Origin of the sequence: Planomicrobium sp. YIM 101495, from assembly GCF_009707665.1 — a bacterium.
GTDB lineage: Bacteria > Bacillota > Bacilli > Bacillales_A > Planococcaceae > Planococcus.
Genome location: NZ_WLZW01000005.1, coordinates 1 through 97650 on the forward strand (window position 1 = coordinate 1; position 97650 = coordinate 97650).

Annotated in this window: 94 protein-coding genes and 1 riboswitch; of the genes, 74 read left to right on the plus strand and 20 right to left on the minus strand. The window is 50.8% G+C overall.

Annotated features, from left to right (window positions below):
* Positions 1 to 504: 504 nt before the first annotated feature.
* The 26 genes from GIW82_RS13425 (at position 505) to GIW82_RS13550 (ending at position 28746) form a co-directional block, all read left to right on the plus strand.
* Positions 505 to 1026, plus strand: a complete 522-nt coding sequence (locus GIW82_RS13425) for a DUF2179 domain-containing protein (protein ID WP_195914061.1) — start codon at positions 505 to 507, stop codon at positions 1024 to 1026.
* Complete coding sequence (locus GIW82_RS13430; RefSeq protein ID WP_154750467.1) at positions 1023 to 1211, plus strand: NETI motif-containing protein; 189 nt, start codon at positions 1023 to 1025, stop codon at positions 1209 to 1211. The genes GIW82_RS13425 and GIW82_RS13430 overlap by 4 nt, the downstream gene beginning before the upstream one ends.
* Before the next feature lie 84 nt (positions 1212 to 1295).
* Positions 1296 to 1395: riboswitch (purine riboswitch) on the plus strand.
* 137 nt (positions 1396 to 1532) lie between these two features.
* The gene (gene purE / locus GIW82_RS13435; RefSeq protein ID WP_154750468.1) at positions 1533 to 2021 is read left to right on the plus strand and encodes a 5-(carboxyamino)imidazole ribonucleotide mutase; all 489 of its coding nucleotides are present in this window, start codon (positions 1533 to 1535) and stop codon (positions 2019 to 2021) included.
* Positions 2018 to 3142 (plus strand): 5-(carboxyamino)imidazole ribonucleotide synthase, encoded by a 1125-nt coding sequence (gene purK, locus GIW82_RS13440; protein WP_154750469.1) that lies wholly within the window; start codon positions 2018 to 2020, stop codon positions 3140 to 3142. Before purE ends, purK begins: the two co-directional genes overlap by 4 nt.
* 16 nt (positions 3143 to 3158) lie before the next feature.
* Entirely contained in the window at positions 3159 to 4454 is a 1296-nt protein-coding gene (gene purB, locus GIW82_RS13445; protein ID WP_154750470.1) for an adenylosuccinate lyase, read from the plus strand.
* A gap of 42 nt (positions 4455 to 4496) precedes the next feature.
* Positions 4497 to 5213 (plus strand): phosphoribosylaminoimidazolesuccinocarboxamide synthase, encoded by a 717-nt coding sequence (gene purC / locus GIW82_RS13450; RefSeq protein ID WP_154750471.1) that lies wholly within the window; start codon positions 4497 to 4499, stop codon positions 5211 to 5213.
* On the plus strand, positions 5210 to 5464 hold the full coding sequence (gene purS, locus GIW82_RS13455) for a phosphoribosylformylglycinamidine synthase subunit PurS (RefSeq protein ID WP_154750472.1): 255 nt from the start codon (positions 5210 to 5212) through the stop codon (positions 5462 to 5464). The genes purC and purS overlap by 4 nt, the downstream gene beginning before the upstream one ends.
* Positions 5461 to 6144: a phosphoribosylformylglycinamidine synthase subunit PurQ gene (gene purQ / locus GIW82_RS13460; protein WP_154750473.1), complete on the plus strand. Its 684-nt coding sequence runs from the start codon at positions 5461 to 5463 to the stop codon at positions 6142 to 6144. Before purS ends, purQ begins: the two co-directional genes overlap by 4 nt.
* Positions 6128 to 8353, plus strand: a complete 2226-nt coding sequence (gene purL, locus GIW82_RS13465) for a phosphoribosylformylglycinamidine synthase subunit PurL (protein WP_154750474.1) — start codon at positions 6128 to 6130, stop codon at positions 8351 to 8353. The genes purQ and purL overlap by 17 nt, the downstream gene beginning before the upstream one ends.
* Positions 8329 to 9750 (plus strand): amidophosphoribosyltransferase, encoded by a 1422-nt coding sequence (gene purF, locus GIW82_RS13470; protein ID WP_154750475.1) that lies wholly within the window; start codon positions 8329 to 8331, stop codon positions 9748 to 9750. Before purL ends, purF begins: the two co-directional genes overlap by 25 nt.
* Before the next feature lie 10 nt (positions 9751 to 9760).
* Positions 9761 to 10822, plus strand: a complete 1062-nt coding sequence (gene purM, locus GIW82_RS13475) for a phosphoribosylformylglycinamidine cyclo-ligase (RefSeq protein ID WP_154750476.1) — start codon at positions 9761 to 9763, stop codon at positions 10820 to 10822.
* The gene (gene purN / locus GIW82_RS13480; protein WP_154750477.1) at positions 10812 to 11390 is read left to right on the plus strand and encodes a phosphoribosylglycinamide formyltransferase; all 579 of its coding nucleotides are present in this window, start codon (positions 10812 to 10814) and stop codon (positions 11388 to 11390) included. The genes purM and purN overlap by 11 nt, the downstream gene beginning before the upstream one ends.
* Positions 11391 to 11457: 67 nt before the next feature.
* Positions 11458 to 12993 carry a bifunctional phosphoribosylaminoimidazolecarboxamide formyltransferase/IMP cyclohydrolase gene (purH, locus tag GIW82_RS13485; protein WP_154750478.1) on the plus strand — a complete coding sequence of 512 codons (1536 nt, stop codon included), beginning with the start codon at positions 11458 to 11460 and terminating at the stop codon, positions 12991 to 12993.
* Between the two features lie 17 nt (positions 12994 to 13010).
* Positions 13011 to 14273 carry a phosphoribosylamine--glycine ligase gene (purD, locus tag GIW82_RS13490; RefSeq protein ID WP_154750479.1) on the plus strand — a complete coding sequence of 421 codons (1263 nt, stop codon included), beginning with the start codon at positions 13011 to 13013 and terminating at the stop codon, positions 14271 to 14273.
* A 196-nt stretch (positions 14274 to 14469) separates the two neighbouring features.
* Complete coding sequence (locus tag GIW82_RS13495; protein ID WP_154750480.1) at positions 14470 to 15060, plus strand: GNAT family N-acetyltransferase; 591 nt, start codon at positions 14470 to 14472, stop codon at positions 15058 to 15060.
* Positions 15061 to 15303: 243 nt separating this feature from the next.
* Positions 15304 to 17034 carry an adenine deaminase C-terminal domain-containing protein gene (locus tag GIW82_RS13500; protein WP_154750481.1) on the plus strand — a complete coding sequence of 577 codons (1731 nt, stop codon included), beginning with the start codon at positions 15304 to 15306 and terminating at the stop codon, positions 17032 to 17034.
* A gap of 230 nt (positions 17035 to 17264) precedes the next feature.
* Positions 17265 to 17585, plus strand: a complete 321-nt coding sequence (locus tag GIW82_RS13505; protein WP_154750482.1) for a YerC/YecD family TrpR-related protein — start codon at positions 17265 to 17267, stop codon at positions 17583 to 17585.
* 76 nt (positions 17586 to 17661) lie between these two features.
* Entirely contained in the window at positions 17662 to 18366 is a 705-nt protein-coding gene (gene pcrB, locus GIW82_RS13510) for a heptaprenylglyceryl phosphate synthase (protein ID WP_370456243.1), read from the plus strand.
* Between the two features lie 25 nt (positions 18367 to 18391).
* The gene (gene pcrA, locus GIW82_RS13515) at positions 18392 to 20593 is read left to right on the plus strand and encodes a DNA helicase PcrA (RefSeq protein ID WP_154750483.1); all 2202 of its coding nucleotides are present in this window, start codon (positions 18392 to 18394) and stop codon (positions 20591 to 20593) included.
* A 15-nt stretch (positions 20594 to 20608) separates the two neighbouring features.
* Entirely contained in the window at positions 20609 to 22615 is a 2007-nt protein-coding gene (gene ligA / locus GIW82_RS13520) for an NAD-dependent DNA ligase LigA (RefSeq protein ID WP_154750484.1), read from the plus strand.
* Between the two features lie 13 nt (positions 22616 to 22628).
* Entirely contained in the window at positions 22629 to 23750 is a 1122-nt protein-coding gene (locus tag GIW82_RS13525; protein WP_154750485.1) for a CamS family sex pheromone protein, read from the plus strand.
* 93 nt (positions 23751 to 23843) lie between these two features.
* The gene (gene gatC, locus GIW82_RS13530; RefSeq protein WP_154750486.1) at positions 23844 to 24134 is read left to right on the plus strand and encodes an Asp-tRNA(Asn)/Glu-tRNA(Gln) amidotransferase subunit GatC; all 291 of its coding nucleotides are present in this window, start codon (positions 23844 to 23846) and stop codon (positions 24132 to 24134) included.
* Between the two features lie 17 nt (positions 24135 to 24151).
* Complete coding sequence (gatA, locus tag GIW82_RS13535) at positions 24152 to 25621, plus strand: Asp-tRNA(Asn)/Glu-tRNA(Gln) amidotransferase subunit GatA (RefSeq protein WP_154750487.1); 1470 nt, start codon at positions 24152 to 24154, stop codon at positions 25619 to 25621.
* On the plus strand, positions 25618 to 27048 hold the full coding sequence (gene gatB, locus GIW82_RS13540) for an Asp-tRNA(Asn)/Glu-tRNA(Gln) amidotransferase subunit GatB (protein WP_154750488.1): 1431 nt from the start codon (positions 25618 to 25620) through the stop codon (positions 27046 to 27048). The genes gatA and gatB overlap by 4 nt, the downstream gene beginning before the upstream one ends.
* A gap of 114 nt (positions 27049 to 27162) precedes the next feature.
* Positions 27163 to 27723: a thioredoxin family protein gene (locus GIW82_RS13545; RefSeq protein ID WP_154750489.1), complete on the plus strand. Its 561-nt coding sequence runs from the start codon at positions 27163 to 27165 to the stop codon at positions 27721 to 27723.
* A gap of 111 nt (positions 27724 to 27834) precedes the next feature.
* Positions 27835 to 28746, plus strand: coding sequence for a diacylglycerol kinase (locus GIW82_RS13550; protein WP_154750490.1), 912 nt, complete (start codon positions 27835 to 27837; stop codon positions 28744 to 28746).
* Between the two features lie 92 nt (positions 28747 to 28838).
* Here GIW82_RS13550 and GIW82_RS13555 read toward each other — a convergent pair whose 3' ends face one another.
* Positions 28839 to 29267: an NUDIX hydrolase gene (locus GIW82_RS13555; RefSeq protein ID WP_154750491.1), complete on the minus strand. Its 429-nt coding sequence runs from the start codon at positions 29265 to 29267 to the stop codon at positions 28839 to 28841.
* A gap of 197 nt (positions 29268 to 29464) precedes the next feature.
* Between GIW82_RS13555 and GIW82_RS13560 the strand changes: the two genes are divergently transcribed.
* The 13 genes from GIW82_RS13560 (at position 29465) to GIW82_RS13615 (ending at position 44031) form a co-directional block, all read left to right on the plus strand.
* Positions 29465 to 30814 (plus strand): cytochrome ubiquinol oxidase subunit I, encoded by a 1350-nt coding sequence (locus GIW82_RS13560; protein WP_154750492.1) that lies wholly within the window; start codon positions 29465 to 29467, stop codon positions 30812 to 30814.
* Positions 30811 to 31839, plus strand: coding sequence for a cytochrome d ubiquinol oxidase subunit II (locus tag GIW82_RS13565; RefSeq protein WP_154750493.1), 1029 nt, complete (start codon positions 30811 to 30813; stop codon positions 31837 to 31839). Before GIW82_RS13560 ends, GIW82_RS13565 begins: the two co-directional genes overlap by 4 nt.
* Before the next feature lie 14 nt (positions 31840 to 31853).
* The gene (gene cydS, locus GIW82_RS15080) at positions 31854 to 31958 is read left to right on the plus strand and encodes a cytochrome bd oxidase small subunit CydS family protein (RefSeq protein WP_483313323.1); all 105 of its coding nucleotides are present in this window, start codon (positions 31854 to 31856) and stop codon (positions 31956 to 31958) included.
* Positions 31959 to 33255: 1297 nt separating this feature from the next.
* Positions 33256 to 34620, plus strand: coding sequence for a 23S rRNA (uracil(1939)-C(5))-methyltransferase RlmD (gene rlmD / locus GIW82_RS13570; protein WP_370456244.1), 1365 nt, complete (start codon positions 33256 to 33258; stop codon positions 34618 to 34620).
* A gap of 279 nt (positions 34621 to 34899) precedes the next feature.
* On the plus strand, positions 34900 to 35925 hold the full coding sequence (locus tag GIW82_RS13575) for a serine hydrolase domain-containing protein (protein WP_154750494.1): 1026 nt from the start codon (positions 34900 to 34902) through the stop codon (positions 35923 to 35925).
* 231 nt (positions 35926 to 36156) lie between these two features.
* Positions 36157 to 36594, plus strand: a complete 438-nt coding sequence (locus tag GIW82_RS13580; protein WP_154750495.1) for a hypothetical protein — start codon at positions 36157 to 36159, stop codon at positions 36592 to 36594.
* 49 nt (positions 36595 to 36643) lie between these two features.
* Complete coding sequence (locus GIW82_RS13585; protein ID WP_154750496.1) at positions 36644 to 37420, plus strand: ABC transporter ATP-binding protein; 777 nt, start codon at positions 36644 to 36646, stop codon at positions 37418 to 37420.
* Complete coding sequence (locus tag GIW82_RS13590) at positions 37410 to 39416, plus strand: FtsX-like permease family protein (protein ID WP_154750497.1); 2007 nt, start codon at positions 37410 to 37412, stop codon at positions 39414 to 39416. Before GIW82_RS13585 ends, GIW82_RS13590 begins: the two co-directional genes overlap by 11 nt.
* 139 nt (positions 39417 to 39555) lie before the next feature.
* Positions 39556 to 40530: a tRNA dihydrouridine synthase gene (locus GIW82_RS13595; protein ID WP_154750498.1), complete on the plus strand. Its 975-nt coding sequence runs from the start codon at positions 39556 to 39558 to the stop codon at positions 40528 to 40530.
* A 114-nt stretch (positions 40531 to 40644) separates the two neighbouring features.
* Positions 40645 to 41766: a hypothetical protein gene (locus tag GIW82_RS13600; RefSeq protein WP_154750499.1), complete on the plus strand. Its 1122-nt coding sequence runs from the start codon at positions 40645 to 40647 to the stop codon at positions 41764 to 41766.
* Positions 41767 to 41790: 24 nt separating this feature from the next.
* Entirely contained in the window at positions 41791 to 42312 is a 522-nt protein-coding gene (locus GIW82_RS13605) for an NUDIX hydrolase (protein ID WP_154750500.1), read from the plus strand.
* A 27-nt stretch (positions 42313 to 42339) separates the two neighbouring features.
* Complete coding sequence (locus GIW82_RS13610; protein WP_154750556.1) at positions 42340 to 42762, plus strand: DUF4275 family protein; 423 nt, start codon at positions 42340 to 42342, stop codon at positions 42760 to 42762.
* A 12-nt stretch (positions 42763 to 42774) separates the two neighbouring features.
* The gene (locus GIW82_RS13615) at positions 42775 to 44031 is read left to right on the plus strand and encodes a hypothetical protein (protein WP_154750501.1); all 1257 of its coding nucleotides are present in this window, start codon (positions 42775 to 42777) and stop codon (positions 44029 to 44031) included.
* Positions 44032 to 44085: 54 nt separating this feature from the next.
* Here GIW82_RS13615 and GIW82_RS13620 read toward each other — a convergent pair whose 3' ends face one another.
* Positions 44086 to 44838, minus strand: a complete 753-nt coding sequence (locus GIW82_RS13620; RefSeq protein WP_154750502.1) for a CPBP family intramembrane glutamic endopeptidase — start codon at positions 44836 to 44838, stop codon at positions 44086 to 44088.
* A gap of 155 nt (positions 44839 to 44993) precedes the next feature.
* Between GIW82_RS13620 and fbpA the strand changes: the two genes are divergently transcribed.
* Both fbpA and GIW82_RS13630 read left to right on the plus strand, forming a co-directional pair.
* Complete coding sequence (gene fbpA / locus GIW82_RS13625) at positions 44994 to 45155, plus strand: Fur-regulated basic protein FbpA (protein ID WP_154750503.1); 162 nt, start codon at positions 44994 to 44996, stop codon at positions 45153 to 45155.
* Between the two features lie 38 nt (positions 45156 to 45193).
* On the plus strand, positions 45194 to 46645 hold the full coding sequence (locus tag GIW82_RS13630) for an amidase family protein (RefSeq protein WP_154750504.1): 1452 nt from the start codon (positions 45194 to 45196) through the stop codon (positions 46643 to 46645).
* A 39-nt stretch (positions 46646 to 46684) separates the two neighbouring features.
* Here the strand turns inward: GIW82_RS13630 and GIW82_RS13635 are convergent, their stop codons facing one another.
* Positions 46685 to 47542 carry a TetR/AcrR family transcriptional regulator gene (locus GIW82_RS13635; RefSeq protein WP_154750505.1) on the minus strand — a complete coding sequence of 286 codons (858 nt, stop codon included), beginning with the start codon at positions 47540 to 47542 and terminating at the stop codon, positions 46685 to 46687.
* Between the two features lie 154 nt (positions 47543 to 47696).
* Between GIW82_RS13635 and GIW82_RS13640 the strand changes: the two genes are divergently transcribed.
* The 4 genes from GIW82_RS13640 to GIW82_RS13655 all read left to right on the plus strand — a co-directional run bounded on the left by GIW82_RS13640 (position 47697) and on the right by GIW82_RS13655 (position 52584).
* A complete protein-coding gene (locus GIW82_RS13640; protein ID WP_154750506.1) occupies positions 47697 to 49175 on the plus strand; it encodes a DHA2 family efflux MFS transporter permease subunit in 1479 nt (492 codons plus the stop codon).
* A gap of 91 nt (positions 49176 to 49266) precedes the next feature.
* Complete coding sequence (locus tag GIW82_RS13645) at positions 49267 to 50427, plus strand: DEAD/DEAH box helicase (protein WP_154750507.1); 1161 nt, start codon at positions 49267 to 49269, stop codon at positions 50425 to 50427.
* Positions 50424 to 51653, plus strand: a complete 1230-nt coding sequence (locus GIW82_RS13650; protein WP_154750508.1) for an aminopeptidase — start codon at positions 50424 to 50426, stop codon at positions 51651 to 51653. Before GIW82_RS13645 ends, GIW82_RS13650 begins: the two co-directional genes overlap by 4 nt.
* 13 nt (positions 51654 to 51666) lie before the next feature.
* The gene (locus GIW82_RS13655; RefSeq protein ID WP_370456245.1) at positions 51667 to 52584 is read left to right on the plus strand and encodes an SGNH/GDSL hydrolase family protein; all 918 of its coding nucleotides are present in this window, start codon (positions 51667 to 51669) and stop codon (positions 52582 to 52584) included.
* A gap of 338 nt (positions 52585 to 52922) precedes the next feature.
* Here GIW82_RS13655 and GIW82_RS14780 read toward each other — a convergent pair whose 3' ends face one another.
* Both GIW82_RS14780 and GIW82_RS13660 read right to left on the minus strand, forming a co-directional pair.
* Positions 52923 to 53066, minus strand: a complete 144-nt coding sequence (locus tag GIW82_RS14780) for a hypothetical protein (protein WP_195914062.1) — start codon at positions 53064 to 53066, stop codon at positions 52923 to 52925.
* Between the two features lie 65 nt (positions 53067 to 53131).
* Positions 53132 to 54208, minus strand: a complete 1077-nt coding sequence (locus tag GIW82_RS13660; protein ID WP_154750509.1) for a M20 family metallopeptidase — start codon at positions 54206 to 54208, stop codon at positions 53132 to 53134.
* Between the two features lie 347 nt (positions 54209 to 54555).
* Between GIW82_RS13660 and thiT the strand changes: the two genes are divergently transcribed.
* Together thiT and map are read left to right on the plus strand one after the other, a co-directional pair.
* Entirely contained in the window at positions 54556 to 55131 is a 576-nt protein-coding gene (thiT, locus tag GIW82_RS13665) for an energy-coupled thiamine transporter ThiT (RefSeq protein ID WP_154750510.1), read from the plus strand.
* An 80-nt stretch (positions 55132 to 55211) separates the two neighbouring features.
* Positions 55212 to 55967: a type I methionyl aminopeptidase gene (gene map / locus GIW82_RS13670; protein ID WP_154750511.1), complete on the plus strand. Its 756-nt coding sequence runs from the start codon at positions 55212 to 55214 to the stop codon at positions 55965 to 55967.
* Between the two features lie 51 nt (positions 55968 to 56018).
* Here the strand turns inward: map and GIW82_RS13675 are convergent, their stop codons facing one another.
* Positions 56019 to 56750, minus strand: a complete 732-nt coding sequence (locus GIW82_RS13675) for a tryptophan-rich sensory protein (protein ID WP_154750512.1) — start codon at positions 56748 to 56750, stop codon at positions 56019 to 56021.
* A 176-nt stretch (positions 56751 to 56926) separates the two neighbouring features.
* Between GIW82_RS13675 and GIW82_RS13680 the strand changes: the two genes are divergently transcribed.
* The 3 genes from GIW82_RS13680 (at position 56927) to GIW82_RS13690 (ending at position 60125) form a co-directional block, all read left to right on the plus strand.
* Positions 56927 to 58732: a M3 family oligoendopeptidase gene (locus GIW82_RS13680; RefSeq protein ID WP_154750513.1), complete on the plus strand. Its 1806-nt coding sequence runs from the start codon at positions 56927 to 56929 to the stop codon at positions 58730 to 58732.
* Positions 58729 to 59277, plus strand: coding sequence for a GNAT family N-acetyltransferase (locus GIW82_RS13685; protein ID WP_154750514.1), 549 nt, complete (start codon positions 58729 to 58731; stop codon positions 59275 to 59277). Before GIW82_RS13680 ends, GIW82_RS13685 begins: the two co-directional genes overlap by 4 nt.
* A gap of 212 nt (positions 59278 to 59489) precedes the next feature.
* Positions 59490 to 60125 (plus strand): pentapeptide repeat-containing protein, encoded by a 636-nt coding sequence (locus GIW82_RS13690; protein WP_154750515.1) that lies wholly within the window; start codon positions 59490 to 59492, stop codon positions 60123 to 60125.
* A 49-nt stretch (positions 60126 to 60174) separates the two neighbouring features.
* On the opposite strand, the gene GIW82_RS13695 is transcribed toward GIW82_RS13690, so the two are convergent.
* The 4 genes from GIW82_RS13695 to GIW82_RS13710 form a co-directional block, all read right to left on the minus strand.
* Positions 60175 to 60747 carry a beta-class carbonic anhydrase gene (locus tag GIW82_RS13695; protein ID WP_154750516.1) on the minus strand — a complete coding sequence of 191 codons (573 nt, stop codon included), beginning with the start codon at positions 60745 to 60747 and terminating at the stop codon, positions 60175 to 60177.
* A 159-nt stretch (positions 60748 to 60906) separates the two neighbouring features.
* Positions 60907 to 61914: a rod-share determining protein MreBH gene (gene mreBH, locus GIW82_RS13700; protein ID WP_154750517.1), complete on the minus strand. Its 1008-nt coding sequence runs from the start codon at positions 61912 to 61914 to the stop codon at positions 60907 to 60909.
* A gap of 1155 nt (positions 61915 to 63069) precedes the next feature.
* Positions 63070 to 63210 (minus strand): hypothetical protein, encoded by a 141-nt coding sequence (locus GIW82_RS13705; protein ID WP_154750518.1) that lies wholly within the window; start codon positions 63208 to 63210, stop codon positions 63070 to 63072.
* 131 nt (positions 63211 to 63341) lie between these two features.
* Positions 63342 to 64574, minus strand: a complete 1233-nt coding sequence (locus tag GIW82_RS13710) for an aminopeptidase (protein ID WP_154750519.1) — start codon at positions 64572 to 64574, stop codon at positions 63342 to 63344.
* 146 nt (positions 64575 to 64720) lie between these two features.
* On the opposite strand from GIW82_RS13710, the gene GIW82_RS13715 reads away from it, so the two are divergent.
* The 4 genes from GIW82_RS13715 to GIW82_RS13730 all read left to right on the plus strand — a co-directional run bounded on the left by GIW82_RS13715 (position 64721) and on the right by GIW82_RS13730 (position 69132).
* Entirely contained in the window at positions 64721 to 65815 is a 1095-nt protein-coding gene (locus tag GIW82_RS13715) for a carbohydrate kinase (protein ID WP_154750520.1), read from the plus strand.
* Positions 65812 to 66723 carry a pseudouridine-5'-phosphate glycosidase gene (locus GIW82_RS13720; protein ID WP_154750521.1) on the plus strand — a complete coding sequence of 304 codons (912 nt, stop codon included), beginning with the start codon at positions 65812 to 65814 and terminating at the stop codon, positions 66721 to 66723. The genes GIW82_RS13715 and GIW82_RS13720 overlap by 4 nt, the downstream gene beginning before the upstream one ends.
* A gap of 124 nt (positions 66724 to 66847) precedes the next feature.
* The gene (locus GIW82_RS13725) at positions 66848 to 68155 is read left to right on the plus strand and encodes an FAD-dependent oxidoreductase (RefSeq protein ID WP_154750522.1); all 1308 of its coding nucleotides are present in this window, start codon (positions 66848 to 66850) and stop codon (positions 68153 to 68155) included.
* Positions 68152 to 69132 carry a class I SAM-dependent methyltransferase gene (locus GIW82_RS13730; RefSeq protein ID WP_154750523.1) on the plus strand — a complete coding sequence of 327 codons (981 nt, stop codon included), beginning with the start codon at positions 68152 to 68154 and terminating at the stop codon, positions 69130 to 69132. Before GIW82_RS13725 ends, GIW82_RS13730 begins: the two co-directional genes overlap by 4 nt.
* Positions 69133 to 69179: 47 nt before the next feature.
* On the opposite strand, the gene GIW82_RS13735 is transcribed toward GIW82_RS13730, so the two are convergent.
* Together GIW82_RS13735 and GIW82_RS13740 are read right to left on the minus strand one after the other, a co-directional pair.
* Positions 69180 to 69401 (minus strand): DUF1128 domain-containing protein, encoded by a 222-nt coding sequence (locus tag GIW82_RS13735; RefSeq protein ID WP_154750524.1) that lies wholly within the window; start codon positions 69399 to 69401, stop codon positions 69180 to 69182.
* Positions 69402 to 69460: 59 nt separating this feature from the next.
* Positions 69461 to 70819, minus strand: a complete 1359-nt coding sequence (locus tag GIW82_RS13740) for an alanine/glycine:cation symporter family protein (protein ID WP_154750525.1) — start codon at positions 70817 to 70819, stop codon at positions 69461 to 69463.
* A 259-nt stretch (positions 70820 to 71078) separates the two neighbouring features.
* Between GIW82_RS13740 and GIW82_RS13745 the strand changes: the two genes are divergently transcribed.
* Together GIW82_RS13745 and GIW82_RS13750 are read left to right on the plus strand one after the other, a co-directional pair.
* A complete protein-coding gene (locus GIW82_RS13745; protein ID WP_154750526.1) occupies positions 71079 to 71516 on the plus strand; it encodes a YtxH domain-containing protein in 438 nt (145 codons plus the stop codon).
* Positions 71517 to 71562: 46 nt separating this feature from the next.
* Complete coding sequence (locus GIW82_RS13750) at positions 71563 to 72426, plus strand: YihY/virulence factor BrkB family protein (RefSeq protein WP_154750527.1); 864 nt, start codon at positions 71563 to 71565, stop codon at positions 72424 to 72426.
* Between the two features lie 14 nt (positions 72427 to 72440).
* Here the strand turns inward: GIW82_RS13750 and GIW82_RS13755 are convergent, their stop codons facing one another.
* Together GIW82_RS13755 and GIW82_RS13760 are read right to left on the minus strand one after the other, a co-directional pair.
* On the minus strand, positions 72441 to 72644 hold the full coding sequence (locus GIW82_RS13755) for an SE1561 family protein (RefSeq protein ID WP_154750528.1): 204 nt from the start codon (positions 72642 to 72644) through the stop codon (positions 72441 to 72443).
* Between the two features lie 1098 nt (positions 72645 to 73742).
* A complete protein-coding gene (locus GIW82_RS13760) occupies positions 73743 to 74123 on the minus strand; it encodes an OsmC family protein (protein WP_154750529.1) in 381 nt (126 codons plus the stop codon).
* Positions 74124 to 74203: 80 nt separating this feature from the next.
* Here GIW82_RS13760 and GIW82_RS13765 point away from each other — a divergent pair, with 80 nt between their 5' ends.
* Entirely contained in the window at positions 74204 to 75376 is a 1173-nt protein-coding gene (locus tag GIW82_RS13765; protein WP_154750530.1) for an MFS transporter, read from the plus strand.
* Between the two features lie 38 nt (positions 75377 to 75414).
* On the opposite strand, the gene rlmD (GIW82_RS13770) is transcribed toward GIW82_RS13765, so the two are convergent.
* A complete protein-coding gene (rlmD, locus tag GIW82_RS13770; protein WP_154750531.1) occupies positions 75415 to 76779 on the minus strand; it encodes a 23S rRNA (uracil(1939)-C(5))-methyltransferase RlmD in 1365 nt (454 codons plus the stop codon).
* Positions 76780 to 76820: 41 nt separating this feature from the next.
* Positions 76821 to 77720, minus strand: a complete 900-nt coding sequence (locus tag GIW82_RS13775) for a TIGR01777 family oxidoreductase (protein WP_154750532.1) — start codon at positions 77718 to 77720, stop codon at positions 76821 to 76823.
* A 118-nt stretch (positions 77721 to 77838) separates the two neighbouring features.
* Here GIW82_RS13775 and recX point away from each other — a divergent pair, with 118 nt between their 5' ends.
* Genes recX through GIW82_RS13790 form a run of 3 tightly spaced genes read left to right on the plus strand, consistent with a single transcriptional unit; the run spans position 77839 to position 79284 of the window.
* On the plus strand, positions 77839 to 78645 hold the full coding sequence (recX, locus tag GIW82_RS13780; protein ID WP_154750533.1) for a recombination regulator RecX: 807 nt from the start codon (positions 77839 to 77841) through the stop codon (positions 78643 to 78645).
* The gene (locus GIW82_RS13785; protein ID WP_154750534.1) at positions 78638 to 78970 is read left to right on the plus strand and encodes a YfhH family protein; all 333 of its coding nucleotides are present in this window, start codon (positions 78638 to 78640) and stop codon (positions 78968 to 78970) included. Before recX ends, GIW82_RS13785 begins: the two co-directional genes overlap by 8 nt.
* A 59-nt stretch (positions 78971 to 79029) precedes the next feature.
* The gene (locus tag GIW82_RS13790; protein ID WP_154750535.1) at positions 79030 to 79284 is read left to right on the plus strand and encodes a YfhJ family protein; all 255 of its coding nucleotides are present in this window, start codon (positions 79030 to 79032) and stop codon (positions 79282 to 79284) included.
* Positions 79285 to 79343: 59 nt separating this feature from the next.
* Here the strand turns inward: GIW82_RS13790 and GIW82_RS13795 are convergent, their stop codons facing one another.
* Positions 79344 to 80324: a metal-dependent hydrolase gene (locus GIW82_RS13795; RefSeq protein WP_154750536.1), complete on the minus strand. Its 981-nt coding sequence runs from the start codon at positions 80322 to 80324 to the stop codon at positions 79344 to 79346.
* Between the two features lie 131 nt (positions 80325 to 80455).
* Here GIW82_RS13795 and mutY point away from each other — a divergent pair, with 131 nt between their 5' ends.
* The 9 genes from mutY (at position 80456) to GIW82_RS13840 (ending at position 90740) form a co-directional block, all read left to right on the plus strand.
* A complete protein-coding gene (gene mutY, locus GIW82_RS13800) occupies positions 80456 to 81517 on the plus strand; it encodes an A/G-specific adenine glycosylase (protein WP_154750537.1) in 1062 nt (353 codons plus the stop codon).
* Complete coding sequence (fabL, locus tag GIW82_RS13805; protein ID WP_154750538.1) at positions 81517 to 82263, plus strand: enoyl-[acyl-carrier-protein] reductase FabL; 747 nt, start codon at positions 81517 to 81519, stop codon at positions 82261 to 82263. The genes mutY and fabL overlap by 1 nt, the downstream gene beginning before the upstream one ends.
* Positions 82264 to 82363: 100 nt before the next feature.
* The gene (ntdP, locus tag GIW82_RS13810; RefSeq protein ID WP_154750539.1) at positions 82364 to 82903 is read left to right on the plus strand and encodes a nucleoside tri-diphosphate phosphatase; all 540 of its coding nucleotides are present in this window, start codon (positions 82364 to 82366) and stop codon (positions 82901 to 82903) included.
* A gap of 177 nt (positions 82904 to 83080) precedes the next feature.
* Positions 83081 to 84823 (plus strand): ABC transporter ATP-binding protein, encoded by a 1743-nt coding sequence (locus tag GIW82_RS13815; RefSeq protein ID WP_154750540.1) that lies wholly within the window; start codon positions 83081 to 83083, stop codon positions 84821 to 84823.
* Positions 84824 to 85123: 300 nt separating this feature from the next.
* Entirely contained in the window at positions 85124 to 86143 is a 1020-nt protein-coding gene (locus GIW82_RS13820) for an ABC transporter ATP-binding protein (protein WP_154750541.1), read from the plus strand.
* Positions 86118 to 87101, plus strand: coding sequence for an ABC transporter ATP-binding protein (locus GIW82_RS13825; RefSeq protein ID WP_154750542.1), 984 nt, complete (start codon positions 86118 to 86120; stop codon positions 87099 to 87101). Before GIW82_RS13820 ends, GIW82_RS13825 begins: the two co-directional genes overlap by 26 nt.
* 63 nt (positions 87102 to 87164) lie before the next feature.
* The gene (locus GIW82_RS13830) at positions 87165 to 88751 is read left to right on the plus strand and encodes an ABC transporter substrate-binding protein (protein ID WP_370456246.1); all 1587 of its coding nucleotides are present in this window, start codon (positions 87165 to 87167) and stop codon (positions 88749 to 88751) included.
* Positions 88752 to 88833: 82 nt separating this feature from the next.
* On the plus strand, positions 88834 to 89838 hold the full coding sequence (locus GIW82_RS13835) for an ABC transporter permease (protein WP_154750544.1): 1005 nt from the start codon (positions 88834 to 88836) through the stop codon (positions 89836 to 89838).
* A gap of 17 nt (positions 89839 to 89855) precedes the next feature.
* A complete protein-coding gene (locus GIW82_RS13840) occupies positions 89856 to 90740 on the plus strand; it encodes an ABC transporter permease (protein ID WP_154750545.1) in 885 nt (294 codons plus the stop codon).
* A 50-nt stretch (positions 90741 to 90790) separates the two neighbouring features.
* Here the strand turns inward: GIW82_RS13840 and GIW82_RS13845 are convergent, their stop codons facing one another.
* Positions 90791 to 91876 carry an FUSC family protein gene (locus GIW82_RS13845; RefSeq protein WP_154750546.1) on the minus strand — a complete coding sequence of 362 codons (1086 nt, stop codon included), beginning with the start codon at positions 91874 to 91876 and terminating at the stop codon, positions 90791 to 90793.
* Positions 91877 to 91915: 39 nt separating this feature from the next.
* Positions 91916 to 93202 carry a glutamate-1-semialdehyde 2,1-aminomutase gene (locus GIW82_RS13850; RefSeq protein ID WP_154750547.1) on the minus strand — a complete coding sequence of 429 codons (1287 nt, stop codon included), beginning with the start codon at positions 93200 to 93202 and terminating at the stop codon, positions 91916 to 91918.
* A 116-nt stretch (positions 93203 to 93318) separates the two neighbouring features.
* On the opposite strand from GIW82_RS13850, the gene bcp reads away from it, so the two are divergent.
* The 4 genes from bcp to perR all read left to right on the plus strand — a co-directional run bounded on the left by bcp (position 93319) and on the right by perR (position 95861).
* Positions 93319 to 93792 (plus strand): thioredoxin-dependent thiol peroxidase, encoded by a 474-nt coding sequence (bcp, locus tag GIW82_RS13855; protein WP_154750548.1) that lies wholly within the window; start codon positions 93319 to 93321, stop codon positions 93790 to 93792.
* A gap of 16 nt (positions 93793 to 93808) precedes the next feature.
* Positions 93809 to 94750, plus strand: a complete 942-nt coding sequence (locus tag GIW82_RS13860; RefSeq protein WP_154750549.1) for a D-2-hydroxyacid dehydrogenase — start codon at positions 93809 to 93811, stop codon at positions 94748 to 94750.
* A 1-nt stretch (position 94751) separates the two neighbouring features.
* Positions 94752 to 95303: a cob(I)yrinic acid a,c-diamide adenosyltransferase gene (locus GIW82_RS13865; RefSeq protein ID WP_154750550.1), complete on the plus strand. Its 552-nt coding sequence runs from the start codon at positions 94752 to 94754 to the stop codon at positions 95301 to 95303.
* A gap of 114 nt (positions 95304 to 95417) precedes the next feature.
* Positions 95418 to 95861 carry a peroxide-responsive transcriptional repressor PerR gene (gene perR, locus GIW82_RS13870; protein ID WP_154750551.1) on the plus strand — a complete coding sequence of 148 codons (444 nt, stop codon included), beginning with the start codon at positions 95418 to 95420 and terminating at the stop codon, positions 95859 to 95861.
* A 41-nt stretch (positions 95862 to 95902) separates the two neighbouring features.
* On the opposite strand, the gene GIW82_RS13875 is transcribed toward perR, so the two are convergent.
* Positions 95903 to 96256, minus strand: a complete 354-nt coding sequence (locus tag GIW82_RS13875) for a YgzB family protein (protein ID WP_154750552.1) — start codon at positions 96254 to 96256, stop codon at positions 95903 to 95905.
* Positions 96257 to 96444: 188 nt separating this feature from the next.
* Here GIW82_RS13875 and GIW82_RS13880 point away from each other — a divergent pair, with 188 nt between their 5' ends.
* Positions 96445 to 97311 (plus strand): nucleotidyltransferase-like protein, encoded by an 867-nt coding sequence (locus GIW82_RS13880; RefSeq protein WP_154750553.1) that lies wholly within the window; start codon positions 96445 to 96447, stop codon positions 97309 to 97311.
* The last annotated feature ends 339 nt before the right edge of the window (positions 97312 to 97650 follow it).

The following is a 97650-nucleotide window of genomic DNA, read 5'->3' on the forward strand; positions in this document are numbered from 1 at the left end:
AGTTAAGCTCTTTTGCGCCGATGGTAGTTGGGGGTCTCCCCCTGTGAGAGTAGGACGTCGCTGGGCAAACAAAAGACCGCAACCGGGTAGATTCCGGTTGCGGTCTTTTTTGATTTTCTCACAACCCTTCAAAGCTTAAAGGATTCAAGCTCCTGCTGTTCATTCTTTATTTGCCAAAAAACGAAATTAAAGCCGAAGCCTGAAGTGCGCACAAATGGATCTGGAGCGGCCAGGGCCGCTCCGACAAGTACGATAAGGTTTCTAAGCGGCATCCTTTATCGTCCGTTCCAGGAGAATCCACTGGCTCCTTGTCGCTGGAAAATTCGACAGCATGGTGCGCTTCGTCGGGAACAGGTGGCAGGAACTTCCTTAAGGCTGCTTGCTTCCTGTTTTTTCTTTCGCTATAGGACCTTGCAATCCCGTGTTATTTCGACTATTATGAGAAAGATTCTTTAGAAGAGAGTCGGAAAGGGAGAATGGAAGTTGGATCTTAATCCATGGTTGATGATTCTTATCATCTTCACCATCAACATTGTGTACGTATCATTTTTCACAGTTCGGATGATCATGACGTTGAAAGGGTATCGGTACATTGCGGCGTTTGTCAGCATGATCGAGACCGTCATTTATATAGTAGGACTTGGGCTGGTGCTCGATAACTTAGGCGAGATCCAGAACTTGATTGCGTATGCGCTCGGGTATGGTTCCGGGGTTATCATAGGCTCGAAAATTGAAGAGAAGCTGGCGCTTGGTTACATCACCGTCAATGTCATCACGAGTGAAATCGACCATGCGCTGCCGAAGCAACTGCGGGATAAAGGGTATGGCGTGACGGACTGGACGGCTAACGGCATGGAAGGCGGGCGGCACACGATGCAGATCTTGACGCCTCGGAAAATGGAACTGGCGCTGTATGCCACCATCAAAGAAATGGACCCGAAAGCCTTTATCATTTCGTATGAACCGAAAGCGATCCATGGCGGGTTTTGGGTCAAGTCTGTAAAGAGAGGGAAATTGTTTAAATGAGTAAAAAAACGGTTTGGTTTGAAGTGGAAGAGAACGAAACGATTGACGACTGCTTGAAGCGGATGGCGGACGCCGGCTATATGCCGATGGGACGGCGGGAAGAACCGATCTTTCACGAAGTCGACGGGAAGCCTGTCCATTTGCGGCAGAAAATTCAGTTTAAAGGAATTCATTCAGAAGAATAATGTCAAAATTACCTAAAGACGAACATTGAATATATCAATTTGTTTATTGTTCGACTTTATGGTTGACGCTGCCGTATGAGCTTGTTATGATGAAGTTGGAACCGACATATATGCAGAAGAATTGGCTTCTGCGTTTCTACCAGGACACCGTAATGTCCGGACTATGCGGGAAAGCGACTTAATGGAAATTTGCGAGGGATGTGCGTTTGCATGCCGTCATTTTCAATTCGCCAAATTTTTGCCCTTAAGTAGACTGCTTTTCACGTAAATGTGAGCAGTTTATTTGAGGGCTTTTTTACTTGAGTAAAGGAGAGATTCGGAATGGGTGCAAGAATCGGCGTTATTATGGGAAGTACGAGTGATTGGGAAACGATGAAACATACATGTGACGTACTGGACGAACTCGGAATTGCTTATGAGAAAAAGGTGGTTTCTGCGCACCGTACACCGGATCTCATGTTTACTTACGCAGAAGAGGCGCGTGAACGTGGACTGCAAGTAATTGTAGCAGGAGCTGGCGGTGCTGCACACTTGCCGGGGATGGTCGCCGCGAAGACGACACTTCCCGTGATTGGGGTACCGGTCCAATCGAAGGCGCTGAATGGCTTGGATTCGCTCTTGTCGATCGTGCAAATGCCGGGCGGTGTACCGGTTGCGACAGTGGCCATCGGAAAAGCTGGGGCAACGAACGCAGGACTTCTTGCGGCACAGATTCTCGGTGCGACGGATGAAACGGTAGCCGCAGCGCTTGAAGAGAAGAGAGAAGCGACGCGTGCACAAGTCGTGAAAAGCTCAGGTGACTTACAATGATCAAAACGATTTTACCAGGACAGACGATCGGAATCATCGGCGGCGGACAGCTTGGACGTATGATGGCGCTTGCGGCGAAAGAAGCTGGCTTCCGGATTGCGGTGCTTGATCCGGGTATCGACTCACCGACAGGGCAAGTTGCAGACATCCGCATCGTGGCTCCATTCGATGACGAGGATGCGCTCGCGGAACTTGCGGAAGCGAGTGACGTGATTACGTACGAGTTTGAAAATATCGATGCTGCTGCATTGGAGCGTCTCGCTGCGAAAGCGTACTTGCCACAAGGTGCTGAATTGATCCGCCTGACACAGAACCGGATTTTTGAAAAGCAGGCAATTCGTGACGCGGGTGTGCCGGTAGCGGATTACATCACGCTTGCCTCTTACGAAGAGCTTCACGAGAAGCACACGCAGCTGGCGTTTCCATTCATCGTGAAGACTGCAACAGGCGGCTATGACGGCAAAGGGCAGCAATTGATCGCCTCTGAAGCCGAGCTGTCGCTTGCACAGGAGCTGTTTGATAATGGAGCATGTATCGCAGAAGCGTTCGTGCCATTCACGAAAGAGATTTCGGTCATCATCCAGCGCAATGTGCACGGTGAAGCAGCTGTCCTCCCAATCGGGGAGAACATCCATGTCTCGCATATTCTCCATGAGACGATCGTTCCGGCGCGTGTGGCTGACAAGTCACTCGAACAGGCGGAACGGGCGGCTCACCAAATCGCTGACCATTTAAAAATGGTAGGAACATTAGCAGTCGAAATGTTCGTGCTCGAAGACGGCTCGATCATCGTGAATGAACTGGCACCGCGTCCGCATAACTCGGGCCACTATTCGATCGAGGCGACGAATAGCTCGCAATTCCACCAGCACATCCGCGCTATCTGTGGCTGGCCGATGCGCAAGCCGGAGCTGTGGAAGAGTGCAGTCATGGTCAATGTGCTCGGGGAGCATGTGGCACCACTGACGAGCATCATCAGCCGTTATCCGAACTGGTCGCTTCATTTGTACGGCAAAGCGGAAGCGAAGCTGAAACGGAAGATGGGGCACGTCACGATTTTGACGGACGACCTGGAAGAGACATTGGCAGAAATCGAAAAATCCGGCATTTGGCCGGAATAATTGGAGGAACTACTTTATGATCGCACGTTATACGCGTCCTGAGATGGGTGCCATTTGGACAGATGAAAACCGTTACCAGGCTTGGCTGGAAGTTGAAATTCTTGCTTGTGAAGCATGGGCGGAAATTGGTGATATTCCGAAAGAAGATGCAGCGAAAATCCGTGAGAATGCTTCATTCTCGGTAGACCGCATTTTGGAAATCGAAGAAGAGACACGTCACGACGTTGTGGCATTCACACGCGCCGTTTCGGAAACGCTCGGCGAAGAACGAAAGTGGGTGCATTACGGTCTCACTTCGACAGATGTCGTCGATACGGCGTTGTCTTACTTGATCAAACAAGCGAACGAAATCTTGCGCAACGACTTGAACCGCTTCGTCGACATTCTGGCGGTGAAAGCGAAAGAGCACAAAATGACAGTCATGATGGGACGCACACACGGTGTCCATGCAGAACCGACGACATTCGGCTTGAAGCTGGCACTGTGGCACGAAGAAATGAAACGCAACGTAGAGCGTTTCGAAGCTGCTGCGAAAACGATCGAGACTGGGAAGATGTCAGGTGCTGTCGGCACGTACGCAAACATCGATCCATTCGTCGAGAAATATGTGTGTGAGCAGCTAGGACTTGCAGCTTCACCGATTTCGACACAAACATTACAGCGTGACCGTCATGCACAATATATGAGCACACTTGCATTGATCGCATCGTCGATCGAGAAGTTCGCGACGGAGATCCGCGGCTTGCAGAAATCGGAGACACGTGAAGTCGAGGAATTCTTTGCAAAAGGGCAAAAAGGTTCATCTGCAATGCCGCATAAACGCAACCCGATCGGTTCTGAAAACATGACAGGCCTTGCGCGCTTGATCCGCGGGTACATGATGACCGCATATGAGAACGTATCGCTATGGCACGAACGTGATATCTCACACTCAAGTGCAGAGCGCGTCATTTTGCCGGATGCGACGATTGCACTGAACTACATGCTGAACCGCTTCGGCAACATCGTGAAGAACTTGACGGTGTTCCCGGACAACATGAAACGCAACATGGACTCGACACTTGGCCTTATCTACTCACAGCGCGTTCTTCTTACGCTGATCGACAAAGGGATGGCACGTGAAGCAGCATACGATACAGTACAGCCGTGTGCGATGGAAGCGTGGGAAACACAACAGCCGTTCCGCGGCATCGTCGAAGCGAACGAAACCATCACACAGCACTTGTCGAAAGAAGACTTGGATGATTGCTTCGATTACCATTACCACATCCAGCAAGTCGACATGATTTTCGACCGTCTTGGATTGAACTGATCGACACACCTTGATTTTCATAAATTGAACGGAGGCTCTCTGATGGAAAACGCTCATGTTTTGTACGAAGGAAAAGCGAAACGGCTTTATGCAACGGATCAGACAGGAGTGCTGCGCGTCGAGTATAAAGACGAAGCGACAGCATTCAATGGGGAGAAGAAAGCGGAGATTGCAGGGAAAGGTACGCTTAACAACCGCATCACATCTTTGCTGTTCGAGAAACTGAGAGCAGCAGGAATCGACTCCCACTTCATCAAGCAGCTTTCCGACCGGGAGCAGCTCGTGAAGCAAGTTTCGATCATTCCACTGGAGGTTGTCGTCCGCAACATTGCGGCCGGCAGTCTTTCCAAGCGGCTCGGCATAGAGGAGGGCACTGTCCTGAAACGTCCGATCGTGGAATTTTATTTGAAGGACGATGCACTGGGAGACCCGCTCCTGACAGAAGAGCATATTGATATGCTTGAACTGGCGAACGAAGAGGAAGTCGGGGAGCTCCGAAAACAAGGGTTGGAAATCAATGATGTGTTACGTGGTTTTTTTGAAGAGATCAGCGTGGAACTGGTCGATTTTAAAGTAGAGTTTGGCATTGGCACTGACGGCAAGATCATTCTGGCGGACGAAATTTCGCCGGACACTTGCCGGCTATGGGATGCCGAGACGAAAGAGAAGCTCGATAAAGATGTATTCCGCCGGGACCTCGGTGATTTGACACAAGCATACGCGCTCATTTTAACGCGATTGGGAGGAGAATTTTCATGAGAAAAGTCAAAATATACGTAACTTTGCGTGAAAGTGTTTTGGATCCACAAGGCTCTGCAGTGATGGGGTCGCTTCATAAGATGGGGTATGGGGAAGTTGAAGATCTGCGGATCGGCAAGTACATGGAACTGATCGTCGGGGACAGCGAACGTGACATCGACGCGCTCGTGACGGAAATGTGTAACCGCTTGTTAACGAACACGGTGATTGAAGATTACCGCTATGACGTGGAGGAGGTTGTCTCCTCATGAAGTTCGCAGTGATTGTGTTTCCGGGTTCGAATTGTGATTTGGACATGCTTCATGCCATCAACGATGAACTTGGCGAGCAGGCGGAATATGTGCGTTACGACGCAACGGATTTGAGTGCATATGACGGCATCTTACTGCCGGGCGGTTTTTCTTACGGGGATTATCTGCGAGCTGGCGCGATTGCCCGTTTCTCAGGCGTGATGGACGAAGTGCGCAAGGCGGCGGATGCAGGCAAGCCGGTTCTCGGCGTCTGCAACGGCTTCCAGATCTTGACGGAAGCAGGACTATTGCCTGGTGTGCTTCTGCGTAACAAAGACTTGAAATTCGTGTGCAAGACGGTCACGTTGAACGTGGAGAATGCAGATACGCTGTTCACGAACCAATACAGCGAAGGACAGGAAATCCGGATTCCAGTCGCTCACGGCGAGGGGAACTATTATTGTGATGATGAAACGTATGCGCATTTGGAAGCGAACAACCAAATCGTCTTCACATACGGAGACGACTTCAATGGCAGCCGCAGCAACATCGCTGGAATCATCAACGAGCGCGGCAATGTGCTCGGCATGATGCCGCACCCAGAGCGGGCAGTATCCGACTTGATCGGCGGCAGCGACGGCTTGGCCTTGTTCAAATCAATTGTCAAACAGTGGAGGGAATCAAATGTCAGTCATGCTTGAACCGAATGCGGAGCAAATCAAAGAACAGAAATTGTATCAGCAAATGGGCTTGTCCGATGCCGAATTCCAAATGGTGGAAGACATTCTTGGGCGTTTGCCGAATTATACGGAAACCGGTTTGTTCTCGGTTATGTGGTCTGAGCATTGCTCTTACAAAAACTCGAAGCCGATTCTTTCGAAATTCCCGACAACTGGCGAACATGTGCTGCAAGGGCCGGGCGAAGGCGCGGGCATTGTGGACATCGGGGACGGGCAGGCAGTGGTCTTCAAGATGGAATCGCACAACCATCCGTCTGCAATTGAGCCGTACCAGGGTGCAGCGACAGGCGTCGGCGGCATCATCCGTGACGTCTTTTCAATGGGCGCGCGCCCTGTGGCAATGCTGAACTCACTCCGTTTCGGCGAGCTGACATCTCCACGTGTGAAATATTTATTCGAAGAAGTGGTTGCGGGAATCGCAGGCTACGGAAACTGTATCGGTATCCCGACGGTCGGCGGCGAAGTGCAGTTCGACGATTCATATGACGGCAATCCGCTCGTCAACGCAATGTGCGTAGGTTTGATCAATCATGAAGATATTCAAAAAGGTGTCGCGAAAGGCGTCGGCAACCCGGTCATGTATGTCGGGGCGAAAACAGGGCGCGACGGTATCCACGGCGCGACATTCGCATCGGAGGAATTGACGGAGACATCCGATGAGAACCGTCCAGCGGTGCAAGTAGGTGACCCGTTCATGGAAAAATTATTGCTGGAAGCATGTCTCGAGCTTGTGAAGTCGGATGCGCTCGTCGGCATTCAGGACATGGGAGCGGCAGGTCTTACGTCTTCTTCAGCAGAAATGGCTTCGAAGGCGGGATCCGGGATCGAAATGGACCTTGACCATGTGCCGCAGCGTGAGACAGGCATGACCGCTTACGAAATGATGCTGTCGGAATCACAGGAACGCATGCTCATCGTCGTTGAGCAGGGACGCGAACCGGAAATTGTCGAGTTGTTCGAGCGCTACGGCCTGGATGCTGTAACGATCGGCCGCGTGACGGATGACCGCATGCTTCGACTGAAACATCACGGCGAGATTGTCGCGGAAGTGTCGGTCGATGCACTTGCAGAAGATGCACCGGTGTACCATAAGCCGTCAGCAGTCCCAGCATACTTCACGGAATACCAGGCGATGGAGAATGCGGAGCCGGCGATCGAAGACATGAACAAGACACTCGTCGACCTATTGCAGCAGCCGACCATCGCGTCGAAAGAATGGGTGTACAGCCAGTATGACCACCAAGTGCGCACCAGCACAGTCGTTTCACCAGGTTCGGATGCAGCGGTCATCCGTGTGCGCGGCGCGAACAAAGGGCTCGCGATGACGACAGACTGCAACTCACGCTATGTCTACCTGGATCCGGAAACGGGTGGGAAAATCGCTGTTGCAGAAGCAGCGCGGAACGTTGTCGTATCAGGTGGACGTCCACTTGCAATCACGGACTGCCTGAACTTCGGCAGCCCTGAAAAACCGGAGATCTTCTGGCAGATGGAAAAATCGGCAGAAGGCATGTCGGAAGCATGTAACGTCTTGTCGACACCAGTCATCGGCGGAAACGTCTCGCTTTACAACGAAACGAGCGGAGTAGCGGTTTACCCGACACCGACAATCGGTCTCGTCGGACTGGTCGAAGACTTGGCACACGTCACGACGCAAGATGCGAAAACAGCAGGCGACTTCGTTTATTTGATCGGTGAAGCGAAGACGGAATTCGGCGGCAGTGAGCTTCAGAAATTGGTCGACGGCGACATTTCAGGGAAAGTCCCGGCAATCGACTTGCAAGTGGAGGCAGTGCGCCAAGAGCAAATCTTGTCTGCAATCCAGCAAGGGCTTGTTGCATCTGCGCATGACGTAGCAGAAGGCGGCGTCGCTGTCGCACTCGCTGAGAAGACATTCGGCAACGGCTTAGGCATTGAAGTGACGCTTAGCGGCTCTCAGACGACGGCACTATTCAGTGAGACACAGTCACGCTTCATCTTGACGGTCGCACCGGAACATGCGAAAGCATTCGAAGCGATCGTCACGGACGCGAAGAAAATCGGAACGGTCACAGGTGAAGAGCTGATCGTCAAAGGTGAAGACGGCAGCGTTTGGATCGAACAGTCCGTTGCAGCGCTCCGCTCGGCTTGGAAAGGAGCCATCCCATGCTTGCTGAAATCAGAAGCTTAAACGAAGAATGTGGCGTCTTTGGTGTATGGGGGCATGAAAATGCCGCCCAGATGACTTACTATGGCCTGCATGCCTTGCAGCACCGCGGCCAGGAAGGCGCCGGCATTGTGGTATCGGACGGCAGCCATTTGAAGGCATTGAAAGGCGAAGGCCTCGTCAACGAAGTGTTCACGACGGACAAGCTCGCAGCGATGCACGGCAGCGCAGCGATCGGCCATGTCCGGTATGCAACTTCAGGAGGCTCTGGCATCGAGAATGTCCAGCCGCTGCTGTTCAAATCGACGACGGGCAACCTCGCCGTTTCCCATAATGGAAACTTAGTAAATGCAATGCAGCTGCGCTCACACCTCGAGTGGCAGGGCAGCATCTTCCAAACGACATCGGATACGGAAGTGCTCGCACACTTGATCAAACGCAGCACGTACGAAACGTCAGAAGAACGCTTGAAAAATGCGTTGTCGCTTCTCAAAGGTGCATTTGCCTGCGTGATTTTGACGGAAGAAGCAATGTACGTGGCGCTTGATCCGAACGGCTTGCGTCCACTGTCACTTGGCCGCCTCGGCAATGCTTGGGTCGTGGCATCCGAGACATGTGCATTCGACTTGATCGGTGCAGAATTCGAACGTTCTGTGGAACCGGGGGAATTGCTTGTCATCGACGATACGGGAATCCGTGCAGAACGCTTCGCCTATCCGGCGGAACGTTCGATCTGTGCGATGGAATATGTCTATTTTTCCCGCCCGGATTCGGACATCGACGGGGTCAACGTGCACGCTGCGCGCAAACGGCTCGGTAAGCAATTGGCGAAAGAAATGAACATCGAAGCAGACGTCGTGACAGGGGTGCCGGACTCGAGCATCTCCGCTGCGATCGGCTTCTCGGAAGTGAGCGGCATCCCGTATGAGCTCGGTCTTATCAAGAACCGCTACGTCGGCCGGACATTCATCCAGCCGTCACAGGACCTCCGGGAACAAGGCGTCAAGATGAAGCTGTCTCCGGTGCGCCAAGTGGTGGAAGGGAAACGGGTCATCATGGTCGATGATTCGATCGTGCGCGGCACGACATCGCGGCGTATCGTCAATTTACTGAAAGAGGCCGGCGCACTTGAAGTGCACGTCGCAATCTCTTCACCACCGATCAAGAATCCTTGTTTTTATGGCATTGATACGAGTACAACTGGCGAATTGATCGCCGGCAACAATAGTGTGGAAGAGATGCGCGAGTTGATCGGTGCAGACTCGCTGACATTCCTGACGCTGGAAGGCATGGTCGACAACATCGGCCGGACTGATGAGAATGCGACACGCGGCCATTGTCTTGCATGCTTCACCGGGAAGTACCCGACGGAGATCTTCGCAGACACGGTCTTGCCGCACGAAAAAGAAGAAGCGCAATAGGAGGGCCATTATGTCGAACGCATATGAAAAAGCAGGAGTCAATATCGAAGCGGGCTACGAAGCCGTTGAACGAATGAAATCGCACGTTGCACGCACAGCGAGAACGGGCTTGATGGGAACATTCGGCGGATTCGGAGGCATGTTCGACTTATCCGCACTGAATCTGAAAGAACCGGTTCTTGTGTCAGGAACGGACGGCGTCGGCACGAAGCTGAAGCTTGCGTTCATGGCAGACCGTCACGATACGATCGGCATCGACTGTGTCGCAATGTGTGTGAATGATATCGTCGCACAAGGAGCTGAGCCGCTTTATTTCCTTGATTACATCGCGGTCGGAAAAGCGGTTCCGGAGCGGATCGAAGCGATCGTCAAAGGTGTTGCGGACGGCTGTGTAGCAGCAGGAGCAGCATTGATCGGCGGAGAGACAGCAGAGATGCCGGGTCTTTATCAAGAAGATGAGTATGATATTGCGGGCTTTGCAGTCGGAGCGGCTGAAAAGTCAGCGATCGTGACAGGCGAGAAGATTCGCCCAGGCGACGTATTGGTCGGCCTTGCTTCAAGCGGTATCCACTCGAACGGCTATTCACTTGTGCGCCACATCGTCTTCGAACAGAATGACTTCGGCATGGGCGAAGCGGTCCCAGGCTACGAATCGCTCGGTGAACTCGGGCAGACGCTGCTTGAGCCGACAAAGATCTATGCAAAAGCGGTAGCTGCAATCCAAGCAGCAGCAGACGTCCACGGGATGGCACACGTCACAGGTGGCGGCTTCATCGAGAACTTGCCGCGCATGATGCCTGCGGGATGCGGCGCGAAAGTCGAACTTGGCAGCTGGCCAGTACTGGATATTTTCAAGCTGTTGAAGGAAAAAGGCAGCTTGGCGGACCGTGACCTGTATTCAGTCTTTAATATGGGAATCGGCTTTGTGCTGGCAGTCCCAGCCCTTCAGGTGGATCAAGTCATCGCTGCAGCGGAAGCGAGCGGTGAGAAGGCGTACATCATCGGTGCAGTGTCAGACCGGGAAGGCGTACAATTTACAGGCAGTCAGGACGGGACACTCGATGCAGAATAAGCCCGTCATCGCTGTGTTCGCATCGGGGAGCGGCTCGAACTTCCAGGCCATGGCGGAGGCAATCGGCCGCGGTGAGCTGGATGCTGAAATCGCGCTCGTCGTGTCGGATAAGCCGGATGCTTATGTCTTAGAACGGGCACAGGCGGCCGGTATCGCGTCATTTGTCGTCCGTCCATCCGACTACGCGTCAAAACAGGAATATGAACAAGTGATAAAAGAGAAATTACATGCTTACGGAGTGGAGTGGATCGTGCTTGCTGGATTCATGCGGCTTATCGGCTCCGTGCTTCTTGAAGCTTTTGAAGGGCGTATCGTCAATATCCATCCGTCCGCATTGCCGGCATTCCCGGGCAAGGACGCGATCGGTCAGACAGTTGCGGCCGGTTCGAAAGTTGCCGGAGTCACGGTGCATTTTGTCGACGCGGGCATGGACACCGGTCCGATCATTGCACAGCGTGTATTTTTGATCGAAGACCGCAGCCGTGAAGAGCTGGAACAAGAGATACACGCAATCGAACACGAGCTATACCCTGCAACCCTGCAGCAATTATTCGCTGAAAACCGGTGAGACAGGCTTCACCGGTTTTCAAGCGTTTTACAGCTAGTACATACAGTATTTTTTAGGAGGAATTCAGTTGAAGAAAAGAGCGTTAATCAGTGTATCGGATAAATCGGGCCTTTTGGAATTTGCTCGTGGGATCGAGAAGCTCGGATACGAAATCCTGTCGACAGGAGGCACGAAAGGATTCCTGGAGGAGGGCGGTGTCGCGATTACAGCAGTGGATGCAGTGACGGGCTTCCCTGAAATTCTCGGCGGCCGTGTGAAAACGTTGCACCCGCTCATCCATGGCGGTTTGCTTGCCAAGCGGGATGACGCGCAGCACCAAGCGGAAATGACCGACAACGGCATTTCCCCGATCGACATCGTCTGCGTCAACTTGTATCCGTTCCGCGACACGATCTCAAAGCCGGATGTGGCAGTGGAAGATGCCATCGAGAACATCGACATCGGTGGACCGTCGATGCTTCGTTCAGCAGCGAAAAACCATGCAGACGTGACGGTCATCGTCGATGCAGCGGATTACCCGCGAGTATTGGCTGAACTGGAAGCGGAAGGAACGACTGCACCAGCGTTCCGTCGTCAGCTTGCAGCGAAGGTATTCCGCCACACAGCAGCATACGACGCGTACATTGCCGAATACATGACAGAACTGGCCGGCGAGGAATTCCCGTCTCAGCTGACTGTCACATACGAGCGTCAGCAAGTACTTCGTTACGGCGAAAACCCGCACCAAAAAGCAGCGTTCTACAGAAGTGCGCTTGGATCTGATTTCTCGATCGCCAATGCGGAGCAGCTGCATGGAAAAGAGCTTTCCTATAATAATATCCAAGATGCCAATGCAGCACTTCAATTGATCAAGGAGTTCGAAGGCCCGGCAGCGGTAGCGGTCAAGCACATGAACCCATGCGGCGTCGGTACAGGAGACACGTTAACTAAAGCGTTCACGAAAGCATACGAAGCGGATGCGACATCGATCTTCGGCGGCATCGTTTCACTGAACCGTGAAGTAGATGCGGAAACGGCTGAGCAGCTTGCAGGCATTTTCCTCGAAATCATCATTGCGCCGGCATTTTCGACGCAAGCACTTGAAATCTTGACGGCGAAGAAAAACATCCGTCTGCTGTCGATTCCGTTCGAATCGAAAAACACGGATAGCTGGAACATGGTGACAGTCGAAGGCGGGCTCCTTGTCCAGGAGCCGGATACATACGGCTTTGAAGAGGCGCAGATTTCCGTTCCGACTGAGCAGCAGCCGACGGAAGAACAGTGGGCAGCGCTGAAGCTCGGCTGGCGCGTCGTCAAGCACGTCAAATCGAATGCCATCGTCGTCTGTGACCGGGACATGACTCGCGGCATCGGTGCCGGGCAGATGAACCGCGTCGGCTCTGCGAAGATCGCGCTCAACCAAGCAGGCGAAGCGGCAAACGGCGCATGTCTGGCTTCGGATGCCTTCTTCCCGATGCCGGACACGGTCGAGGCGGCAGCGCAGGCGGGCATTAAAGCGATCATCCAGCCGGGTGGTTCGAAGAAGGATCAGGAATCGATTGACAAGGCGAATGAGTACGGCATTGCCATGGTCTTCACTGGCAACCGCCACTTCAAACATTAATGAAAGCGGGGGACCCCATGAATATTCTCGTAATCGGCCGCGGTGGCAGAGAACACGCCATCGCCCGCCAGTTCAACGAATCGGATGCAGTGGATACAGTGTATGCAGCACCGGGCAATGACGGCATGAGGAAAGATGCGGAGCTTGTAGCGATTGACGAAATGGATTTCGCTGCACTCGCGGATTTTGCGGAAGTGAAGGCGATCGATTTCACATTCGTCGGTCCCGAACAACCGCTGTCGGAAGGCATCGTCGATTTCTTCGAGGAGCGGGGCTTGCGTATTTTCGGCCCGTCCAAAGCGGCTGCACAAATCGAAGCGAGCAAGTCGTTCGCAAAAGAGCTCATGAACGACTACAACATCCCGACTGCCGGATACGCGACGTTCACAGATCTTGCGGAGGCTCTCGCCTACATCCGGAAGCACGGCGCACCGCTTGTTATCAAAGCGGACGGGCTTGCTGCAGGGAAAGGGGTAGTCGTCGCGATGACAGATGCGGAAGCGGAAGCGGCTGCCACCGACATGCTCGAGAGCAACCGGTTCGCTGAAGCTGGCTCAATGATTGTCGTCGAAGAGTTTCTCGAGGGAGAAGAATTTTCTTTCATGTCGTTCGTTTGGGACGGCGTAATCCACCCGATGGTCATTTCGCAAGATCATAAACGTGCTTACGACGATGACGAAGGACCGAACACCGGGGGCATGGGCGCATATTCTCCGGTACCGCACATTCCGGATACGGTTGTAGCAGAAACGTACGAAACGGTCGTCAAACCTGCTGTTTCAGCGATGGCGCAGGAAGGTGCGCCGTTCAACGGCATTCTCTATACCGGTGTCATCTGGACTGCTGCGGGACCGAAAGTGATCGAGTTCAATGCGCGTTTCGGCGACCCCGAAACGCAAGTTGTGTTGCCGCGTATGACGACAGATTTTGCGCGTTTCATGCAGTCGCTTTTCGAAGGGCAGCCCTTGCCGCTCCAGTGGAGTGACGAGGCGGTCGTCGGCGTGGTCGTTGCCGCGGAAGGCTATCCGGGAACGGTCGCTCATGGCGCGCTGGTACCGGAAATTCCCTTGCAAGGTGGTGCTGGCATCACGTATGCAGGCGTCAAGGAGCAGGGAGGTGCACTCACTGCTGCTGGCGGAAGGGTGTTGCTCGTGTCTGCGAGAGGGCCATCGATCGAAGAAGCACAGGTGAACGCTTACCGGCAATTGGCGGCTTGTGAATGGCCGGGATTCTTCTACCGAAAAGACATCGGATGGCGTGCAATTTCGAAAAAAGTATAGTATAATGGAAGCCGGCACAAATTCTTAGGAAGATGTGCCGTTTTTTATTCCGCTTGCCCCCTGGCAACGCGGGAGTTTGCCTGAGGATTTTCAACAGCCCACTTTTACCTCTTTTGAACACTCCAGATCGATCGGCCAAACCCGGCCACTGAAACAAAATCAGCAGGGCACCCAGATGCGGAAGGAGAAGATGTTTATGAATTGGTACGAAAAACTGAATCAGTATTTCCCGGTGGAGGAAATGAAATCCAAGCAACATATGGACACGCTTTTGAAGGAAAAAGGGGACGTCTACCACAAAGATGAAGGTGAATACCACGTATTGATGTACGCAGAATTCCCGCAATTCTCATTCGTGGATTATTTGTTCGTCTCGAAAGAATCACGCGGAATGGGGATCGGCAAGAAGATGCTTCAGATGCTGAAAGATAAGAACAAGCCGATCATCCTCGAAGTTGAGCCTGTCGATTACGAAGACACGGATTCGGAAAAGCGCTTGCGCTTCTACGCACGCGAAGGTTTCGAACATGCATCTTCGATCGGCTATAGCCGCCGTTCACTTGCAACAGGTGAAGAGAACGCGATGGAGATTCTTTACTGGGCGCCGAACGGTGAGTCGGAAGAAGAGATTTTCAATGGCATGAAGAAGATGTATGAAGACATCCACACGTACAAAGACGAGACATTTTACGGTGAGTCATACGAGCCGGTGGCAGACGTCCTGAGCTATCAGGAAGAGGCCAAGGAAGACATCCTCGCTGCCATTACGAAGACCGCTGCGAACTGAACAATACAATGCCATGAGTTAAATAAAACGGCGATGCCCTGGAAGTGCTTCCAACGACTTCCGGGAATCGGCCGTTTTTTTGGTTTGCGAAAAGGAATATGTGTGCGCAAAAATTAAAGACTAATGGCATTTTTCTGAACGATCGGCCCACCATCACCTTTCCCGGCTCCGAATCCGTGTATTTCCGTGTATTCTTATGCTAGTATAGAAAGCATGGATACTTGAAAAAATGAGGTGGAGCCAATGGTCAACCCGTTGTGGAAAATCACGGAACTAAGAAAGCAATTACAGATCATCACGAAAGATGAAAGTCCCGATATCGTTTTGACGAATGCCCGTTACTTGCACGGCATTTATAAAAAGTGGATGGAAGGGAACATTTGGATCCAGAGCGACCGCATTGTCTATGCAGGGAAAGAAATGCCGGAAGTCGGTCCGGATACGGAAGTGGTCGATGTTTCCGGCAAGTGGATCGTGCCGGGTTATATTGAGCCGCACGTGCATCCTTTCCAGTTGTACAACCCACATTCGTTCGCGGATTACGCAGCACAGTCCGGAACGACAATGTTCATCTCGGACAACTTGACGTTATTTTTGTCAATGGAAAATAAGAAAGCGTTTTCAATTTTGGATCAATTGAATGAATTGCCGTTCTCCTACTACTGGTGGACGCGTTTCGACTCGCAGACGGCACTTGCAGAAGAAGACAAACTGTTTTCTTCCAAGTCGGTCGGTGAGTGGCTGGATCGTCCGGAAGTGATCCTCGGGGGGGAGCTGACAGGATGGCCGAAGCTGTTGAACGGTGACGACCAGATGCTTTACTGGATCCAGCAGGCGAAGACGAACCGCAAGAAGATCGAAGGGCACTTCCCGGGAGCTTCCGAGAAGACGCTTGCCCGCATGAAATTGCTTGGAGCGGACGGGGATCATGAAGCGATGACCATCGATGAAGTGGAGATGCGTCTGTTGCACGGTTACGGTGTGACGCTGCGCCATTCTTCGATTCGACCAGACCTTCCTAGTCTTCTGAAAGGCGTCGTGGATCGTGAGCTGGAAGTGTTCGACAAGCTGATGATGACGACGGACGGCTCGACGCCGGCATTCCATCTTGACGGGGTCATGGACCTTTGTGTGAAGATTGCACTTGAAGCAGGCGTACCAGCGATCGATGCGTACATGATGAGTTCGTATAACGTGGCACGTTTCTACAACATGACGAGCATGCACGGTTTGATCGCAACAGGACGTTTCGCGAACATCAATATTTTGGATGACATCGAAAATCCGGTACCGTCGAGCGTTATTTCGAAAGGGGTCTGGCTGAAGCGTGACGGGAAGAAAGTCTTCACGTTGCCATCAATCGATTGGAAGCATTTGCCGGAACTTGAACTCGACTTCGAATTGAACGAGGACGATTTCCAGTTTTCGATGCCGTTTGGCTTGCAAATGGTCAACGACGTTATTACGAAGCCATATTCTGTTTCAATTGACCCGAACGACGGATTCTTATCGGAAGAACATGACGAGAGCTTCTTGATCTTGATCGACCGCGAAGGAAAATGGCGCGTCAATACAATCATCAAAGGCTTTGCATCGAGCGTGAAAGGCTTTGCGTCATCTTACAGTACGACAGGGGATATCGTCTTAATCGGGAAGAACCGCGCAGATATGTGGGCGGCGTTCAACGAACTGAAGCGCTTAAAAGGCGGAATTGTTCTGGTTGAAGACGGTAAGACCATCGTCGAATTGCCACTTCAGTTAGGTGGACTGGCGTCTGATCTTCCTATGGAAGAATTGATTCCGATCGAACAGGAGTTGAAAGCGGCGCTGCGTGAGCGCGGCTACAAGCACGGAGATGCGATCTACACATTGTTGTTCTTGCAGGCGACACATTTGCCATACATCCGTGTGACGCAGCAAGGAATTTACGATGTGATGAATAAAAAAATCTTATTCCCGGCATTTATGCGCTAGGTTTCTAGTGTTTTCGCGCTTCAACGCTTTAAAGCGTGAAAGAAAAGTGCTAAAATGAAGGCTACGTTGAACCGCTTTTTCAACAAAGGGAACAATGGGTCCATGGCCTGCTTTCGGACAGGAAGATGGACGAATTCAGCAAAGGGAATGGATGCCATGCTTCCGTGCAGCAATTTCTGTGCGGGATGCTGCTGATAGCCAAGACAATATCCGGGAGGAGGATGAAAAGCATGCAAATAGACAAGATTCGCGGCAAGCAAACGGATCAATTGATCGAAGCTGTGCTTGCTTTATCCGATAAAGAAGAAGCGTATCGATTTTTTGACGATCTATGTACGATCAGCGAAATCCAATCACTTTCGCAGCGGTTGGAAGTGGCACGGATGCTGCGCATGAAGAAGACGTATGAGAAGATCAAAAACGAAACGGGTGCATCGACAGCGACGATTTCACGTGTCCGCCGCTGCCTGAACTACGGCAACGATGCGTATGATGAAATGCTCGAGCGTCTGTATCCGGAAGAAAAGCAGTTCCATTTAGTAGAAGACTGAACAGAGAACGACTCTGTTCAGCTTTTTTTGTTATAATGGGTTGGTGAAAATTTGATGTGAAGTCAGGTGAGGAATAGTGGATTTTCAATCATGGCGGCATGCCTTTAAATTGGACCCCGCGAAGGAAATTGCAGACGATGCATTGGAGCGAGTGTGCAAATCGGGGACCGACGCGATCATCATCGGCGGCAGCGACGGCATCACGCTCGACAACGTGCTCGACTTGACGGCACGCGTGCGGCGCTTCAATGTACCAGTGGTACTAGAGGTTTCGGAACTGGAGGCGATCGTGCCGGGCTTCGATTATTATTTCATCCCGACCGTGCTCAATAGTGAGGATCCGAAGTGGATCAAAGGGCTTCACCACGAAGCGATCCGTGCGTACGGCGACATGATGGATTGGGAAGAACTGGTCCCGGAAGGCTATTGCATCCTGAACGGCGATTGCAAAGCAGCGATGCTGACCGGAGCAGATACGGAACTCACGGATGAAGACGTCATCGCTTATGCCCGTCTTGCAGAACATTTCTTCCGGCTGCCGATCTTTTATATGGAATACAGCGGCAAGTATGGTGACCCTCAATTGGTCCATGAAGCGGCTGCCGTGCTCGACCGGACACAGCTGTTTTACGGAGGCGGCATCGACTGCGCCGTGAAAGCGGTGGAAATGGCGGCCGTTGCTGACACGGTAGTGATCGGCAATCTCGTGTATGAAAACTTGGAACAGGCATTATCGACTGTGCCGGCGGTTGCGGAAACAGCCAAGCACAGTATAAAATAGAAACAAATGTTCGTGGAGGTGCAAGATGGAAATCATCACAAAAAACCTGCTCAAGGGAATGAATCCGGAGCAGGCAGAAGCAGTCAAGACGACGGAAGGACCACTCTTGATCATGGCGGGAGCAGGTTCGGGGAAGACGCGTGTTTTGACGCACCGGATTGCGTATCTCGTTCTTGAGAAGCAAGTGTATCCGTCAAAGATTCTTGCTATCACATTTACTAACAAAGCGGCGCGCGAGATGCGCAACCGGATCGACGGCCTGCTTGGCCACGGCACAGGGGATCGCATGTGGGTCTCTACGTTCCACTCGATGTGTGTCCGGATCTTGCGCAAGAACATCGATCGGCTCGGCTTTACGAAAAACTTCTCGATTCTTGACGGCTCGGATCAATTGACGGTCATTAAGAACGTCTTGAAGCAACTGAACATGGACCCGAAACAATACGAACCGCGCTCAATGCTGAACGCCATTTCATCGGCGAAGAACGAGTGCATCACGGCGAAGCAATACGCACAGCAGCTGAATGCTGCGAACCCTTACGAGAAGGCGATCTCGAACGTGTACGACGAATATGAGAAGCGTCTGCGGAAGAACCAGTCGCTCGACTTTGATGATCTCATCATGGTGACGCTGCAATTGTTCAACGAAGTGCCGGATGTGCTGGAGTTTTACCAGAACAAATTCCAGTACATCCACGTCGACGAGTATCAGGATACGAACAATGCACAGTACCAGCTCGTGCAGAAATTGGCGGAAAAATTTAAGAATATTTGTGTGGTTGGTGACTCTGACCAATCAATCTACCGTTGGCGTGGAGCGGATATAACGAACATTCTGACATTCGAGAAGGATTATCCTTCGGCAAAAGTCATCATGCTCGAACAAAACTACCGCTCGACAAAACGGATCTTGCAGGCGGCGAATGACGTCATCAAGAACAACGCAAGCCGTTACCCGAAGGAATTGCATACGGACAATTCGGAAGGGCAGGCTATCACTGTATTCAAAGCAGGGGATGAGCGGCAGGAAGCGCAGTACATCGTCCAGACGATCCAGCAGCTGATGGAGCAGGAAGATTACAAGACTTCGGACTTTGCCGTGCTGTACCGGACGAATGCACAATCGCGCGTCATGGAGGAAATGCTCGTCAAATCGAACATGTCCTATGCCATTGTCGGCGGCACAAAGTTCTACGACCGGAAAGAAATCAAGGACTTGCTTGCCTACTTGCGGCTGATCGCCAATAACGACGATGACCTATCGCTTGCGCGTGTCATCAACGAACCGAAACGCGGCATCGGAGCGACATCGTTCGAACGGATGGTGTCCTATGCGATCTCGAATGACCGGACGATCCTGGATGCGCTTCAGGAAGTAGACTTCATCGGACTGTCGCCGAAAATCACGCAATCTGCAGTGGAGTTCCGCGACATGATCAAAGGTTTCACAGGGATGCAGGATTATTTGACTGTCACAGAGCTGGTCGAGGAAGTGCTGAAGAAATCGGGCTACCGCCAGATGCTTCAAGCGGACAAGACCATCGAAGGTGAAAGCCGTCTCGAGAACATCGAGGAGTTCCTGTCAGTGACGAAAGTATTCGAAGAACAGAGCGAGGACAAATCGCTTGTCGCGTTCTTGACGGACCTCGCGCTCATCTCGGATATCGATTCCCTGGACGATGAGGAAGAGACGGACGGACCGATCATTCTGATGACGATGCACGCAGCGAAAGGGCTGGAATTCCCGGTCGTCTTCATTATCGGCCTCGAGGAAAACGTCTTCCCGCATGCGCGTTCGAACAACGACAATGACGAGCTGGAGGAAGAACGCCGGCTCGCGTACGTCGGCATTACACGAGCAGAGCAGCGGCTGTATTTGACCCATGCCACGTCACGGACATTGTTCGGCCGGAGCAACTACAATCAGCCGTCGCGTTTCCTGAAAGAGATCTCGGAAGAATTGCTCGAGGTGCAAGGTGTGCAGATGCGTGCGGTATCCAGACCAGCACCGCGCAGGCCTGCCGTTAAACGGCCGATGTATGCACAGACCGGCGGCGACAAAGCCGGCTGGCGGATCGGCGACAAAGCGGAACATAAAAAATGGGGCACGGGGACTGTGGTTTCCGTTAAAGGAGAAGGCGAGCAGATCGAACTCGACATCGCCTTCCCGAGCCCGGTCGGCATCAAGCGGCTTCTTGCCAAATTTGCACCGATCGAAAAAGCATAAACGGGAGGAACCTTCATGGATCGGATAAAAGCGGAACAGCGCGTCACGGAACTGAATGAGCAGTTGCAGCAGTATGGCCATGCGTATTACGTATTGGACAAGCCGGCTGTGCCGGACGCGGTTTATGATCAATTGCTGAATGAATTAATCGGGCTCGAGGAGCTATTCCCGGATCTCGTCTTCCCGGACTCCCCGACACAGCGTGTAGGCGGCGAACCTCTTGCGAATTTCCAAAAAGTGACGCATGAACAGCCAATGCTCTCTTTGTCGAATGCATTCAACGAAGAGGATTTACGCGATTTCGACAAACGTGCACGAAGCGGTGCTGGCGAAGACATCTCGTATGTGTGTGAACTGAAGATCGATGGGCTGGCCGTTTCGCTCATGTACGAAGAAGGCCGTTTCGTCCGCGGAGCAACGCGTGGCGACGGCAGGATCGGAGAAGACATCACGGCGAACTTGCGGACGATTCAATCGATTCCGTTGCGCCTGAAAGAGCCGGTATCACTCGAAGTGCGCGGAGAAGTATTCATGCCGAAGGGCTCATTCCATGCATTGAATGAAGCGAAGGCGGAGCGCGGCGAAGAACTATTCGCCAACCCACGGAACGCTGCTGCAGGTTCGTTGCGTCAGCTGGATCCGAAAATCGCAGCGAGCCGCAACTTGGATGTCTTCATCTATGCGATCGGTGGCGATGCGGAAACGTACGGCCTGACAAATCATGATGAGACGCTCAGTTACTTGGGCGAACTTGGCTTCAAAATCAATCCCGAACGTGCGGTCTGCCAGGATGTCGACAGCGTCATCGCCTATATCGAGGGATGGACAGGAAAACGGATGGACTTGCCTTATGAAATCGACGGTATCGTCATAAAAGTGAACGCCTACTTGCAACAGCAAGACCTGGGCTTTACGGCGCGCAGTCCGAAATGGGCGACGGCGTATAAGTTCCCGGCAGAAGAAGTCATCACACGTCTTCGCGGCATCGACTTGAATGTCGGCCGCACGGGTGTCGTGACACCGACGGCAATCCTTGACCCGGTGGCGGTGGCGGGCACGACCGTCCAGCGTGCTTCCCTTCATAACGAAGACCTGATCCGTGAAAAGGACATCCGGATCGGTGACCATGTCATTATCCGGAAAGCCGGGGACATCATCCCGGAGGTCGTCTCGGCGCTCGTCGAGATGCGGAGCGGTGACGAAGAGCCGTTCCAAATGCCGGAGAACTGCCCGGCTTGTGAAGCGGAACTTGTCCGGATCGAAGGCGAAGTGGCACTGCGCTGCGTCAATCCGCAGTGCCCAGCACAAATCGTCGAAGGATTGATCCACTTCGTCTCGCGCAATGCGATGAACATCGAGGGTCTCGGTGAGAAAGTCATCGAGCAGCTGTACAGGGAAGGACTCGTCGCGGACGTTTCCGATCTGTACAAATTGGAGAAAGAACAATTGATCGGCCTTGAACGAATGGGGGAGAAATCGATCACGAAGCTCCTGATGAATATTGATGCGTCACGCAGCAATTCGATGGAGCGGCTGTTGTTCGGCCTTGGCATCCGTTTCGTCGGGGAAAAAGGCGCACGCATCCTGTCAGAGCATTTCGGTTCGATGGAAGCGCTGCAGCATGCGGAAGTGGAAGAGCTGGTGACGATTTTCGAAATCGGCGATAAAGTGGCGGATTCGGTCGTGACGTATTTCGACAACGAGGAAGTTCACGGTTTGATGGAACGTTTAGCGGCTGCGGACGTCAACTTAACATACACGGGTACGAAAGTTCGGGTGGAAGCCGGAGCGAACGCGTTCGCAGGCAAGAAAGTCGTGTTGACGGGCAAGCTCGAAGGGTTGACCCGTGGCGAAGCGGGTGAACGTATCGAAGCGCTGGGTGGCAAAGTGACGGGCAGTGTCAGCAAGAACACGGACTTGCTTATCGCGGGGGAAGATGCCGGTTCGAAGCTTGCGAAAGCGACGGAACTTGGCGTGGAAGTGTGGAACGAAGAACGCCTGCTCGAGGAATTGAACAAATGAGGAGATTGGAATCATGAAACGCTTATTATACCTTTCGCTCGGCGTACTAGTACTGTCAGGGTGCCTTCCAGTCGCCACTGATAAGACGGAAGTGCTGAATACGGAAGAAGAAGTGGAGACAGCGATCATTCCAAGCATTCAATTGGATGATCAATATTACCGGACACTGCTGCCTTACAAAGAAAGCGTGACGCGCGGAACAATCGTCAGCCGTCTGAACTCGCGCTACGATATCAAAGAAGCGGAGAGCGGCTTGCTGCGCATGTCCCAGCAGCAATTCTCACCCGAGGACTATTATTTCCAGGAAGGGCAGAAAATCACTTCCGAGGAATTGACGAGCTGGCTGCGCCGATATGATGCGGAAAATAATCCGGACGGCCTGAATCCGGAGAATACATTGCCTGAAGGATCGGAAGAGCGGCCACCCGCTTCGATTCTTGCGCATGTCGTCGAGCAGAACTACTTGGTGAAGACAGACGAGGATACGATTCGTCTCGGCGGTGTCTCGATCGGCCTTGCGCTGAACTCGGTTTATTACAACCGGATCAATGATGTCGCTTACGAGGAAGAAATTCCAAGCTCACGCATCGTCGAAGAAGGACAGCGCATGGCGAATGAAATCGTCGCAAGGCTCCGGGAAAAGGAAGGCATGGCAAAAGTGCCGATCGTCGTCGGCTTGTTCAAGCAGAACAGCCGCTCTGCGATCACACCAGGTACATACTTCTCGTACGGGACGGCAGCGCCTGAGGCGACGGCGGTCAGCAATTGGAATGCAGTCAGTGAGGAGTATGTCATCTTCCCGTCTTCCCGCACGGAAGAAAAGTACCGGACCATCGATACGAAAGTCCGGAACTTCAAGCAAGCGACGGAAAAATATTTCTCGAACTTCACAAGTGTGGTCGGAACCGGCTTCTACCAAGGCGATGAATTGCGCCAGTTGAAGATCGAAATCCCGATCGAATTTTACGGTGCGGCTGAGATCATCGGCTTTACCCAATATGTGACCGGTCTCGTGATCGAGCACTTCCCGGAGAACATCCAAGTGGAAGTGAGTGTCACATCGATGAACGGACCTGAAGCGCTCATCCTGCGCAAAGTCGATCAGACGGAGCCGGTCGTTCACATTTATGACTGAAAGATGGGGGCTGCTGTGCGCGGTCCCTATTCTTTTGGGGATAAAAATGATATGATTATGCGTATGTTTATTGAATTCGGAGGTGTAAGACAGATGGCGAAAATGACAAAAGAAGAAGTGATCGAAGTGGCGCATCTCGCACGCTTAGCAATCACGGACGAGGAAGCGGAACATTTTGCGGAACAGTTGGAAGCGATCACGAACTCGATGGAGAAGTTAAGCGCGCTGGACACGGATAACGTGAAACCGACCACGCACGTCCTGCAGATGGCGAACGTCCTGCGCGAAGACAAAGCGGAGGCAGGTTTGCCGATCGAAGAAGTGTTGAAAAACGTAAAGGAACATGAAGGTGGCCAAGTGAAAGTGCCGACCATTCTGGAATAGGAAGTGGAGGGAACAAGATGAAATTTGCAGAGAAGACAGCTGCACAATTGCAGGAGCTGTTACATAACGGAGAAGCATCCATTTCGGACATCGTGGAAGAAGCGTTCAGCCGCATCGAAGCGCTGGACTCGGATGTCAATGCATTCCTTGCACTGAACAAGGAGCAGGCGATGAAACAAGCGGCAGAAATGGCGGACACGCCGGCTGATGCACGCGGACCGCTTTACGGCTTGCCGATCGGGGTCAAAGATAACATCGTCACAGAAGGAATCGAGACGACAGCATCAAGCTTGATGCTGAAAGGCTTCAATCCGATCTATAATGCGACGGTCGTGCAGAAACTGCGCGAAGCGGGCATGATCATCGTCGGGAAATTGAACATGGATGAGTTCGCGATGGGTTCATCGAGTGAAACTTCCTACTACAAGAAGACGAAAAACCCGTGGAATCTCGAGACGGTTCCTGGCGGTTCTTCGGGTGGTTCGGCAGCTGCTGTTGCAGCAGGCGAAGTGCCGTTTTCACTTGGTACGGATACAGGCGGTTCGATCCGCCAGCCGGCAGCATTCTGTGGCGTCGTCGGCATGAAGCCAACATATGGACGTGTATCACGCTCAGGGTTGATCGCATTCGCGTCATCACTTGATCAGATCGGACCGATCACACGCAATGTCAAAGACAACGCGCTTCTGCTCGGTGCGATTGCAGGACACGATGAGAAAGACTCGACATCGGCTGAAGTGGCAGTTCCTGACTTCGCTGCCGCTTTGACGGGCGATATCAAAGGGTTGAAAATCGGTGTGCCAAAAGAATACTTCGCAGAAGGCGTCGGCGAAGCTGCAAAAACAGCTGTCTACGAAGCACTGAAAGTATTGGAAGCGAAAGGCGCAACGTGGGAAGAAATGTCCTTGCCGCACTCGGAATATGCACTGGCGACGTATTATTTGCTGGCATCTTCTGAAGCATCTTCCAACTTGTCACGCTTTGACGGGATCCGCTACGGCTACCGCACGGAAAAGCAGGGCAACTTGCTTGATTTCTATATGAATACGCGTTCTGAAGGGTTCGGCGATGAAGTGAAACGCCGCATCATGCTCGGGACTTATGCACTTAGCTCAGGTTATTACGATGCATACTACAAAAAAGCGCAAAAAGTGCGTACGCTCATCAAGCAGGACTTTGACGAAGCATTCGAAAAATACGACGTCATCATCTCGCCGACAACGCCGACACCGGCTTTCAAAATCGGTGAACAGACGGACGATCCGCTGACGATGTATGCGAACGATATTTTGACGATTCCAGTCAACCTGGCGGGTGTTCCTGCTATTTCGGTTCCTTGTGGATTCGAAGGCGGGTTGCCACTCGGCTTGCAGATTATCGGGAAACATTTTGATGAAGCGACGGTTTACAACGTTGCATATGCATTCGAGCAGGAAACGGATTTCAATAGCCAGAAGCCGGCTATCTGGGAAGGAGCAGCGAAATGAACTTTGAAACAGTAATCGGACTTGAAGTCCACGTTGAACTAAAAACAGATTCCAAAATGTTCTCGCCGTCTCCTGTCCACTTCGGCGCAGAACCGAATACGAACACGAACGTCATCGACCTTGGGTACCCGGGCGTCTTGCCGGTCGTCAACAAACGCGCTGTCGATTTCGGCATGAGAGCGGCAATGGCACTGAACTGTGAAATTGCACGCGAAACGAAATTCGACCGCAAAAACTACTTCTATCCGGACAACCCGAAAGCTTACCAGATCTCACAATTCGATCAGCCGATCGGCGAGAATGGCTGGTTGGAAATCGAAGTGAACGGCGAGAAGAAACGCATCGGCATCACACGTCTTCACCTAGAGGAAGATGCAGGGAAATTGACGCACACAAGCGATGGCTATTCGCTCGTCGACTACAACCGTCAAGGAACTCCGTTGATCGAAATCGTCTCGGAGCCGGATATCCGTACTGCTGACGAAGCTTACGCGTACTTGGAGAAAATCAAAGCGATCATCCAGTACACAGGCGTTTCTGATGTACGGATGGAAGAAGGGTCACTTCGCTGTGATGCGAACATCTCCTTACGTCCATACGGTCGTGACGAATTCGGTACGAAGACTGAACTGAAAAACTTGAACTCGTTCAACTTCGTACGCAGAGGCATCGAACACGAACAAGTTCGCCAAGAGCAAGTATTGCTTGCAGGTGGGGAAATCGTGCAAGAAACGCGCCGCTATGACGAAGCGACAGGTAAGACTGTCCTGATGCGCGTCAAGGAAGGTTCAGATGATTACCGTTACTTCCCTGAGCCGGATCTTGTCGATATCCATATCGACGATGCTTGGATGGAACGCGTACGCGCGGAAATCCCTGAGTTGCCGGATGCACGGAAAGCACGTTACGTATCAGAGCTTGGACTATCTTCGTATGATGCGATGGTTCTTACACTTGCGAAGCCGATCTCGGACTTCTTTGAAGCGACAGCCACGGCTGGAGCGGATGCGAAGCTTGCGTCCAACTGGCTGATGGGTGAAGTGTCTGCCCATTTGAACGCCGAACAGAAAGAATTGAGCGATACCGCATTGACGGCGGAAGGTCTTGCAGGCATGATCCAATTGATTTCCGACGGCACGATTTCTTCGAAAATCGCAAAGAAAGTATTCAAAGAGCTGATTGAAAAAGGCGGCGATGCGAAAGAAATCGTCAAAGCGAAAGGCATGGTTCAAATTTCGGACGAAGGCGTCTTGCGTGAATTCGTGACGACAGCGCTGGATGCGAACCCGCAATCGATCGAAGACTTCAAGAACGGCAAAGACCGCGCAATCGGTTTCCTTGTGGGACAAATCATGAAAGCTTCGAGAGGACAGGCGAACCCGCCGTTGCTCAATAAAATCCTTTTGGAAGAAATCGCAAAACGATAAGTGTGGAGGTGGCCCTTTTATAGGGTCATCTTTTTTTATGGAGACGCTTGGAGAACTAAAATGTTTGAAGCAGAGCGGAATGAAAGGTAAACTTAAGAAAAGGAGTGTTGCATGATGGCCACGGAACAAGAGTATTTTGATGGGGCGATCCGCCTGGATACGTATATGGCACAGATGGAGTCGAATCAGGAGAAATCTTACGGAGTTTACGAAAAGTTCGAACTGCCGGAAGATCCGGAGTTTATCGAGCTGCTGAAAGAGAAGCACCCGAATATTTTGGTGATCACAGAAGACTGGTGCGGAGATGCGATGATGAACAACGCAGTGTTGCGTAAAATCGCTGAAGCGGCTGAACTTGAAGTCCACTGCGTCTACCGTGATGAGAACCTGGAGCTGATGGATCAATACTTGACCAACGGCGGCCGTTCGATTCCGAAGTATATCTTCCTGTCAGCGGACGGAGAAGTGCTTGGAGACTGGGGCCCGCGTGCAGCTGTGGTCCAGCAATTCGTAGAGGAGAAGCGTTCAGTGCTTCCGGGCAGAGACGATCCGCAGTTCGACTTGCACCAAAAGACGGTGATTGGCGAAATTACGGACGGCTTCGTTTCAAGGGAAGATTTTTGGTTAGCAGTATACGATGAGCTGAAACAAAAACTGACAGAAGTCCTGTCTTAATCCATTCAATAGAAAAAGCCGGCAATGTCCGGTTTTTTTCTTGTGTGAAGGAACCTTTCCAGGAAATAGTTGTCTAATGTAGTTAGTATGAGTGAGAAAGGCTGAAAACGAATGAAACGTGCAAGAATCATTTATAATCCGACTTCAGGCCGGGAGTTATTCCGCAAACATTTGCCTGAAGTGCTAGAGCAAATGGAAATAGCGGGCTATGAAACGTCGTGTCACGCAACGACATGTGAAGGAAATGCGATCGAGGCTGCCAAAGAGGCGGTCGAGAGAGAGTTCGACTTGATTGTTGCGGTCGGAGGAGACGGCACATTGAACGAAGTGATATCAGGTGTGGCGGAATTCGATGTCCGGCCGAAGATCGGGTTGATCCCGATGGGGACGACGAATGATTTCGCGCGCGCGGTCCATATTCCACGGGATATCAAGAAAGCGGTCGAGATCATCATTCAAGGTGAATCCATTCCTGTGGATATCGGACGCATGAACGACCGGTATTTCATCAATATCGCAGGCGGAGGCCGCTTGACGGAATTGACGTATGAAGTGCCGAGCAAACTGAAGACCGTACTCGGCCAGATGGCGTATTACTTGAAAGGCATCGAGATGCTTCCGTCGATCCGTTCCTCCAATGTCCGGATCGAATACGACGGTGAAGTGTTCGAAGACAAAGCGATGATGTTCTTGATCGGCTTGACGAATTCGGTCGGTGGTTTCGAGAAGCTGGCGCCTGATGCAAGTTTGAACGACGGGAAATTCACGGTGCTGATTTTGAAGGAACTGAACATCGCGGAATTCATCCGCGTGGCAACGCTCGCACTCAGAGGCGAGCACCTGTCAGATCCGCATGTCATCTATGCAAAAGCGAGCCATGTGAAAGTGACGTCCGAAGAGCGGGTGCTCCTCAACTTGGACGGGGAATACGGCGGCTTGCTGCCTGCTGAGTTCGAAAACCTGTACCGCCACATCGACCTACTCGTTCCGATCGATTCAATCAGCGAATTGGATAAAGTATAAAATGAAGACGCCTTTCCCGGATAATGGGAAGGCTTTTTTTAATGGAAAAAACTGCCTCGAAATCACATTTCGGGGCAGTTGAATTTCATGAATTATAGGAGTTCGACCGCATTATCCTGCTCAGCTGCAAGTGGCGGGAGTTCGTCGATGCGTTCCCAGCGGAATTGAAGCGTCAAGCCGTTGTCGCGGCCATTACTCTCAATGGTATGTTCCCAATGCGAGCGGGGCTCACCGACATAGTCGAAATGGAAAATGTTGCGTTCGTATACTTTATCCTTATGTGTCGGATAATAATTGTACTTCTGCACTTTTCCGACGAACTGCAGTTCATCTTTGGCCAGTCCAGTCTCTTCCTGTACTTCGCGGTAAAGGGCATCGATGAGAAGTTCACCTTCTACAATGGATCCGCCCGGCACTTGCACGCCGACTTCGGGTTCCCCTTTGTATTCGAATACGAGCAATTCGCGCTGTTCCTCAGGACCTCTTGTGATGTAAGCAAATACTTTGCGACTTGTTTCCATGACGTCTCACCTTTTCTTTTATTTTATCTATGATAGCTGAAATTTCGGAAGATTTCAAGCCTTCAGATCCGGACTGTCACATGTTCTTCACTGTTCGGAGAAGAATCGGACACTTCCTCAAGTTTTTAAATACCCGAAAAGAGGTACAATAATCATTAAGAGGGAAATTTTTTTGAGATTCAGGAGGAGGCAAAGAAATGGGATTATGGGAAGACACGGCCTTTTTGAGCCGCGTATTGACATTATTGACTTTGTCGTTTCACATCCTGTATGCAACGGTCGGAGTGGGTGTCCCGCTGCTGATCATGATCGCGCATTGGATGGGGATCAAAAAGAACGATGACCATTACATTTTGCTGGCCCGCAGATGGGCACGCGGATTCGTCATCACGGTAGCGGTCGGTGTTGTTACGGGTACTGCCATCGGACTGCAATTATCTTTATTATGGCCGAACTTCATGCAATTGGCAGGGAACGTCATTGCCTTGCCGTTGTTTATGGAAGTATTCGCCTTTTTCTTCGAGGCGATCTTCCTCGGAATCTATTTATATACATGGGACCGCTTTGCAGACCAGCGGAAGCACTTATTGCTGCTGATTCCAGTGGCGGTTGGAGCGGCCTTGTCTTCGGTGTTCATCACGATTGTCAACTCGTTCATGAACGCACCGCAAGGATTTGAAGTGCTGAACGGGGAACTGGTCAACATCTCGCCACTCCTGGCGATGTTCTCGCCGGCAGTGCCGACGAAAGTGGCACACGTCATGACCACTGCGTTCATGACAAGCGCTTTCGTGCTTGCATCGATCGCGGCGCTTCGCATGCTGCAAGGCTCGAAGCATGAGTACCATAAGAAAGCATTATTCCTGACCATGAAAATCGGACTTGTCTTCGCCATCGCAACAGCACTTGTCGGAGACTTGGCAGGGAAATACTTGGCGGAATACCAGCCGGAGAAATTGGCTGCTGCCGAATGGCATTTTGAAACGAGCAGCGAGGCGGAACTGATCCTGTTCGGGGTCCTTGACGGGGAAGAGCCGAAATATGCCATTCACATCCCATATGCACTGTCGATTTTGGCAGGGGGGCTTCCAAGCTCTGAAGTCATCGGGCTGAACGAATTCCCGGAAGATGAACGGCCGCCGCTTTGGATTCATTACTTGTTCGATACGATGGTCATGATCGGCATGTGGCTGGCATTCTTCTCGCTCGTCTTCGTTGTCGGGGCGTACCGGAAGTGGAAATTCATCCAAGCGAAATGGATGAGCTGGCTCGTCCTTGCAAGCGGACCACTTGCCTTAATCGCCATCGAAGCCGGCTGGTGGTTCACGGAAGTCGGACGGCAGCCGTGGATTCTGAGAGGCTACATGACCGTATCGGAAGGTGCGACAGGAAGCGATCAAGTCGGTTTGATGCTGATCCTGTTCACCGGCCTGTATGTCATCCTCGGCATCGGAACCGTCGTCGTTTTGACACGCATGTACCGGAGAAATCCGGTCGAGAAAGAATTGGCGCTGCGTGAAGAACAGAAGGAGGCTGAAGTGGAATGACACTTGAAATCATCGGGATCGCCGTTCTTTGGCTCTTCCTTTACTTCTATGTAATCGTCGCGTCAATCGACTTCGGCGCAGGATTCTTCAACGCCTATAGCGCCTTCACGAACAAGCAGCACTTGCTGACAAACGTCATCCAGCGCTATTTATCGCCGGTGTGGGAAGTGACGAACGTGTTCTTCGTCTTCTTCTTCGTCGGGATTGTCGGGTTCTTCCCACAGAGCGCGTTCTACTACGGAACGACGCTGCTCGTGCCTGCGAGCATCGCTTTAATCCTGCTTGCAATCCGCGGCTCGTATTATGCTTTCGCCACGTATGGCGCGAAGATCAACCACCGCGGCTATATTTATATGTACGGCTTGTCGGGGCTGTTGTTGCCGGCTGCCTTGTCGCCTGTTCTTGCCATCTCGGAAGGCGGATTCATGCAGCTGGAGAACGGCGAGCCATACTTGGATTACTGGGCATTATTCACGAGTCCGCTCATGTGGAGTATCGTCGTGCTGGCAATCGCGGCTGTCCTCTATATCTCGGCTGTGTTCCTTACGTGGTATGCGAATAAAGCCGGGGATGTGAAAGCGACTGATCTCCTGCGCAGATACGCGCTGATCTGGGCGTTGCCGACAATCATCACTGCGACGGGCATCATTTATGAACTGCGCGGCCATAACTTTGCGCATTATGAACGGCTGCTCGACTTCTGGTGGATGTTCGCGCTTTCTGCCTTGATGTTCATCGGGACTGTTTTCCTCTTGTGGAAGCGCCGGAACTATGGCACAGCGTTCATCTTGCTGGCCGGCCAGTTCTTCACCGCGTTTTTCGCCTACGGGATTTCGCATTACCCGTACTTGCTGTATCCGTATTTGACGATCTACGACAGCTTCACGAATGAATCGATGGCCATTGCATTGATCATCGCGTTCATTGCAGGTCTCGGCCTATTGCTCCCATCGTTGTATCTGTTATTCCGTTTGTTCTTGTTCGATAAGGATTATGTCAAAGGAAAATCGGATTACCACGTGTAAAGGAGGAAATGAGGATGCATGAATTTTTGATATTTTACGCACCGTTCCTGGTACTGATCGCGTCAATCGTTTTCGGTTTCTGGTTTGCGCTGAAGGATGGACCGGCGGACGATAAGTAAGAGTGGCACACGGCAGGAGTTTTCTGCCGTGTGTTTTTTTATTTGGTGTTTTGCGAGGTGGGAGTAGGTGTCGGATGGAAAATCGCTTGCGGCTTAAGGACATGGCTCCCGCGATAAGCCATGTCCAGGCCAGCCCCTTCGCTGGTGAGTGGGAGAAGTTGGAGTGAGTGATCATCAGTATTTCTTTCTAATATTGGGGTCGAGATAAATGTCTGGGCGGCTGACTGCGTAGGCCGCTGTGGTCCTGATTTTGATAGTGGAAGAGTGAAGATTGGGCGTTTCTTGAGAATTCGCTTCGTCGCTTCGGACAGGGCTCCCGGAAGAAACCAAGCTGAAGGGCGCTTGTCTTCTTCCTCCGCCCAGTCCAAACCAGCCACTCCACTGAGTATTTTGGGAGAAGTATTGGAGAGATAGAATTTTCATCTCATTCTATTGCTGGTGTTGTGACAAATGTTTGGGCGGCTGACTGCGTAGGCCGCTGTGGTTCTGATTTTGAAGGGGTAAAAGTGAGTGGGAGAGAGCAATTTTTATCGAGTTACTACTTTTTCGGTGTGAGTTACTACTTGAGTCACTCGAGTTATTACTTGAACAGCGTGAGTTACTACTTCGGCACCGCGAGTTATTACTTGGCATCGAATCGAGCAGGAAAATGGGCGAGATACGACTTGTCGGCAGTGAGATACGATTTCAAGCTCGTGAGTTACGACTTTGCCAGCTTGAGGTACGATATGCATCATCGACTCGCTCATTTTCAAGAGTGAAAAAACTGAGTCGCGATTAGAATTTGATGAGTCGCGACTGCAAGTGCCTGAGTCGCGATTAAATTCTGCGAGTCGCGACTAAATCCAGAATTATCATGAATACTGAGCTCACCTCCTACTATCTGACTCTTTCTGATCGAATGCGACGATGACTGCTATGCTTGGATCATCCAAATTCACAACATTCTATATATCTCCAGTAATCGAACGAGCTGATCCGGAATGGAAGAGCGAGCAAAGCATTGTCCGAACTCCCTTCGGCCAATACTTCATTGGAGGGGTAAAGCTAAGACGAGACCCCGCAGGTTGCGCAAGCGACCGAGGAGGCTCGGCTCAGCGCCTCTAACGTGTCGAAGCTTTGGAATGCAGGTTAGCCGGTTTCCTGCTAAGTCAATCTCCCACTTCACACAAACTCTGGAATGCAGTTTAGCCAGGCTTTGATTTAAACTATTTACTCACACAGCATTCGAACATCCGACTGTAGCTGGCCTTGCAACCGTGGTATAATAATCCGAGTTGAAACGGAGTGAGTGAAAGTGAAAACGTTGAAGAAGAATGAGCGGCTGCTTGTCCATGTGGAAGATTTGACGCATGAAGGCGCAGGCGTTGCAAAAATAGATGGCTACCCTCTTTTTATCCACGGTGCATTGCCGGGAGAGGAAGTCGAGATCCATGTGTTGAAGACTTTGAAGAATTACGGCTTTGCGAAGCTGATTGAGATTAAACAAGCATCTCCTTATCGCGTCGCGGCACCGTGTCCGGTGTTCGAGACGTGCGGCGGATGCCAGATGCAGCACTTGTCGTATGAAGGACAGCTGGCATTCAAGCAGAAACTTGTGCGTGATGCAGTGACGCGCATCGGCAAGTTGCCGGATGTGCCGGTCCACCCGGTGAAGGGGATGGACAATCCGTGGCGCTACCGGAACAAGTCACAGATTCCGTTCGGCACGGAAGATGGGCGGACCGTCGCGGGCTTTTATGCGACGCGTTCCCACCATATCGTAGACACTGACATTTGCATGATCCAGACACCGGAAGCGGATGCGATCATGGCCGCTTTGAAAACAAGGCTGCAAGAACTCGGCATCAAGCCGTATGAAGAAGAGACGCACCAAGGTATGCTGCGGCACCTTGTTGTCCGGAAAGGCCGCGCGACCGGTGAAGTGATGGTCGTGCTTGTGACGAAGAAACGGAAATTCCCGCAGGTCGAAGCGGCAATCGAGTTGATCCGTACGATCGTCCCGGAAGCGGTGTCGATCATCCAGAACGTCAACCCTGAGAAGACAAATGTGATTTTCGGAAGCGAAACGCTGACGCTCTGGGGCAAAGACATCATCGAAGACCGCATCGGCGACGTGCGTTTCGAGATTTCCGCCCGTTCGTTCTACCAGATCAATCCGGAACAGACGGAAGTGCTGTACAAACAGGCGCTCGATTACGCCGACCTGTCGGGAGACGAAACGGTCATCGATGCGTATTGCGGCATCGGGACGATTTCGCTGTTCCTTGCCCAGAAAGCGAAGCTCGTCATGGGCGTGGAAATCGTTCCGCAGGCAATCGAAGACGCCAAGCGCAACGCGGAGCTCAACGGCTTCACGAACACGCTGTTCGAAGCCGGTCCGGCTGAACAGGTCATTCCGCGCTGGTTCAAAGAGGGCAAAGTCGCGGACGTCCTTGTCGTGGATCCGCCACGCAAAGGCTGCGACCCGCAGCTGCTCGGGACAATCCTCGGCCAGAAGCCGAAGCGCGTCGTCTACGTCTCGTGCAACCCGGCGACTCTTGCGCGAGACCTGCGCATCCTGGAAGACGGCGGCTACCGCACGCGTGAAGTCCAGCCGGTCGACATGTTCCCGCAGACAACTCATGTCGAGGCCGTCGCCGTTCTGGAGCTGGCAAAATAAATCATTTTGAAGCAAAACGCATTTTAAGAATGATACACCCAGCAATAAGCCGGAGAACATTTTCCGTGCTTGTTGCCGGGTGTATTTTTTTGCAGCACTTATACATCTGCATGCCTTTAATCATTTTTTCATTATTGAAAAAACTGATTTTGAATGCTATGCTCAAAAAAGCAAAGGGGGAGTGCTTCATGTTCTATTACCAAATGTGAAGAGGCTAACTGAGTGTGTTTCTGAAGATGAATAAAATCTTTGAAAAAACACATTCAGGAGGAATTTAAAATGAACAAACAGATGAATTGGAACAGCGTAGCGGAAAAACAGCAGGAAATTCAATTTTCGGGGAGCATTTACGTGCGCGAGGGTGATAAGACACTAATGTCTGAGAGCTTCGGCTATGCAAACCGTTCCGAGAAAATAATAAATCAGCCAAGCACCCGATTTTCGATTGCATCCGGCAGTAAGATATTCACTTCCATTGCCATTTGCCAATTGGTGGAGGAGGGGGCGCTTGCGTTTGATACGAAACTCAGTGATTGCCTGGATACGGCGTTCCCTCATTTCGATGAGAAGATCACGATTCATCATTTACTGACACATACATCCGGTGTTCCGGATTATTTCGACGAAGATGAGATGGACGATTACGAAATGCTTTGGGAAAACCTGCCGATGTACCGGATGCGCAGCGCAAAAGACTTTTTGCCGATGTTCCGGCATGAAGAAATGCAGGACAAAGCCGGCAGCGCTTTCGAATACAATAATGCGGGTTATATTCTTCTGGGACTTGTGATCGAACAGATCAGCGGGCTCTGCTTCACTGACTATATCGAAGAAAAGGTATTCAAGACAGCCGGTATGATGGGTTCGGGGTACTTTTCAATGGATGAACTTCCAGGGGACGTGGCGACCGGTTATATGGAAAAGCCTGACGGTGGATGGAAATCGAATATTTATTCCCTGCCTGTAAAAGGCGGTCCCGACGGAGGAGCCTATGTTACGGCAGCTGATATGGGAAGCTTTTGGGGAGCGTTGATGAGCGGCCGGCTGCTGTCGGAAGGAATGGCTCGCCTGTTGCTGGCTCCACGGGAAAACGTTACGGAAGATATCTTTTATGGTTACGGCGGGTATATGGAATCGGACGGGGAGGACGTCGTGAAATATATTCAAATGGGATATGATCCCGGCGTGAATTACCGTTCCGTGCATTACCCGGACCGGGACCTCACCATCGTCGTTTGCTCAAACCATTCAGAAGGCGCCTATGAGATGCTCAAGGAACTGGAAAGTTTAACAATGGATAAATAAGATGTGAAGAAGGGCCGATTCTGTGATTGGCCCTTCTTTTCCTTTGCTCAAAGTGATTTTTAAAAAGCAGAAACGGACGGACCCCAGTCATCGCACATCGCGACGGCTGGGGGTCCGTTTTTGCTTTTCCAACGTTGCAACAATGTAACGTTAATCAAACCTAAAGCGATATGTGGAATCCCGCGGGCTTGCTAAACTGAAAACAGGAAAACAAACGAGGAGGAAATCAAAATGAAAAAAACAGAAGCAAAAAAAATCGTATTGGCAATCGCGGGCGCACTCGCTTTGGGGACAGGGGCTTTCTTCGGCTATGAATATGTGACGGAACCGAAAATCGTGGATGCGGTCATTTCAACGGATATCGATGCGGAAGGCAAGCCGGTCGATATCGCGGAAGTGGTTGCGCCGGGAGACACGGTCTATGTGTCGGGTGAAAGAAACCGTTTCTGGATCAACGAAGCGGAAGTCGTTTGGTATAAAGGGGAAATCGAAACGAAAAACAGGATCCAGGTTGAAGAAGGAGTGCCTGTCAGTGACGCCGGCTATTTCACTTCCGAGCTGAACGTTCCGGAAGGCCTTGAAGAAGGGCAATACGGTGCGACGATTTATGTGGACGGGAAAAAAATCATCGAAACGAAAATCGAATTCGAAGTCGAAGGACAGAATTGATGCGCCGGAACGGGCAGGGCAATCCGGATAAAAGAGCAGGAGGCGGACCATGGAAACGATACTGAGCGTCGAAAAGATTGAAAAATATTACGGTAATAAAGGCAAAAAAGGGAACATCACAAAAGCGATGGATGACATCAGCTTCCAGGTGAAGGAAGGGGAGTTCGTCGGCATCATGGGTCCGTCAGGCAGCGGCAAAACGACGCTTCTGAACTGCATTTCGACGATCGACCATGTCACCACGGGAAAGATCATCATCAATGGACAAGATGTCACCGGATTGAAGAAAAAGGCGCTCGAAACGTTCAGGCGCGACGAATTGGGCTTCATCTTCCAGGATTTCAACCTGCTGGACACCTTGACGGCTTATGAAAACATCGCGCTCGCCTTGACGATCCAGAAGAGGGGAGAGACCGAGATCGATTCTATGATCCAAAAGGTCGCGGAGAAACTCGGCATCACCGAAATTCTCGGAAATTACCCGTTTCAATTGTCGGGCGGGCAAAAGCAGCGGGTGGCGAGTGCGCGTGCCATTGTCACGGAGCCATCTCTGATTCTGGCGGACGAGCCGACGGGTGCGCTCGATTCCAAATCGTCCAATATGTTATTGGAGTCGTTTGAAAAACTGAACCAGGAATTCGGCTCGACGATCCTGATGGTCACACACGATTCCTTCACGGCAAGCTATGCCAACCGGATCCTGTTCATCAAAGACGGCAGGATCTTCAATGAGTTGGTGCGCGGGAATGATACGAGAAAGCAATTTTTCAATAAAATCATCGAGGTAGTGGCTTTGCTTGGAGGCGATGTCGGGAATGTTCTCTAAAATTGCAATCAATAACGTCAAAAGAAGTTTCCGAGATTACGCGATTTACTTTTTAACGCTGACACTCGGGGTCTGCATCTTTTACAGTTTCAATTCCATCGAATCGCAGGGAGCGATCCAGGAATTTAGCAAAAGCCCGGACTTCAAGCTATCCATGCAATTGAGCTTGGCCGCTGCATCGGTCTTCGTCTCCTTCGTGCTGGGCGGGCTTGTGATTTTCGCCAATAACTTCCTGATCAAAAAGCGCAAGAAAGAATTGGGCATTTATATGACTCTGGGCATGCCGAAAGGGAAGATCTCGCAGATCCTGATCTTCGAGAGCCTGCTGATCGGCGTGCTGTCGCTCGCAGCGGGGCTGGGGCTGGGTGTCCTCGTTTCGCAGAGCCTGTCAATCGTCACTTCGAGCATCCTGTCGGTGAATGTGGACACGTTCGAATTCGTCTTTTCGCCGGACGCCATGTGGAAATCGATCCTTTATTTCGGTGTCATTTTCGTGGTCGTCATGCTCTTCAATCAATTCACCGTCTCCAAATACAAATTGATCGACCTCCTGAACGCGGCGAAAAAGAACGAGAACGTAAAGCTGAAAAATCCGTTCACTTCGTTTCTGCTGTTTCTTTTTTCGGGAGCATTGCTGGGCTTTGCCTATTCACGGGCGCTGAAGGACGGATTGAACGCCAGCAACCCGGATCTCGTGCTGACCATCGTACTAGGCGTCGCCGGAACATTGTTCTTCTTTTTCAGCCTGTCGAGCTTCTTTGTCCAGCTCGTGCAGAGGAACAAACGCGTCTACTTCAAAGGCATCAACATTTTTGTGCTGCGGCAATTGAATAATAAAATCAATACGAATTTCTTTTCCATGACGGTCATGTGCCTGTTGCTGTTTCTGACCATCACGCTCATTTTCACGTCGTTCGACCTGAAAGGGACGATCGATGAAACGACGGTCACCGACGCGCCTTTCGATGCATCGGCATTCCTTTTCGTCGATGAGGAGAGCGAAAACCCTGCAGAAATCGAGATCGAAGCATATTTGAATGAAATCGACTTCGCATTCGATGCCCCTGCAGAACATGCTTTCTACAGTGAATACGAATTGGACATGACGACCGTCGAGCTGCTTGCGGCGCATCTGAGCGGGCAGGAGAAGCTCGGGATGCAGGCCGATTATATGGATAATGCCATCACGGCGGTCAAAGCGGCGGACTATAACGAAATGCAGCGGATCAAAGGGCAGGATCCAGTCCAGCTGGGGGAAGACGAAGTGTTGATCGTCTCCAATTTCCACGAAACGAATGACGCGCTGACGTCGTTTCTGGACGGCGGCGACAAAGTGATGCTCCAGGGCCGTGAGTATGCGGTCAAAAACAGCGCGCCCATCGAAGAGAACCTGAAAATCAACGGCTACAGCAATTTCTTCCACTTGATTCTTCCGGACAGTTTCGACGGGGAGCTGAGATTGATCCACACCGGCTTCAATGTCGTCTATGACGAAGCCGCCCGTGAAGAAGCGGAAGAGACATTTTCCGACCTGTTCTATGCGATGGACCGGGACGAATTCCGGGGGATTTCACCGGCTCTGGTCATCGGCGCGACATTGGACCAGGAAAACAACCGAGCGGTCGGAGCAATGGCGATCATCGTGTTCCTCGGCCTGTTCATGGGGCTTATCTTCATCATTTCCAGCGCAACGGTGATGGCGCTGCAGCAATTATCGGATGCAAGCGACAGCCTGGAACGCTACCGGTCGCTGCGGAAAATCGGTGTCACAGAGAAGATGATCAATGGCGCGATCCTGAAGCAATGCCTGATCTACTTCCTCGTGCCGTTGAGCCTGGCGATCGTCCATTCCATCGTCGGCATCAGTTCTATCGAACAGATCATGCAATTCCATTACGAGAGCATTCTCTTCAGCATCCTGCCGCTCGTACTGATTTACAGCGGGTATTTCTATGCCACGTATGCGGGAGTCAAAAATATCGTCAAGAGCAATTGACGGAGGACGGGGCGGCCCGGAAAGTCAGGAATACGGCTTTCCGGACCTTCCTTTTGTGTGGGGAGTGACTTTGGATGTCATCTCCGCCGAAAAATGCTAAAATATCTTTTCGAAGAGAACGAGAGGATTGAATAGCGAAATGAAAGAGAATTTCTGGAAGGACTTGCCGAAGCCGTTTTTCGTGCTGGCACCGATGGAGGACGTGACGGATGTTGTGTTCCGCCACGTAATCCAAAAAGCGGGAAGTCCCGACGTGTATTTTACAGAGTTTACGAATACGGAAAGTTACTGCCATCCGGAAGGACAAAAGAGCGTCCGTGGACGTCTTGTGTTCACGGAAGATGAGCAGCCGATCGTTGCGCACATTTGGGGAGACAAGCCTGAGCATTTCCGCGAGATGAGCATCGGGATGGCCGAACTTGGCTTCAAGGGCATCGATTTGAACATGGGCTGTCCGGTGCCGAACGTGGCGACGCGCGGCAAAGGAAGCGGATTGATTCTCCGGCCGGAAGTGGCTGCGGAAATCATCCAGGCCGCCAAAGCTGGAGGCCTGCCGGTGAGTGTCAAGACGCGCCTCGGGTACTCGGAACTGGAAGAGTGGGAAGCGTGGCTGACGCATATTTTCGAGCAGGACATTGCGAACTTGTCGATCCACTTACGGACGCGGAAAGAGATGAGCCAGGCGGATGCGCACTGGGAAATGATTCCGCAGATCAAGGAATTGCGTGACCGGATCGCACCGGATACCCTCCTGACGATCAATGGGGATATTCCGGACCGGACAGTCGGGCTGGAACTTGCTGAGAAATACGGCATCGACGGCGTGATGATCGGCCGCGGCGTGTTCAAGAACCCGTTCGCGTTCGAGAAAGAGCCGCGTGAGCATTCGAGCAAAGAGCTGCTTGATTTGCTCCGGCTGCAGCTGGATCTGCACGATCACTTCATCGAAGAGATTCCACGTTCGGTGACGGGACTTCACCGCTTCTTCAAAATTTACGTCAAAGGTTTCCGCGGAGCGGGCGAGCTGCGCAATCAGTTGATGAATACGCGTTCCACTGACGAAGTGCGTGCGCTGATCGATGCGTTCGAACAAGAGAACGGTGCAATTGAATAAAGTGATTTAAGAAAGCTGATCCGGCATTATAGCCGGGTCAGCTTTTTTTCGCTTAGTGCTGCGTAGTGGTTTGGATTATAATTGGAGTAATCAGAAAGAAAGAGGGCGATGCGTATGGCGGTCGAATATGTGAAAGAGGTCAAGGAGTTACTGGCGTGCGTTGATTTCGGAGCGATTTGGGATGATTTCCGCGCGGTGCCGTTTGCCATTTACGATGAGCGGGAATTCTTCCTCAGTGAAGATCTCCGGCCAAGCCTTGACGTTTCGGATGCGGGCGACGGTGTTTACCGCGGCAAGGTCGATGAGCGATTCGCCGGAAACACCGCGGCGCAAATCGGAGATCACGTGTTGGCGATCTGGGATGCATCAACGATCGGCGAATATAGCAGGACACAACTGGCGGCGTATTTGGCGCACGAAATGTTCCATGCGCATCAATTCGCTTACAGGGAAAAGCGTTTTCCGAATGAATTGCTCGGCGCGGCGTACCCACTGACGGTCGAGAACTTGCATCTGCGGTTCATTGAACGGGAGTTTTTGCTAGGTGCTTGTACCGCGGGGACGGAGGAAGAAAAACGGGAAGCGCTGTCCATATTTTTTGCGTTGCGCAAGGAGCGGGAGCGATTGATCGGCGAATTCCTCGCATATGAAAAAGCGGTGGAATCGGTGGAAGGAACGGCGGTCTATGTGGAATACCGAAGTTTTGTGCAGCTGCAGGATTCTCCGGTGCCGGTCGAAAAGTATCTTGCGGATTACCGGAACACGGACAAGGAACAATTGAAAATACGTGGCGCCACATACAGCCAGGGGATGCTGCTCGCACTACTGGCGGATGCCTTGTTGGGAGACTGGAAGGCTGACTTTGTAAAAGACAGCGCGTTCTTGAGTGATTTCTTGGAGCAGCGGTTGACGCTATCGAAACCGGAGCTTGATGTAGAGTCATTAAAAGAAAAGCTTTTGGCGGAGAAGGAGGGATTCTCCGCCAGTATTGCCGAATGGGAGCGTGAACGCGATGAAGCCTTTGCTGCTTTCGAGCGTCATAAAGGACTATGCCGGATCGAAGGCGCTGTAAAAGTGAAGGGCATCGATCCGATGAATTTACTGAAGCGCGGCGACGAAGTGATCCACCGGAATTTCCTGAAGATCGACCGCGGGAATGGCGTTGAACTGCTGGAAGGCCCGTTGAAGGCGAAAATCGGCGACAGCTTGTTCGATGTGAAATGGATTGAATGGTGAGGAATGAAAAGGGATGGGTGACTGATGGAAATTTGGGAAGTATACGATAAGGAACGGAAGAAGACCGGCCGGACGATGAGGCGCGGCGACGGGATTGCGGAAGGTGACTATCATCTTGTCATTCACGTTTGTGTTTTCAACAGTAAGGGAGAGATGCTGATTCAGCAGCGGCAGCCGTTCAAGGAAGGATGGTCGAATCTGTGGGATTTGACTGCAGGCGGCAGTGCAATCCAGGGCGATACGAGCCAAGCCGCGGCGGAGCGGGAGTTGCTGGAAGAAGTCGGAATCAAAGTGGATCTGGAAAATGTACGTCCGCATTTCACAATCAATTTTGAACGCGGGTTCGACGATATTTATTTGGTTGAAATGGAAGTGGACACTGGGACGTTAACACTCCAGTACGAGGAAGTCCAAGCAGTGAAATGGGCTTCCAGACAGGAAATTCTCGCCATGATCGAAAGCGGTCTGTTCCTGCCGTATTATCCATCTTTGATTGACTTGCTGTTTGCGAGCCGGAGAGGGTATGGCTGTTTGCAAGTACATTAAGCGGAAGCAGGTGTCAATTTGGATTGGATGGAAGGATTGAAAGCGAAAGGAATCACCGTCCGGGAAATCCCGGACTGGGGCAATTATTTGAGGGATGAGTGGATTTCTCACTTTGCTTCTCACTTGAATGCACAGGAGAAGCGGGACATTTATTTGAAGGATGGGCGACGCTTTTGCGGCTACCTTTGGCATGTGTTCAGTTATGAGACGAAAGCTTGTCTCGAGGAACAACAGGCGGACCGGGCTTTTGACGAAGAACAGAAGTGGAGCTGCTATGTATTTTTCCAAGATCAAGACGATGCATATCTCCTCGAAAATTCACAGTCGTTGAGGGCTGAGGATTTTCCGGACGGAGAAGACATTTACGTCGTCAATAAAAAATTCAGTTGGACCTACATGAAGACGCATGAAAATGGCCACTTAGGTCCGTACTTCAGCCGCAAGGAATAAGGGGGAAATGGATTGGATACACGGATAAAGGAATTGGTGGAATTCGTCAAAGAAAAGTATGGGTTGACTCGTTACAAACTGGCGCGCTATGAACTGCACCGCTCCGTCAATTTTCTGTATGAAACGGAGTACGGGCTGGACATGGAATGGTTTCCGGAAGGTGCCGAAGAACTTGAAGACGGCAGCAATCCGGACGGGACGATTGTCATCGACCTGGACATCGGAAGACGCCAAGTGCGCCATTTCATCTGTGTCGGTGAAGATGCTGCAGGCGGCCCGCGCTTAACAGATACAGATCCGGACGGGATTGCGCGCTGGCTGGAAGAGGAAACAGGTCTCATCCGCGGGCAGCAATTCGAGTTGGAATCGTTCGAAGAAGGAAAGGCGCGATTCCGCGGCATCGTGCACGGCGTGCCAGTGTCACCGGCTGCAGTGATGACAGTGGAATGGAATGATGCTGCAGTCCTTAAGCTATTCACGAAAGATGGGTATTTCCCATCGCCGAATGAAGTGGAGAAGGAAGAATTCCAACTTGACCGGGAACGATTAGCGGATGTGGCGATGCAGCAAGTGAAGATGATCGACATGCCTGACGATGAACAGAAGAAGACGCGGCCGTTGTACGGCATCGAAGAAGTGTACGTGATGAATGATTTGTCGGCCACGCTGCCAGTCAATTGGCGTGAAGGCCCGCCTTTAGTCGAGTTGGATGAACTTTTGACGTGGCAAGAACCGCTGAACCGAAAATACGAAAATGAGAAACTGCAGTGGGATGAGCAGCTTACACCGGACCAGGCTTTTGCGGGCGAAGCTTCTCCGGATGCGGCCCGACTCACGGAAGCGGAAATCGAAAAATGCAAGAACGTCGTCATCGATTTCTTGCGGAGCATCTATCCGCAAGATTCGGGGAACTGGCGCCTGATGCAGCTGTGGCGGAAGCGCGGGAAGGTTCGGGCAATTTTGTCCGAACCTTCCGAGGAAGATCGTTATTTTGAAAAGAGACTGGCAATCATGTTGGACGGGGCTGATTTCCGTGTGCTTACGCACGGAGACAACTATCCATTTGTCGAAGAACGCGAACAGTACAACCGTCCAGGTCTTACTGTATCGAAGCAGCAGGCTTTTGAAAAGCTCCGTCCGCACTTGACCGTAAAACCTTATTACCGGTATGACGATGGGCAGAAGAAATTCCGGCTGTGCGGCATGCTCGACTGTGACTACTTTGTCGATGCAGTGACAGGAGAACTGTTTCATGCGAATGAATTATAATTGAACCTGTAAAAGACGGAGAAAGAAGCAAACGTGCTTCTCCTCCGTCTTTTTTTAATAAACCCCGAACAGAAGAAACGCGATCGGAAACGCGCTAAAGGCGATATTGACGAGAAAATGGCAGACGATCAGCGGGAATAGGCGTTGTTGTTTGTAGAAGATGATGGCGCTCCCGAGACCCCAGACGAAAAAGGCTGTGGCATAGACGATTGCGCCTTCGAAGCTCGGTGCAAGCATGACGTGCTGCAAGGAAAATCCGATGGAAGGAACGAGGAGCCCGATCCACACCTTCCCGGTTCGTTGGATGAATTTCGGCTGAGCATAGCCTCGGTACATGATCTCTTCGATCGGTGCATTGAAAAAAGGGAAGATGAGCGACACGATTGCCGCAAACCAAAGCAGCCAGCGCGGACGCGCATAGCTCGTGTTCGCAATGTCTCCCGCAAAGACAAGTTCGAATTGATTGATGAAATCGTTGCCGAACAAGAAGAACATCGTTCCCATCACAGCACCGACGAATGGCAAATAGAGAACGAACAGCCAAAAAAATCCGTACGCAATGTCCTTACCGAGTACTTCCTTTCGAAAGCCGATCAACTGCTTTAACGAACGGCCTTCCTTTTTCAGCAAACGGTACATCAAATAGAAACAAAAAATGTTGACGATGGTGAAGAACACGGTCGACAGTTCCGGCAGAAACGGAAAATTGAAGGCAAGCCCGCTCCAGGCGAATAGGAGGAACATGATGCTAGCAGCAATGAACAGCAGAGGAATCCGGACGAATGAGACAAATAGAGCGGATTTCATTGGCTCATCTCCTTATGATAAAAGTTAGTTTGAGTATATCATTTAATTGAATATTTCGTTAATTATCATCCCTAAATTTCTTCTCTTAACAGGTTTAGGGAAAGCTGGTTGAAGGGTAAAAGAACAGTGAACGAATCAACAAGGAGAGAGACATCATGATCGAACAAATACCCGAATCGAAATTCGACGACAAACGCACACAAGTTATCGATGACTTGGTTTCGCGAAACGTATTCAAAGTGGACGGCAGACAGCTGTACGAATTGTCGCTGTATGAATTATTGAAGGAACATACGGACGAAAGCCTGGAGTCTTGATTCCAGGCTTTTTTTAGAACCAAAAAGGGGAGTCGCATATGCATCAGGAAAAATTGGAGCAGTACCGAAAAGAACGGCTGGATGAGATGACGATCGATGACCTCCAGCGGGACATGGAAAAAGGTGATATCACTTCCGAGGAATTGGTGCTCATGTACCGTGAGAATATATCGTTGCGCGACAAGAATACGAATGCCGTGCTGGAGATCAATTCGGATGCGCTCCTGATTGCGCAGGCGATGGATTTTGAGCGGAGACAAGGGCAGGTGCGATCACCGCTGCATGGCATCCCGATCCTTTTGAAGGATAATATGGATACGAACGACCGGATGCATACAAGTGCAGGGTCATTAGCGCTGAAAGACCATTACGCTGCAGATGACGCGTTCATCGTCAAGCAACTGCGGGAAGCCGGTGCAATCATCCTCGGCAAAACGAATATGACTGAGTGGGCGAATTTCATGTCGGACAAAATGACGAACGGCTACAGCTCGCGCGGTGGGCAAGTGAAGAATCCTTACGGCCCGTTCGATGTCGGGGGCTCGAGTTCAGGAGGCGCGGCGGCGGTCGCATCAAACTTGGCTGCAGCAGCGATCGGCACGGAAACTTCGGGCTCCATCATCGATCCCGCAGCGCAGAACAGCCTCGTCGGGATCAAGCCGACTGTCGGGCTCGTCAGCCGGAGCGGCATGATTCCGCTGTCCCATACACAGGACGTGGCAGGACCAATGACGCGAACGGTCAAAGATGCAGTTGATGTGCTCGCGGTGCTGATCGGGAAAGATCCGGATGACGCAGTCACCGTTCTTGCAGAGCCGTATGAAACGTATGATTGGGATAAACATTTGAAGAAGGATGGACTGAAAGGCGTGAAGCTCGGCGTGCCGCGCGAGCTGATCACCGAGGCGATCCGTGACGAGCAGCTGGAGTTGTTCGAGCAGGCGCTTGCAAAGTTGAAGGAGCTGGGTGCGGAAGTGATCGATGCGGTCTCGCTTGGCGCGGACCAGGACGACCTCGGATTTGCGGTGCTACTCCATGAATTCAAAGCCGATCTCAACGCCTATCTTGGGAAAACAGCAATATCCAATCCGATCCGTTCAATGGACGATGTAATCGCTTTTAATAACGAACATCCGGAAGAGATGCTGAAGTTCGGGCAGAATTTGCTTGAGCAGGCGAACCGGTTGAGTGGCAATTTGACGGAGCGGGAATACGTCGAGGCACTTGAGCGCAATCGCTTCTTGGCCGCTGAGCAAGGAATCCAGGCCACGCTGCGGGAAATCGGAGCGGATGCCTTCATCTTGCCACAAGACTTCGGCGTCAATATCGGAGCGGCTGCGGGCTTTCCATCGATCACGGTTCCGTTTTCATATACCGACAGCGGCCAGCCGTTCGGAATCACGTTTACCGGACGGGCCTTTGCGGAAGGCAAGCTGATCGAATATGCATATGCCTTTGAACAGGCGACGCAGGGAAGACGGGAGCCGTAAAAAAAGAACGCGAGACCTGTTGAAAGGTCTGGCGTTCTTTTATCTGTTTTTGGAAGCGTTGATCGTGCGCCACATCTGTTCGAGTAAAAACGACAGGCGGGTCACTTCAGGGTGCTTCGACAGTGAGGTCAAGGCGCTTTGCATCAACGTAAAGCGCGGAGCTTCCGAATCAAGTTCTTCGGCGAGGAAGACGAGAAGCTCGCGTACATCGTCTTGCGCGGATGCTGCAGCTTGCCGCAGTTTGGCGCTGATCTCGTCAGGAGGCAGCAGTTCTTCCTTCGCCAAGCCAGGCAGTGTTCCGCTCTTCAGGAACGCAATCTGGTGTGCTGCCTGGGATTCGATCGAGTCCGCCAGCCGCGTGATGAGGTAGCTTGCCAGTTCCTTCGTCGGCAGCTCTTCGGTCGTATTCAGCTTCCATACTTGGCTCAAGTGCTGGATGGAGCCATTCAAGATGACCGCATTATCGAGTGCATACGGCTCAATTTCATGGCCGTACAAGTCGACGATGCGCTTCGCGAGCCAGTTCACTTCCTCCATGAAGTTGCTTTGCGCGAAACGTTTCAATTCCGGCTCCTGCGTATGGAAGATGCTTTCGTACAGAAGAATCAAATTGCGCATCCGGTTCATTTCGATCCGGATGGCCAATTGCTCTGCCAGTACGGATGGGTCATCTGCCGCACGGCTTTGTGCGATGGCACGCCGTTTTTGTTGGATCTCGCTGATGATCGATTTGATGATCTCGATGAGACAATCCGATTTTGAGGAAAAATAATGATAAAACGTCCCTTTGGACACTTTTGCATTGTCCAGAATGTCTTGTAGGGACGTGCTCATATATCCTTTTGTTGTGAACAGCGTATGGGCCGAAGTCAATATCTGTTGTTTTTTAACGTTCAATTCATCACCTTCATACTATTGGTCTACTAAGAGAATACAATGAAAGTGCTGTCAAATCAACTTTTTGACGCATTCGGTCAATTTTTCTTGATTATACAAGACAAGCGGTATAGAATGTGGAAATGGATTAATTTTCGAGTGTGGAGGAAAAGGAATGACTGAGAAAAAAACGCCTTATGGCATTATTGCAATTTTGTTTACCGGAGCTTTCGTAGCGATCTTCAACCAGACGCTGCTGAATATCGCGCTTCCTGAAATCATGGCTGATTTTCAAATCGACGCAGCCACAGCACAGTGGCTCATTACAGGATATATGCTGGTCAACGGCATCTTGATTCCAGCGAGTGCTTACTTTATCCAGCGCTTCTCGAACCGTACGATCTTCATCGTGGCAATGTCGCTGTTCGCGCTTGGAACTTTGCTTGCCGGAATCGCCCCGGCCTTCAGCGTACTACTGGCGGGACGCATGGTGCAGGCTTCAGGGTCTGCCTTGATGATGCCGCTCTTGATGAACGTCATGCTCACAGCATTCCCCGTTGAAAAACGTGGACGTGCGATGGGCTACTTCGGACTTGTCATGGTCGTTGCTCCGGCGATCGGACCGACATTGTCCGGGTTCATCGTCGAGAACTACTCTTGGCGCGTGTTGTTCTTCATCGTTTTGCCGATCGCGCTTATTCCATTAGCGCTCGGGATTTTCAAATTGAAGAACTTGACGTTCCAAAACCGCAACATCTCGCTCGACTTCATGTCACTTGTCTTATCGACTATCGGATTCGGTGGAGTGCTTTACGGATTCTCGTCCGGCGGCTCACTTGGCTGGGACAATCCGGTCGTGCTCGTGACGATCGCAGTCGGAATCATCGCATTGGTGATCTTCGTCTTCCGTCAGTTGAAATTGAAAGAACCATTGTTGGAGCTGCGTGTCTATAAATATCCGATGTTCGCGTTGTCTTCCATCATTTCGGTCGTCTTGTCAATCTCGATGTTCTCCGCGATGATCCTCATGCCGATCTACATTCAGACGATCAAAGGCATTTCGCCGATCGAGTCCGGACTCATGATGCTTCCGGGAGCTCTCCTGATGGGGATCATGTCGCCGGTCACAGGGAATCTATTCGACCGCTTCGGTGCGAAAGTACTGGCGATTCCGGGACTGTTGCTTGTCGTCATCACGACGTACATGTTCAGCTCGTTGACCGTGGATACGAATTACTTCGTCGTCATGGCGATCTATACGGCCCGGATGCTCGGGATATCACTCGTCATGATGCCGGTCATGACGAACGGTTTGAACCAATTGCCGATGCGGGCTTATCCGCATGGTACGGCCATCAATAATACACTGCAGCAAGTGTCTGCAGCGATCGGCTCGGCGTTTCTCGTTTCGTTGATGAATATGCGCACCGGCATGGAAGTCGGCCGTTTGACGGCGGATGGCACGCCCGCGGAAGAAATCATGAATACAGCGATGCTCGAAGGAATTACATTCTCTTTCCAAGTGTCGACTGTGATTTCAATCGTCGCGCTCGCTCTGGTATTCTTCATCAAGAAGCCGGGACGACCTGCGGATGAAGAGGAAAAAGAATTGGTTTACTCCAGAAAGCCGGTCTCTGATTCGATTGAAAGCTGATCCTTCGGGGTCGGCTTTTTCTTTGTAGAAAAAGGCGTAAAAACGGCAAATATGGTACACTGAAAGCATTCAAAAGAAGGTGGAATTGAACATGGAATTTATAAATGGAATGAACGATAAATGGCAGGAAAAATGGCAGAAGGCTGGATTCGAATCCGCAATGCCGATACAGGAGAAAATGATTCCGGAGATGCTTGCCGGAAAAGACATCGTCGCAGAGTCCCCGACTGGATCAGGGAAGACGCTTGCGTATGTTTTGCCGATCCTTGAAGCAATCGATCCGCAGCGCAAACAGACGCAAGCGATGATCGTTGCGCCTTCACAGGAACTGGCGATGCAGATCGTCAATGTCATACGTGAGTGGATCGAAGGAACAGATTTGACAGTGACACAACTGATCGGCGGTGCGAACATGCAGCGTCAATTGGAGAAGCTTAAGAAGAAGCCGGCCATCGTCGTCGGAACTCCGGGACGCTTGAACGAGCTAGTGAAATCGAAGAAGCTGAAGATGCATGAGATCCGGACGCTCGTCTTGGATGAAGGGGACCAGCTGATGGCCCGCGAACACCGCGGCATCATGAAGGACTTGATTTCAGCGACGCAGCAGGACCGCCAGATCGTCCTCGTTTCTGCGACGATCACAGAAGAAGTGGAACTTGTAGCGGAACGTATGATGAAAGATCCGGTCCGCATCCGTGTAACGGCTGAGGACATGCCGGCACAAGGGAAGATCACCCACTCGTTCATCAAAGTCGATGAGCGCGATAAGACCGACCTGTTGCGCAGCTTGTCCCACATGAAGGACATGAAAGGCTTGGTCTTCGTCAACAACTTGGACCAGCTTTTGATGAAAGAAGACAAGCTGAAATTCCGTGACGCGAAAATCGTCGTCCTCCACTCGGAGATGAAAAAAGATGAACGGAAACGCGCACTCGACGCATTCCGTAAAGGGGACGTCTCCCTTTTGATGGCGACGGAAGTTGCGGCACGCGGCCTTGATATCGAAATGGTGACACACGTCATCCACGTCGATGTCCCGCAGACGCCCGAACAATATGTCCACCGTTCAGGAAGAACAGGACGTGCAGGAGCAGACGGCGAAGTGCTGACGCTTCTTGCATATAAAGACGAAAAACATTACAAGAAAATGATCAAACAAGTTGCCAGCAAGCCGGTGCAGAAAGTATTGCGCGGCGGAGAACTGATCGAAGGAAACAGCAAGACGTCACTTGTAAAAGGAGTGCGAAAATGAACTTTCAAGAAAAGTTAGAGCAATATGCTGAACTGACGGTCCGTGTCGGGCTGAACGTTCAAGAAGGCCAAGTGATTGCTGTCCAGGCAACAGTTGAAACGTTGGAATTCACCCGCCTTGTCGTGCGCAAAGCGTATGAAGCTGGTGCGAAGCAAGTATATGTGAACTATGAAGATCCGGTGCAGACGCGCATTCATTACGAGCTGGCTCCGGACGAAGCGTTCCAATCTTATCCCGAATACATTGTCCGTCAGCGCGACGAAATCATCGATACCGGCGGAGCTTTCCTATGGATCGACGCGGAAGATCCGGATTTGCTTGCGGGCATTCCGGCAAAGCGGCTATCCGATTTCCAGAAGGCTGCTGGGAAGTCACTTGTCCGTTATCGCCAAGCGGTCGGTTCGGATAAAGTGGCATGGTCGATCGTTGCTGTTCCGTCTCCAAAATGGGCTGCGAAAGTATTCCCGGAATTGACGGGTGAAGCGCAGATCGAAGCGTTGTGGGAAGCGATTTTCAAGACTGTCCGGATCGGCGGGGGCAATGCGGTCGCTAAATGGCAAGAGCACATGGCGACACTCGACAAACGCGCTGCTTTGCTGAATGCGAAGCGCTACAGCAAGCTGCACTACAAATCGACAGGTACGGATTTGACGATCGAACTGCCAGAAGGTCATATTTGGCTGACGGGCGCTGCGAAGACGCCGAATGGCACACCATTCATCGCCAACATGCCGACTGAAGAAGTTTACACAGTGCCACTGAAGCAAGGTGTCGAAGGAACGGTGCGCAATACGAAGCCGTTCGTCTACAACGGCAACGTCATTGACGGCTTCACTTTGAAGTTTGAACAAGGGCAGATTACGGAAGTGTCAGCTGAACAGAATGAGGAATTGTTGAAGGAGCTAGTCGCGTCCGATCCGGGAGCGGCATATCTCGGAGAAGTGGCACTCGTGCCGTATCATTCACCGATTTCCGACAGTGGCATCTTGTTTTACAACACACTATTCGACGAAAACGCTTCTTGTCACTTGGCGATCGGGGATTCGTACCCGACTTGTCACGAAGGAGCAGCAGATTTGGAACGCGGCCAGTTGGAAGCAATCGGCTTGAACACGTCCATCGTGCATGAAGATTTCATGATCGGAAATGCCGAGCTGTCCATCGACGGGATTTTGCCGGATGGCACAGTGGAAGCTGTATTCCGAAACGGAGACTGGGCGGAGTAAGGAGGAAATCGATGTGAAGAAGCTGATATTAATGGTTGTTGCTGCAGTCAGCTTGTCCGGTGTGGCAGCGCCTGTTTCTGCCGAATTGAAGACGCCGGCAGCTTATGTGGCGCTCGGCGATTCACTCGCTGCCGGACAGACGCCGGATAACGCCATCGACACAGGCTACTCCGACTTGATCGCCCAAGAACTGGTGCGTCATCAGCGCGTCGTCTTCTACACGAAAGACTTGGCATTTCCGGGCTTCACCACTGCTGATGTATTGGAGCGCGTCCGCTCCGCTGAAGCGCAAGAAGTGCTGAAGCAGGCGAACATCATCACGATCTCCGCCGGTGCCAACGATCTCTTGCAACTGGTGCAGTCGAATCCTGACCAAGGCTCACTTGCGTTCGATCAGATCCAAGCGGACTTCGCCATGAACAAAGCGCGGCAAAACATGGAGAAGACGTTAGCAGAATTAACGGACCGCGCACCGAATGCAGATGTGTATGTCATGGGCTATTACTTCGCATATCCGCATGCGCGCGATTCGCAGAAAGCAGGCGTCGGCCAGCAACTGGACCGTCTGAACGCCATCTTGAAGCGGACCGCTGAACAGGCGGACGCGGTATTCATTCCGGTCGACGCAGCATTCGGTGACGGTGCGACTGACAAGGTGCCAAATGCGGCAGACGTCCACCCGAACATTCTCGGCTACCAGGCGATGGCCAATGCATTTTTAGCCTCGTATGCGCCGCGCTGGAAAGTGGAGCAGTATGAATTGCCAAAACCTGCTCCGCAATCATTCGAGCAGATCATGGCGCAGCAGGAAGCAGCAAGTGCTACCGCGCCGCAGAGCACAACGACGGACCCGGATGCATCTGTGCGGAAGCCTTCTGAAGATGTGAAAATGGATTACTTGGCCATCAAAGGACCGATACTTTATATTTAAAAATGTCGATGCCCCAGGATTCGCTGACTGCGAGTTCTGAGGCTTTTTTTGTTAGGTGGAATGGCGTGTGGGGAGAGCGGCGGGCGGATAACCGGAGAACCGATCCAAATAACCGGAGATTGGATGATAACCGTTGTTTGCCGCCCGATAACCGGCGTTCGGGTCCAGATAGCTTGCATTCACCACCACATAACCGGGATTCATCCGAAAATCCAAAAATGGTTTGATTGGATCGGCCGCGGCCGATCCGGGGGCATCCATCACTCACACCAGTAAATTTCCCCTCAAAAAAACCGGACACCAAAACGTGAAACACGCCCGGTGGCCGGCTACCTGTATTATTTTCTTCGCGGTTGTCCGCTTGGGCGCTGCTGGTTTACATCGACGCCGCCTTTTTTCCTATTCTTCATCATCTTGCGGATGATCGGGTAGGCAATCGGTGCATATTTAACTGCGGTCTTTACAAGTCTGCCAATTTTCATCAAAATCGCTCCATTTCGTATTTGCTTATGGTTCTTTTCCCCCGATTAGCGGGGTTGAAACGCATTCATTCGTTCAGCGCTTGCTGGAGCAGGATGTCCTTGAATTGTTCAATGGACGAAATCTTTCCGAATTCGGCATTGCCGTGCCAGTCGTCGCCAGCCGGACCAAATTCGATGGCACCTTGTCCGCCGTTGACTGCAGCATAATAGCGGGTGTCTGCAGCGCCGTGCTGACCGAATAGGATCGGGTCGTCGGCAGTCACTTTGCGGATGGCGTCCTGCAGCGACACGATATATGGATTGTCTTCCGGTGTCGTCAAGGCCGGTGTCGGTGTGTCGCTCGCTTCGTACTCACCGTCCAGTTCGAGCGTCTTGATCAAGCCCGTCAGCTGGTCGGTGATTTCTTCTGCGCTTTGTCCCGGCATGAAACGGATATCGTATTTGACCGTGCAAAGTTCCGGCACGACATTATACCGATCACCTGCCTGGATCATCGCCAAGTTCACGGAAGGCTGTCCGAAGTACTCCGATGTTTCTTTCCGGAATGGAAGTTCGCTCAGCGCCATGTGGTATTTCATCGCACTTTCAATCGCATTGATGCCTTCCCAAGGACGCGAACCGTGTGCGGGCTTTCCTTTGAAGGTGATATCGAAGTGGAGGATCCCTTTCGACTGCAAGCCGACCTTCAAACCTGTCGGCTCTCCGCAAATGACAAAGTCACCGTGGTAGCCTTGTTCAACAAGCCATTTAGAAGTATTGCGTCCACCAATTTCTTCGTCGGTGACGATGTGGAGCTGGACGATTCGTTCGAGACGGGTCTCGTCAATTTCAACGAATGCTTGCATCATTGCCGCGACACCCGCTTTCATATCGGCTGCTCCGCGTCCGTATAATTTATCCTTCTCGATCATCGGGACGAATTGTTCGCTATGACCGGGGACGACATCGATGTGACCATTCCAGATGATGGTTTCATTGCCATGACCTTTTGTGGCCACGAGCATCTTATACCCGTTGTTCTCCAGTACTTGGAATTCAATGTCGCGTGCCTCCAGCCAGCCGGCGCAGAACACCAATGCGGCATTCGCTCCTTCACGGGAGTCGCTTTCGATCTTGATTAGTTCTTTTAACAAATGGATCATAATTGTTCAGCAGCATACGTACACTGCTGGTTTCACCGCCTCTCTGCAAAAGATTCTTCTCTTACATTTCCCCAGAGGAGACACGATGAAACAGGTTTGCTACGAAAGCCGTTCTTCGGTACAATAGAAGCGAGTCAATAAATTGTATTACACCACAAGGGGAGCTTATCGCTGAGAGTGGACGGAAACGTTCTGACCCTTCGAACCTGTGAGTTAACGCTTGCGAAGGAATGTGGATGGAAACCTGCCTTTATTCCGGCGTCAGGTCTATCCTGATGCCGTTTTTTATATTCAGGCGCAGTTTCCTCCCTTTTATGGTGCTGTACAGAAAATAGGGGGAAAATACGATGAAAAATCCAAAAGTGTTACTCATGATGGAAATTGCGATTTTCGGTGCACTCGGTTTCGTGCTGGATTTCGTTGCCTTCCGCATGCCGCAAGGAGGATCAGTCAGCCTGGTCATGATCCCGATTGTCCTGATGGCGTTCCGCCGGGGAGTAGGAGCCGGTATTCTGACAGGGCTGCTCGTCGGGCTCCTGCAAATCGTCACGGGATTCATCTCTGTGACGCCGCTGTCGTTCGGGTTCGTCGTAATGCAGGTGCTGCTTGATTACTTGCTTGCTTACGGTGTCGTCGGGCTTGCAGGTCTGTTCCGCGGCCGTTACCAGCATGCGGTCAAGGACGGGGACAAAGGGAAAGCGGCGGCGGCCGTCGTCATCGGCGTGCTGATCGCTTCATTCTTGCGCTACGTCGTCCATGTCGTAACAGGAATCCTGTTCTTCGGGATGTTCGCGACAGGCAATGTCGTCCTGTATTCGGCCGGCTACAATGCGACGTACATGATCCCGGTATTCGCAGTGGCAGCTGCAGCTTGTGCGGCGTTATTCGCGACTGCGCCAAGACTTACACAACCAAGAGCATGAAAGCGAGGGGGCTTTGTTTACAGAGCTCCCTTTTCCTATGGTATAATGGCTAACAGAAAAGCTGGAAAGAAGGGTATACAATGATTGCAACAACTGAAAAAGATATCGAAATGCTGAAAAAAGCCGGTCAGATGGTCGCGAAAATCCGCGAAGCGATGAAGGAAGCGACGAAGCCAGGCGTTACGACGAAGGAACTCGACGAACTTGGCGGCCGTATGTTTGAAGAACTTGGCGGTGTATCAGGTCCGAAAGGGGAATATGATTTCCCTGGATTCACTTGCATCAGTGTCAACGAAGAAGTGGCGCACGGCATCCCAGGCAAACGTGTCATCAAAGACGGGGATATCGTCAATATCGACGTTTCCGGTTCATATGAAGGCTATTTCTCTGATACGGGCATCTCGTTCGTAGTCGGGGAAGGTCATGATGAGAAAGAAAAGCTTTGTGAAGTAGCATTGTCCGCTTTCGAGCGTGCGATGACGAAGGTGAAGGCCGGTTCGAAGCTGAACCAGATCGGCAAGGCCGTCGAGCGGGAAGCGAAGCAGCACGGTCTGTTCGTCATCAAGAACCTGACAGGACACGGCATCGGCAAATCCCTTCACGAAGAGCCGCAGCACATCCTGAACTATTATGATGCATGGGAAAAGACGATCCTGAAAGAAGGCATGGTGCTTGCAGTCGAGCCGTTCGTTTCCCAAAAAGCGGAGCACATCATCGAATCAGGTGACGGCTGGACATTCATCACGCCGGATCAGTCGCTCGTTGCACAAATCGAGCACACCGTACTTGTCACAAAAGGCGAGCCGATTTTACTGACGCAGCTTGAAAACGAATAAGAAATGAAAAAGGAACGTTTATCCACTTGCGGATGAACGTTCCTTTTCGTTTTAGTGCCTTATTGGTTTTTTCTTGATCAGGAAGATCCCCGTGAGGATGACGCCCGTCAAAAATAGAGAGGCAGTCATGACGAGTAATTCGCCGGTGCCATTCTTGATGGCGATGCCGATGAATGCCCAGACGAACACGAGTGCATACGGGATATCGAAATGATGGAAGCGGATGTGCAGTGCGAGCGCAGTCGCCACAGTCAGCATAATGACGGTCCATAGTTCGTTGCTGAGTCCCCAGCCATTCCAATTGTAATACGTGAGCACATAGCTGATATTGACGATCGTCGCTACACTGACCCAGCCGAAGTTGATGGCGATCGGCATGCGTTCGGTCAACTTGCGCTCCTCGTTCGGGTACTGGAGGTAGAGGCCGCTGAGTGAAGCGAGATAACCGACCATTGCCACGATTGACCAAATGAAGATTTCATAATGCCATAAGAGAAGCCATGTGATATTGAAGGCAGCACTTAAAATGAAGAATAGTGCGATGGTATTCGAGGGTTTCTGCTGTTCTTTCACATAACGTACCCAAAAGCCGGCAATCCAAATAGCTAAGGCCAAATAGATGATGCCCCAGATCGCGAATACATATCCCGCCGGTGTGATCAACACGGTCAAGCGGTTGGAGACTTCTCCTGTCGTCTGGCCGTTGATCGGCACAATGTTAGCCGCCGCATTGACAGCGATGACAGCGATGAACGCCAATGTCATTAAAATGATCCGCAACATAGCGTCTCCTCCTTCTAGTCTATAGTATACATGTCCGCATAATGTTCAACAAACACCAACTACCCAAAAGACCGCCAATTTTGTACGTCTATTCTTAGTATTTCGCCATTAACATAAAAGTGGTATACTATAAGAGTGTTTTTAGAAAATTTTGTCTATCAGGAGGGTACATAAGTATGACTACAGTAAATTATTCGGAAGTATGGGATTTGGATGTATTGTTCCCGGGCGGCAGCGGATCCGCTGAATTGCGCCAACATATGGACGCAACGCCCCCGAAGTTGGCGGAACTCGAAGAGCAGGCGACACAGTTCGCAACACCTGCTTCTGTACAGGATTCCCCGAAAGTCTTGGCTCTGCTCGAGAAAGTGAAAGAAGCGATGGTCCATATCCGTCAATCAAGTGCATTCATCGGTTGTTTGACTGCCCAAAATACAGAAGACAAAGCAGCGCTCATTCTGCAAAGCGAATCAGCAACAGCCAGCGCGCGCATTCAATCGGCGATCCAGAAAATCCAACAGAAGCTGACGAAAACGGAAGAGTCTGTTTGGGACGAATTGCTGGAAAGCGCGGAGTTGAGCGAGTTCGCATTCTTCTTGAACGAATGGCGTGAAGAAGCGCGTCAGCAATTGTCCGAGGAAGAAGAGAACTTGATCACTGCACTCAGCATGGACGGCTACCACGGCTGGAGCGATCTATACGACATGCTTGTCGGGGAAATCAAGATCACCATGACGATCGATGGACAGGAAAAAGTGATGTCTGTCGGACAAGCGAACAACTTGAGCGCACATAGCGACGCGGCGGTCCGTAAAGAATCGTATGAGAAACTGGAAGAGGCGTGGACAGAGAAGGAGGACTTCTTCGCGAAGACATTGAACTCGATCGCCGGCTTCCGTTTGGAAGTTTACAAAAAGCGCGGCTGGGATAGCCCGCTCCAAGAACCACTGCAAATGAACCGCATGAAGCAAGAAACATTGGATGCAATGTGGGGAGCAATCAGCGAAAACAAGCAGCCGTTCGTCGACTACTTGAACCAAAAAGGGAAGATGCTTGGCGGCGAAGGCTTGCACTGGTATGACGTGGACGCACCGATCACAGCAAGCACGCAGCAATACTCGTACCAGGAAGGCGCAGAATTCATTCTCGAGCACTTCGGGAAATTCGGTCCAGAACTGACGAGCTTCTCTGAGATGGCTTTCGAAAAAGGCTGGATCGAAGCAGAAGACCGTCCGAACAAACGTCCAGGCGGATTCTGTACAGGCCTTCCGAAAACGGAGGAATCCCGCATCTTCATGACGTACAGTGGCTCGATGTCGAACGTTGCGACACTTGCGCATGAGCTCGGACACGCGTTCCACTCTTACGCGCTTCGTCCGGTTCATCCACTGAACCGTTCGTACGCGATGAACGTCGCTGAAACAGCATCGACTTTCGCAGAGATGATCGTTGCGGATGCAGCGGTGAAAAATGCAGCTTCCGACGAAGAGAAGATTGCACTTCTGGAAGACAAAGTACAGCGCAGTGTGGCATTCTTCATGAATATCCACTCACGCTTCCTTTTCGAAACGCGCTTCTATGAAGAGCGGAAGAACGGTTACGTGTCGGCTGCACGTCTAAACGAATTGATGGACGAGGCACAGAAAGAAGGGTTCGGCGGCGGCTTGGCATCGACGCACCCGCACTTCTGGGCATCGAAACTGCATTTCTACATCACGTATGTGCCGTTCTACAACTTCCCGTATACGTTCGGCTATTTGTTCTCACTGAGCATCTACGCGAAAGCGCTGGAAGAAGGAACGGGCTTCGAAGAGAAATACATGGCCTTGCTTCGCGACACAGCGATCATGAGCGCAGAAGACTTGGCGATGAAACATCTTGGCGAAGATATTACACAACAGGCATTCTGGGAAAAAGGCATTGCTTTATGCGTCAAAGACGCCAAGGAATTGATCGAATTGACGTCTAAAGAGCGGGTATGAACCTGGAATTCAGCGGCCAGACATGTTATTTGCGTGCGCTGACGGTGGAAGATGCGGCGGAGATGGTCCAGCTCCTGCTGCGCAACCGGGCTTATTGGTCGATTTACGAACCTCGCCATCAGGACAGTTATTTCACGATTTCGGTCCAGCGGGAGAAAATCCGGGAATCGATCTATCAGGCAGGGGAGAACCGGGAATACAGTTTCGGGATCTTCGAGCATGACACGCATAAGATGATCGGCCATATCTCCTTATACAGTATCAAACGGATGCCTTTTCTCAGTGCGTTGATCGGCTACTCAGTGGACGAACGGCATATCGGGAAAGGGATTGCATCGGAAGCTGTAAAGGTCTTGCTAGACTTCGGATTCAAGCGGCTTGGACTGCACCGGATTGAGGCATATGTGTCGCCTGAAAACCACGGCTCTGTCCGGGTCCTTGAGAAAGCGGGGCTTGTACGTGAAGGCTTGCTGAAGCAATTCCTGTATATTAACGGCAGATGGGTCGACCATTATTATTACGCCGCCCTGGAGGACGATTTTTGAAAGGGCAAGGCCACTCATCTTAGATGGTGGAAAGAAATGCAGCGAAAGTTCAAGTGACTTTCGCGATGTGTGGAGTAGGACGGCTAATTACTGTCCTATTTTTTTATGAAAAGAAAGAGGTATAATGGAGAGAATCGGCTTGAAGCAATTTATCAGGCCAGAAACGGATTGCTGCTGAACTAGAGCAGCGATCGCAGAAAGTGGAGAACTAAATGAAAATCAATGCCCCGAAAATACACGATGAGTTGCAAGAAGTGGACTTGTTGGAACTGTTCGATCTCGAGGAGCCGGAACTAGAAGACGCGCTCATTTCACAAGGAGATGCGGCGGGTGCGACAATCGAACGGCTGCGGCTGACCAACACGCTCCTCCGGAATGTCCGCTTCACGAACGCGGACCTCGGCCGGATCGACTTGACGGACGTCCGTTTTGAGAACTGTGATTTCTCGAACGCAGATATGAGCAAAGCATCGATGAGCCGAGTCGAATTCATCGATTGTAAATTGCTCGGCAGCAACTTGGTCGAATCGTATTTTGGCAACGTGAAGTTCGACCGGTCGATCGTGAACTTGGCGATGTTCGGAAACTCCAAACTGGAGAAAGTGATCTTTTTGGAAACCTCTTTGCAAAATGCAGATCTCTTCGACTGCAAGCTAAAAGGCGTTGAATTCCTATCGTGCGACTTGAACGGGACAAGCTTTGAAGAGACATCATTGAAAGGGATCGACATCTCTTCGTCGACATTCGAAACGATGATCGTCGCATTGGATGACCTGAAAGGCTGCAAAGTGTCATCGATGCAGGCGATCCAGTTCGCTGCGCTGATTGGACTTGTGGTAAAAGAATGATGAAAAGAGCCTCCGCAAGTTGTTTGCGGAGGCTTTCGTTTATTCTTTTTCAGACCGTGATTTCTTTTTCACCATTGACAACGAGGTCGAGTGCACCGGTAGTCGGATCGATGACGAGGCCGTGGACCGGAATTTTCGGATCGATTAACGGGTGGTTCTTGACCATCTGCACACTGTGGTGCACGCTTTCACTTACATTGTCGAACCCTTGTAGCCAGTCGTGCAGGTCGACACCGGAGTATTCGAGCATTTCGATCGTCTTCTCATCGATGCCACGCGCTTTCATTTTGTCCAGGATGCTATGGGAATCTACTGCCGCCATTCCACAATCGTGGTGGCCGATGATGTAGATTTCGTCTGCTTGCAGTTCATAGACTGCGACGACGATGCTGCGCATGATGCCGCCAAATGGATGGTTGATGATCGCACCGGCACTTTTCACCATTTTGACATCGCCATTTTTCAAATTCATCGCTTTTGGAAGAAGTTCGAATAACCTTGTATCCATGCAGGATAGGATGACAATTTTCTTATCAGGAAATTTATCAGTTAGGAACTGTTCGTACTGTTTTCCTTCCACGAAATCTTTATTGAACTCTAAAATATCGGTTAGTCTGGACAATGGAACTCCTCCTTAAATGAATTACTCTTTACTAGTGTATGCTAAATTTCAAAAAAAACGAAGTGAAATTAGTGAGTTTACAGAATTGCTAGGAAATAGCGTGGAAAAAGAGCTACCTACCTGCTGATATCACAGCAATTCGGATAGCTCTACTTTCAATTATTTATTCATTTTCACGATTTGATCCATAATCGATAAGGAGCGGCCTGTGCCGATTGCGACCGCCTCGAGTGGCTGCGGTGATATGTGGACAGGCACAGACAGGACTTCCGACAGCCATTGCTGCATCCCGTTCAATAAGGCACCGCCACCTGAAAGGACGACCCCTTGATCGACGATATCTCCGGAAAGTTCCGGTGGACAGTTTTCGAGCGTAGCACGAATACATTCAAGAATGGCCATGAGCGACTCTTTCAATGTTTCCTGGATTTCGGTCGATGATAAGGTAATCTGTTTCGGCAGACCAGTCATAATATCGCGGCCACGCACTTCCATGGACATCGATTTATGGGGGACGAGTGCATGTCCAATCATCAGCTTGATGTCTTCGGCTGTGCGTTCACCGATCAGGACATTGTATGCCTTGCGGACGTATTGGATGATGTCTTCATCCATGCGGTCTCCACCGACTTTGACCGTTTTGGACGACACGACACCCCCGAAGGAAATGATGCCGACTTCCGTTGTTCCACCGCCGATGTCGACGACGACGGAAGCGATCGGATCGCTGACCGGAAGATCCGAACCGACAGCTGCTGCGACCGGCTCTTCGATCAAATGCACCGTTTTGGCACCGCTCTGCCGGACCGCGTCTTCAATTGCACGGCGTTCGACGGATGTCGCACCGGAGGGGGTACAGATCATGACGTTCGGTTTGCGCCATGCGCTGCCGGTCGCTTTCGCTGCTTTTTGCATTGTCATTTTCAAAAGTTCAGTTGTCACATCGTAGTCCGCGATGACGCCTTCTTTAAGCGGACGGACGACACGGATGGAATCTGGCGTTTTCCCGACCATCGCTTTCGCTTCTTCCCCGAATGCGATTGCCTTGCCACTTTTGACGTCGATTGCGACGACGGAAGGTTCGCTGATGACGATCCCTTTCGCTTTTGTGTAAACGAGTATATTTGCTGTTCCAAGATCAATCCCTACATCTGTTGAAGAAAACATAGACCGTGCCTCCTTATATGTACAAGTACCTTTCGCATTTTACCATAGAAAATGGGGAGGTCTGAGAGCGGGAAGCGGGAATGATACATATCGTGAGGACATTGAACTGCATTTTGGTGAGCGTGTAGGTCTAAGGGTTCGTATTGTAATGGTTACGTAAATGAATTGTTTTTTGATTGTAAGGAAGGGAGCGGGTGTTTTGGAGAAGTGAGGGGGGCGCATGGACAAACAGTGCTCCTGCATCGCTTCGCTGCTCCATCGCAGAAACATCGACCGGGACTTCCTCCGGCCAATATTCCCGCTGCGTCGCTTCGGACAGGGCTCCCGGAAGAAGCCAAGCTGAAGGACGCTCGTCATACCCTCCGCCCAGTCCGAACCATTTCCTCCGCTGAGAGTGTGGGAGAAGTGGGAGTGAGGTGGAATTTTCATTTCATTCGAATGTTCGTGTTGTGTTAAATGTCTGGGCGGCTGACTGCGTAGGCCGCTGGGGTTCTGATTTGGCGAGTGAAATTTATTGAAAAACAGCGAAATGCGATATGGAATGCGTGAAGTGCGATATGAACCGGGTGAAATGCGATATGACATGCGAATCGCGAGTTCGAGCCCATGAAGCGCGAGTTGGATCACCAAATCCACTAGTAATTTTCCTCCTGAACTCCTTCCCTACCATTCGTCACCTTCTGATAGAACGAATAGAAGGTGACTTATGCGCGGATCATCCCACTCGTCAACATTCTACCAATCTCCTGTTATCAAACGAGCTGAGCCGGAATGGAAGAGCGAGCACGCTGGAGTATAGAGTGGTGACGAGACCCCGCAGGTTGCGATAGCGACCGAGGAGGCGCGAGGGCAAACATATGCTCCTGCATCGCTGCGCTAGCTTCGTCGCAAAGATATTGACCGAATTTCATTCGGCCAACATCTTCTCAGCGCCTCTACGTGCGAAGCTCTGGAATGCAGGTCAGCCGGGCTCTAATTATGTCATTCCCATCAGGACACAAAGTCTAAAAGGAAAATCCCCCAGCCATTTCTATCCAAGTTAGCACACAACCATTCCAGGTACGAGGAATGATGAGAGGGTGCGTTTCGGTTAATGAAAAAGAGCTGTTCCGGCGTGTCATGAGACATGACAGCTGGTACAGCTCTTTACTTGAATTAGAACTTTTCGTCTGGAATCGGGTCGATCGTTTCTGAATCATGCGCGTGTACATCTTTTTTGATGAAGTGCATGATTGTGAAACCTACCGCACCAAGTGCGATCATGTAACCAATAACAGTTGTAAGAGCGAGTAGCATATGAAAGCTCCTTTCCATATCCATACTTAATATTATTGCATATACCCGTCATTATACATCATCCAACCAAAAAAATTAAGAGGGAATATGCAGATGCTTTGTCGGAAATGGGAACTTCGGGAAAAGTGGGGTCAGAATGCCCAGTTTCCGCCGCGGAAGATCGGTTCGCGTGTGCCATCTTCCAGGATGCCATCGATGTCCATTTCAGCACTGCCGACCATGAAGTCGACGTGCGTGATGCTTTGGTTCAGACCGTGTGCAAGTAATTCTTCCTGACTCATCGTTTTGCCGCCTTCAAGACAGAATGCGTACGCACTGCCAATCGCGAAGTGGTTGGAAGCATTCTCGTCGAACAATGTATTATAGAACAGGATGTTCGATTCCGAAATCGGTGATTGGTGCGGCACGAGTGCGACTTCACCGAGGTAATGAGAGCCTTCATCCGTTTCGACAAGACCTTTCAAAACTTCTTCGCCTTGTGCAGCAGTCACTTCAGTGATGCGGCCGTCAGCGAATGTGACTTTGAAATCGTCGATGATGTTGCCGCCGTAGCTAAGCGGTTTTGTGCTGGAAACATAGCCGTTGACGCGTGTTTTGTCTGGCACTGTGAAGACTTCTTCAGTAGGCATGTTGGCCATGAACGTGTGTCCTTTTTCGTTGAGCGATCCAGCGCCAGCCCATAGGTGACCTTTTGGAAGGCCGACTTCCAAATCTGTATTCGGTGACGTGTAGTGAAGTGCTTTGTATTTCTTGTCGTTCAAGTAGTCGACTTTCTCGTGCAACGTTTCGTCGTGGACTTTCCATGCATCGACGGGATCGTTCTGGTCTGCGCGGACTGCTTTGAAGATGGCGTCCCATAGTGCATCTACTTGCTGTTCTTCCGGCAGATCCGCAAATACTTTGCTTGCCCATGCTTTGGAAGGAGCGGCGATGACTGTCCAGCTGATCTTATCGGACTGGACATATTGACGATACTTCGCAAGTGCAGTGCCGGCAGCTTTTTGGACTGCAGCGATGCGCGATGTGTCGATCCCTTTCAGCAAGTCAGGGCTTTGCGAAATGATGCTCATGAATGCAGCGCCTTCGTCAGCCAGTGTTTCGCGCTGGTTTACTTTCCAGGATGGGAATGAAGCGAATGAATCTTCCGGCGCCAGTTCGTAGCGCATGCGGCTCAATTCGTCATCAGCCCAGTCTACATGGACTTCGCGTGCTCCTGCTTCGTATGCTTTTTTCGCCACGAGGCGTGCGAATGGCGCAGCCTCTATGGAAGCACCGATATACAATTGTTGGCCGGGCTGGATGTTGACACCTACAGCAACCGCCAATTCAGCGTAGCGATCCAATTTCTCTTCAAAGTTCGTCATTTAATAAATCTCCCCTTTCATCCTATTCATAGTAGCAATATTCTGTCTTGCTGTGCAATGGATTGAAAAAAATTTCAGCAAAACAGTTGAAAAAATATAAACAAAAGTTTATGATATAAACAAATGTAGTTAATAGGAGGGGCGGAATGAACCAAAAGCAAATGGATGTGCTTGAATTATTGAAGCGGAATCCTTATTTGTCCCAACAGGAGATGGCCGAGACGCTCAACATTTCCAGACCGGCTCTCGCCAATCTGATCTCCACAATGATGAAAAGCGGGCAGATTCTTGGGCGCGCTTACATTCTACCGGAGGAAGGAACAGTTATTTGTATCGGCGGCGCGAATGTTGATCGGAAGTTCCGTATTTCAAAGAAGGCGGAGATGGGGACATCCAATCCGGCTTCGACGGTATCGAGTGTCGGCGGGGTGGCGAGGAATATCGCCGAGAACCTCGGGCGGCTTGGACATCAGGCGAAGTTGCTCTCTGTTGCGGGACAAGATCCGGATTGGCAAATGATCGAAGCGGCATCGGCTCCGTATATGGGGCTGGAACTTACGAAGAATGATGCAGCGTATACGACAGGATCGTACACGGCAGTATTGGAGCCCGACGGCGAAATGATCTTGGCATTGGCGGACATGGCTGTGTACGACCAGATGACTCCGGAATTCATCGGACGTTCCGAGCATGCGCTCCTATCGGCTGAGATGCTCGTGCTCGATCTGAACTGCCCGGAAGACACGGTGGAGTATGTCAGGGAGCTGGCGAAGACACGCGGCTTGAAGCTTGCGGTCATCCCGGTATCGGCTCCGAAGATGGACCGTCTCGGGAAAGATCTGTCAGGCATCTCCTGGCTGATCTTGAACCAGGACGAAGCGGAGAAATATTTGTCCACAACGATCGATTCACGGGAAAGCTGGGAGCAGGCTGCGACTGACTTGATCGCACGCGGTGCTGAGCACGTCGTCGTTACAGCAGGGTCGAAAGGCGTCATTGCGGCAGCAGAAGGCAGCATTAAGCATTACGAATCGATTTCCCCGGCAGTCATCGTCGACGTCACTGGAGCGGGTGATGCATTCTCGAGCGGTATCATCCACGGTTCTCTCGCAGGCGAAGGACTGGACGAAATCGTCCGCACCGGACTGATGAATGCAACGAAGACACTGGAAAGCAATGCGACTGTCAGATCCGAATTATCTGTCCGTCAACTAAAAAATGAACTGGAGGAATTACAATGACAAACGTCATCTCATACTCGAAAGAAGTACAGGAAGCACTGGAAGGGAAAAAACCGATCGTCGCATTGGAGTCGACAATCATCTCACACGGTATGCCATACCCGCAGAACGTTGAAACTGCACGCGTCGTCGAGCAGATCATCCGCGACAACGGAGCAGTACCGGCAACGATCGCAATCATGGACGGCCAGATCAAAATCGGTTTGTCCGATGAGGAATTGGAAATGCTCGGAAACGCTGAAGGCGTAGCGAAAGTTTCTCGCCGTGACATCGGCCAACTGATTGCAACGAAGAAGATCGGTGCGACGACAGTTGCGTCAACGATGATCTGTGCAGAACTTGCAGGCATCAAAGTATTCGCAACAGGCGGCATCGGCGGTGTACACCGCGGAGCGGAAACGACGATGGATATTTCTGCAGACTTGGAAGAGCTTGCACAAACAAGCGTAGCAGTTGTCTGTGCAGGTGCGAAATCAATCCTGGATATCGGCTTGACGCTTGAGTACCTTGAAACGAAAGGTGTTCCGGTCATCGGTTATGGCACGGACAAAATGCCTGCATTCTACACGCGCGACAGCGAATTCGATTTGACGTTCCGTGCAGACGACGCGGAGACATTGGCAAGCGTATTGAAAGCGAAATGGGATCTTGGCCTGAAAGGCGGAGCAGTCGTTGCGAACCCGATTCCGGAAGAGCATGCACTTGAAGCTTCATTCATCAACGGCATCATCGAAAAAGCGATGCAGGAAGCGAAAGATAACTCAATCGCTGGGAAAGAAGTGACACCGTTCCTTCTTGGCAAAGTGAAAGAATTGACTGAAGGCAACAGCTTGACTGCAAATATCGAACTTGTGAAGCACAACGCGAAAGTCGGCGCACAGCTGGCTGTAGCATACAACAACCTATAAGAAGTGAATCGAGGAGCTTCCCATTCGTGGGAGGCTCCTTTTTTGCCGTTCACAACAACCATTTTGGCGAGGAGGTTTCCGGAAAGAAAGATTGAGGAATAGACAAAGGAGGAGTTGAAGGGGCATGAAGACGGATGTGATGATCAGCGGAGGCGGCATCGGGGGTCTGACGCTCGGTTTGAAATTGGCACGCAGAGGCGTCCGGGTGATCGTTGTGGAACGGCTCACGAAAAAGCCTGTTACATATAAAGGGGAACTGCTGCAGCCGAAGAGCATGCAGATTTTTGACGGACTGGGCATTTACGCTGAAGTGGTGGAGCGGGGGCACGAAATCGGTGTGCTCGATATGCTGGAACTGACGAGTTCACTTGCAGTACGAGATCAATCTTTCATGGATTATCGTGTCTTGCCCGGGAAATACAACGCGGCGTACATGGTTCACCATGAAGAATTGAAGGAGCTCCTCCTCGAAACTGCCCGACGGCTTGAGAACTTTCATTACTTGGGCGGCACTGCAGTGAAAAGCATCGAAGAAAACACAGCAACTGTGAAGCGAGGGAAAGAAACGCTCGCCATTACGGCTGACTTTTTCGTCGGTGCGGAAGGGCGGGCATCCGTTACCCGGCAGGCGATGGGGATGAAGATCAAGCAGACAGAATACAATCACCACTTCCTGACCGTGTCGTTCCCACGAGCGGAATCGTTCACAGAAGGGCAAATCATCTCGACGTACAACCGTTTTCTCGGTTTGTTTCCGTTGCCGGACGATCAAGTGCGCAGTGTTTATTTGATTCCACCAGGAGATTACAAGGAACTGAAAGATAAGCCGATCAGCCACTTCCACAAGCTTTATACGGACTTGGCGCCAGGGATGGACGGCTACGTGCAAAAAATTGAAGACTGGAAGCGGATCCAGTTGATGATTCCGGTGATGTACCACGCACCATTTTATGTCAAAGACAACAAAGCGATCATCGGGGATGCTGCGCATGCAGTCCACCCGATGGCAGGCGAAGGAATGAACATGGCGATCCAGGATGCCGATATCCTTGGCGAACTGGTCGCCGACATGCTGGCGCAAGGCGGAGTGGACACGGCCAACTTGGGCTTCTACGAAGAAGTTCGCTTTAAGCGGGCGGAACACATCCTGCAGCTGAGCCATCTCGCCGCACTCGCCTATTCGTTCTCGTTCAAGCCGGTGAGCTTCCTGCGCACCCGGACGTTTGACCGGATGGAAGAGGACCCGATTCTGCACTTCAAGCAGATGCTCAACATTTCAGGACTCGGCATCTGGAAGGAAAATGTACGGGACCGGTTCATCCAAGGCGGCTTGATGCCGATCCGGCAAAAGACGCTGGAAGAAGAATTGAAAGAATTGAAATATTTTTCACCAGAAGATGATTATCCATGGAAACGGGAGGGGTTCAAATGATTGATATCATGAAGATGTTCAAAGCACGGATGTACATGAAACGGAACGAACCCTTTCTTTATAGCTGGCATGCATACGTAGGGTACGAATTGGATTTGTTCAAGGCTTTTTCACGGCCGATGCAAGCAGCGGATGTGTCGGATGCTTACCAGTTGGACGAGGAATTGCTACATCAATGGATCATGGTCGGCTTGTCGATCGGCCATCTGAAGGATGCGGGGCGCGATCGCTACAAAGTCGCAAGCACGTGGAAGTTGCCGAAGCCGAAAGGAGAAAATTCGTCCGGTGTGTTATTGAAGGAAATGATGGAGCTGCATATCCCGACATTACTCGAATATCCTTCGATGATGCGTGACAAGAAGCGACTGCATTTCGACGAGGAAGCACACGCCCCGACCGTTGCTGAGACGAGCCGGCTTCTTGAAACACTGGCCTTGCCAAAAGTGGCAAGGCGCATCAATGAATTCGGGAGCCGGAAAATCTTAGACATCGGCTGCGGTGAAGCGGGCTATGTGAAGAAACTGGCTGACCGTTTCCCTGACGCTGCATTCAAAGGATTGGAAATCAGTCCCGAGGTCACTGAAAAGGCGATTGAATTGACAAAGGACAATGACAATGTCGCCATTGAACAAGGCGATTTATGGAGCTATGAGCCGGACAGGAAGTATGATCTCGTCATGATGAATAACGTCATCCACTACATCGATTTGGAAGATCGGGCAGAGCTGTTCAAGAAGCTTGCCGGCTGGCTGGAACCAGGCGCGGTCCTGTCAGTCATCACACCGATTGCCGGCAGCAAGGACGCACCACCGTTCGGCAATGTCTTCAACAGTTTCTTCTCATCCTTCGAGAACTTATACAGGCTGCCGACGGAGACTGAGCTGAAAGAGTGGGGGAGCGGAGCAGGTCTCGAACTGCTGAAAATCAAGACTGTCATCAAAGAAGGAAGCTGGTATATCGCACAGTATCGGAAATAGAAAAAATCCGCGGTTTGTCTTCGTGTGTCAGACAAACCGCGGATTTTTCATTTGCGCAAGGAGCCGAGTTCTTCAGCAATCGCCTGCATTTCGTTCGGGCTGAACGAATTGCGTTTTTTCACCATTTCGTATAAATAAAGCAAATCCTCATATTGGGAATCGTTAAAATGCTCCGACTTCATCGCATCAACATTGACCATGCGCAATTTCGCTTTGATTTCTTCGATCAGAAATTTGACATTCTCCGGTGACGGTTTGGATAGATCCATGGATTAAACCTGCCTTTCATAGAAGTTAAGGTTAATCATTCCACTATTCAAAACGAATGTCAATTGCCGCTGCGCTGTGCTTCCTTCTCTTCTTTCAGTTTTGCAGTGATTTTCTTCGTCTCATAAATGATGACACCGGACAGGCCGAGCAGCCCGATCAAGTTCGGGACGGCCATCAGTGCATTCATGACGTCCGAGAACGCCCACACAAGGTCGAGTGAAGCAGTTGCACCGACGAAGACCACGATCACGAAAGCGACGCGGTAAACTATCAGTAAGCTCGGGCTCTTGAATAAGTATTGGAAACATTTCTCGCCGTAATACGACCATCCGATAATCGTAGAAGAAGCGAAGAAAACAAGGCCGATCGCGATGACATAAGGTCCGACGCCGCCAAGCAGAGATTCGAATGCTGCACTAGTCAAAGGCGCACCGTTCATATCACCAGATTTATAAAGGCCGGACATGACGATCGTGATTCCTGTGATCGAACAGATAATAATCGTATCGAAGAACACTTGCGTCATCGATACGAGTGCTTGACGTCCAGGAAGGTCCGTCTTGGCGGCAGCCGCTGCGATCGGAGCAGATCCAAGTCCTGCTTCGTTCGAGAAGACCCCGCGCGCAACGCCGTAACGGATCGCCGCACCGATTGCACCACCGACAGCTGCTTCCCCAGTGAAAGCTGCTGTGAAGATTGTGCTGAGTGCACCAGGCACCAGCTCATAGTTCAAAACCATGATTGCTAAACCGGCAAGGATATAAAAGATGGCCATGATCGGGACAAAGTAGGAAGTGACAGCCCCGATCGTTTTGATTCCGCCAAGAATTACAGAAGCTGCAAAGACCATCAAGACGAGGCCTGTGATCCACGGAGCGACGTTGAATGTATCGTCCATGATCGATGCGACCGAATTGGACTGTGTACCGTTCCCGATCCCGAATGCCGCAATGGCACCGAACACAGCGAACAGGACAGCCAGCCATTTTTGTTTGAGTCCATGTTCAAGGTAATACATCGGGCCGCCAGCCATTTGTCCACGGGCATCTGTCACGCGGTATTTGACCGCAAGGACAGCTTCCCCGTATTTGGTTGCCATCCCGAAGAAAGCGGAGAACCACATCCAGAAGACGGCTCCTGGTCCACCGAGTGCGACAGCCGTCGCAACCCCGACAATGTTACCAGTTCCGACTGTCGCCGCCATAGCGGTTGACAGCGCCTGGAAGTGGCTGATGTCCCCTTTGGAATCCCCATCGCGCTTTGTGAAGACTAGTTTCAAAGCTTGCGGAAGAAGACGGACTTGCAGTACCCCGAGACGGATCGTCAAATAGATTCCTGTTCCGACAATCAAAAATAGCATAGCAGGACCCCATACGAACGCACTTGCCTCGTCAAGCCATAACGCTAACGTTTCCATGCAAATCCCCCTTTTCTTGGCGCTTCTTTCTGTTTCGCCTTATTAGTATATTCCGAAAACTCAAGACAATAGTCAAGACTTTTTTTCTTCAGCACTTTAAAAGAGAGAAGCGTTCGGACTAGAAAGTGCTTTATCGTATGAGCAGGGAATCAAATAAAATTTCTGTTTGAAGTTTAATTTTGCGATTTTAAGGGAAAATTCAAATAGACATGGTACGATTAACACATCAAATTAACTATTTTCATAGGAGGAGTAGACAATGAGCCAAAATAAATTATTTACAGGACTACTAGTGGGAGCGGCGGTTGGCGTCATCATCTCATTATTCGATCGCAACACGCGCCAGGATGTAGTGCAAAAATCAAAATCACTTTCTGACAATGTCTCCTATTATGCAAAGAACCGCGAAGAACTCGTATCCAGAGTGCAGCAGCAAACAGAAAAAGTGCAGAACTTGTATGCGCGCGTTTCTGAAGACGCATCGTACGTAGGAGAGAAAGTGAACCAACTGAAAGAGTTGACTCCTCAAGTGAAAGACATGGCATTGGAGACGAAAGACGCGTTCACGGAAACGAAGGATGCGGTCATGGAATCGAAAGATGATGTCGTGGCTGCAGTGAAAGAGGAGAACCCGGATCCGGAATCGCCACTTCTGGATAACGAAACGGACGGGCAAGGAGCAGGGAAAAATTCGTAAGAAGACGGTTTCCGGGGAGCAGGAAAGCCAACCGAACAATCTACGGATGACGGAAGAAGTTTTGACCGTCAAAGGCTTCCTGAAGGAATTGATCAAACGACTTACTGAAACGGATATTACAGGATTAGGAGCGCAATTAGCGTTCTTTTTCTTGTTGTCTTTGTTTCCGCTGCTCATGTTCCTCGTGACGCTGCTGCCTTATTTGAACTTGTCCGAGGAGCGGATCTATAGCTTCATCCAGGAGATCGCCCCAGGAGAAGTATCCAGACTGATCGAGAACACGTTAGGAGAAATCCTATCCAATCAGAATAGCGGTCTGCTGTCACTGGGAATCTTGGCGACGATCTGGACGGCCAGCCGCGGGATCAATGCGCTCGTGAAATCGTTGAATGCATCGTACGGTGTGGAAGAGAACCGTCCGATCTGGGCCGCACAGGGGATGTCGATTGTCATCACACTTTTGATTATCCTGATTTTCCTGACGGCTTTGATCTTGCCAATTTTCGGCGAACAGATCGGTGCTTTCATTTTCTCGTTCTTCGGTCTCGAAGAAGACTTCCTGTCGACGTGGAGCCAGCTGCGCTTCACTATCGCACCGCTCATCATCTTCCTTGTCTGCGCGATGGTTTACTGGATCGTCCCGAACGTGCGGCTGCACTTCACGAGCGTACTTGGCGGAGCGGCTTTTACCGCAATCGGCTGGCTCGCTGTATCGTACGGTTTTTCGCTTTACATCAACAACTTCGCCAACTACTCTGCGACATATGGCAGTATCGGGGGCATCATCGTTTTACTCGTTTGGCTGTATTTATGCGCGATGCTGTTGCTGGCAGGCGGACAGATCAATGCGGTCTTCCAAGGCCGCAGGGGAGTTTTGCAGGCAAAAAAAGAGGATTCAGCGCGTGAGTAGCGCATGAATCCTCTTTATTTTTGTTTTGTGTTTTCGCTTTCAGGTCCTTTGAATTGTTTCATTTTATCTTCCAGGTCATCAACCATTTCAATTAGCCGATCAATATCCTCAACGTCCGTGTGCTCCGGTTCGATTGCGTCCAATACGTCCAGGAACATGGACAGGCGCTGCTTCATGTACGATACTTGCCGCTCTTTATCGTGGATGTAATTTCCCATCTTGCCACCTCATTTCATGTTTATAATCCTAGCGGAAAGCGGCGAGGATTTCAATTGTTGAATCAAGGGTCGGGCAAGAGAAGCTGTAATTGGAGACCGGCTGGCCTGCATTTCAGAGTTTCGCACGCTGGAGGCGCTACCCCGAGCCTCCTCGGCTGCTTGCGCAACCTGCGGGGTCTCGTGTTAGCTCTACTCTTCCGGCGCGCTTACTCTTCCATTCCGGCTCAGCTCCTTCGATAAGGGAAGAAGAGTAGAATGCTTGTGATTTGGATGATCCAGGCGTAGAGCCATCGTCGCGTTCTAGCAGAAGGTGTCGGCTAGTTGGTGAGAATTGCAATTTTCATGCTGATTCGGGATTTAGTCGCGACTCAGGTTTTTTACTCTTGAAAATAAGCGAGCAGAAGAATGAATGTCGTATCTCAAGCTGACAAAGTCGTATCTCGCCAATTTCCTGATCGATTTGATGCTAAGTAATAACTCGCTGTGCCGAAGTAGTAACTCATGCAACTCAAGTAGTAACTCATGCAACTCAAGTAGTAACTCGACAAAAATTGATCTCTCCCACTTGCTTTTCACTCTCCAAATCAGAACCTCAGCGGCCTACGCAGTCAGCCGCCCAGACATTTAACTCAACACCAACAATAGAATGAAATGCTGATGATACTCTTTAACAATTAACCCCCATCCCAGCGAAGTGGCTGGCCTGGACATGGCGTAGGGATAAGATGAGCGGTTCTCAGCTCAGCTTATCCCGGGAGCCATGTCCCTAAGCCGCAAGCGATTTCCTATGCGATGCCCGACCTTCCATTCTCTCTCGAACACCGCTAACTTTTCCCATATCCCATTATAGGTCAAAAGAATTGATTTACTATTTGTTTTATTTAGAATGTTTACACAATGTAAATTCCGTGTTAAGGTGTATTTACTAACAACCGGGAGGGGGACAGCCGAATTGTCGAAATCAACCTGAAAATACGACAAAGGGGGAGATTCGGACATTCGCGGTGAACGTAGCCGTTGCCAATATGAACATGCAAATTAACTGTAACCAACCATAGAAAGCTCAGCCCAATCTGCGAACAGACTGGACTGAGCTTTCTATTTGAGTTCGTATGTTTCGATCACTTCGATCGACGCTTCCACAGAACGGACCATCGAACAATTCCTTCTTGTCACTTCCAGCACCCGTGGCATCCGGCTTTCCTCGATGACACCTTCCAGAACGAAATGCAGATGCACTTTCTCGACCCGGTTCGCTTCCTTGTCGTTCCGGACGACTTCCTTCACTTCAATCTGCATATCCGTGACAGGCATCCGCATTTTCTCGAGCGTCTTCCGCATGACCCCACCGCTGCATACCGCAATGGATGTGATGAGTAGCTGATATGGGCGGAACCCATATTCTTCGTTGCCGGACACATCCAGTGTGCCGAATGGCAAGTTTGCACTAAAGCCGTTTTCTTTCATGGAAAAATTCATTGGACACGCCTCCTTATGGTAAAATTGTAGCGGAATCGATCCAAAATGAGAAAGAACTTGTTTATCCACGGAGGGAGTACATGAAACAATTCCTGCAAAGTGACAGCGGCCGCTTCTGGGTGCTCGTCGCCATCATTTCCATTTCAGGTTTTTCGCAAGGGATGTTGCTGCCGCTGATCGCAGTGATTTTCGAGCAAGACGGTGTCTCGTCCACATTGAACGGGCTGAGCGCCACCGGTTTATACATAGGAACATTGGTCATCGCCCCATTCATGGAACCGCAGCTCAGGCGCTTCGGCTACAAGCCGATCATCCTGTTCGGCGGAGGTCTGGTAATCTTCTCGCTGCTGCTGTTTCCGCTTTGGAAAAGTGTACTGTTCTGGTTTGTGCTCCGGATTTTGATCGGCGTCGGTGACCAAGCACTCCACTTCTCGACACAAACGTGGATCATCAGCACATCCAAGCAGCACCGGATCGGGCGCAACATTGCGATTTACGGAATGTCGTTCTCGGTCGGCTTTGGAGCAGGTCCGTTGTTCGTCCCGCTCATCAATTTCCATGAGGCGTTGCCGTTCATCATTTCAGGCGTTTTATGTTTGATTGCCTGGTCGTTGATTTTCTTTTTGCGCAACGATTTTCCAGAAGTGTCTTCAGGCGTCCACTCGACAAGCAATGTGGCAGGGCGCTTCAAGGCGACGCTCATCATTGCATGGGCTGCGTTTTTACCGCCGCTCGGCTACGGGTTTCTGGAGGCGTCGCTCAATGCGATTTATCCGGTTTACGCACTGCGGCAGGCGATTCCTGTCGGGATGGTGTCGATCATGCTTGCGGCGTTTTCGGCAGGGGCGATTGCGACGCAGCTGCCACTCGGGGTCTTGAGTGACCGGATCGGCCGCAAGCGGGTGCTGGTCATTGCATTAACTGGCGGCGCGTTATTGTTCGCAGGCGCAAGCTTTTTCGAAACGAATGCGTGGGTTCTCATTGGGTTCTTTACGGTTGCGGGGATGTTCGTCGGCTCGACATTTTCCCTTGGCATCGCTTATATGTCGGATCTTGTGCCGAAAGAATTGTTGCCGACGGGGAATCTGCTTTGCGGCATCGCATTCAGCATCGGCAGTTTGTCGGGACCAATCTTCGGCGGGCTGTTCGTCGAAGTGGCAGGGGATACGAGTGTTCTTCTGCTGCTGGCAGCCGTACTCCTCGCGATTTTCTTCCTAGTGCTCCTGAAAAAGGAAAAGCCAGTACGCGCATGAAAAAATCCATGCACTCCGTTTCTGGAGTGCATGGATTTTTATTTGTGTTCGAGCAGGCAAACGGCTTCGATTTGCGCTGTCTGCGGGAACATGTCGACCGGCTGGATGTATTGGACGTTGTAGATTTTCGTCAGCTGCTGCAAGTCTTTCGCAAGCGTCGACGGGTTGCATGATGTATAGACGAAACGTTTGGGCTGCACTTTCATAATCGTCTTCAGAAGCGATTCGCCGAGACCGGTGCGCGGTGGGTCAACCGTCAGCACGTCCGGCGTGAAGCCTTCCTTGTTCCACTCTGTAAGCCATTTCTCAGCAGTGCCGGTAACGTAAAGGGCGTTGATGCCTTGTTCCTTGGCATTCGCTTTTGCGTCTTCGATGCTTTCCGGGATGATGTCCATGCCGCGTACTTGCTTCGCACCATCTGCTAGCCAAAGGCCGATCGTTCCGACACCGCAATAAGCATCGACGATCGTTTCGTTGCCGGTCAATTTGGCTGCGCGCTTGATTTCGTCATACAGCTTGACGGTCTGCTTCGGATTCAGTTGGAAAAAGGCGCGTGCCGATAAGTCGAAGGCAAGTTCGCCGAGTTCTTCTCGAATGGCATCTTTACCCCAAAGGGTGTGCGTCTCGTCACCGAAAATAAGTGACGTGTTTTCTTTGTTGACGTTTTGGACGATCGAGACGATGTTCGCATCGATCTTACGGATCCGCTGGAGCAGTTTGGCAAAACGCGGGATGGCTTTCCGGGTCGTGATGAGCACGAGCTGGATCTCACCAGTCCGGATGCCTATGCGGACAACGATTGTCCGGATGACCCCTTTCATCGATTTGCCGTCGTAAATCGGGATGTCCAGATCTTCCAAAATTTGTTTGACGAGATTCGTGACAGCTGTCGTGTCCGGGTGCTGGACGATACAATCCTCGATGTTGATGAGCTGGTGGGACTCTTCCGCGAACAAGCCGGCAATCACTTGGCCGCCTTTTTTTCGTGTCTGGAACTGGCTCTTGTTGCGGTAGTGCCAAGGGTTCTCCATGCCGATCGTCGGTTCGACACGGATGTTGCTGCCTTTCAAGTAACGCTCGAGTGACTGGACGACGAGATCGCGTTTTTCGACAAGCTGCTGCTCGTACTTCATATGCTGCAATTGACAGCCGCCGCATGAGTCGTAAATCGGGCAAGGTGCTTCTTGGCGGTGAGGGGAAGATTTGCGCATTTTCACGATCCGCGCTTCTGCAAAGTTCCGCTTGACGTCGGTCACTTGTGCAGTGATTTCTTCTCCTGGCAATGCGCCTTGTACGAAGACGACGTTGCGCTTGAAAAAGCCGACGCCTTCTCCGTTGATGCCGAGCCGTTTGATGGTCAGCGGAAATTTCTGGCCTGTTTCGATGACCGGTTTTTCACTCATTCCAATTCCTCCTGCTTTCAAATCATCCGTCCATTATACCTTTATTTATACAAGTCAGCCAGTGCGGAAGAGAGGGAAGTGAATTGAAAATCGAATCCGTGCTGCTTCAGTTTTTCCGGAAGTACGCACTGGCCTTCGAGCACCAAGCGGCTCTTGTCGCCGAGTGCCGCTTTCAACGCGAATTCAGGAACCGGGATCCAGTGAGGACGGTGGAGTGCCTGGCCGATTTCTTTCCCGAATTCCTTCATGCGCACCGGATTTGGCGCAGTCAAGTTGAACGGTCCTTCCAAAGACTCCTGTTCGATGGCAAATAAGAGTGCGCGTGCCACGTCGTGAACATGCACCCAAGACAACCATTGTCGCCCGGATCCGACCGTGCCGCCGCCGAATAATTTATAAGGCAGTGCCATGAGCGGCAGCGCGCCTTCGTCTTTTCCGAGGATGATGCCGAATCTCCCGGCAGTGACACGGACATCGAACATGCGCGCCTGTTCAGCGAGCTGTTCCCAGTCGACGACGGTCTTGGCGAGGAAATCGTCTGCGACTTCCGGTGAATTCTCGGTGTAAGTGGCTGTGTCAGATGCGGGATAAATGCCGACTGCGCTTGCGTTGACGAGGACTTTCGGTTTCTTCTCCAGTTCCCCGATGATGCGCAACACTTCTTTCGTGGCAGTCATCCGGCTGTCGTAAATCGCTTCTTTCTGCTTGTCGCTCCAACGTCCGTCGTTGATCGACGAACCTGCCAGATTAACGAGCGCATCGATGCCTTCAAGTTCCGTTGCTGGATCCGCGCCATCCGTGAGCCATTCTATGTAATGGACACCGGGGCTTCCAGGTTTTTTCGTACGTGTCAAAATGAATACTTCATGGTCTTGTCCGGTAAGGAGCCGGGTCAGCTCTTCCCCGACAAATCCTGTACCGCCTGTAATCGCAACTTTCATGTACAGCACCTCCAATAGTTTCGTCGCTTTAATGTCATGTTAACTTCTATACTACCCTGAATCTGTGCAATTAAGCGATTTTCAAGGTATACTAAGGAGATAAAAGAGGTGGGTTCCGATGCCGGTCATTTCAAAAATTACGCGCGGGAAAAACAACCCGGAGCGTTATAATCTTTATTTCGAAGATAAATTCGCCTTCAGTGTCGATGAAGCCCTTTTAATCCGCTACCAATTGACCAAAGGCAAAGAAATCGATCAATGGACGATCGAGGAGATGGTCTTCGATGACCAAGTCCACAAAGCATATAACAAAGCGATCCACTACTTGGCGTTCCGCATGCGGAGTGAAGGGGAAGTGCGGCAGAAGCTGAAGGACAAGGAATACGGTGAAGCAGTTATCGATGAAGCCGTGAAAAAATTGTACGTTCATAAATTCCTGGACGACCGTGCATTTTCAGAAGCCCTTTTGCGTACACAAGTGCGTTCTGCGAAAAAAGGGCCGCGTGCCATCCAGCAGGATATGCAGAAGAAGGGAATTGACAAAGAGATGCAAAAAGACGTGCTAAGCGGATATTCAGAGGACGAGCAATACGACATCGCATTCGGTCTGGCGGAGAAGATCGCTTTGAAAGAGACGAAGAAAACACCGTCCCAGATCAAACAGAAAATCAATGATTCGCTGATGCGCAAAGGGTTTTCCTATACGCTGATCAAGCGTGCAATCGAAGCGCTCGATTTGGAGAAGCAGGAAGATGAGTGGACGGCGATCGTCACAGAGCAAGGCGACAAATTATGGCGCAAGCACAGCAATAAATTAAAAGGACGCGATCTGCGGATGAAAGTGAAGCAGGGGCTTTACCAAAAGGGATTCCCGGGTGAAGTGATCAGCGAGTATTTAGAGAAAAAGGATGAGGAAGATGAGTGACGAGAAACGTTATAGTGAGATGACTGAACAGGAATTGCGCACAGAAATCGCAGGACTGCGCGAGAAAGCACGCAAGGCGGAGCAGCTTGGCATCGTCAATGAATTCGCGGTGCTTGAGCGGAAGTCGATCATGGCGGCTGCCTACCTGGTCGATCCGGCTGATTTCGAGAAAGGCGAAGTGTATCGCATCGAGGGAGACCCGAACATGTTTTTCCAAATCGATTATTTGAAAGGCCGCTTCGCTTGGGGATACCGCCTCGGCGGTAGCAAGCATACCGAAGCGCTGCCGATCTCGATGCTGCGCCCACTGAAAGAGAAACGATGAGCAACGCAATCCAGTAACGAAAGGAAGTGAAGGCCGGGGCGATTTACCGGCCGAGCCGAATGAAAGAACTGATTGAACAATTGACCAATGAATTGATGCAGAAAAATCCGCAGCTATCAGAAGACAAAGCCCGTACATGGGTGGAACTTCTCGCTTCGGACTTCGAATCGTCGTATGCGAAAGCGGGCTATGATTATCAAGGTACCGCAGTCGTAGAGAAAGTATTGCGCCAGTGGATCGACAGCTACGGCGACAAGATCCATGAGTTCGTAACGAGCAACCCGAAATATGCACATCTCCTGAACGAACAATAAAATTGGAAAAACCGCTTTCCGTCCCGGTGCGGGAGGAAAGCGGTTTTCTTTGATTGTGATCAATTGTGACTGAAATCGAGTTTCTTTTTTAACTTGTCTTCGCTGAAGATCCAGCCCGTGTAAGAATTGACGATGTTGTAGTCTTTGTCGAGATGGGCGACTGCGACGAACGGATAATAATCGTTGCTGCGGTAGCGGAGGTCGATGAGACGGACCTCGAATAACTCGCCGAATTCATTGATTTCCCACCGGTAGATCGGTGAGAAAGACGTGAAGGCAGCCAAATTCTTATCCTTCAAGGCCGTCTGCATCAATTCGCTTTGCGGCAACGGCTTCTTCAAGAACTTGTCATAAATGTTGATCGATCTTCCGTATGCGCGTCCGACATAATGGTGACGGTCTGTGTCTGCTGCAATCCGCCACTGGAAAAAACGCATGGTCGGCGCAACGATGACATCGATGGCACCAGGAATCGTTTTCTTGACGGCCGCTTTGATTGCCGACTGGACGGTAAAGCGCACGATGTAGTAAAAGAAGAGCAGGACGTATAATGTGCTGACCGTCAGAACGGGATCAGCGCCGAACGCCCAGATCATCAGTGCCAGTACGTGAGCACCGAAAATGATCGGGTCGAATGTATTGATGACACTGAGCGCAACCCACTTATTGGAGAAAGGGCGGAGTGCCTGCGTGCCGTATGAATTGAAGATGTCGACGAACACATGCAGGAACACGGCTAAGAATGTCCACAACCAAAGGTGGAGCCAGTTAGCTTCGGGCATGATGAGCCAGAGCGCGCCTGAAATCAATAGTGGCCAAGTGATGACGGCCGGTATGGAATGCGTCGCACCGCGGTGGTGACGAATATAAACAGCGTTATTGCGTAATTTTAAGACAGTATCGATATCCGGAGCTTGCGAGCCGATGATCGTCCCTGCCATGACAGCGGTCAAGGTGATCGGATGGCTTGCGACTACCGGGTCGGCCATTGCGAGACCGCCTAGAGCGATTCCCATTACGAGGTGTGTGCCAGTATCCATGGCCTCGCCCCTTTCTGTAAAAAAATGATCGGGACCGCGGAGGCTTTTCTAAAAGTCCTTGGTCTTTCACTGTTCTATACCCTTTTTGCGAGGGAAATAATCTGAATCGACTGGAGTGACGGACCATTCATTTGAATAAAGAACGATTTCAAGACGATCTGATCCATTGGTTCCTGGCAGAAAAACGTGACTTGCCGTGGCGGCGTACGTCGGATCCGTATCAAATATGGGTCTCGGAAATCATGTTGCAGCAAACGCGCGTCGATGCTGTGATTCCTTATTATAAACGCTTCATCGAGAAATTTCCTACTATAGATGCGTTGGCAAGTGCGGACGAGCAGCACTTATTGAAGCAATGGGAGGGGCTCGGCTATTATTCGCGTGCGCGCAACTTGCAGGCGGGCGTTAGAGAAGTGGCAGAAACGTACGGCGGCATCGTCCCTGATGACCGCAAGTCGATTTCTACATTGAAAGGCGTCGGTCCCTATACGGCAGGCGCCATTCTCAGCATCGCTTACGGCAAGCCCGAGCATGCAGTCGATGGCAACGTCATGCGGGTCTTGTCGCGCATTTTGTTGATTACGGAAGATATCGCACGGCCGAAGACGCGGAAAATATTCGAGGAAGCAGTGACGGACATCATCAGCCACGAAGACCCGTCTTCCTTCAACCAAGGATTGATGGAGCTCGGGGCACTCATCTGCACACCGACCTCGCCGAAGTGCTTGCTTTGTCCGGTGCGCGAACATTGCCGGGCATTCGACGAAGGCAAGGAACGAGACTTGCCAGTTAAGACGAAAGCGAAGAAAACGAAGGCCGTGCAGTATGCGATGGTCGCGCTGCACAACGAAGGACGTGTCTTGATGGAGCAACGTCCTGACAAAGGATTGCTTGCTTCAATGTGGCAATTTCCGTTGATCGAAGTGACGAAAGAGCCGATGCCGCATGACGTAGAGGAGCGGCTATCGGAGACAATGCAGGAAGTCGTTGAAGGAGCGGAAAAAATTATCTCTTTCAAACATGTATTTTCTCATTTAACATGGGAAGTGAATGGATTCATCGCCCGCACCCCGGACGTACCGGCGCCTGAACGGATGAAGTGGGTTGACGCTGCGCAGTTGGAGGTATTACCACTTGCCGGTCCGGCACAGAAAATGAAGCAGGCGATTCAATTAAAAGGAGTGATTCAGTAATGGCAGAGCAAAAAGTGGCATTGGTGACAGGAAGCAGCAGAGGACTCGGCAAGGCGATGGCAATCGCTTTGGCAGAAGAGGGTTATGATATCGTCGTCAACTACGCGCGCAGTAAATCTGCAGCACTCGATACAGTGAAAGAAGTGGAAGCACGTGGACAGAAGGCGATTATGATTCGTGCCAACGTTGGGGACATCGATAAATTGCGCGCGATGTTCGAAACGGTCAAGGAAGAATTCGGCCGATTGGACGTCTTCGTATCGAATGCAGCTTCAGGCGTTCTTCGTCCAATCATGGAGCTTGAAGAAACGCATTGGGACTGGACAATGAACATCAATGCGAAAGCGATGCTGTTCGGTGCACAGGAAGCGGCGAAGTTGATGGACAAAGGCGGCAAGATCATCGGGATTTCTTCGCTCGGTTCAATTCGCTACCTGGAGAACTACACGACGATCGGTGTATCCAAAGCGGCTGTCGAATCGCTGACACGTTACTTGGCTGTGGAACTTGCGAGCCAAAACATCTCGGTCAACACGGTTTCAGGCGGTGCACTCGATACGGAAGCGCTCAAGCATTTCCCGAACCGTGAAGAATTGCTTTCCGATGCACGCGCGAATACGCCTGCCGGCAGAATGGTCGAAGTGGACGATATGGTCAAGACTGCCATGTTCCTCGTTTCCGACGCTGCAGACATGATCCGCGGGCAAACAATCATCGTCGATGGCGGCCGTTCGATCGTTCTTTGACATCCGGACCGACTTATTACTGTATGTTTTCAGAATTGGTTGATATAATAGGGGAATAACAGTAACTATATACGGTTTTGATGTAAAGGTGGGAGACGGCATGGGGATTCCCGCAGAGGGAGAGACAATCCAGATTCACAGCTATAAGCACAATGGTCGCATCCACCGTGTCTGGCAGGAAACAATGGTTTTGAAAGGGACGAATAACATCGTGATCGGCGCCAATGAACGCACGCTTGTCACGGAGTCGGACGGGAGAACTTGGTTGACGAGGGAGCCGGCGATTTGTTATTTCCACGCAGAGCATTGGTTCAATATTATCTGCATGCTGCGTGAAGACGGTGTCTATTATTACTGCAATGTCAGTTCACCGTTCGTCTACAATAATGGATCATTGAAATACATCGATTACGATTTGGATGTGAAAGTGTTTCCTGACATGTCATACACGCTCTTGGATGAAGATGAGTACGAAGACCATAAGAGACAGATGGGCTACCCTGAAGTCATCGATCAGATTTTGCAGCGTAACGTTGCGAAGCTGATCAGCTGGATCAAACAGCGCAGAGGACCGTTCGCGCCCGATTTCATCGACGCTTGGTCCAATCGGTATCAGTTTCACCAAACATACCGGAAGTAACTGATACGGAAATTGGCTGGCCCGTCAGCCGCTAAAAGTGGGCAGAGAAAAAGAAACTTTTTCTCTGCCCACTTTAATGGTTTTTTGAGATAGGTCAAGGATTTTTTGCCTGTGTTTAGGGAATAGTGAAAAGGGCAAGTAAACGTCCTGTTTCAAAGAAAGTTGGAGTGAATGCTTATGAACACGATGAAACGATATATGAAATTCGTAAAACCGTATTACTGGCAGATTGCATTGACGATCGTCATCGGGATCTTCAAATTCGCGATTCCGTTATTCATCCCACTGTTGATCAAGATTATCATCGATGACATCATCGGCGCACCGGATCTGACGAGCGATGAGAAGACGCGCCAATTGTTCATGTGGCTCGGGGGCACAGCGATCGTCTTCTTCCTGCTGCGTCCGCCGATCGAGTATTACCGCCAGTACTATGCACAGCTGGTGAGCAACAAAATCCTTTATGACATCCGCGCTTATTTGTACACGCATCTGCAGCGCCTGAGCTTGCGTTACTATGCGAATACGCGCGCTGGGGAAATCATCTCTCGTGTCATTAACGACGTCGAGCAGACGAAGAACTTCGTCATGATCGGGCTGATGAACTTATGGCTGGATTTAGCGACGATCATCATCGCCATCATCATCATGTTGACGATGGACGTGCCGCTGACGCTCGTGACACTTCTCGCATTCCCGTTTTATGCGTTCAGCGTCAAATATTTCTTCGGCAAGCTGCGCGATTTAACGCGCAAGCGTTCGCAAGCACTTGCGAATGTCCAAAGCTATTTGCATGAACGGGTCCAAGGAATGAGCGTCGTCAAAAGCTTTACGCTGGAAAAAAGAGAAGAGAAATTGTTCAATGAAACGAACGACGACTTCCTGGAGAAAGCGATCGACCATACGAAGTGGAATGCGAAAGCATTTGCGGTCGTCAATACGATTACAGATGTCGCACCGCTTCTCGTCATCGCTTATGCAGGGTACCAAGTCATCCAGGGGCAGTTGTCGGTCGGGACGATGGTGGCATTCACCGCCTATATCGAACGCCTGTACAACCCGCTGCGCAGACTCGTCAACTCCTCAACGACGTTGACGCAGTCGTTCGCGTCGATGGACCGTGTATTCGAGCTGGTCGATGAAGAATACGATATCACAGACAAAGAAGGCGCGAAACACCTGACATCCGCCGACGGAAAAATCGAATTCCGTAACGTGTCATTCGCCTACAACGAAGGTGAAAATGTGCTGAAGAACTTGAATTTCACAGTGAAGCCGGGTCAGACTGTCGCATTTGTCGGGATGAGTGGTGGCGGGAAGTCGACCATCATTTCACTTATCCCGCGTTTTTACGACGTCACGGAAGGTGGCATTTATCTGGATGACCGCAATGTCAACGACGTTACGGTCCATTCGCTGCGTGATCAGATCGGTCTGGTGCTGCAAGATTCGATCCTCTTTAGTGACTCGGTCAAGTCCAATATCTTAATGGGCCGTCCGGAAGCGACAGATGAAGAAGTGATCGCTGCGGCTAAAGCTGCCAACGCACACGAATTCATCGAGTCATTGCCGGAAGGGTACGATACGGCTGTTGGTGAGCGTGGCGTCAAATTATCGGGTGGTCAGAAGCAGCGCGTGGCGATTGCCCGCGTATTCTTGAAGAACCCGTCCATTCTCGTCCTGGACGAAGCGACTTCTGCGTTGGACTTGGAAAGTGAATCATTGATCCAAGACTCGCTTGACCGGTTGGCGCGTGAACGGACGACACTCGTCGTCGCGCACCGTCTGTCGACGATCACACACGCTGACCAGATCTTCGTCATCGACCGGGGAGAACTTGCCGAACAAGGTACGCACGATGAATTGATGAAGAAGCAAGGCGTTTACGCTGACTTGTTCAGTATCCAGCAATTCCATTAAACTCCATACGAAAAATGATCCACCTCCGAAGTTGTCTGCCAACAGTTTCGGGGGTGGATTTTTCTGTTGGAAAGAAAAATACCGGCAATAAGAATAATGAAACGAAAAAAGTTTGAAAGAAGATTTTTTCAAAAGTGTAAGTTGAATATGAGTTTGCAGCGTTTCAATGAAAAGACGAACTCCCATCTTTTTGAAAATTAATTATCATACTAAAAATATATATTGTATAGGTCTGAAATTTGTGTATAATTGAAACACATATAATGTTCAGAAATATGAGATTCCAAAAGGGGTGGAATGATGGGAGAAAAGAAAGTCGTCCTGGAAGTGAAAGGGCTCAAAACTTCCTTTTTCACCGATGATGGTGAGGTTCCGGCAGTGGACAATGTGGATTTCCAGATCAGGCAAGGGGAGGTGCTGGGAATCGTCGGTGAATCGGGCTGCGGTAAGAGTGTGACGTCACTCTCGATCATGGGCTTGGTTCCGAGTCCACCGGGGAAAATCACTGGCGGAGAAATTTTATTTCAAGATAAAGACTTGACGAAACTGAAAGAGAAACAGATGCGCCAAGTGCGCGGCAATGACGTCGCGATGATTTTCCAAGAACCGATGACTTCGCTCAATCCGCTGTTTACGATCGGCGATCAGTTGAGGGAAGCTGTGAAAATCCATAAACGTGATTGGTCGAAAAAACAAATACAGGAGCGGGCAGTCGAAATGATGGGGCTCGTCGGCTTGCCGCGGCCAGAAGCATTGATGAAGAACTATCCGCACCAATTGTCAGGCGGGATGCGTCAGCGCGTCATGATCGCGATGGCGCTGTTGTGTGATCCGAAAGTGTTGATCGCCGATGAACCGACGACGGCACTGGATGTTACGATCCAGGCGCAGATCCTGAAATTGATCAAAGGCTTGAATGACCGGCTCGATATGGCGGTTCTCATGATTACGCATGACTTAGGTGTCGTCGCGGAAACGTGTGAACGCGTCATCGTCATGTATGCAGGGAAAGTCGTGGAAGAAGGACCGGTGCGCACGATCTTCAAGAACCCACAGCATCCTTATACGAAAGGCTTACTGGCTTCGGTTCCTGACATGCGCTTTAAGAAGGACCGGCTGTATTCGATTCCTGGCAACGTGCCGAAGCCTGGCACCATCAAGACCGGCTGCAAGTTCGCTGCACGCTGCGAATTTGCATTCGACCGCTGCCTCGTAGAGAACCCGGAGCTGTACCAGACCGAAGAAGCGCACCAGACGCGCTGTTTTCTTTACGATGAGAAGGAGGTAAAGCCCGATGAACGAACCTTTGTTAAGAGTTGAAGGGCTGAAGAAATACTTCCCGATCCGTTCAGGATTATTTAGCCGGGTGAGTGGGCAAGTCAAAGCGGTCGATGATGTGTCGTTCGTCGTTAACGAAGGCGAGACGCTCGGCATCGTCGGGGAGTCGGGCTGCGGCAAGTCGACAACCGGACGGATGCTCATGCGCCTGCTCGACCCGACCGAAGGCAAGATGCAGTTTAATGGCAAGGACATGATGAAGCTTTCTGACAGTGAGATGAGAGCTGCCAGAAGGGATATCCAGATGGTGTTCCAGGATCCATATGCTTCCTTGAACCCTCGCCATACCGTTGAACGGATCTTGATGGAGCCGTTGAATGTACATAATATCGGGAAGCCCGAAGACCGGAAAAAGAAAGTATATGATCTGCTCGAGATTGTCGGATTGAGCGCCTATCATGCAAAACGCTACCCGCACCAATTCAGTGGAGGGCAGCGTCAGCGCATCGGGATTGCCCGAGCACTGATGACGAATCCGAAGCTGATCATTGCGGATGAACCGGTATCGGCACTCGATGTTTCGATTCAGGCGCAAGTGCTGAACCTGATGCAAGACCTGCAGGAAGAGTTGAACTTAACTTACATTTTCATCGCCCATGATCTCGGCGTGGTGCGTCACATCAGTGACCGTGTCGCGGTGATGTATCTTGGGCAGATGGTAGAGCTGACAGACAGTGAAACGCTGTATGACAAGCCGCTGCACCCATATACGCAAGCGCTGCTATCTGCTGTGCCTGTGCCGGATCCGGAATTCGAACGGGAGCAAGTCGTCATCTCAGGTGACGTGCCGAGCCCCGCGAATCCGCCGAGCGGCTGCCGTTTCCATACGCGCTGCCCGTTCCGCATGGATATTTGCGACAAAGTCGTACCGAAGTTTGCAGAAGTTCAAAGTGGTCATTCTGTAGCCTGTCATCTTTACGAAGAATCCAGGCCGCAATGATAATAAAAATCAGATGGAGGGGTCGATTTGAGAAAGAACAAGATTTTGTCTTTGGCATTTTTGATGCTGCTGTTAGTATCCACTGCTCTTTACGGCTGTAACTCAGATAATGCCTCTGACGACAACGGGGATGCAAAAGAGGAGAATGGGGACTCCGGAGAACCGAAAACGTTGATCTTCGGTCGTGGTGGGGATTCAGTTTCACTTGACCCGATCACAGTAACAGACGGAGAGTCTTACAAAGTCACGAAGAACATCTTTGATACACTTGTCAATTTCGGTGAACAGGATACAGAAATCCATCCTGGTCTTGCAAAAGAATGGACACCTGCTGAAGATGGCTTGACGTATAACTTTGTCTTGGAAGAAGGCGTCAAATTCCATGACGGCACAGATTTCAACGCTGAAGCAGTCGTTGCGAACTTCGAACGATGGGCCGGCGGCGATGCGGATCAATTCCCGTATTATGGTTCGATGTTCGGTGGTTTCGGTGATGAAGAAGGACACGTAATCGAATCCGTTACGGCGGTAGGCGATTTCGAAGTTGAATTCAAACTGAAACGTCCACAAGCACCATTCCTGAAAAACATTGCGATGAGTTCATTCGGCATCGCTTCTCCGACTGCATTCGAAGAAATGGGCGATAAGTTCGGTGACAGCCCAGTCGGAACAGGTCCATTCAAATTCGTTGAATGGAAACGCAACGACACGATCACAATCGAGAAATTCGAAGATTACTGGGTTGATGGAGAGCCGAAGCTTGATACAGTCGTTTTCCGCTCACTTCCAGATAACTCTGCACGTCTGAATGCACTATTGTCTGGCGAAATCGATTTGGCTGATGGTATCACACCAGCTGACAGCGCAACAGTCGAAGGCGATGATAACCTTCAATTGTTCGAACGTCCGTCGATGAACGTCGGTTACCTTGGGTTGACGACTACGCGTGAGCCTTTCGATGATCCGAAAGTGCGTCAGGCGATGAACTACGCAATCGATAAACAAGCGATTGTCGATGCATTCTTCGAAGGGCGCGGCGATGTCGCGAAAAACCCGATCCCACCTGCAATCAGTGGGTACAATGATGACATCGAAGCATATCCATACGATCCAGAAAAAGCGAAAGAACTATTAGCTGAAGCGGGTCTTGAAGACGGTTTCGAAATGGAACTATACGCAATGCCGGTTCCACGCCCGTACATGCCGGATGGCGAAAAAGTTGCTGAAGCAATCCAGAAGAACCTTGCTGACATCGGTGTCACTGCAGAGATCGTTTCCTACGAGTGGGCAACGTATCTTGAAAAAGCGGCAAACGGTGAAGCGGATGCATTCCTTCTAGGCTGGACAGGCGATAACGGAGATGCGGATAACTTCATCTACGTATTGCTTGACCAAGACAACATCGGTTCAAACAATTACACATACTACGAGAATCAGGAATTGCATGACATCCTGATCGAAGCACAAACAGAAGTGGACGAAGATGTCCGCAACGAATTGTATGCAAAAGCACAAGAGATCATCCATGAAGACGCTCCTTGGGTACCGCTTGCTCACTCTACACCACTTCTTGCTGGCGGGAAGAACGTCGTGAACTTCAAAGCGCACCCGACAGGCTCAGATAAATTGGCTTCTGTCGATCTCGAATAACAGTTAAAGAGGGGAGGTCACTGTGATTTCTCCTCTTTTTCTTATTCTTACATAATTGCAGGAGATGGAGAGGTGAAGAAACATGCTTCACTATGTGGGGAAACGGCTGCTGCAGTTGATCCCGGTATTGCTCGGGATGACATTCATCGTTTTTTTGATCATCCGTGCCATTCCAGGGGATCCCGCTCAAGTCATTCTTGGGCAGCAGGCATCCGCTGAAGCGATCAAAGCGCTTCGTACGACACTGGGGCTTGATGAACCGTGGTACATTCAATATTTCGAGTATCTGAAAGGCCTCGTAACCGGGGATTTGGGCGAGTCGTTGCGTACACGCACACCGGTGATGGATGAAATCTGGCCTTATTTGGCTGCAACGATCGAATTGTCGGTTTTTGCGATTTTGATCGCAGTCATCATCGGTGTCAATGCCGGGATCATCTCGGCGTGGTTCCAAAATTCATGGTTCGACTATGCGGCGATGGTCATCGCCTTGATTGGTGTTTCCATGCCGATCTTCTGGCTTGGCCTGATGAACCAATGGATTTTCTCCATTGAACTTGGCATCTTGCCGACGACGGGGCGTGAAAATGTCCGTGATCCGGTAGATACCGTCACGAATTTCTACTTGCTCGATACGATCATCACTGGGCAGTTCCATCAGATTCCGACAGTGCTCAAGCACCTTGTCCTGCCTGGAACAGCGCTCGCTACGATTCCGATGGCAATCATCGCACGGATGACGCGTTCAAGCATGCTTGAAGTGATGCGCTCTGATTACGTCAGAACAGCACGCGCCAAAGGGATGAAGATGACTTGGGTCGTCTACAAGCATGCATTGAAAAATGCCATCATTCCGGTTTTGACGGTCATCGGTCTCCAAATGGGCTTGCTGCTCGGCGGTGCGATCTTGACGGAAACCATCTTCGCGTGGCCGGGAATCGGACGTTATATTTACGAAGCGATCGGCTTCCGTGATTATCCGGTCATCCAATCCGGAATCCTTGTCGTCGCATTCATTTTTGTCATGATCAATCTGGTCGTGGATCTCTTGTACAGCTTCATCGATCCGCGCATCAAATATGACTGAGGAAGGGGGAGGGTTCGATGGCGAATATTGCTGAAACAAAACAAGTGAAAGAAGAGAAAGTAGCCGGGCCATGGAAAGAGGCGTGGCGCGGCTTCCGCAAAAGTAAAGTCGCGGTTGTCGGGATGGGCATTGTCATCTTTTTCATCCTGCTGGCGATTTTCGGTCCGCTTTTCACTCCGCAAGGCATCAATGACCAAAACTTGTCGGATCGGCTCATGCCACCTTCCAGTCAATATTGGATGGGGACGGACGATTTTGGCCGGGATATTTTCTCGCGTGTCGTATACGGAGCACGTATATCCTTGGTCATCGGCTTCCTTGCGGTCGTCGGATCGGCTGTCGCAGGAAGTATACTCGGTATTTTAGCGGGATATTATGGCCGCTGGGTGGATACGATCATTTCACGTATTTTTGATATCATGCTTGCGTTCCCGAGTATCTTGCTCGCGATCGCAGTCGTATCGGTTCTTGGGCCATCCTTGCGTAACGCATTGATCGCAATTGCTATCATCAACATTCCGAACTTCGGAAGGCTAATCCGTTCGAAGGTGCTGAGCATCAAGGAAGATGAGTATATTATGGCCGCCAAGGCGATCGGGATGAAGGATAAACGAATCCTCTTCTCCCATATCTTGCCGAATTCCATGGCGCCGGTCGTCGTGCAAGGCACGCTCGCGATTGCCACTGCAATCATCGAAGCGGCAGCACTTGGCTTCCTCGGACTCGGAGCACGCGCACCGGCTCCGGAGTGGGGGAAAATGTTGGCAGATTCAAGTGCTTACTTGACGAATGCACCGTGGACGATGATTTTCCCAGGTGTTGCGATCATGCTGACTGTGCTCGGCTTCAACTTGATGGGTGACGGCTTACGTGATGCACTCGATCCGAAAATGAAATCTTAATGAAACGAAAACAGGACCCGGGCAGCTGCCCAGGTCCTGTTTTTTGGATTCTATATCGCATTTTCGAGATCTTTGTCGATTTCTTCACTATGGTAATTATGGTACGCGATGATCAGGAAATCGAGGTGTTCCAGCTGTTCTTCGTAATCGAGAATGGCGGACAAGACGTGCATAAGATGATACACGGAGAATTCGTGATCTTCCGCTTCCTGTGCGATGCTCATTTCCTTGACGAAGATGGACATCACTTCATTCCGTTTCATCATGGCGGTTTCGCCCGAGGACTCACTATGCTCAGGACGCAGCTTGCCGACATACTTCATATGCAGCTGTTCGTGGTGGCTCGCCAAGTTCTCCAGCTGCTCCTGCAGCATCATATGGAAGTGAGGCGGCAAGTCCGTCAGTTCATTCTCGAACCGGTGAAGCCGCTTCAAGACCGCGAGACTCTTATAGGAAGTCGCGATCATCTGGCGGTACAGCACAAGCTTCCGGGCTTTGGCGTATTGCAGCTTCTTCGTGTAGCTGCGTTCTTCTTTATAGAAGGAATACCATTGATCCACTTTGCCCAGTTTGGTCTCCAGCTTCTCGATATCGTCTTTGACGGACGAGTGATCGGATGCGTGGCGGGTCGATACCCGGATCCAGCGAATCACTTCTTCACTTGTCTCGTAGATCGATTTGAACAGCCGAGTCTCGTACTTCGGCGGCAGGAACACCAAGTTGACGATAAATGCAGAGATGATCCCGAGCAGGATCGTTGCAAAACGGAGTGATGCGAAGACGAGGAAATCGTCCGTTTGCGCGTCCATGATGATAATGACCGTCACGAGTGCGAGTGGCACCGGGTTCGACAGCTTCAGCTTCAGCATAATGATGATCGTCAATACCGCAGCGAGCCCGATCGTCAAATAATTGCTGCCGATCGTTAAAACGAAAATGACTGCGATTGCTGCACCGATCAAGTTTCCGTAAACTTGGTCCAGCAGTGTGATGTAGGACCGGTAAATGGAAGGCTGTATGGCGAATATCGCGGCGACACCAGCGAATATGGGTGTCGGGAGTTCCAATAAACTTGCAAGAAATAGCGCCAGTGAAATGGCTACGCCGGTTTTGAAGATACGTGCACCGAGTTTCATGTATGGATCACTCCCCCTTCCTCCGGTCCGGATCCCTTCTTATAGTTGACGGAATGCGTTACGGACAGCTTGAACCGCCGTGTCGATATCTTCTTCTGTATGTTCAGTCGTCAAGAACCAGGCTTCGTATTTCGAAGGTGCCAAGTTGATGCCTTGCGCAAGCATCAATTTGAAGAAACGGCCGAATACTTCGCCGTCTGTTGCTTCGGCCTGTTCGTAGTTTTCCACTGTGACGTCCGTGAAGTAAATCGTCAAAGCACCTTTCAGGCGATTGACAGTGACTGTTACATTAAATTCGTCAGCGGCCTGCAAAATTCCTTCTTCGAGTTTCTTGCCGAGGCGGTCCATTTCTTCATAGATGCCTTCTTGCTGAAGCACTTCGAGGCAAGCGATTCCTGCCTGGATCGATGCCGGGTTGCCAGCCATCGTTCCGGCTTGGTAAGCAGGGCCTAGAGGAGCGACAGTTTCCATGATTTCTTTCTTCCCGCCGTAAGCACCGATCGGCAATCCGCCGCCGATGATTTTGCCGAGTGCGGTCAAGTCAGGTGTCAGGCCGAGCATGTCCTGTGCACCGCCGTAATGGAAGCGGAATGCTGTGATGACTTCGTCGTAGACGATCAACGCACCGTTTTCTTTCGCGATGCGGTGGACTTCTTCTAAGAAGCCTTCTTTCGGTTCAACGATGCCGAAGTTCCCGACGATCGGTTCAACGAGAATACAAGCAATTTCCTGCCCCCATTTTTCCATCGCTTCTTTGAACGGCTCCAAGTCGTTGAATGGAATCGTGATGACCTCTTCTGCGATTGATTTCGGTACGCCAGCTGAGTCTGGTGTGCCAAGTGTCGCCGGGCCAGAACCTGCAGCAACAAGTACAAGATCCGAGTGACCGTGGTAGCAGCCAGCGAACTTCATGATTTTCGTGCGGCCAGTGTATGCGCGTGACACACGGATCGTCGTCATGACCGCTTCCGTTCCACTGTTGACGAAGCGGACTTTGTCCATGCCTGGCATTGCTTCCTTCAGCATTTTCGCGAATGTCACTTCGTGGCGCGTCGGTGTTCCGTAAAGAAGGCCTGTTTCCGCTGCGTGTGAAATGGCTTTCGCGATATGGGGGTGGCCGTGGCCTGTGATGATCGGACCGTACGCCGCTAGGAAGTCGATGTATTTATTGCCGTCTACATCCCAGAAATATGCGCCTTTGCCACGCTCCATCGCAACTGGTGAACCGCCGCCGACCGCTTTGTACGAGCGGGAAGGGCTGTTGACCCCGCCGACGATGTGCTGCAATGCTTCTTCGTGCAATTGATCTGAAATGGAATGATTCATAATGATGCCTCCTCAAAAATGTCTACACTCCATTGTAGACAACTTTCGGTGCAAACGCCAAAGAAATTGAAAGTCCGGGGGCTCTCCGGTACGATGAATAAAAGGAGTGGATTTCAATGACAGTAACAGAAGGAATGCAAGCACCATCATTCACACTGCCGGATCAAAACGGCAATCCGGTTTCGTTGGAAGATTTCAAGGGGGAGAAATACACGGTCCTTTATTTCTATCCGAAAGATATGACACCGGGATGTACGACGCAAGCATGTGAATTCCGTGACGCTGAGGAGGATTTCTCAGGATTGAACGCGGTCATTCTTGGCGTCAGCGCAGATTCGAAAGAACGCCACACGAAATTCATCGAAAAGCACGGCCTGCCATTTACACTGCTCGCAGACGAAGAGAAGGAAGTATGTGAGCAATACGGCGTATGGGTCCAGAAGAAAATGTATGGCAAGGAGTTCATGGGGATTGAACGCACGACTTTCCTGATCGATCCGACAGGCACGATCATCAAGGAATGGCGCAAAGTGAAAGTCAAAAACCATATCGAAGAAGTTCTGAAAACGTTGAAAGAACTGCAAGCATAAGAGGGGGCACATGGGGATGGAGATCGTATTCACCTTTTCATTGAAGGAAGACCATAAGCAACAGCTGCAACAACAATTTCCGGATGTCAGCTTTCACTTCAACTATGAGACGGACACCCATCTGGAAATCGCCGATGTGCTCGTCACATACGGCGGCAACCTTACTGCCGAAAACATTGCGGCTGCGAAAAATCTGAAATGGATCATGGTCGCAAGCGCAGGCATCGAGAAAATGCCGAAGAAAGAAATTGCGGAGCGGGGGATTACGGTTTCAAACGTCAAAGGATTGCATAAGACGGCGATGTCGGAATCAATCCTTGCGCACATCCTGGCATTGAAGCGCACGCTTCCGGAAATTTATGAAAGCCAGAAGCGCGGCACGTGGGAGAAAGTTAAAGGTGCCACGGAGCTTCGTGGTTCTACAGCGTTGATTCTCGGACCTGGTGCAATCGGCGGGGAAGTCGGGCGCTTATTGCAAGCGTTTGGTGTCAAGACGATCGGTTGTAACCGCACAGGGAAAGAAGCACCGTATATGGACGAACTCATCAGCTTCTCTTCGCTGGCATCGCGTCTTCCGGATGCGGACTACGTCATTGCAATTCTTCCGAGTACGGATGAAACGAAAGACTTGCTGAAGGATGAGCATTTCAAGGCGATGAAGGATGATGCGGTCTTCATGAACTTCGGCAGGGGAGATCTTGTCGATGAATCGGTCTTGATCGATGCGCTTCAACGCGGGGAGATCAGTCATGCGGTGCTCGACGTCTTCGTCAAAGAGCCGCTGCCGGATGGACATCCGTTCTGGGAGATGGTGAACGTCACCGTCTCTCCGCATGTTTCCAGTGCTTCCGGCAAATATATCGACCGGGTGCTCGAAATTTTCATCCCGAATTTGGAGAAGTGGCTGACAGGCGATAAAAGTCTCGCCAATCTAGTGGATATGGAGAGGGGTTATTAAGATGAAGATCTATACGAAAACCGGCGACAAAGGGACGACTTCACTCGTTTACGGTTCCCGTGTGCCGAAAAACGATCCATTAGTCGAAGCATACGGCACATGCGATGAAGCGAACTCGTTGATCGGGATGGCATTGAGCCATCTGAAGATGGAGTTTTACGAAGGCAAGGAGCAGTTCGAAGCGGTCTTTCACGAGATCCAGACCATTCTCTTCCATGTCGGTGCAGAGCTTGCGACGCCGCACGGCAAAGAAGTGAAATGGAAACTTGAAGAAGCGTACATCTCGAAACTGGAAGAGTGGATCGATCTGTATGACGGGGATGTCCCGGCGCTGGCGAACTTTATCTTGCCAGGCGGCCATCCAGGCGGAGCGGCCCTGCACGTTGCGCGGACGACCGTCAGAAGAGCGGAACGCGCAGCGATTTCCATCGGTGAGGATGTTCCGAAACTGGTCCTTGCTTACTTGAACCGGTTATCGGATTTCCTGTTTGTGGCAGCGAGATGGATCAATCAACGGCTCGGAGCGGTGGAAAAAGGGCTACACAGTTCCTGAAAAAACGGTGGAAACGGCATAGCATAGGTGATTTCTTGACAATCGGCGCGCATAAAAGGTACACTAATTATAACAATTACAATGTAAGAATTTTATGAAGTGAGGTGCACAGCAATGTCTGATGTGCAATTACAAGAAGCGCTCGATAAGCTGAAGTCAACTGGTGTAAGAATCACGCCTCAACGCCATGCCATTTTGGAGTATATGATTCATACAGCGACGCATCCGACAGCTGATGACATATACCGCGCGCTTGAGAAAACATTCCCGAATATGAGCGTTGCCACTGTTTATAATAATCTTCGCGTGTTCCGGAAGTCCGGACTCGTCAAAGAATTGACGTACGGTGATTCATCCAGCCGATTTGATTTCGTCACACATGATCATTACCATATGATTTGCAGTGATTGCAGCAAGATCGTCGACTTCCATTACCCGGGGCTCGATGAAGTCGAGCAATTGGCTTCCCACGTCACTGGATTCCAAGTGGAAGGGCACCGGCTCGAGATCTACGGCCTGTGTGAAGAGTGTTCCGAGAAAACTGCGAAAGCCCAATAACAAAAAAATGTCCGCTCCCATCTCTTGGGGCGGACATTTTTTTATGCCTTCGAATTTTTCTTGTTGTACGCTTCGTCGAATTCCTTGCCTTCGAGGTTCGGATCCATCGTCAGCGGTTCGCGGCAATGCATACACATGTCCACGCGGCCGAGCATCTTCGTGTGTCTTCCGCAACTTGGACATTGCACAGGCACTGTCTTCATCGATAGCAGGCCGATCCACGCATATACTCCTGTACTGCCGACAATCGCCAAAGCACCGAGCAGCATGAAAATGAGCATAACAATCGGATGATTTCTAAAGTAAATACCGACATACATGATGACGATGCCGATGAAAATCAAAGCCAGGGCAAACGTGCGGATGCGGTTAATTTTATTTTTATAAGGTTTCATGCTTCACTTCCTCCTCCAAACCATCATACTATACTACATGCAAGATAAAAAAGGATAATAATATGCAATTGAAGGAATCCGTTCAAATATGTCGAATTAGAGAATAGCAGAAGAAACAAGCAGACAACTTCGATTCTTACCACCCGGACAGCAGGTGATGAGGACGCAAGAAGCAGGGAGTGGGTTTGATGGAGCAGATATTGAGAGCCATCTATCAGGAGCGGGCGAGCCAGGAAAGTACACTCGGCGTCATCCTAATAGAAAAAAGAGACGAAGTAAGTCCGACGACGGATACATTCGATACCATCCTATTGATTATTACGAAGGAAAACGACACGCCTGTGTTTACGAAGCATTATAACTACTTGGAGAAAAAAGCGGCGATGCATATCGTGACTGAGAAGCAGCTGCGCAAATGGATCCTTCTCGGCACGAACCGGAAAATCATCGATTGGCTTTTCCACGGACGCATCATCTACGACCGCAATGAATTCATGGAGCAGATCAAAACAGAATTGAAGGACTTCCCGTTTTATGGCCGGAAGATCAAGATGGGCATGGAATTCGCCAAGCTGATCCGCAGGTACCTCGAGGGGAAAGTATTCTTTGAAGAAAAGAATTATATGGACTCCTATCATCAAGTCGTCGAAGCGCTGCATCACCTAGCGCGTCTGACGGTCCTCGAAAATGGACTGCCGCCGGAAGTGACAGTCTGGTCGCAAATCAAGAAGATGGAGCCAGCTGTCTATAAATTATACGAAGAGTTGATTTTAAGCGACGAGACTTTACAAAAACGACTGGAATTACTATTCCTCGCAAGTGAATTTTATATCCACTCACGCACGGAAGATGGTGCACAGCACATCCGGGAAGTGATGGGGGAAAAAGAAAGTTGGACGATCCAGGAGCTTCACGAACAAGAAGAACTCCGCAACTATTCGGGGAACCTGGAAGTTTTTATCGAGTACCTCGTCGAAAAAAACATCATCAAGGTACAAGGAGTCATGACAAAGAGCGATGGTATCTTCCACCGCTACTATTGTTTAAACAATTAGACAGGCTTTTTCAGGACAGGTTTTCCGTCAACGGAAAACCTGTTCTTTCATTAGAGGAGTGCAGTGCGAGAAACGGAAAAGGAGAGGGTGACCTTCTTCCTAAAAAAAATACCGTTTTATTGTTGACAGTTTCTTAGAAAGGAGCTATGATAATAGTCGTCGCTCACATAAGTTGCGAGCGGGAAAAAGTTTTTCTGAAATAATAAAATTGCTTGACGTAAAAACAAAGCTGTGATAAATTAATGAAGTCGCCAAACGAGACGGCAAGAAAAACGAAACAACATGAACCTTGAAAACTGAACAGCAAAACGTTGATGAAATAGTTACTGATCAGCCTCC

Bases quoted from the DNA above. Each gene is read 5' to 3' on its own strand.
- GIW82_RS13560 (WP_154750492.1), top strand. From the start codon at position 29,465: ATGGGATTATGGGAAGACACGGCCTTTTTGAGCCGCGTATTGACATTA.
- purQ (WP_154750473.1), top strand. From the start codon at position 5,461: ATGAAGTTCGCAGTGATTGTGTTTCCGGGTTCGAATTGTGATTTGGAC.
- GIW82_RS13495 (WP_154750480.1), top strand. From the start codon at position 14,470: ATGAATTGGTACGAAAAACTGAATCAGTATTTCCCGGTGGAGGAAATG.
- GIW82_RS13555 (WP_154750491.1), bottom strand. From the start codon at position 29,267: ATGGAAACAAGTCGCAAAGTATTTGCTTACATCACAAGAGGTCCTGAG.
- GIW82_RS13730 (WP_154750523.1), top strand. From the start codon at position 68,152: ATGATTGATATCATGAAGATGTTCAAAGCACGGATGTACATGAAACGG.
- purS (WP_154750472.1), top strand. From the start codon at position 5,210: ATGAGAAAAGTCAAAATATACGTAACTTTGCGTGAAAGTGTTTTGGAT.
- GIW82_RS13720 (WP_154750521.1), top strand. From the start codon at position 65,812: ATGACAAACGTCATCTCATACTCGAAAGAAGTACAGGAAGCACTGGAA.
- GIW82_RS13755 (WP_154750528.1), bottom strand. From the start codon at position 72,644: ATGGGAAATTACATCCACGATAAAGAGCGGCAAGTATCGTACATGAAG.
- GIW82_RS13835 (WP_154750544.1), top strand. From the start codon at position 88,834: ATGCTTCACTATGTGGGGAAACGGCTGCTGCAGTTGATCCCGGTATTG.
- GIW82_RS13725 (WP_154750522.1), top strand. From the start codon at position 66,848: ATGAAGACGGATGTGATGATCAGCGGAGGCGGCATCGGGGGTCTGACG.
- perR (WP_154750551.1), top strand. From the start codon at position 95,418: ATGTCTGATGTGCAATTACAAGAAGCGCTCGATAAGCTGAAGTCAACT.
- cydS (WP_483313323.1), top strand. From the start codon at position 31,854: ATGCATGAATTTTTGATATTTTACGCACCGTTCCTGGTACTGATCGCG.
- gatA (WP_154750487.1), top strand. From the start codon at position 24,152: ATGAAATTTGCAGAGAAGACAGCTGCACAATTGCAGGAGCTGTTACAT.
- GIW82_RS13790 (WP_154750535.1), top strand. From the start codon at position 79,030: ATGAAAGAACTGATTGAACAATTGACCAATGAATTGATGCAGAAAAAT.
- GIW82_RS13610 (WP_154750556.1), top strand. From the start codon at position 42,340: ATGGAAGGATTGAAAGCGAAAGGAATCACCGTCCGGGAAATCCCGGAC.
- GIW82_RS13830 (WP_370456246.1), top strand. From the start codon at position 87,165: ATGCTGCTGTTAGTATCCACTGCTCTTTACGGCTGTAACTCAGATAAT.
- GIW82_RS13875 (WP_154750552.1), bottom strand. From the start codon at position 96,256: ATGAAACCTTATAAAAATAAAATTAACCGCATCCGCACGTTTGCCCTG.
- gatB (WP_154750488.1), top strand. From the start codon at position 25,618: ATGAACTTTGAAACAGTAATCGGACTTGAAGTCCACGTTGAACTAAAA.
- purN (WP_154750477.1), top strand. From the start codon at position 10,812: ATGCAGAATAAGCCCGTCATCGCTGTGTTCGCATCGGGGAGCGGCTCG.
- GIW82_RS13840 (WP_154750545.1), top strand. From the start codon at position 89,856: ATGGCGAATATTGCTGAAACAAAACAAGTGAAAGAAGAGAAAGTAGCC.
- GIW82_RS13500 (WP_154750481.1), top strand. From the start codon at position 15,304: ATGGTCAACCCGTTGTGGAAAATCACGGAACTAAGAAAGCAATTACAG.
- GIW82_RS13605 (WP_154750500.1), top strand. From the start codon at position 41,791: ATGGAAATTTGGGAAGTATACGATAAGGAACGGAAGAAGACCGGCCGG.
- map (WP_154750511.1), top strand. From the start codon at position 55,212: ATGATTGCAACAACTGAAAAAGATATCGAAATGCTGAAAAAAGCCGGT.
- GIW82_RS13765 (WP_154750530.1), top strand. From the start codon at position 74,204: ATGAAACAATTCCTGCAAAGTGACAGCGGCCGCTTCTGGGTGCTCGTC.
- GIW82_RS13525 (WP_154750485.1), top strand. From the start codon at position 22,629: ATGAAACGCTTATTATACCTTTCGCTCGGCGTACTAGTACTGTCAGGG.
- GIW82_RS13745 (WP_154750526.1), top strand. From the start codon at position 71,079: ATGAGCCAAAATAAATTATTTACAGGACTACTAGTGGGAGCGGCGGTT.
- GIW82_RS13645 (WP_154750507.1), top strand. From the start codon at position 49,267: ATGGAATTTATAAATGGAATGAACGATAAATGGCAGGAAAAATGGCAG.
- ligA (WP_154750484.1), top strand. From the start codon at position 20,609: ATGGATCGGATAAAAGCGGAACAGCGCGTCACGGAACTGAATGAGCAG.
- GIW82_RS13595 (WP_154750498.1), top strand. From the start codon at position 39,556: ATGAAAGAGAATTTCTGGAAGGACTTGCCGAAGCCGTTTTTCGTGCTG.
- GIW82_RS14780 (WP_195914062.1), bottom strand. From the start codon at position 53,066: ATGAAAATTGGCAGACTTGTAAAGACCGCAGTTAAATATGCACCGATT.
- GIW82_RS13815 (WP_154750540.1), top strand. From the start codon at position 83,081: ATGAACACGATGAAACGATATATGAAATTCGTAAAACCGTATTACTGG.
- recX (WP_154750533.1), top strand. From the start codon at position 77,839: ATGCCGGTCATTTCAAAAATTACGCGCGGGAAAAACAACCCGGAGCGT.
- GIW82_RS13795 (WP_154750536.1), bottom strand. From the start codon at position 80,324: ATGGATACTGGCACACACCTCGTAATGGGAATCGCTCTAGGCGGTCTC.
- GIW82_RS13545 (WP_154750489.1), top strand. From the start codon at position 27,163: ATGGCCACGGAACAAGAGTATTTTGATGGGGCGATCCGCCTGGATACG.
- GIW82_RS13575 (WP_154750494.1), top strand. From the start codon at position 34,900: ATGAACAAACAGATGAATTGGAACAGCGTAGCGGAAAAACAGCAGGAA.
- GIW82_RS13735 (WP_154750524.1), bottom strand. From the start codon at position 69,401: ATGGATCTATCCAAACCGTCACCGGAGAATGTCAAATTTCTGATCGAA.
- GIW82_RS13590 (WP_154750497.1), top strand. From the start codon at position 37,410: ATGTTCTCTAAAATTGCAATCAATAACGTCAAAAGAAGTTTCCGAGAT.
- GIW82_RS13565 (WP_154750493.1), top strand. From the start codon at position 30,811: ATGACACTTGAAATCATCGGGATCGCCGTTCTTTGGCTCTTCCTTTAC.
- GIW82_RS13705 (WP_154750518.1), bottom strand. From the start codon at position 63,210: ATGCTACTCGCTCTTACAACTGTTATTGGTTACATGATCGCACTTGGT.
- purD (WP_154750479.1), top strand. From the start codon at position 13,011: ATGAATATTCTCGTAATCGGCCGCGGTGGCAGAGAACACGCCATCGCC.
- purM (WP_154750476.1), top strand. From the start codon at position 9,761: ATGTCGAACGCATATGAAAAAGCAGGAGTCAATATCGAAGCGGGCTAC.
- GIW82_RS13690 (WP_154750515.1), top strand. From the start codon at position 59,490: ATGAAAATCAATGCCCCGAAAATACACGATGAGTTGCAAGAAGTGGAC.
- GIW82_RS13680 (WP_154750513.1), top strand. From the start codon at position 56,927: ATGACTACAGTAAATTATTCGGAAGTATGGGATTTGGATGTATTGTTC.
- GIW82_RS13550 (WP_154750490.1), top strand. From the start codon at position 27,835: ATGAAACGTGCAAGAATCATTTATAATCCGACTTCAGGCCGGGAGTTA.
- purB (WP_154750470.1), top strand. From the start codon at position 3,159: ATGATCGCACGTTATACGCGTCCTGAGATGGGTGCCATTTGGACAGAT.
- ntdP (WP_154750539.1), top strand. From the start codon at position 82,364: ATGGGGATTCCCGCAGAGGGAGAGACAATCCAGATTCACAGCTATAAG.
- GIW82_RS13505 (WP_154750482.1), top strand. From the start codon at position 17,265: ATGCAAATAGACAAGATTCGCGGCAAGCAAACGGATCAATTGATCGAA.
- GIW82_RS13640 (WP_154750506.1), top strand. From the start codon at position 47,697: ATGACTGAGAAAAAAACGCCTTATGGCATTATTGCAATTTTGTTTACC.
- GIW82_RS13785 (WP_154750534.1), top strand. From the start codon at position 78,638: ATGAGTGACGAGAAACGTTATAGTGAGATGACTGAACAGGAATTGCGC.
- pcrA (WP_154750483.1), top strand. From the start codon at position 18,392: ATGGAAATCATCACAAAAAACCTGCTCAAGGGAATGAATCCGGAGCAG.
- GIW82_RS13760 (WP_154750529.1), bottom strand. From the start codon at position 74,123: ATGAATTTTTCCATGAAAGAAAACGGCTTTAGTGCAAACTTGCCATTC.
- GIW82_RS13860 (WP_154750549.1), top strand. From the start codon at position 93,809: ATGGAGATCGTATTCACCTTTTCATTGAAGGAAGACCATAAGCAACAG.
- GIW82_RS13740 (WP_154750525.1), bottom strand. From the start codon at position 70,819: ATGGAAACGTTAGCGTTATGGCTTGACGAGGCAAGTGCGTTCGTATGG.
- GIW82_RS13820 (WP_154750541.1), top strand. From the start codon at position 85,124: ATGGGAGAAAAGAAAGTCGTCCTGGAAGTGAAAGGGCTCAAAACTTCC.
- purF (WP_154750475.1), top strand. From the start codon at position 8,329: ATGCTTGCTGAAATCAGAAGCTTAAACGAAGAATGTGGCGTCTTTGGT.
- GIW82_RS13775 (WP_154750532.1), bottom strand. From the start codon at position 77,720: ATGAAAGTTGCGATTACAGGCGGTACAGGATTTGTCGGGGAAGAGCTG.
- mreBH (WP_154750517.1), bottom strand. From the start codon at position 61,914: ATGTTTTCTTCAACAGATGTAGGGATTGATCTTGGAACAGCAAATATA.
- purK (WP_154750469.1), top strand. From the start codon at position 2,018: ATGATCAAAACGATTTTACCAGGACAGACGATCGGAATCATCGGCGGC.
- rlmD (WP_154750531.1), bottom strand. From the start codon at position 76,779: ATGAGTGAAAAACCGGTCATCGAAACAGGCCAGAAATTTCCGCTGACC.
- GIW82_RS13430 (WP_154750467.1), top strand. From the start codon at position 1,023: ATGAGTAAAAAAACGGTTTGGTTTGAAGTGGAAGAGAACGAAACGATT.
- GIW82_RS13865 (WP_154750550.1), top strand. From the start codon at position 94,752: ATGAAGATCTATACGAAAACCGGCGACAAAGGGACGACTTCACTCGTT.
- gatC (WP_154750486.1), top strand. From the start codon at position 23,844: ATGGCGAAAATGACAAAAGAAGAAGTGATCGAAGTGGCGCATCTCGCA.
- GIW82_RS13715 (WP_154750520.1), top strand. From the start codon at position 64,721: ATGAACCAAAAGCAAATGGATGTGCTTGAATTATTGAAGCGGAATCCT.
- GIW82_RS13600 (WP_154750499.1), top strand. From the start codon at position 40,645: ATGGCGGTCGAATATGTGAAAGAGGTCAAGGAGTTACTGGCGTGCGTT.
- GIW82_RS13710 (WP_154750519.1), bottom strand. From the start codon at position 64,574: ATGACGAACTTTGAAGAGAAATTGGATCGCTACGCTGAATTGGCGGTT.
- GIW82_RS13580 (WP_154750495.1), top strand. From the start codon at position 36,157: ATGAAAAAAACAGAAGCAAAAAAAATCGTATTGGCAATCGCGGGCGCA.
- GIW82_RS13750 (WP_154750527.1), top strand. From the start codon at position 71,563: ATGACGGAAGAAGTTTTGACCGTCAAAGGCTTCCTGAAGGAATTGATC.
- GIW82_RS13585 (WP_154750496.1), top strand. From the start codon at position 36,644: ATGGAAACGATACTGAGCGTCGAAAAGATTGAAAAATATTACGGTAAT.
- fabL (WP_154750538.1), top strand. From the start codon at position 81,517: ATGGCAGAGCAAAAAGTGGCATTGGTGACAGGAAGCAGCAGAGGACTC.
- GIW82_RS13660 (WP_154750509.1), bottom strand. From the start codon at position 54,208: ATGATCCATTTGTTAAAAGAACTAATCAAGATCGAAAGCGACTCCCGT.
- thiT (WP_154750510.1), top strand. From the start codon at position 54,556: ATGAAAAATCCAAAAGTGTTACTCATGATGGAAATTGCGATTTTCGGT.
- GIW82_RS13630 (WP_154750504.1), top strand. From the start codon at position 45,194: ATGCATCAGGAAAAATTGGAGCAGTACCGAAAAGAACGGCTGGATGAG.
- GIW82_RS13675 (WP_154750512.1), bottom strand. From the start codon at position 56,750: ATGTTGCGGATCATTTTAATGACATTGGCGTTCATCGCTGTCATCGCT.
- GIW82_RS13685 (WP_154750514.1), top strand. From the start codon at position 58,729: ATGAACCTGGAATTCAGCGGCCAGACATGTTATTTGCGTGCGCTGACG.
- GIW82_RS13845 (WP_154750546.1), bottom strand. From the start codon at position 91,876: ATGAAACTCGGTGCACGTATCTTCAAAACCGGCGTAGCCATTTCACTG.
- purE (WP_154750468.1), top strand. From the start codon at position 1,533: ATGGGTGCAAGAATCGGCGTTATTATGGGAAGTACGAGTGATTGGGAA.
- GIW82_RS13825 (WP_154750542.1), top strand. From the start codon at position 86,118: ATGAACGAACCTTTGTTAAGAGTTGAAGGGCTGAAGAAATACTTCCCG.
- purL (WP_154750474.1), top strand. From the start codon at position 6,128: ATGTCAGTCATGCTTGAACCGAATGCGGAGCAAATCAAAGAACAGAAA.
- purC (WP_154750471.1), top strand. From the start codon at position 4,497: ATGGAAAACGCTCATGTTTTGTACGAAGGAAAAGCGAAACGGCTTTAT.
- bcp (WP_154750548.1), top strand. From the start codon at position 93,319: ATGACAGTAACAGAAGGAATGCAAGCACCATCATTCACACTGCCGGAT.
- GIW82_RS13425 (WP_195914061.1), top strand. From the start codon at position 505: ATGATTCTTATCATCTTCACCATCAACATTGTGTACGTATCATTTTTC.
- GIW82_RS13650 (WP_154750508.1), top strand. From the start codon at position 50,424: ATGAACTTTCAAGAAAAGTTAGAGCAATATGCTGAACTGACGGTCCGT.
- GIW82_RS13880 (WP_154750553.1), top strand. From the start codon at position 96,445: ATGGAGCAGATATTGAGAGCCATCTATCAGGAGCGGGCGAGCCAGGAA.
- GIW82_RS13850 (WP_154750547.1), bottom strand. From the start codon at position 93,202: ATGAATCATTCCATTTCAGATCAATTGCACGAAGAAGCATTGCAGCAC.
- fbpA (WP_154750503.1), top strand. From the start codon at position 44,994: ATGATCGAACAAATACCCGAATCGAAATTCGACGACAAACGCACACAA.
- GIW82_RS13620 (WP_154750502.1), bottom strand. From the start codon at position 44,838: ATGAAATCCGCTCTATTTGTCTCATTCGTCCGGATTCCTCTGCTGTTC.